The sequence below is a fragment of the Gracilibacillus salinarum genome (assembly GCF_022919575.1).
Taxonomy (GTDB): Bacteria; Bacillota; Bacilli; order Bacillales; family Amphibacillaceae; genus Gracilibacillus; species Gracilibacillus salinarum.
The window spans coordinates 2,825,280-2,940,622 of the sequence record NZ_CP095071.1 but is presented as its reverse complement, the minus strand read 5'-3'; the positions used below and the strand labels follow the sequence as shown (position 1 = coordinate 2,940,622).

General features: G+C 39.9%; 99 protein-coding genes and 2 pseudogenes (1 of these 101 only partly in view). 67 read left to right on the top strand and 34 right to left on the bottom strand.

Features of this window, described 5'->3' with window-relative positions:
- Positions 1-509 precede the first annotated feature (509 nt).
- From rpmH to serA, 18 genes are all read left to right on the top strand, one after another.
- Positions 510-644 (top strand): 50S ribosomal protein L34, encoded by a 135-nt coding sequence (rpmH, locus tag MUN87_RS13660; protein ID WP_018933824.1) that lies wholly within the window; start codon positions 510-512, stop codon positions 642-644.
- An 85-nt stretch (positions 645-729) separates the two neighbouring features.
- Positions 730-1,071 (top strand): ribonuclease P protein component, encoded by a 342-nt coding sequence (gene rnpA, locus MUN87_RS13655; protein ID WP_244740999.1) that lies wholly within the window; start codon positions 730-732, stop codon positions 1,069-1,071.
- A gap of 107 nt (positions 1,072-1,178) precedes the next feature.
- Positions 1,179-1,970 carry a YidC family membrane integrase SpoIIIJ gene (spoIIIJ, locus tag MUN87_RS13650; protein WP_244740998.1) on the top strand — a complete coding sequence of 264 codons (792 nt, stop codon included), beginning with the start codon at positions 1,179-1,181 and terminating at the stop codon, positions 1,968-1,970.
- A complete protein-coding gene (gene jag, locus MUN87_RS13645; RefSeq protein WP_244740996.1) occupies positions 1,967-2,584 on the top strand; it encodes an RNA-binding cell elongation regulator Jag/EloR in 618 nt (205 codons plus the stop codon). Before spoIIIJ ends, jag begins: the two co-directional genes overlap by 4 nt.
- A gap of 913 nt (positions 2,585-3,497) precedes the next feature.
- Positions 3,498-4,874 carry a tRNA uridine-5-carboxymethylaminomethyl(34) synthesis GTPase MnmE gene (gene mnmE / locus MUN87_RS13640; protein ID WP_244740994.1) on the top strand — a complete coding sequence of 459 codons (1,377 nt, stop codon included), beginning with the start codon at positions 3,498-3,500 and terminating at the stop codon, positions 4,872-4,874.
- Positions 4,875-4,898: 24 nt separating this feature from the next.
- Positions 4,899-6,791: a tRNA uridine-5-carboxymethylaminomethyl(34) synthesis enzyme MnmG gene (mnmG, locus tag MUN87_RS13635; RefSeq protein WP_244740992.1), complete on the top strand. Its 1,893-nt coding sequence runs from the start codon at positions 4,899-4,901 to the stop codon at positions 6,789-6,791.
- Positions 6,792-6,805: 14 nt separating this feature from the next.
- Entirely contained in the window at positions 6,806-7,519 is a 714-nt protein-coding gene (gene rsmG, locus MUN87_RS13630; RefSeq protein ID WP_244740990.1) for a 16S rRNA (guanine(527)-N(7))-methyltransferase RsmG, read from the top strand.
- A gap of 242 nt (positions 7,520-7,761) precedes the next feature.
- Entirely contained in the window at positions 7,762-8,616 is an 855-nt protein-coding gene (noc, locus tag MUN87_RS13625; RefSeq protein ID WP_244740989.1) for a nucleoid occlusion protein, read from the top strand.
- A gap of 226 nt (positions 8,617-8,842) precedes the next feature.
- A complete protein-coding gene (locus tag MUN87_RS13620) occupies positions 8,843-9,604 on the top strand; it encodes a ParA family protein (RefSeq protein WP_244740987.1) in 762 nt (253 codons plus the stop codon).
- The gene (locus MUN87_RS13615; protein ID WP_244740985.1) at positions 9,597-10,430 is read left to right on the top strand and encodes a ParB/RepB/Spo0J family partition protein; all 834 of its coding nucleotides are present in this window, start codon (positions 9,597-9,599) and stop codon (positions 10,428-10,430) included. Before MUN87_RS13620 ends, MUN87_RS13615 begins: the two co-directional genes overlap by 8 nt.
- A gap of 492 nt (positions 10,431-10,922) precedes the next feature.
- Positions 10,923-11,627, top strand: a complete 705-nt coding sequence (locus tag MUN87_RS13610) for a DUF554 domain-containing protein (protein WP_244740984.1) — start codon at positions 10,923-10,925, stop codon at positions 11,625-11,627.
- An 80-nt stretch (positions 11,628-11,707) separates the two neighbouring features.
- Positions 11,708-12,718, top strand: coding sequence for a YkvI family membrane protein (locus MUN87_RS13605; RefSeq protein ID WP_244740982.1), 1,011 nt, complete (start codon positions 11,708-11,710; stop codon positions 12,716-12,718).
- A 38-nt stretch (positions 12,719-12,756) separates the two neighbouring features.
- On the top strand, positions 12,757-12,951 hold the full coding sequence (locus MUN87_RS13600) for a DUF951 domain-containing protein (protein WP_244721974.1): 195 nt from the start codon (positions 12,757-12,759) through the stop codon (positions 12,949-12,951).
- 214 nt (positions 12,952-13,165) lie between these two features.
- Complete coding sequence (ychF, locus tag MUN87_RS13595; RefSeq protein ID WP_244740980.1) at positions 13,166-14,266, top strand: redox-regulated ATPase YchF; 1,101 nt, start codon at positions 13,166-13,168, stop codon at positions 14,264-14,266.
- Positions 14,267-14,414: 148 nt separating this feature from the next.
- Positions 14,415-14,705 (top strand): 30S ribosomal protein S6, encoded by a 291-nt coding sequence (rpsF, locus tag MUN87_RS13590; RefSeq protein ID WP_244740977.1) that lies wholly within the window; start codon positions 14,415-14,417, stop codon positions 14,703-14,705.
- Positions 14,706-14,720: 15 nt separating this feature from the next.
- A complete protein-coding gene (gene ssb, locus MUN87_RS13585; RefSeq protein WP_244740974.1) occupies positions 14,721-15,245 on the top strand; it encodes a single-stranded DNA-binding protein in 525 nt (174 codons plus the stop codon).
- 20 nt (positions 15,246-15,265) lie between these two features.
- Entirely contained in the window at positions 15,266-15,496 is a 231-nt protein-coding gene (gene rpsR, locus MUN87_RS13580; RefSeq protein ID WP_244740973.1) for a 30S ribosomal protein S18, read from the top strand.
- A gap of 1,016 nt (positions 15,497-16,512) precedes the next feature.
- On the top strand, positions 16,513-18,099 hold the full coding sequence (serA, locus tag MUN87_RS13575) for a phosphoglycerate dehydrogenase (protein ID WP_244740971.1): 1,587 nt from the start codon (positions 16,513-16,515) through the stop codon (positions 18,097-18,099).
- A 737-nt stretch (positions 18,100-18,836) separates the two neighbouring features.
- On the opposite strand, the gene MUN87_RS13570 is transcribed toward serA, so the two are convergent.
- Complete coding sequence (locus MUN87_RS13570; protein WP_244740969.1) at positions 18,837-19,613, bottom strand: HAD family hydrolase; 777 nt, start codon at positions 19,611-19,613, stop codon at positions 18,837-18,839.
- A gap of 190 nt (positions 19,614-19,803) precedes the next feature.
- Between MUN87_RS13570 and MUN87_RS13565 the strand changes: the two genes are divergently transcribed.
- The 4 genes from MUN87_RS13565 to dnaB all read left to right on the top strand — a co-directional run bounded on the left by MUN87_RS13565 (position 19,804) and on the right by dnaB (position 24,716).
- Positions 19,804-20,736 (top strand): YybS family protein, encoded by a 933-nt coding sequence (locus tag MUN87_RS13565; RefSeq protein ID WP_244740967.1) that lies wholly within the window; start codon positions 19,804-19,806, stop codon positions 20,734-20,736.
- A gap of 28 nt (positions 20,737-20,764) precedes the next feature.
- Positions 20,765-22,744, top strand: a complete 1,980-nt coding sequence (locus tag MUN87_RS13560) for a DHH family phosphoesterase (RefSeq protein WP_244740964.1) — start codon at positions 20,765-20,767, stop codon at positions 22,742-22,744.
- Positions 22,741-23,187 (top strand): 50S ribosomal protein L9, encoded by a 447-nt coding sequence (gene rplI, locus MUN87_RS13555; protein WP_244740963.1) that lies wholly within the window; start codon positions 22,741-22,743, stop codon positions 23,185-23,187. The genes MUN87_RS13560 and rplI overlap by 4 nt, the downstream gene beginning before the upstream one ends.
- A gap of 167 nt (positions 23,188-23,354) precedes the next feature.
- Positions 23,355-24,716, top strand: coding sequence for a replicative DNA helicase (dnaB, locus tag MUN87_RS13550; protein WP_244740961.1), 1,362 nt, complete (start codon positions 23,355-23,357; stop codon positions 24,714-24,716).
- 85 nt (positions 24,717-24,801) lie between these two features.
- Here dnaB and MUN87_RS13545 read toward each other — a convergent pair whose 3' ends face one another.
- Complete coding sequence (locus MUN87_RS13545; protein WP_244740959.1) at positions 24,802-25,407, bottom strand: DUF6241 domain-containing protein; 606 nt, start codon at positions 25,405-25,407, stop codon at positions 24,802-24,804.
- 575 nt (positions 25,408-25,982) lie between these two features.
- On the bottom strand, positions 25,983-27,485 hold the full coding sequence (locus MUN87_RS13540) for an IS1182 family transposase (protein ID WP_244740957.1): 1,503 nt from the start codon (positions 27,483-27,485) through the stop codon (positions 25,983-25,985).
- Positions 27,486-28,039: 554 nt separating this feature from the next.
- Between MUN87_RS13540 and MUN87_RS13535 the strand changes: the two genes are divergently transcribed.
- The 13 genes from MUN87_RS13535 (at position 28,040) to MUN87_RS13475 (ending at position 44,938) form a co-directional block, all read left to right on the top strand.
- Positions 28,040-29,329 carry an adenylosuccinate synthase gene (locus tag MUN87_RS13535; RefSeq protein ID WP_244740956.1) on the top strand — a complete coding sequence of 430 codons (1,290 nt, stop codon included), beginning with the start codon at positions 28,040-28,042 and terminating at the stop codon, positions 29,327-29,329.
- A gap of 807 nt (positions 29,330-30,136) precedes the next feature.
- Positions 30,137-30,523, top strand: a complete 387-nt coding sequence (locus tag MUN87_RS13530) for an ectoine synthase (protein ID WP_244740952.1) — start codon at positions 30,137-30,139, stop codon at positions 30,521-30,523.
- Positions 30,524-30,856: 333 nt separating this feature from the next.
- The gene (locus tag MUN87_RS13525; RefSeq protein ID WP_244740949.1) at positions 30,857-32,260 is read left to right on the top strand and encodes a M23 family metallopeptidase; all 1,404 of its coding nucleotides are present in this window, start codon (positions 30,857-30,859) and stop codon (positions 32,258-32,260) included.
- Between the two features lie 162 nt (positions 32,261-32,422).
- Complete coding sequence (yycF, locus tag MUN87_RS13520) at positions 32,423-33,127, top strand: response regulator YycF (RefSeq protein WP_244740947.1); 705 nt, start codon at positions 32,423-32,425, stop codon at positions 33,125-33,127.
- A gap of 6 nt (positions 33,128-33,133) precedes the next feature.
- Positions 33,134-34,960: a cell wall metabolism sensor histidine kinase WalK gene (walK, locus tag MUN87_RS13515; RefSeq protein WP_244740946.1), complete on the top strand. Its 1,827-nt coding sequence runs from the start codon at positions 33,134-33,136 to the stop codon at positions 34,958-34,960.
- Positions 34,957-36,327, top strand: a complete 1,371-nt coding sequence (locus MUN87_RS13510) for a YycH family regulatory protein (protein WP_244740943.1) — start codon at positions 34,957-34,959, stop codon at positions 36,325-36,327. The genes walK and MUN87_RS13510 overlap by 4 nt, the downstream gene beginning before the upstream one ends.
- Complete coding sequence (locus tag MUN87_RS13505; RefSeq protein ID WP_244740941.1) at positions 36,308-37,237, top strand: two-component system regulatory protein YycI; 930 nt, start codon at positions 36,308-36,310, stop codon at positions 37,235-37,237. Before MUN87_RS13510 ends, MUN87_RS13505 begins: the two co-directional genes overlap by 20 nt.
- A gap of 2 nt (positions 37,238-37,239) precedes the next feature.
- The gene (locus MUN87_RS13500) at positions 37,240-38,037 is read left to right on the top strand and encodes an MBL fold metallo-hydrolase (protein WP_244740938.1); all 798 of its coding nucleotides are present in this window, start codon (positions 37,240-37,242) and stop codon (positions 38,035-38,037) included.
- Between the two features lie 16 nt (positions 38,038-38,053).
- Positions 38,054-39,298 (top strand): S1C family serine protease, encoded by a 1,245-nt coding sequence (locus tag MUN87_RS13495; protein WP_244740936.1) that lies wholly within the window; start codon positions 38,054-38,056, stop codon positions 39,296-39,298.
- 328 nt (positions 39,299-39,626) lie between these two features.
- On the top strand, positions 39,627-40,586 hold the full coding sequence (gene manA / locus MUN87_RS13490; protein WP_244740934.1) for a mannose-6-phosphate isomerase, class I: 960 nt from the start codon (positions 39,627-39,629) through the stop codon (positions 40,584-40,586).
- A gap of 682 nt (positions 40,587-41,268) precedes the next feature.
- Positions 41,269-42,009 carry a M15 family metallopeptidase gene (locus tag MUN87_RS13485; protein WP_244740933.1) on the top strand — a complete coding sequence of 247 codons (741 nt, stop codon included), beginning with the start codon at positions 41,269-41,271 and terminating at the stop codon, positions 42,007-42,009.
- Positions 42,009-43,118, top strand: a complete 1,110-nt coding sequence (locus MUN87_RS13480; RefSeq protein WP_244740931.1) for a hypothetical protein — start codon at positions 42,009-42,011, stop codon at positions 43,116-43,118. Before MUN87_RS13485 ends, MUN87_RS13480 begins: the two co-directional genes overlap by 1 nt.
- 95 nt (positions 43,119-43,213) lie before the next feature.
- Positions 43,214-44,938 (top strand): methyl-accepting chemotaxis protein, encoded by a 1,725-nt coding sequence (locus MUN87_RS13475; protein WP_244740928.1) that lies wholly within the window; start codon positions 43,214-43,216, stop codon positions 44,936-44,938.
- Positions 44,939-44,989: 51 nt separating this feature from the next.
- On the opposite strand, the gene MUN87_RS13470 is transcribed toward MUN87_RS13475, so the two are convergent.
- From MUN87_RS13470 to MUN87_RS13455, 4 genes are all read right to left on the bottom strand, one after another.
- On the bottom strand, positions 44,990-46,174 hold the full coding sequence (locus tag MUN87_RS13470) for a hypothetical protein (RefSeq protein ID WP_244740925.1): 1,185 nt from the start codon (positions 46,172-46,174) through the stop codon (positions 44,990-44,992).
- 321 nt (positions 46,175-46,495) lie between these two features.
- Positions 46,496-46,852, bottom strand: a complete 357-nt coding sequence (locus MUN87_RS13465; protein ID WP_244740922.1) for a hypothetical protein — start codon at positions 46,850-46,852, stop codon at positions 46,496-46,498.
- 96 nt (positions 46,853-46,948) lie between these two features.
- Positions 46,949-47,941, bottom strand: coding sequence for an L-glyceraldehyde 3-phosphate reductase (gene mgrA / locus MUN87_RS13460; protein WP_244740919.1), 993 nt, complete (start codon positions 47,939-47,941; stop codon positions 46,949-46,951).
- A 22-nt stretch (positions 47,942-47,963) separates the two neighbouring features.
- The gene (locus tag MUN87_RS13455) at positions 47,964-48,323 is read right to left on the bottom strand and encodes a Lin0512 family protein (RefSeq protein ID WP_244740917.1); all 360 of its coding nucleotides are present in this window, start codon (positions 48,321-48,323) and stop codon (positions 47,964-47,966) included.
- 291 nt (positions 48,324-48,614) lie between these two features.
- Here MUN87_RS13455 and MUN87_RS13450 point away from each other — a divergent pair, with 291 nt between their 5' ends.
- The 8 genes and pseudogenes from MUN87_RS13450 (at position 48,615) to MUN87_RS13415 (ending at position 57,038) form a co-directional block, all read left to right on the top strand.
- On the top strand, positions 48,615-49,976 hold the full coding sequence (locus tag MUN87_RS13450; protein WP_244740915.1) for an alkaline phosphatase: 1,362 nt from the start codon (positions 48,615-48,617) through the stop codon (positions 49,974-49,976).
- 153 nt (positions 49,977-50,129) lie between these two features.
- On the top strand, positions 50,130-50,609 hold the full coding sequence (gene rlmH / locus MUN87_RS13445; RefSeq protein WP_244740912.1) for a 23S rRNA (pseudouridine(1915)-N(3))-methyltransferase RlmH: 480 nt from the start codon (positions 50,130-50,132) through the stop codon (positions 50,607-50,609).
- A gap of 416 nt (positions 50,610-51,025) precedes the next feature.
- On the top strand, positions 51,026-51,469 hold the full coding sequence (gene rhuM, locus MUN87_RS13440; protein ID WP_244740910.1) for a RhuM family protein: 444 nt from the start codon (positions 51,026-51,028) through the stop codon (positions 51,467-51,469).
- Between the two features lie 322 nt (positions 51,470-51,791).
- Complete coding sequence (locus tag MUN87_RS13435) at positions 51,792-52,847, top strand: 2,3-butanediol dehydrogenase (RefSeq protein WP_244740907.1); 1,056 nt, start codon at positions 51,792-51,794, stop codon at positions 52,845-52,847.
- 287 nt (positions 52,848-53,134) lie between these two features.
- A complete protein-coding gene (locus tag MUN87_RS13430; RefSeq protein ID WP_244740905.1) occupies positions 53,135-54,043 on the top strand; it encodes a LysR family transcriptional regulator in 909 nt (302 codons plus the stop codon).
- Positions 54,044-54,150: 107 nt separating this feature from the next.
- Positions 54,151-55,274 (top strand): annotated as a pseudogene (locus MUN87_RS13425) (5-methyltetrahydropteroyltriglutamate--homocysteine S-methyltransferase).
- A gap of 76 nt (positions 55,275-55,350) precedes the next feature.
- Positions 55,351-55,746 (top strand): hypothetical protein, encoded by a 396-nt coding sequence (locus tag MUN87_RS13420; RefSeq protein ID WP_244740903.1) that lies wholly within the window; start codon positions 55,351-55,353, stop codon positions 55,744-55,746.
- 248 nt (positions 55,747-55,994) lie between these two features.
- Positions 55,995-57,038, top strand: coding sequence for a replication protein (locus MUN87_RS13415; protein ID WP_244740900.1), 1,044 nt, complete (start codon positions 55,995-55,997; stop codon positions 57,036-57,038).
- 22 nt (positions 57,039-57,060) lie between these two features.
- Here the strand turns inward: MUN87_RS13415 and MUN87_RS13410 are convergent, their stop codons facing one another.
- Positions 57,061-58,023, bottom strand: a complete 963-nt coding sequence (locus MUN87_RS13410) for a TRM11 family SAM-dependent methyltransferase (protein WP_244740897.1) — start codon at positions 58,021-58,023, stop codon at positions 57,061-57,063.
- A gap of 167 nt (positions 58,024-58,190) precedes the next feature.
- Here MUN87_RS13410 and MUN87_RS13405 point away from each other — a divergent pair, with 167 nt between their 5' ends.
- From MUN87_RS13405 to MUN87_RS13380, 6 genes and pseudogenes are all read left to right on the top strand, one after another.
- Positions 58,191-59,024: an alpha/beta hydrolase gene (locus tag MUN87_RS13405; RefSeq protein ID WP_244740895.1), complete on the top strand. Its 834-nt coding sequence runs from the start codon at positions 58,191-58,193 to the stop codon at positions 59,022-59,024.
- 158 nt (positions 59,025-59,182) lie between these two features.
- On the top strand, positions 59,183-59,554 hold the full coding sequence (locus tag MUN87_RS13400; protein WP_244740892.1) for a DUF956 family protein: 372 nt from the start codon (positions 59,183-59,185) through the stop codon (positions 59,552-59,554).
- A gap of 412 nt (positions 59,555-59,966) precedes the next feature.
- Positions 59,967-60,932: a mannose/fructose/sorbose PTS transporter subunit IIA gene (locus tag MUN87_RS13395; protein ID WP_244740890.1), complete on the top strand. Its 966-nt coding sequence runs from the start codon at positions 59,967-59,969 to the stop codon at positions 60,930-60,932.
- A 47-nt stretch (positions 60,933-60,979) separates the two neighbouring features.
- Positions 60,980-61,779: pseudogene (locus tag MUN87_RS13390) on the top strand (PTS mannose/fructose/sorbose transporter subunit IIC).
- 17 nt (positions 61,780-61,796) lie between these two features.
- A complete protein-coding gene (locus MUN87_RS13385) occupies positions 61,797-62,708 on the top strand; it encodes a PTS system mannose/fructose/sorbose family transporter subunit IID (RefSeq protein WP_244740887.1) in 912 nt (303 codons plus the stop codon).
- A 109-nt stretch (positions 62,709-62,817) separates the two neighbouring features.
- Complete coding sequence (locus tag MUN87_RS13380; RefSeq protein WP_244740885.1) at positions 62,818-63,834, top strand: oxidoreductase; 1,017 nt, start codon at positions 62,818-62,820, stop codon at positions 63,832-63,834.
- 277 nt (positions 63,835-64,111) lie between these two features.
- On the opposite strand, the gene MUN87_RS13375 is transcribed toward MUN87_RS13380, so the two are convergent.
- The 7 genes from MUN87_RS13375 to MUN87_RS13345 all read right to left on the bottom strand — a co-directional run bounded on the left by MUN87_RS13375 (position 64,112) and on the right by MUN87_RS13345 (position 70,146).
- A complete protein-coding gene (locus tag MUN87_RS13375) occupies positions 64,112-64,876 on the bottom strand; it encodes a LytR/AlgR family response regulator transcription factor (RefSeq protein ID WP_244740883.1) in 765 nt (254 codons plus the stop codon).
- A gap of 31 nt (positions 64,877-64,907) precedes the next feature.
- Positions 64,908-66,230, bottom strand: a complete 1,323-nt coding sequence (locus MUN87_RS13370; RefSeq protein WP_244740881.1) for a sensor histidine kinase — start codon at positions 66,228-66,230, stop codon at positions 64,908-64,910.
- Between the two features lie 160 nt (positions 66,231-66,390).
- Entirely contained in the window at positions 66,391-67,023 is a 633-nt protein-coding gene (locus tag MUN87_RS13365; RefSeq protein ID WP_244740878.1) for a DUF5028 domain-containing protein, read from the bottom strand.
- Positions 67,020-67,679: an ATP-binding cassette domain-containing protein gene (locus MUN87_RS13360; RefSeq protein WP_244740876.1), complete on the bottom strand. Its 660-nt coding sequence runs from the start codon at positions 67,677-67,679 to the stop codon at positions 67,020-67,022. Before MUN87_RS13360 ends, MUN87_RS13365 begins: the two co-directional genes overlap by 4 nt.
- A 23-nt stretch (positions 67,680-67,702) precedes the next feature.
- Positions 67,703-68,551 (bottom strand): hypothetical protein, encoded by an 849-nt coding sequence (locus MUN87_RS13355; RefSeq protein ID WP_244740873.1) that lies wholly within the window; start codon positions 68,549-68,551, stop codon positions 67,703-67,705.
- Positions 68,538-69,398: a DUF2705 family protein gene (locus MUN87_RS13350; protein ID WP_244740871.1), complete on the bottom strand. Its 861-nt coding sequence runs from the start codon at positions 69,396-69,398 to the stop codon at positions 68,538-68,540. Before MUN87_RS13350 ends, MUN87_RS13355 begins: the two co-directional genes overlap by 14 nt.
- A 10-nt stretch (positions 69,399-69,408) precedes the next feature.
- On the bottom strand, positions 69,409-70,146 hold the full coding sequence (locus MUN87_RS13345; RefSeq protein WP_244740869.1) for a DUF5027 family lipoprotein: 738 nt from the start codon (positions 70,144-70,146) through the stop codon (positions 69,409-69,411).
- A 375-nt stretch (positions 70,147-70,521) separates the two neighbouring features.
- On the opposite strand from MUN87_RS13345, the gene MUN87_RS13340 reads away from it, so the two are divergent.
- The 4 genes from MUN87_RS13340 to MUN87_RS13325 all read left to right on the top strand — a co-directional run bounded on the left by MUN87_RS13340 (position 70,522) and on the right by MUN87_RS13325 (position 75,011).
- Positions 70,522-71,283 carry a MurR/RpiR family transcriptional regulator gene (locus MUN87_RS13340; RefSeq protein WP_244740867.1) on the top strand — a complete coding sequence of 254 codons (762 nt, stop codon included), beginning with the start codon at positions 70,522-70,524 and terminating at the stop codon, positions 71,281-71,283.
- A 125-nt stretch (positions 71,284-71,408) separates the two neighbouring features.
- Positions 71,409-73,004, top strand: a complete 1,596-nt coding sequence (locus tag MUN87_RS13335) for a PTS transporter subunit EIIC (protein ID WP_244740865.1) — start codon at positions 71,409-71,411, stop codon at positions 73,002-73,004.
- An 18-nt stretch (positions 73,005-73,022) separates the two neighbouring features.
- A complete protein-coding gene (locus tag MUN87_RS13330) occupies positions 73,023-74,348 on the top strand; it encodes a 6-phospho-alpha-glucosidase (RefSeq protein WP_244740862.1) in 1,326 nt (441 codons plus the stop codon).
- A gap of 162 nt (positions 74,349-74,510) precedes the next feature.
- On the top strand, positions 74,511-75,011 hold the full coding sequence (locus tag MUN87_RS13325; RefSeq protein WP_244740860.1) for a PTS sugar transporter subunit IIA: 501 nt from the start codon (positions 74,511-74,513) through the stop codon (positions 75,009-75,011).
- Positions 75,012-75,510: 499 nt separating this feature from the next.
- On the opposite strand, the gene MUN87_RS22320 is transcribed toward MUN87_RS13325, so the two are convergent.
- The 3 genes from MUN87_RS22320 to MUN87_RS13315 all read right to left on the bottom strand — a co-directional run bounded on the left by MUN87_RS22320 (position 75,511) and on the right by MUN87_RS13315 (position 77,302).
- On the bottom strand, positions 75,511-75,744 hold the full coding sequence (locus MUN87_RS22320) for a Uma2 family endonuclease (protein WP_255840650.1): 234 nt from the start codon (positions 75,742-75,744) through the stop codon (positions 75,511-75,513).
- Positions 75,716-76,087, bottom strand: coding sequence for a Uma2 family endonuclease (locus tag MUN87_RS22315; protein ID WP_255840631.1), 372 nt, complete (start codon positions 76,085-76,087; stop codon positions 75,716-75,718). Before MUN87_RS22315 ends, MUN87_RS22320 begins: the two co-directional genes overlap by 29 nt.
- Before the next feature lie 78 nt (positions 76,088-76,165).
- Complete coding sequence (locus MUN87_RS13315) at positions 76,166-77,302, bottom strand: hypothetical protein (RefSeq protein WP_244740859.1); 1,137 nt, start codon at positions 77,300-77,302, stop codon at positions 76,166-76,168.
- A gap of 433 nt (positions 77,303-77,735) precedes the next feature.
- On the opposite strand from MUN87_RS13315, the gene MUN87_RS13310 reads away from it, so the two are divergent.
- Complete coding sequence (locus tag MUN87_RS13310; RefSeq protein ID WP_244740857.1) at positions 77,736-79,229, top strand: extracellular solute-binding protein; 1,494 nt, start codon at positions 77,736-77,738, stop codon at positions 79,227-79,229.
- Positions 79,230-80,011: 782 nt separating this feature from the next.
- Here the strand turns inward: MUN87_RS13310 and MUN87_RS13305 are convergent.
- The gene (locus MUN87_RS13305; protein WP_244740855.1) at positions 80,012-80,488 is read right to left on the bottom strand and encodes a DUF2975 domain-containing protein; all 477 of its coding nucleotides are present in this window, start codon (positions 80,486-80,488) and stop codon (positions 80,012-80,014) included.
- A gap of 314 nt (positions 80,489-80,802) precedes the next feature.
- Here MUN87_RS13305 and MUN87_RS13300 point away from each other — a divergent pair, with 314 nt between their 5' ends.
- The 9 genes from MUN87_RS13300 to MUN87_RS13260 all read left to right on the top strand — a co-directional run bounded on the left by MUN87_RS13300 (position 80,803) and on the right by MUN87_RS13260 (position 94,727).
- The gene (locus MUN87_RS13300) at positions 80,803-81,294 is read left to right on the top strand and encodes a PTS sugar transporter subunit IIA (protein ID WP_244740853.1); all 492 of its coding nucleotides are present in this window, start codon (positions 80,803-80,805) and stop codon (positions 81,292-81,294) included.
- A gap of 635 nt (positions 81,295-81,929) precedes the next feature.
- A complete protein-coding gene (locus tag MUN87_RS13295; protein ID WP_244740852.1) occupies positions 81,930-83,732 on the top strand; it encodes an SEC-C metal-binding domain-containing protein in 1,803 nt (600 codons plus the stop codon).
- A gap of 37 nt (positions 83,733-83,769) precedes the next feature.
- Complete coding sequence (locus MUN87_RS13290) at positions 83,770-84,639, top strand: EamA family transporter (RefSeq protein WP_244740850.1); 870 nt, start codon at positions 83,770-83,772, stop codon at positions 84,637-84,639.
- A gap of 464 nt (positions 84,640-85,103) precedes the next feature.
- On the top strand, positions 85,104-86,414 hold the full coding sequence (locus MUN87_RS13285; RefSeq protein WP_244740848.1) for an extracellular solute-binding protein: 1,311 nt from the start codon (positions 85,104-85,106) through the stop codon (positions 86,412-86,414).
- Positions 86,415-86,521: 107 nt separating this feature from the next.
- Positions 86,522-88,333 carry a cache domain-containing sensor histidine kinase gene (locus MUN87_RS13280; protein ID WP_244740846.1) on the top strand — a complete coding sequence of 604 codons (1,812 nt, stop codon included), beginning with the start codon at positions 86,522-86,524 and terminating at the stop codon, positions 88,331-88,333.
- Entirely contained in the window at positions 88,305-89,795 is a 1,491-nt protein-coding gene (locus tag MUN87_RS13275; protein ID WP_244740844.1) for a response regulator transcription factor, read from the top strand. The genes MUN87_RS13280 and MUN87_RS13275 overlap by 29 nt, the downstream gene beginning before the upstream one ends.
- 87 nt (positions 89,796-89,882) lie before the next feature.
- The gene (locus tag MUN87_RS13270; protein WP_244740841.1) at positions 89,883-90,755 is read left to right on the top strand and encodes a carbohydrate ABC transporter permease; all 873 of its coding nucleotides are present in this window, start codon (positions 89,883-89,885) and stop codon (positions 90,753-90,755) included.
- 3 nt (positions 90,756-90,758) lie between these two features.
- On the top strand, positions 90,759-91,631 hold the full coding sequence (locus MUN87_RS13265) for a carbohydrate ABC transporter permease (protein WP_244740839.1): 873 nt from the start codon (positions 90,759-90,761) through the stop codon (positions 91,629-91,631).
- Between the two features lie 15 nt (positions 91,632-91,646).
- Positions 91,647-94,727 (top strand): beta-galactosidase, encoded by a 3,081-nt coding sequence (locus tag MUN87_RS13260; protein WP_244740836.1) that lies wholly within the window; start codon positions 91,647-91,649, stop codon positions 94,725-94,727.
- A gap of 439 nt (positions 94,728-95,166) precedes the next feature.
- Here MUN87_RS13260 and MUN87_RS13255 read toward each other — a convergent pair whose 3' ends face one another.
- The 9 genes from MUN87_RS13255 to MUN87_RS13215 all read right to left on the bottom strand — a co-directional run bounded on the left by MUN87_RS13255 (position 95,167) and on the right by MUN87_RS13215 (position 103,770).
- Positions 95,167-96,288: an NADH-dependent flavin oxidoreductase gene (locus MUN87_RS13255; RefSeq protein ID WP_244740833.1), complete on the bottom strand. Its 1,122-nt coding sequence runs from the start codon at positions 96,286-96,288 to the stop codon at positions 95,167-95,169.
- An 85-nt stretch (positions 96,289-96,373) separates the two neighbouring features.
- The gene (locus tag MUN87_RS13250) at positions 96,374-98,068 is read right to left on the bottom strand and encodes a DUF6044 family protein (RefSeq protein WP_244740831.1); all 1,695 of its coding nucleotides are present in this window, start codon (positions 98,066-98,068) and stop codon (positions 96,374-96,376) included.
- Positions 98,031-99,161, bottom strand: coding sequence for a dTDP-4-amino-4,6-dideoxygalactose transaminase (rffA, locus tag MUN87_RS13245; protein ID WP_244740829.1), 1,131 nt, complete (start codon positions 99,159-99,161; stop codon positions 98,031-98,033). Before rffA ends, MUN87_RS13250 begins: the two co-directional genes overlap by 38 nt.
- A gap of 5 nt (positions 99,162-99,166) precedes the next feature.
- Positions 99,167-99,523 carry a DMT family transporter gene (locus MUN87_RS13240; protein ID WP_244740826.1) on the bottom strand — a complete coding sequence of 119 codons (357 nt, stop codon included), beginning with the start codon at positions 99,521-99,523 and terminating at the stop codon, positions 99,167-99,169.
- 3 nt (positions 99,524-99,526) lie between these two features.
- Complete coding sequence (locus MUN87_RS13235; RefSeq protein ID WP_244740824.1) at positions 99,527-100,216, bottom strand: GNAT family N-acetyltransferase; 690 nt, start codon at positions 100,214-100,216, stop codon at positions 99,527-99,529.
- A complete protein-coding gene (locus tag MUN87_RS13230) occupies positions 100,213-101,175 on the bottom strand; it encodes a glycosyltransferase family 2 protein (protein ID WP_244740822.1) in 963 nt (320 codons plus the stop codon). Before MUN87_RS13230 ends, MUN87_RS13235 begins: the two co-directional genes overlap by 4 nt.
- Positions 101,151-102,182 carry a dTDP-glucose 4,6-dehydratase gene (gene rfbB, locus MUN87_RS13225; RefSeq protein WP_244740820.1) on the bottom strand — a complete coding sequence of 344 codons (1,032 nt, stop codon included), beginning with the start codon at positions 102,180-102,182 and terminating at the stop codon, positions 101,151-101,153. Before rfbB ends, MUN87_RS13230 begins: the two co-directional genes overlap by 25 nt.
- Positions 102,175-103,107 carry a glucose-1-phosphate thymidylyltransferase RfbA gene (gene rfbA / locus MUN87_RS13220; protein WP_244740818.1) on the bottom strand — a complete coding sequence of 311 codons (933 nt, stop codon included), beginning with the start codon at positions 103,105-103,107 and terminating at the stop codon, positions 102,175-102,177. Before rfbA ends, rfbB begins: the two co-directional genes overlap by 8 nt.
- A 201-nt stretch (positions 103,108-103,308) precedes the next feature.
- Positions 103,309-103,770, bottom strand: coding sequence for a flavodoxin (locus MUN87_RS13215; protein ID WP_244740816.1), 462 nt, complete (start codon positions 103,768-103,770; stop codon positions 103,309-103,311).
- A gap of 502 nt (positions 103,771-104,272) precedes the next feature.
- On the opposite strand from MUN87_RS13215, the gene MUN87_RS13210 reads away from it, so the two are divergent.
- Entirely contained in the window at positions 104,273-104,683 is a 411-nt protein-coding gene (locus MUN87_RS13210) for a hypothetical protein (protein WP_244740815.1), read from the top strand.
- 246 nt (positions 104,684-104,929) lie between these two features.
- On the opposite strand, the gene MUN87_RS13205 is transcribed toward MUN87_RS13210, so the two are convergent.
- Entirely contained in the window at positions 104,930-105,076 is a 147-nt protein-coding gene (locus MUN87_RS13205; protein ID WP_244740813.1) for a BH0509 family protein, read from the bottom strand.
- Positions 105,077-106,251: 1,175 nt separating this feature from the next.
- Here MUN87_RS13205 and MUN87_RS13200 point away from each other — a divergent pair.
- On the top strand, positions 106,252-106,848 hold the full coding sequence (locus MUN87_RS13200) for a tetratricopeptide repeat protein (protein WP_244740810.1): 597 nt from the start codon (positions 106,252-106,254) through the stop codon (positions 106,846-106,848).
- 67 nt (positions 106,849-106,915) lie between these two features.
- Here the strand turns inward: MUN87_RS13200 and MUN87_RS13195 are convergent, their stop codons facing one another.
- Together MUN87_RS13195 and MUN87_RS13190 are read right to left on the bottom strand one after the other, a co-directional pair.
- Positions 106,916-107,575: a hypothetical protein gene (locus MUN87_RS13195; RefSeq protein ID WP_244740808.1), complete on the bottom strand. Its 660-nt coding sequence runs from the start codon at positions 107,573-107,575 to the stop codon at positions 106,916-106,918.
- Between the two features lie 88 nt (positions 107,576-107,663).
- A complete protein-coding gene (locus MUN87_RS13190) occupies positions 107,664-108,563 on the bottom strand; it encodes a DUF4915 domain-containing protein (RefSeq protein ID WP_244740806.1) in 900 nt (299 codons plus the stop codon).
- Between the two features lie 350 nt (positions 108,564-108,913).
- Between MUN87_RS13190 and MUN87_RS13185 the strand changes: the two genes are divergently transcribed.
- Both MUN87_RS13185 and MUN87_RS13180 read left to right on the top strand, forming a co-directional pair.
- The gene (locus tag MUN87_RS13185; protein ID WP_244740803.1) at positions 108,914-109,450 is read left to right on the top strand and encodes a hypothetical protein; all 537 of its coding nucleotides are present in this window, start codon (positions 108,914-108,916) and stop codon (positions 109,448-109,450) included.
- A gap of 212 nt (positions 109,451-109,662) precedes the next feature.
- Positions 109,663-110,946 (top strand): NCS2 family permease, encoded by a 1,284-nt coding sequence (locus MUN87_RS13180; protein WP_244740801.1) that lies wholly within the window; start codon positions 109,663-109,665, stop codon positions 110,944-110,946.
- 145 nt (positions 110,947-111,091) lie between these two features.
- Here the strand turns inward: MUN87_RS13180 and MUN87_RS13175 are convergent, their stop codons facing one another.
- The 3 genes from MUN87_RS13175 to MUN87_RS13165 all read right to left on the bottom strand — a co-directional run.
- Positions 111,092-112,576 carry a PH domain-containing protein gene (locus MUN87_RS13175; RefSeq protein ID WP_244740798.1) on the bottom strand — a complete coding sequence of 495 codons (1,485 nt, stop codon included), beginning with the start codon at positions 112,574-112,576 and terminating at the stop codon, positions 111,092-111,094.
- Positions 112,573-113,061 carry a PH domain-containing protein gene (locus MUN87_RS13170; protein ID WP_244740797.1) on the bottom strand — a complete coding sequence of 163 codons (489 nt, stop codon included), beginning with the start codon at positions 113,059-113,061 and terminating at the stop codon, positions 112,573-112,575. Before MUN87_RS13170 ends, MUN87_RS13175 begins: the two co-directional genes overlap by 4 nt.
- 147 nt (positions 113,062-113,208) lie before the next feature.
- On the bottom strand, positions 113,209-115,343 hold the 3' portion of the coding sequence (locus tag MUN87_RS13165) for a DEAD/DEAH box helicase (protein ID WP_244740795.1). The gene runs 1,042 nt beyond the window's last position; 2,135 of the gene's 3,177 nt are visible here — the last part of the coding sequence; its start codon lies beyond the right edge, outside the window — the gene reads right to left on this strand; its stop codon occupies positions 113,209-113,211.

Here is a 115,343-nt window from a genome sequence, read left to right as displayed (position 1 = left end):
AAAAATGGCGGACAAAAAAACGGAAAACCTAGCAATTAAGTTTTCCACAGATGTGTGTATAAACTAATATACAAGCTGTGAACTTTTGTCCACATAATATCCACAATTTGTGGATAAGATTATTTTTTGAAGAATGTATTCACAAACTAAAACACAAATATGATATCAAATCAGAGCGAATATTGCAATGTTTTCGTGAAGGTTATCCACAAGTTAGACAATATGTGCGTATTTTTTTTGCACACCCTCTTATTTTGTGAGTAATTTGTCGATAGAGTTCTGAAAAAGTCGATTTGCGCCAGTAAAGTTATCCACACGCCATCTGTATCATAACAGATCTTGCGAATTTGTGTTATAATACAGATGGGATTTTAACAGCTTGCCCAGATCTAGGGATTGGACAAGTTTTTCGATTATAGGCATTGACATAAATAAGGTCTAGAAAGTATAATGATTAAGACTGTCTAAAACGACTATGATTTTTAGATTCCTCAGGGAGGTGCATATAAATGAAACGTACATTTCAACCAAATAATCGTAAACGTAAAAAAGTTCATGGATTTCGTGCGCGTATGAGCACAAAAAATGGACGTAAGGTACTTGCTCGTCGTCGTAAGAAGGGTAGAAAAGTATTATCTGCATAGGCCACTGATTTTTCAGTGGTCTTTTTCCATGTAAGGCACCACTTGCATGGGATGGATTGTTTTCTTTAATGGAGGCGCACTAGTAATGAAGAAAGCATGGAGAATTAAAAAAAATAGTGAATTTCAAGAGGTATTTAAGAAGGGCGCTTCGTTTGCCAATCGTCAATTAGTTATCTATTTTTTACATAAAGATCAACAGGATCATTATCGAATCGGGTTATCTGTCAGCAAAAAAATAGGTAATGCAGTCGTACGGAATCAGGTAAAGCGCTACATTCGACAAATATTTCATGAATTAGATGAAAAAATAAAGAACGAGTATGATATCATTATCATTGCTAGACAACCTGCAAAAGAAATGGATTATTATCAATTCAAGAAAAGTGTCAGTCATTTACTATTTAAGACAAAATTATTGAAAAACTAAGTGAACATTTTGTTAATCCTGTTAGAAGGACTAGCTTGGTAGCAGGTAATAGTGATAAAATGAGGTACTATAAAATACGTTTTTTGTAGGAAATAAGGAGGATCAAGATGCGTAAAAAGCTCCTAACAGCCTCGGCTTTGATAGCTGTAGTAGCCCTGTTATCAGGTTGTACTGAGGTGAACGAACCAATTACGGATGAGAGTACTGGTATCTGGAATAACTGGTTTGTAAGACCTTTATCCGATTTGATTTTATGGGTAGCAAGGTTATTTGATGCTGATTATGGCTTTGGATTATCGATCGTACTTGTAACATTGTTAATCAGATTAGTATTGTTACCGTTAAACATTAAACAGTTAAAGAGTTCGAAAGCAATGCAGGATATCCAGCCGCAATTACAGGAAATCAGAGAAAAGTACAGTTCAAAAGATCAACAGACACAGCAGAAGTTGCAGCAGGAAACAATGGAATTATTCCAAAAGAACGGGGTTAATCCGTTAGCTGGCTGTTTGCCAATAATTGTGCAAATGCCAATTTTGATTGCATTTTACCATGCGATCATGAGAACAGAAGCACTTGATGGACACCATTTCTTATGGTTCCAGCTGGATCAGCCGGATCCGTATCATATTTTACCGATATTGACAGCAGCATTTACGTTCTTGCAGCAAAAATTGATGATGGCCGGAACGTCAACACAACAAAATTCAATGATGCCTCAAATGACGATGATGTTATATATGATGCCGATTATGATAGGGGTATTCGCATTTTTCTTCCCGTCTGCATTGGCGCTTTATTGGGTAGTTGGTAACATCTTCATGGTATTACAAACACTGCTTGTGAAGAACCCAATGATGAAACGTGATGAGGCAAAAGCAGGAGGAAACCAAAAGTGAGAAAAGTAACTGCTTCTGGACAAACAGTTGATGAAGCGGTCCAATCAGCTTTAAGGCAGTTAAACATCTCAGAGGACCAGGCGCAAGTCGAGGTTATTGATGAAGGTAAGAAGGGGATTTTAGGATTGTTCGGTTCTAAACCAGCAATTGTAAAGGTAACCCAAAAAGAAAATCCTGTAGAAAAAATTAAGAAATATGTTAAAAATATAGTGAATGAATTTGATGCCCAATTCGAAATCGAAACGAACGTTGTACAAAATGAAGTCATGATACAACTTAGTGGAGAAAAGATCGCATTATTGATAGGCAAGCGAGGGCAAACATTAAATGCCTTACAATATTTAGCCCAGTTAGCGATGCATCAGTATTCCGATAAGTATTATTCTGTTACGATTGATGCAGAAGGCTACCGGGAACGAAGAAAAGAGACATTGATTTCGTTGGCAGAGCGACTGGCGGACCGAGCGAGTAAAACGAAGAAAGATGTCAAAATTGAACCAATGCCGTCCTATGAACGAAAAGTAATTCATACGGCATTGCAGAAACGTAGCGACATCGCCACCGATTCCCAGGGTGATGAACCAAACCGCTATGTCGTTATCAAACCAAAATAATTAGTGAATTAGATAAAACACGAGCAATGAAGCCATTGCTCGTGTTTTTTTTCAGTGCAGTAATCAAATTGAACATGAAGTTTCGTTCCTATAATATGGATTGTGCTAGTAGCTTAGTGGTCATTTTGATATATATTATCTGCTTAACAAAGCTCCGGAAATAGGCTCCGCGTCCTGTGGGCACGGCTTCAGCTAATTTATGAAAGAAAAATTCTTTTCTTTCATAAATGGATCTTCAGCTCGCGCTGATTCCACGGGAGTCTCCGCCTATTTCCTAAGCTTAAGGGAAGTGCTACAACGGACGTAACTGCAAAAAGCAGTGGTTCTAGACATTTTTCAATCGCTATTATATATGCATACGATCACTATGCTAGCTCTTACAAAAATTATAGAGTCCCAATTCTAGCGTAGGCCAACCACGGAGACTCCCGCGGGATTATGCAGGCGCTGAAGATCCACAACGTCTGCACCTGCGTCTACTGGTAACGCTTCGAAGTAGGCTTCCTCGGTGCAAGGCAGCAATGAAGTAACGCAAGTAGTAGCCTAGCTTCAGCCGTGCCCCGCAGGAGTGGTTGGACGGAGCGGTATCCCAGCACATGAATCATTTCAAAATGACCACTAAGCTACTAGTATACATAACCCGTATTACAGAAAGTTGCAATCTTAAGTTATATTCGCTAGTTGTGAATTGTGGATAACTATATCATCAGTATGCACCATGATTTTTATAAGAAAATGTCGATCGATGTAAGTTATTCACATGTGGATAAAATATTTTAGAGAGTTTCGCAAAAACTAAGTGTGGATATCTTTTCAATTCGTATTGTTTTGTGCTATTCTAATAAGTTAGTGATACTAAAAAAAATTACTGTTGGATTTATATAGAAAAATGGAGAAAATGGAGGTGAAGGCGATGGAGCAAGACACGATAGCAGCGATTTCGACACCGATAGGGGAAGGAGCGATTGCGATTGTCAGATTAAGTGGAGAAGAAGCCATTCAAATAAGTAATACGTTATTCGAAGGAAAAGATCTGACACAGGTAGCATCGCACACCATTCATTACGGAAAAATGATCGATCCGGCCACAAAGGAAATGATGGAAGAAGTCATGGTTACCGTGATGCATGGTCCAAAGACATTTACAAAAGAAGACGTCGTAGAAATAAATTGTCACGGTGGGCTTGCGTCAGTCAATCGTTTATTAGAGCATGTGCTGTTGCAGGGAGCACGTCTTGCAGAACCTGGTGAGTTTACGAAGCGTGCTTTTCTGAATGGACGTATTGACTTATCACAAGCAGAAGCTGTAATGGATTTAATCCGTGCCAAAACAGATAAAGCGATGAACATTGCTTTAAAACAGCTGGACGGTAAACTGTCGAAGTTTGTGCAAGATTTACGTCAGCAGTTAATCGAAACGGTTGCCCATGTGGAAGTGAACATTGATTATCCTGAATATGATGATGTGGAAGAAATGTCTCACCAGATGTTGCGTGAAAGAACGCAAGAAGTCTATCATGAAGTTGAACGGTTAGTAAAGATGGCCAAACAGGGTAAAATATTGCGAGAAGGAATTGCAACGGCAATTATTGGTCGACCTAATGTCGGCAAATCTTCCTTACTGAATGCTTTTGTCCAGGAAACAAAAGCCATCGTTACGGATATCCCCGGAACAACAAGGGATGTAATCGAAGAGTATGTAAATGTAAGAGGGATTCCATTACGATTAGTAGATACCGCTGGCATTCGTGAGACAGAAGATATTGTCGAACGGATTGGTGTGGAGAGATCTCGTCAGGCATTAAAAGAGTCGGATTTAATTTTACTTGTGTTGAATTATGGCGAAGCTCTAACAGAAGAAGATCGGAATTTATTTAAAGCGGTCGAAGGTTTAGAATATATCGTTATCGTCAACAAGACAGATTTAGAACAGAAGCTTGATATTGAAGAAGTAAAGGCATTAACAGGTAGCCAGAAATTGATTACAACAGCTCTTATTGAGGATAAAGGAATGGATGAGTTAGAAGAAGCAATTGCCGATACGTTCTTTGCTGGTGATTTAGATACTGGTGATTTGTCTTACGTATCCAATGTCCGCCACATCCAGCTGCTGCAACAAACGTTACAAACGTTGGAGGATGCAATGAATGCAATGGATGCAGAGATGCCAATTGATTTAGTGCAGATTGATGTCACAAGAGCGTGGGAACTATTAGGAGAAATTGTGGGAGATACAGTGCAGGATAGCTTAATTGATCAACTGTTTTCACAATTCTGTTTAGGAAAATAACGAATAAAAAAAGGAGGATCAGCGATGTCAACTTATGAAGCTGGTCAGTTTGATGTAATCGTGGTCGGGGCCGGACATGCAGGGGTAGAAGCTGCCTATGCTGCCGCCAATCGTGGTGCGAAAACATTAATGTTAACAATGAACTTAGATATGATTGCCTTTATGCCTTGTAATCCATCGATTGGCGGACCTGCAAAAGGAATTGTCGTAAGAGAAATCGATGCATTAGGTGGACTGATGGGGAAAGTTATCGACAAAACATATATTCAGATGAGAATGCTTAACACGGGTAAAGGGCCTGCTGTTCGTGCATTACGTGCGCAAGCAGACAAACCATTATATATTCAGGAAATGAAGAAAAGACTCGAACAAACAGATAATTTAACGATGCGTCAAGGCATGGTTGAAAAATTAGTAGTGGAAGACAATCAGGTAAAAGGTGTTATTACAGAGACAAAAGCATTGTACCGTGCGAAAACCGTGATCATTACAACCGGTACATTTATGCGTGGTCGTGTTCTGATTGGCGATATTTCCTACGAAAGTGGACCGAATAATCAACGTGCCACTATTAAATTAGCGGAAAACTTAGAAGAACTCGGATTTGAGCTGGTACGTTTCAAAACAGGTACACCAATGCGTGTAAACAATAAGACAGTTAATTATGAAAAAACCGAAATTCAGCCAGGCGATGACAATCCGCAGCACTTTTCTTATGAGACGACCGAAGCGATTCTCGATCAAATTCCTTGTTGGTTAACGTATACGAATGAAAAGACGCATGAAATTATCAACGAGAATTTAGGCTTATCTGCTATGTATTCTGGGATGGTTAAAGGTACTGGACCACGTTATTGTCCGTCTGTTGAAGATAAAATTGTCCGATTTCATGATAAACCGCGCCATCAAGTGTTCTTAGAACCAGAAGGCCGTGATACGGAGGAAGTCTATGTACAAGGCTTGTCTACTTCGTTACCGGAATTTGTGCAACGTGAAATTCTACGTACAGTACCTGGTTTAGAGGAAGCAGAAATTATGCGGGCTGGTTATGCAATTGAATATGATTCTGTCGTACCAACACAGTTATGGCCGACGCTGGAAGTGAAAAATATTGAAGGTCTGTTCACAGCTGGCCAAATCAATGGTACTTCTGGATACGAAGAAGCGGCAGGTCAAGGGATGATGGCTGGAATTAATGCTGCAGCTAAAGCATTAGAGAAGGAAACACTAATTTTAGATCGTTCACAAGCGTATATTGGCGTACTGATCGATGATTTAGTAACAAAAGGAACAAATGAACCATATCGTTTGTTAACGTCTCGCGCAGAATACCGTTTACTGTTGCGTCATGATAATGCCGATATCCGATTAACAGAGATTGGTCACCAAATGGGCTTAATTTCTGATGAGCGTTTCGAACGTTTTGAGGAAAAGAAACGGTTAATTGAAGAAGAGAAAGAACGTTTAAGCAATGTCCGTCTGAAACCGACCGAAACATTACAACAGTTAATGGAATCAATTGGTGGCACAAGATTGAAGGACGGTATCTTAGCTTATGATTTATTAAAACGGCCAGAAGTGACGTATGCTATTATTGATCAAGTTGCCCCTGCTGAGAAAGAATTGGCAGCAGATGTCAAAGAACAGGTTGAGATCCAGATTAAGTATCAGGGTTATATTACCAAGTCGAATCAGCAAGTTGATCGTATGAAAAAAATGGAGAACAAACTCATTCCAGACCACATCGATTATGATGCGATTAGTGGAATTGCAACGGAAGCAAGAGAAAAATTGAAAACAGTCCGTCCATTATCTGTTGCACAGGCATCCCGAATTTCAGGGGTTAATCCTGCCGATGTGTCCATTTTGTTAGTATATATAGAGCAAGGAAATGTAGCGAAAGTATCGAACGAATAAACGGAGGAGTAGCAATGAATCTTCAATCCTTTCAAGACCATCTTCATCAGCATGGTATAGAGATTACAGATAAGCAATTGCAGCAATTTGAACGCTATTTTGAACTATTAGTCGAATGGAATGAAAAAATGAATCTGACGGCTATCACGGAGAAGGAAGAGGTCTATGCGAAACACTTCTATGATTCGGTAACTGCTGCATTTTATTTCGATTTTACAAATGAATTTCATTTATGTGATGTAGGTGCGGGGGCAGGGTTCCCCAGCCTCCCACTCAAAATTCTTTTTCCACAAATCAACGTTACCATTGTCGATTCCTTGAAAAAGCGGATCACGTTCTTAAATCATCTTGCTTCTGAATTAGAATTAGAAGGGGTAAGCTTTTACCACGACAGAGCGGAACTTTTTGGTAAAAATGAGAAATTCCGACATAAATTTGATGTCGTCATGGCTCGTGCAGTAGCAAGAACATCGGTGTTATCAGAACTCTGTTTACCATTACTCCACACGAATGGAACCTTTATAGCCTTGAAAGGATCACAGGTCGAAGAAGAACTGACGGAAGCGGAAGATGCTATTGAGTTGCTAGGCGGTAAACTAAGAAGTATTGAACATTTCGCATTACCAGAGAATAATGGGGATCGAAACATTGTTATTATCGATAAAAAACGAAAAACGCCGAAAAAATTCCCTCGGAAACCAGGTGTACCGAATAAAAACCCTCTATAAAGAGAATTTTTAAAAATAAATAATATTTTTTATCGCTTTTTGCGATTTTATGATAGAATAGGATTAACAGATTACTAGTTATGTTCCACGTGAAACAATTGGGATATAAAACGGCTTCGATGACTTGCTTAAATCCTGGTTTTAAGCAAGTTTTCCCATTTATACACTGTAAAAATGGTGAAAACTAGTTGCAATTATATATAAGTCCAATCTTGGTTAAGCAGAAAAAGGTGGTGTTGTTTATGTTACACCCATTTGGTCGAATATTCGGATTAGGTGATAAAGAAGAGGAATTAGTAGAAAATGAAGAAAGCATACAAGATGAAGTTGTTTTCCTTAACATTGATGCTATTGAAGCTAATCGTTATCAGCCTAGATCCATTTTTAATGAAGAGAAAATCAAAGAATTAGCGCAAACATTACATACTCATGGTATGATCCAGCCGATCGTCGTTCGTCCGATTGAGGATGAAGAAGATAGATATGAGATTATAGCAGGGGAACGACGTTGGCGTGCAGCAAATAGCTTAAATTGGGAGAAAATCCCGGCTATTATCCGTGACATGACAGATAAGGAAACGGCTTCTGTTGCATTAATCGAAAATTTGCAACGTGAGGAATTAACTGTAATCGAAGAAGCAACGGCTTATCAGAAGCTAATCGAAATGCATGAATTGACACAAGAAGCCTTGGCTCAACGATTAGGCAAGAGTCAGTCAACCATTGCAAACAAAATGCGCTTATTGAAGTTACCGCAAGAAGTGCAACAAGCTATATTGCAAAAGGCGATTACAGAACGTCATGCAAGAGCGTTAATTGTGCTGAAATCAGAAGAAGCACAAGTAAAAGTATTAAAACAAATTCTTGAGAAAGAATTAAATGTAAAGCAAACAGAGGCTTATATCGAGCGACTGATGACAGATAAGAAGAAACCAAAAAAGCCTCGTTTGAAAGGAATAAACAAGGATATGAGGATTGCGATGAATACAATCCGGCAATCGTTAGACATGGTATCGGATACTGGAATAAATCTTGAGACAGATGAACAGGATCATGATGACTATTATCAAATTACGATCAAAATTCCTAAGAAATAGTAACTATTCGTTTTACCCATCTTTAACACTCTGAAAGATGGGTAGTTTTTTGCCAAATCGAGACTGTCGTAAGGTTATAAACAAAGTGTCTAGCAGATCTGCAAGATTTCGTCTATGAATCTATTAATAATATCGTCCTATTTATTAAGAAAATAGAAAAAAATTTATAGATTGTGTGCATTTAGTGATAGAATATAAGGAAAAGAAGCAAGAGGTAGGTGACATCATGGGAAAAATAATAGCCGTAGCAAACCAGAAAGGTGGCGTCGGTAAAACAACTTCGTCTGTTAACTTAAGTGCTTGTTTAGCACATCTTAATAAAAAAATATTAATTGTTGACATAGATCCGCAAGGGAATTCCACTAGTGGGGTAGGGATCAATAAAGCCGATGTCAGTCACTGTATCTACGATGTTTTGGTCGATGATATTGAGGCAGAAAATGTGTGTGTACAAACCGATATTGATAACCTTGATATTATTCCCGCGACTATTCAATTGGCAGGAGCAGAAATTGAGTTAGTTTCTACTATTTCACGTGAAGTAAGGTTAAAGAAAGCGTTAGATAGTATCCAAGATCAATATGATTATATCATTATTGATTGTCCACCTTCTTTAGGACTGTTAACAATTAATGCACTAACCGCTTCGGATACAGTGATTATTCCGGTGCAGTGTGAGTACTACGCATTAGAGGGGTTAAGCCAATTATTGAATACAATTCGCCTCGTTCAGAAGCATTTAAATAAAGAATTGATGATTGAAGGCGTACTTTTAACAATGTTGGATGCCAGGACTAATCTAGGCTTACAGGTAATTGACGAAGTGAAGAAGTATTTTCAAGATAAAGTGTACAATACAGTCATTCCGCGAAATATCCGATTAGGTGAAGCGCCAAGTCACGGACAACCAATTATCACATATGATTCCAAATCAAGAGGTGCAGAGGTGTATCTAGATTTAGCGAAGGAAGTGATAGCAGATGGCTAGAGGATTAGGTAAAGGTTTGGATGCATTCTTCCCGGAAGTCGAAGAACAGGATTCGGATAAAATTGAGCAGGTAGAGTTAAATAAATGCCGGCCTAATCCGTATCAACCGCGTAAAGTATTTGAAGCAGATGCGATCGATGAATTAAAGGAATCTGTTTTGCAGCATGGTATTTTACAGCCATTAATTGTTCGAAAAAGTATTAGAGGCTATGAAATTGTCGTAGGTGAAAGACGTTATCGTGCTGCAAAAGAGGCTAATCTAGAGACCATCCCAGTCATCATTAAAGAGTTAACAGACGAGCAAATGATGGAATTAGCCTTATTGGAAAACATCCAACGTGAGGATTTAACTCCAATTGAAGAAGCAACCGCATATGATCGTCTCATTAATGAATTAGGAACGACACAGGATCAATTGGCAAAACGGTTAGGCAAAAGCCGGTCACATATTGCTAATTTAGTGCGATTGTTAAGCTTACCTGAGGCTGTAATTGCGCAGATTAATCACGGGGCTATCTCAATGGGGCATGGCAGAGCGTTATTAGGATTAAAGGATAAAAACAAAATAAAACCAGTAGTAAATCGCATCACTTCGGAAAAACTAAACGTCCGACAAGTAGAACGGTTAATCAATGAACTCAATAATCAGCAACCAACGAAAAAGAAAAAAGTGAGAAAAGATATTTTTATTACAGAGAAAGAAAACCATTTAAAAGATTACTTTGGAACCAATGTTTCGATTAATAAAGGTAAACGCAAAGGAAAAATCGAAATTGAATTCTTCTCTGATGATGATTTGAATCGTATCTTAGAGATGATGGAATAAGAAAAGTCTGATTGTTTGCCTCGCAAATAATCAGGCTTTTTCATGGTATGGAAACGGATAAGGACCAGGGGTAAGATAGTAGTGAACGGTACTTAAAATTGAAAAAAACCCTGTAATATCGATTATGTGACGAGAAAGCTTACTACGAAGCGATATCAGCAGAAGCAGACACGAATTAACTGGACCTTCAGCTCGCGAGGAGTCTTCACATATTTCCTATGACTAAAGGAAATTCTACAATGTTAGCTGCAGTGTTAATAGCAGTGCTAGCACATGAATATTTCAAAATTACTATAAAGATAGCTAACAAAATCCATATTACAGGCAGCTCTAGAATCGGATTAAGTCAAGTTTAACTTAACATGGACTTTTCCCAATGAGTCGTTACACATAAAATTTTTCAAGGAACGCAGAATAGGAGAATGAAGGCTTTTGTCAGTTTTGGCGACAGTTATTTTTCTTATGTGAAAAGCAGATGAGGTGGACATAAAGATGGCATTATTAGGGACGATCGTAAATGGTATATGCATAATTGCAGGAACATTAATTGGCCTTATTTTTACGAATATTCCTGATCGGTTGAAGACAACAGCGATGCAGGGAATTGGATTGATTGTTACCATAATTGGAATCCAGATGGCAATACAAGCGGACAATATTATTCTGATTTTGATAAGTATTTTAATCGGTGCAATGATAGGAGCAGGCATTCATCTGGAAAAGAATTTAAATATAGCAGGTCACCAGCTCGAGAAATTAGTTAGTAAAAATGGAAATTCTGAGCTTACAGAAGGATTTATAACAGCGACATTAATTTTTGTAGTAGGTGCCATGTCTATCGTAGGCGCATTGGATGGGGGACTTCGTGGTGATCACGAAGTATTATACACGAAAGCATTTTTAGATGGTTTTATGGCAATGGTGTTAACATCCACACTAGGTTATGGTGTGATTTTCTCCGTCATTCCTGTTGTCCTGTATCAAGGCTCCATAGCCCTATTGGCAGTACAAATTAATAAATGGGTACCACAGACAGTGCTAGATGGCTTTATTAATGAAATAACAGCTATTGGTGGCCTGTTTATCCTAGCGATTGGCTTAAATATCCTTGATATTACCAAGATTAAAATAGGAGATTTTCTACCAGGTATCTTTATTTTTATTATCTTTTATTTTGGCTATTCCTTTCTATTTTAGTAGAAAGGAATTTTTTTTCATACCTTTGTCCATCTGTGCATATTTTTAATATATCTAAAGCTTTTGTTGGAGGCAGAGATATGTGGAAATCAGGTATGAGATGGATGTTTTTAATAGTAGGGACGATGGTCGGTGCAGGGTATGCATCGGGCAGGGAGTTATGGCAGTTTTTTGGTCATGAAAGTGGACTAGCCATCATCTTATTTACGATTCTATTTATCTGTGCTATTGCCATTATGATGAAGGTCAGTTTTCAATATCAAACAACCAATTATTATGCATTACTGGAGCTGATCTTAGGGAAGAAAATTGCCCGTTTTTATGATATATTAATTTTCTTTTATTTAATGTCGACAACGGTGATCATGATCGCAGGGAGTGGAGCAACGTTCGAAGCCTTTCATGTATCTAAATGGGTAGGTATTGGTTTTATAGTGCTATGTATTATTTTAATTTTTCTGAGGGGGATTCAAGGCGTTTTAACGTTTAATGTGATCATTTTGCCCCTATTAATTATTGGTCTCATGTCGATCCTTATCGTGTATACGATTGATGAGCAATTAACCTATATTTTATCATTGGATCATCAAGCAAACTGGACGGCTGCATTTACTTTTACGGCACTAAATATTTTGTCTATATTAGCTGTTTTGGGAGCGGTAGGGGACAAGATCAAATCGAATGGAGAAATCATTATTGCCAGTGTTGGAAGTGGGTTAATATTAGGGGTAATCTCATTCATTTATAATAACAGCTTAATTCAAATATCTGAGGTTATTATTTTATATGAAATCCCCCTGTTTGCCATATTAAAGAATTACCCTAGTTATACGTATATTATTATGTCCGTATTGCTTTGGTTTGCTATCTTTACGACTGCGATTTCAGGTGTGATGGGGCTGGTAACAAGGGTCCAGGAATTCTTTCAGCATCATATGTGGAAAATAGCACTCGGCTTACTGCTTATTTTGACACCATTGACTAATATTGGTTTTTCAACGTTAATTGCTTTGTTGTACCCGATTTATGGTATCGTAAATTTGTATTTACTCTGTGCTATCTTACTATTTCCTTTTTATAAGAAAATCTAATATAATGGAGAGAGATTGTGTAAGATAGAGGTGATAACATGGAGCGTAAAGACTTTCAGTTGAATGATGTTGTCGAAATGAAAAAGGCCCATCCGTGCGGGGAGAATCGTTGGCAGATAATTCGTATGGGGATGGACATTCGTATTAAGTGTCAAGGTTGTGGCCATAGTGTCATGTTACCACGTAAACGTTTTGAGCAAAAGATGAAAAAGGTACTGGAGCGTCAAGACTAATTCGTTGAAAAATGTTTCACGTGAAACAAATTGCTTTTTTTACTATTGTACACCGCCAGAAAATCATATTCTTTGTATAGAAAAAGTACTAAATCAAGGGTCTGAATCCCTTGATTTTTGTTTTTTAATAACTTGTCTTTTAAGAGAAGTATCACTATAATTGTTATGACAGATACGTTCATATGGACGGAATCCTTAAGGAGTGAAAGATTACATGGCATTAACAGCTGGAATCGTTGGATTACCTAACGTGGGTAAGTCAACTTTATTTAACGCGATTACACAAGCAGGTGCAGAATCTGCAAACTATCCCTTTTGTACAATTGACCCCAATGTAGGGATTGTAGAAGTACCTGATACACGATTACAGAAGCTAACAGAATTAGTCAATCCGAAGAAAACAATCCCAACCGCATTTGAATTTACCGATATTGCAGGGATTGTAAAAGGTGCAAGTAAAGGGGAAGGACTAGGTAACCAATTCCTTTCACATATTCGTCAGGTAGACGCTATTTGCCACGTTGTTCGTTGTTTCCAAGACGAAAATATTACACACGTTTCTGGAAAAGTCGATCCGATTTCCGATATTGAAACGATTAATCTAGAGCTAATCCTAGCAGATTTAGAGAGCGTTTCGAAACGAATTCAACGTGTTGAAAAGATGGCAAAACAGAAAGATAAAGAAGCGATGGCTGAATTCGAAGTACTTGCGAAATTGCGCGACGCGTTTGAAGAGGAAATACCAGCGCGTGCTGTATCATTTACAGAAGAACAGCAAAAAATCGTGAAAGGTTTACATTTATTAACGAGTAAATCCGTATTATATGTTGCCAATGTTGGTGAAGATGAATTGTTAGAAGCGGATAATAATGAATATGTACAGCTGGTGAAAGATTTTGCTGAGAAAGATGAAGCGAAAGTTATTGTAGTAAGTGCGAAGGTAGAATCTGAAATTGCAGAATTAGACGGTGAAGAGAAGGAAATGTTCCTGGAAGAATTGGGGATTGCTGAGTCAGGGTTGGATCAGTTGATTAAGGCAACTTATCAATTACTTGGATTAGCTACTTACTTCACTGCAGGTGTACAGGAAGTACGTGCATGGACATTCCGTAAAGGGATTAAAGCACCTCAGGCAGCAGGAATTATCCATAGTGACTTTGAGAAAGGTTTTATTCGTGCTGAAACCGTGTCCTATGATGATCTAGTCGAAGCAGGATCAGAACAGGCTGCAAAGGAAAAAGGAAAAGTGCGTTTAGAAGGTAAGGAATATTTAGTAAAAGATGGAGATGTCATGCATTTCCGATTTAATGTATAACGTATAGCGGGATCACCTGTCTTGATGCAAATAATGTTTGCATTTACAAAACATTATTGGTATAATATTTTATTGTGAGTAATGAGATAATTACTCCTTGCTCTATTGAAATAATAGGGCCGCCAAGACCAAAAGGAGGTGTAAACGGATGAATAAGTATGAAATCATGTACATCGTCCGCCCAGATATCGAAGAGGAAGCTCAAACAGCGCTAATCGAGCGTTTCAATGGATTCCTTACAGGTAACGGTGCGGAAATCGAGAAAGTTGAAGAAGTAGGTAAGAAGCGTCTTGCTTATGAGATCAACGACTACCGTGATGGTTATTACGTATTAATCAACTTTACAGGTGATGAAACAGCTATCAATGAATTCAATCGTCAAGCGAAATTCTCTGATGATGTAATTCGTTACATGGCAATTCGTGAAGACGATCAATAATAAGGAGTGGTTCTGATGTTAAATCGTGTCGTACTTGTCGGCAGGTTAACCAAAGATCCTGACTTACGTTATACGCCTAATGGTGTAGCCGTAGCTAATTTTACCGTGGCTTGTAACCGTCCTTTCTCTAATCAGCAAGGGCAACGAGAAGCAGACTTTATCAACTGTGTTACATGGAGAAGGCAAGCAGAAAATCTTGCAAACTACATGGGCAAAGGAAGTCTCGTCGGTGTAGACGGTCGTATTCAAACTCGTAGTTTTGATAATCAAGAAGGTCAGCGAGTCTTCATGACGGAAGTAGTTGCAGATTCGATTCAATTCTTGGAGACAAGAAATGGATCAGGTGGTGGCCAAGGTGGACAACCTAACAACCAAGAATCTCAAGGCTATAACCCAAATCAGAACCAACCGAGTCAAGGAAATCAAAATCAATTTAATCATAATAATAACAATAATAATCAAGGAAATAGCGGTAACGATAATCCATTCCAAGATAGTGGAGAACCTATCGATATTTCTGATGATGATTTACCATTTTAATCTGAAGGAGGTTTTTAATTATGGCAGCTCGTCGTGGTCGCGCAAAGCGTCGTAAGGTGTGTTTTTTCACAGCGAACGGTATTACACACATCGACTATAAAGATGTTGATTTATTAAGACGTTTCGTTTCTGAGCGTGGAAAAATTCTTCCTCGTCGTGTAACAGGAACTTCTGCAAAATACCAACGTAAATTGACGAAAGCAATTAAACGTGCACGTCAAATGGCGTTATTACCGTATGCAACTGAATAATACTTGTATCGGTTTAAAAGAGCTTGGAGCAAATATGCTTCAAGCTCTTTTTTTGTCAGAAAGGATATAAGTATAGTCACAGCAGTGATCATATGGTACATGAAGTTTATTTCCTATAATATTATAAGAAAATTTACTGAGATTTGTATTGTTTAGGTGGAAAGGAACCAAAAGAGAGAGAAGTACATCGAGATTTGTATTGTTTAGGTGGAAAGGAACCAAAAGAGAGAGAAGTACATCGAGATTTGTATCGTTTTGGTGGAAAGGAACCAAAAGTAGGGAGCAGTACATCGAGATTTGTATCGTTTAGAAGGGAAAGGAACCAAAAGAGGGGAGCAGAGCATCGGGATTTGTATCGTTTTGGTGGAAAGGAACCAAAAGTAGGGAGCAGAGCACGGAGATTTGTATCGTTTAGAAGGAAAGGAACCAAAAGTGGGGAGCAGTACATCGGGATTTGTATCGTTTAAAAAGATAGGAAACAAATGTATAGGTAATGCCGTCTAATTTTGACTGTTTGTATAGATCGGTACCATAGCCAACACATAGACTCTCATGGGACGCACAGGTGCTGAAGTTTCACTTTGTGCCTGCTAGTATCGCTCCGAAGTAAGCTTCCTCAACACAAGGCTATTATATTGCTGCTAAGTGCATATGACATTCATCCTAATACAAAGAACGTTTATATAATTCTGTATCTAAAAAGTTCGTGAATGATTTGTTAAATCCGAATAATAGACATGTTTTACCGTTAAATATCATTAAAAACACGAATAATATACGAACTTTTTAGTGGTTTCGTATTGACATTATTGGTCAATTTGCTATGATAGAGAAAACTTCTTTTAAGAAGGGATAGTTTAGATAGAGGTGTCGAAATTTTCTTACACATTTCTATTTATTCTAATTTAAAGATGCTATAATAGTTATAATCAATGGAAATAGGTTTATAAGTGAAATGTTTCACTTATAATGTTTTTTTTGCTTTACAGGACTATATAATTTTGGAGGGGACAACTTTGGCGTTTAAAGTATTAATCAGTGATCCATTAAGTGAAGACGGAATTCAACCATTACGAGAAGCTGGCAATGTAGAAGTGGACGTGAATACAAGTTTATCACCAGATGAACTAGCAGAAATAATTGGCGAATACGATGCGTTGTTAGTCAGAAGCCAAACAAAAGTAACACGAGATATTATTAGTCAAGCAACCAATTTAAAAATTATTGGTCGTGCTGGTGTCGGTGTCGATAATATCGATTTAAGCGCGGCTACGGAATATGGTGTCATTGTAGTAAATGCTCCAGATGGTAATACGAATTCAGCAGCGGAACATACAGTAGCAATGCTTATGTCTCTCGCACGTAAGATCCCGCAAGCATATTTAGCATTAAAGAATGGTAAATGGGATCGTAAGACACACGTTGGTGTAGAGTTAAAAGGAAAAACACTTGGTGTTATCGGTATGGGACGTATCGGTGCAGAAGTGGCAGCACGTGCTAAGGGACAACGCATGAATGTGATTGCCTATGACCCATTTTTAACAAAAGAAAGAGCAGATAAATTAGGCGTTGATTTTGGATCGGTAGAAGATGTTGTGGTAGCAGCTGATTTTATCACGGTTCACACTCCGCTTATTAAAGAAACGACACACTTACTTAACAAAGATGCCTTCAGTAAAATGAAAGAGGGCGTTCGTATTATTAACTGTGCGCGTGGCGGTATTATTGACGAGGAAGCCTTATATGATGCGATTCAATCTGGTAAGGTAGCAGGAGCAGCACTTGATGTATTTGAAGAAGAACCTGCAACGGATCATCGCTTATTGGAGCTTCCGGAAGTGATTGCAACACCTCACTTAGGTGCAAGTACAGTAGAAGCACAAGAGAATGTGGCCATCGATGTAAGCCATGATGTTGTCCGTTACTTAACAGAAGGTGTAGCAAAAAATCCAGTCAACCTGCCATCTGTGCCGAAAGAAGTATTAAACAAAATCGAACCATACTTCCACCTATCAGAGAAATTAGGTTCTTTCCTGACATATCTGACAAGTGGTGTGATTGAGGAAATTAACATTTCTTACTCTGGTGAACTGAATGAATTAGACGTAGCGCCTTTGACACGTAATACCATTAAAGGTCTATTAAAACGCCACCTAGGTGACCATGTAAATGATGTTAATGCTTCTTATTTGGCAGAAAAACGTGGTATTCAGGTGAAAGAGAGTAAATCTTCTACACCAAAAGGGTTTACGAACTTGCTAAAAGTAGAAGTGAAGACAAAGAATGTAACACGTTCTGTTGCGGGTACCTTATTAAATGGTTTAGGACCTCGTCTTGTACAAGTAGATGCATACAGTGTCGATGCTGTACCTGAAGGAAACCTCGTTGTTATTAAACACAATGACCGTCCAGGTGCTATCGGTAAAGTAGGGACGTTATTAGCACAAAGAGAAATCAATATCGGTGCAATGCAAGTAGGCCGATCTGGTGTTGGCGGCGAAGCAATCATGATCTTGAGCGTAGACAAGAATCTAGAAGATGCAGATATTGAGGCACTACAACAAATAGAAGAAATCGAAAAATTAACAGCAATGGAATTATAATAATGAAAAAAGAGTTCTTTCCCATGATGAAAGAGCTCTTTTTTATTTAAAGTGTGGGTTCTGATAATATGGATTATGCTAGCCATCGCTAGCCAAGCATGCATATTGAGTTATTTATTGTGCTGGGATATCGATTCGGTCAACCACTTCGCGTCCTGCGGGTAACGGCTGAAGCTAGTCTACTACCCGAAATACCCCTTTGCTGTCTTGCGCCGAGGAAGACTACTTCGAAGCTTTACTAGAAGACACAGGTGCAGACGTTGTGGATCTTCAGCGCCTGCCTGTCCCGCGGGAGTGTACGATGGTTGACCTACGCTAGGATGGGAGCTCTACAACTTTTGGAATTGCTAGCATATTGAGTGCACCATAAAAATCAGCTTTTGAATAACATAATGTTTAGAACCACTGCTTTTTGCTGTTCCAATAATTGTAGCACTTCCCTTAAGCGTAAGAAATAGGCTGAGACTCCCGTGGAATCAGCGCGAGCTGAAGATTCACTTAGTTTGTTCCTGCGTCTGCAAGTATCGCTTCGAAGTGAGCTTCCTCGGCACAAGGCAGCAAGGAAGTAAATCAAGTAGTAGCCTAGCTGAAGCCGTGCCCACAGGACGCGGAGCCTATTTCTGGAGCTTTACTACGCAGACAAAACATTTTAAAATCGCCAAATCGCCATACTGCTACACTTTACATAATCCATATTAAAGGAAGTAGTCTATTCTCATGCAACAAGCAGATAGCTGTTATGTCAACAGCGAATAAAGCTCTGTTAAATGCTTAATTTCATACGTTGGCTGTACGTCATTTTTTGTTTTGTTGTCGCGGTTGATCCATACACTTTTAATACCAGTACGGTTCGCACCTAGAATATCGGTCATTAAATTATCGCCAACCATCAATGCTTGTTCAGCAGATACACCAGCAGTTTCCAGAACATGCTCGAAAATAGTTGGATCTGGCTTGCCTTTTCCGAAATCACCAGAAATAACAATATGATCAAAGTAAGGCTTTAGCTCCGGTGTGATCATTAACTTGGTGTTCTGTAAATCAGGTGAACCATTGGTAAGCATAATTAGCTGGTAATCCCCCTGTAACTTTGTCAGTACTTCAAAGGTTTCTTCATAAACAAACGGGTTCTTCTTCCGGTGTAATGGGAACTGTTCTGCAAGATAAGCGCCAAACGCTTCATCCTCAATTCCAAGCTGTTTTAATCCATTTGTCCAAGCTTCTTTTCGGTAATTTGGCACAATGTCAGCCATTTTTTGAAAATATGTATGATCATCCAGGAAGTTGCCCCATAGTCCTTCGAATGGGTTAATCCCAATCAGTTGTGTAAAAGAATACGTCTCATAACCTTGGTATAAGGTACGTGCTTCTTCACGCACGGCTTCTTCTAGTTTTTCCGAGTCTACATCGTATTTTTCCTCTGCTTCTTTACACGTTTCCTCGAATGCTGTTTTGACACTCTTTTTATCCCACAAAAGTGTATCATCGAGGTCAAAAATTATTGTCTTAATCATTGCTTCATCCCCCTCTAAACGGTTCTCCTTACATTATAATAGAAATTGGTGATTATGAATAGAAGAGCTTTAATTTGTCGTGGATATATCGATCGTATATAATGAGGATAGTAAAAGTGTACGAGGTAAAAAGCACAGCGCTTTGTAGCTGTGCTTTTTCCATCAAATAAAGGAAGAAAAGGTGGAATGTATGAAGCAACAACCACTAAAAAAAGATTTTTATATAAATATTATCAGCTTTTTGCTGTTACTGTTGATCACGATCCTGATCCCGCCAATTCAAATCTTCACGGTATTCTGCTTGCCAATTCCGATCATTTTACTCATGAAAGCATACGGTTTGAAAAGAACAAGTGTGGTAATGGCGATATTACTTGTGACCTCCATGTTCGTAGCTCCGGTATTATCTTTTCCATTAACTGCTTTAGCATTGATCAGTGGTGGTATGATAGGCTGGTCCATTAACCACGGACAACATCCTTATGAGACATGGGCGAAAGGGACAGCCGGTTTTGTATTAGGTTTGGTTCTGATTTACGCCTATATAGAATTGATTTTACAAGTTTCGATTATGTCGAGCTTCGAAAACACGATGGATCAATCATTGCAAATGACGGAAGAATTATTCCAAGGTCTAGGTGCTGGAGAGCAGAACTTTGATTTAATTCGTGAACAGATGACAAACATGCTACAGTTGTTACCGGTATTTCTGGTAGCTGTATCGATGGCGCTTGCCATTATAACACAGTGGATATCCTACAAAGTAATCAACAAGGTGTATAAGCAACCACTTTCTTTTCCACCTTTTCGTCTTTTTCGTTTGCCGAAGATTATCTTATGGATCTATTTTCTAACGTTAATTGTGTCCTTATTCGTTGCGGGTGATTATTCGACTTTACCATCAGTAGCAGTATGGAATGTGTACCACTTAGCAGGGCTTATTATCGCACTGCAAGGTTTGTCGTTTATTTTTTATTACACGCATGCGAAGAAGCAATCAAAAGCATTACCAATTATCAGTATATTGGTTCTCGTGTTTTTTCCATCAATAGGTCTTTATTTGCTCAGAATCTTAGGTATAATTGATTTAGGATTTGATTTACGAAACAGAATGGCAAAGTAACGGGTAATTTAGTTAGGAGCTGACAACTATGCCAAAGTTTAAAGAGAAGCCAGTTAAAATGGGACGGCATATTATCGGAATATATCTACTTTCTTTTGTATTGCTTGTCTTTTTATTTTATTATCATTGGATCATTGGTTTGATCATGACTGTCTTCTTTACGTTGTCCTTGTACTACAGTATCAAGCGAGAACGAGCACTGGTGAACCAGACAGAGGAATATATTTCGACGCTTTCGTATCGGGTGAAGAAAGTAGGCGAAGAGGCATTGCTGGAAATGCCAATCGGGATTATGCTGTACAATGATGATTATCAAATCGAATGGGCAAACCCGTATATGAGTAAGTTTACGAAAGCCTATACCTTAGTCGGAGATAACCTTGAAGTTTTATCAGGCGATATTATTAGCAAATTGAAGGAAGATAAAGAAGTATTTTGGTTATCCATTGAGGACTATGATTTCCAAGTGTACAACAAAAAGGATGAACGCTTGTTATACGTATTTGACCGAACGAAGCAGACCGAGCTTCATCAGCTGTATCAAAATGAAAAAACAGTATTAGGTATCATTTTTTTAGATAACTATGAAGAAATTACTCAAAATATGGATGATACAGCAAAAAGTCAAATTAACTCTCAAGTTACTTCGATATTAAATAATTGGTGCAATAAACATGGTATCTATCTGAAGCGGACGTCTTCAGAACGTTTTCTGGCTGTGATGAACCAACAGATTTTAGCCAACTTGGAGAAGTCCAAATTTGAAATATTGGACGATGTACGGGAATTGATTTCGGATAAGAATGTACCTCTGACGCTAAGTATTGGAATTGGTATTGGCCATGAGACATTACCGCAATTAGGTGAATTAACACAATCCAGTCTTGACTTAGCATTAGGTCGAGGTGGGGACCAGGTCGTTATCAAGGATGATGATTCTGGTAAAGTACGATTCTATGGGGGCAAAACCAACCCTATGGAAAAACGGACTAGAGTGCGTGCTCGTGTTATTTCACATGCTCTGAAGGAATTGGTCAAAGAAAGTGATCAAGTACTCGTCATGGGTCATAAATCGCCTGATATGGATGCAATTGGTGCCGGTATCGGTGTATTAAAAATTGCACAGGCGAACGATGTAGAAAGTTTTATCGTCTTAGATGAACAGGATATTGATACAGGTGTTCAGCGTCTCGTCGATGAAATCAAGGAAGATGATGAGTTGTGGTCGTCCTTTATTGATCCGGATTCTGCCCTGGATATTGTAACCAAAGATACGTTATTAGTGATCGTAGACACGCATAAACCGTCGCTGGTCCAAGAAGTGAAACTGATTAATAAAACCGATCATGTAGTAGTAATTGATCATCACCGTCGTGGTGAAGAGTTCGTTGATCATCCGACATTAGTCTATATGGAGCCTTATGCCTCGTCTACGGCGGAATTAGTGACAGAACTCTTAGAATACCAGCCTAGCCAGTTAACCTTAAATATGTTAGAATCAACTGCATTATTGGCAGGTATTATTGTCGATACGAAAAGCTTTACGTTACGTACGGGCTCACGAACCTTTGATGCCGCCTCCTATTTACGGTCCAAAGGTGCGGATACCGTACTTGTTCAGAAATTCTTAAAAGAAGACTTGGATATATATGTGAAACGAAGCAGATTAATTGAAAATACGAAGATTTATCGTGAGAATATTGCCATATCAGTTGGGAATTCAAGGGAACCCTATGGTCCGGTTGTGATAGCACAAGCGGCGGATACGTTGTTAACGATGACCGGGATTGAGGCGTCCTTCGTGATTTCCGAACGTGAAGATGGACGAATCGGCATTAGTGCCCGATCCCTTGGCAAAGTTAATGTACAGATCATCATGGAAAAAATGAATGGCGGTGGTCACTTAACGAATGCCGCGACACAGCTCGATGATTTAGCAGTGATTGATGCTTACGAATGGCTGAAAGATATTATTGATGAGTACTATGAAGGAGGAGATTCGGAATGAAAGTTATTTTAACAGAAGACGTAAAAGGAAAAGGTAAAAAAGGCGAAGTAAAAAACGTATCAGATGGTTACGCGAGAAACTATCTGTTGAAAAATAACTTAGCAGTGGAAGCCAACCAAGGAAATATGAAGGCGTTAGATGCACAGAAGAAGAAAGAGAAACAGCTAGAACAAGAAGAAGTAGATGAAGCCAAACAATTGAAAGAAAAGCTGGCAAGCATCGAAGTGAAATTAACAGCGAAATCAGGAGATGGTGGTCGCTTATTTGGCTCCATTACAAGTAAACAAATCGCAGAACAATTAAAGAAAGATTACAGTATCAAAATGGACAAACGTAAAATTGAGTTAGATCAACCAATTCGCGCATTAGGTTATACTAATGTACCAGTGAAAATTCATCCTGAAGTAACAGGTACTATTCGCGTTCATGTAGAAGAAGCATAAGGATGAGGGAAGTTAATGGCTTCCCTTTTTTTTCGAATATGTCAGGAAAGAAGCAGCTAAAATATAGCGTATACCAAGTATGAGAAATAAGTACAACTACGGCTCGACAATCACCGATCGTCTAGCTGTAACGTTTGCTGGAAAAGCAAGAAGGAGTGCCGGATAAGATGTCGGAAATGATACAAGGTCGTACACCACCACATAATATAGAGGCAGAACAAGCCGTCATTGGTGCGATATTTCTTGATCCTGATGCGATCTCGAGTGCGTCAGAAGTATTGATGCCAGAGGACTTTTATCGTGCCAGTCATCAATTGATTTTTCGCGCAATGATGCAATTGGCGGATAAAGGGGAACCAATTGATATCGTCACAGCGACAACGCTACTGGCTAATAACCAGCAATTAGATGATGTTGGCGGTGTGTCGTATTTAAGTGATTTAGCCAATGCTGTTCCGACAGCTGCTAACATTGGTTATTATTGCCGTATTGTCGAGGAGAAATCCCTTCTTCGCCGGTTGATACGGACAGCAACAGATATCGTAACTGACACGTATTCCAAGGAAGACAGTGTCGATGAGGTATTAAATGAATCAGAGAAACGTATTCTGGAAGTCTCCAATCGAAAAAATGCATCATCATTTAAGAACATTAAAGATGTGTTAATTGACGTGTACGATAACATTGATCAGTTGCACAAAAACAAAGGAGAAGTAACCGGTATTGCTTCCGGCTTCCGCGATTTGGACCGGATTACCTCAGGTTTTCAGCGTAACGACCTTGTTATCGTTGCAGCCCGTCCATCTGTGGGGAAGACCGCCTTCGCGCTAAACATTGCACAGAATGTAGCGATCAAAACCCAGGAGAATGTAGCGATCTTCAGCTTGGAGATGGGGGCCGATCAGCTGGTTTCGCGTATGATTTGTGCGGAAGGTAATATTGATGCCCAGCGCTTAAGAACAGGTGCACTGGAAGAAGAGGACTGGGGTCGCTTATCGATGGCAATGGGAAGCTTGTCCAATGCCGGAATCTTTATTGATGATACCCCAGGGATCCGTGTAAGTGAAATTCGTTCGAAATGCAGAAGGCTGAAGCAGGAGCACGGTCTAGGCATGATTCTAATTGATTATCTGCAATTGATTCAGGGTAGTGCCAATTCGAAAGAAAACCGTCAGCAAGAGGTATCGGAAATTTCTCGTTCCTTAAAAGGACTGGCAAGAGAGCTGAACGTGCCACTAATCGCTCTATCTCAGTTGTCACGTGGGGTAGAATCCCGTCAGGACAAACGACCGATGATGTCCGATTTACGTGAATCGGGAAGTATTGAGCAAGACGCCGATATCGTAGGCTTCTTGTACCGTGATGACTACTATGACCAAGAATCGGAAAAACAAAATATTATCGAAATCATCATTGCTAAACAACGTAACGGTCCAGTAGGGACGGTCGAACTTGCCTTTGTGAAAGAATACAACAAATTCGTCGACCTTGATCATCGTTACCAGCAAGGTGATATTCCACCATCCTGACCTGAACGAGCGGAACCATTGAACCGCTCGTTTTTTGTACAGCAGCAAAACAAAACAGCCCATTTTCATGGACTGTTTCTTCTCTCTATTTGGTATATTCATCTAAAATTTTTTGTTCTTCTTCTTCTGTTAGTAATCTGGTTGCTTTACCGATCGTGCCGTTTTGTAATGCCCAGACGCGGTTATGATCGGAAACTGCTTCAGAAAAATTATTATTCTTCCATTTTGTTAATATTTCCAGATATAAACTCTCATGGTCAAATTCTTTCACTTCCAACGCTTTTAGCAAATATGTAATTCGTTCAGGCGTAATCTGATAAAAGTCCCACTTATCCTTTGCATGTATTTTCTGATGTGACATGTAGTTAATATATTCAAGGACTACTTTATCAGTTAACTCTTCCATGGTATATGGATCTCCAAACGGATTTAATGAGGTCTTATCATCACTTTCCGCTATTTTCTTTTCAGACACCTCTTCTAATGTTCCACTTTCTGTACTTGCCTCTGTTGCTGCATCCGCTTCATTCTCTGAACCGGTTTCACTGGATGATTCAGGCGAAGATGAAGGAGAATAGGTCTCTTTCAGATTCGTCACGCCTTGGTACATATCATAACCTAGATATGAGGCAATTCCTACAAAGCTTGTTAAACAAATAATCAGTGTCCATTTATAGATCTTATTCCACACCAGTAAGATCCCGCCCTTCTACGATTGCTAATTGACTAGTCTATTTGCAATACCTAAAACAGCGCATGCTGTACTATCTATTTTATTAGTACTAATTGGAATATACAACCAATATAGTGTTAAAATTTGCATTTTTTCAAACAGATGGAATGGGAACGATCGTAAGTATAGACAAATTCCTTTAATGTGGATTATGTTAACTACCTGCTTAGTGGTGATTTTGAAATGATTCATGTGCTAGGATACCGCTCCAGCCAACCACTTCGTGTCCTGCGGGAGCCTCCGTAGTTGGCCTACGCTAAGATGTTTTCTCTACAACTAATGTGACAGGATGGATATAGACCGCTACCTGCATGGTTCAGCCATTTTGTTGATTTATTATTGCGTAGCACCACTGCTTATAGCTATTTCAAGCGTTGTAGCACTTCCCTAAAGCGTAGGAAATAGGCGGAGACTCCCGTGGGATCGGTCGGAGGCCACTGAAAAACTCTGGCTTTTTTAACACCAGATAAATAAAAAGACAACAATAGAACGAATAAAAGGGATTTTCATCCAAATGGATGGAAATCCCCTCCTTATTTTGTCTCTTTTTGCGTGTTTTTTTCATCTATTAGCTTCATGATTCGCTTGATATTCACCACAAATATCGTGGCGGCACTTTGTAATCGCATGCCGAAGAGACCCGAGTTTTTGGCTTTATCGTACCCGTGTCGATTCTTTAGTTCACTATTTTTAGCTTCAATCATATAGCGTTCTCGTGCTAATGCTTTAAAAAGGTCTGTCTCCTGAAATGCTTCTTGTAAAAGATGCTCGTTGGATTTGAGCGTGACAGAATAACTCTTGGTTTTCGTTCCTTTAAAACACCCTTCACGTAACGGACAGATTTGACATTTTTTCACATCAAAATAATAACTTAACTGCGTGTTGCGATTATCTCCTTCTTTTCGGGGTTTTACTTTCTTCTTTATTGCTAAATGACCAGCTGGGCAAGCATAAGTATCGGCGTCCTTATGAAAAACAAATCCGTTGTCGTGTTCTTTTCCATTCGTAATCACTGGGTGTAATCTAGAAATAAGTTGAATGTTTCCTTCTTCGCTTTCCGCATACTTCAAATTCTCAGTACCTGAATACGCACGATCTCCAATGACAGTTTTGACGTTCATCCCGGCAGCTCTTGACTTGTACACTAACTCTTTTAAGTACTTTCCATCATTTTTTTCTCCGGTTGTGACTGTTGCGCCTGTGATAATCCGTTCCAATGACAAGGATAGGTGCGTTTTGTAGCCGAAAAATGCATGGTCTTGAGACTTGTATCCGATTTTCGCATCGGGATCTTCTGATTGAATGGATGCTTCTTCGCAATCAGCGAGGACTTCTTCTAAAAGGTTGCATTTTTCTTTGATAGCCGGCATGTCATTCACTCGTGTTTCCTCTTGGATGGTCTTTACCAAATCGGCGCAATAGGCACGTGTTTCATTGACATCCTCATTCACGGGCTTTTCTGGAAATTTTTCTTTTACACTTTCATCGTAACGATAGACCGTTTTACGTAAACTTTTTGCCTTTTCCTTCAAGAATTCATCGGCCGATTTAGCACAGTAACGAGAAGAAGAGTGCGTCGCATCTACAATGATCGCATCACTTGCCATCACATCCTGTTCCTTCGCCACTTGTACCGATTTCTGAATGAGAAGATCTAACAGGTTTTCTGTCTCTTCTTCTTGTGTTAAGGGTTGAATGCGTAGTTTACGGAATTTCGTTAACGAACTGGGATGGATTACATCTTCTTCTGGAGCCATACCTAAAAAATATTTATAAGCTAGGTCTGTTTTGGAACGTTCGACAACATCTACATCGGATAAATCAAAGATCTGTTTTAACAGAAGATATTTGAACATACGAATAGGATGGACAGCATTTCGTCCATTGTTCATACAATATCGTTCACTTAATGCTTCCTCAATAAAAGAGAAATCGACAAGCTCACAAAATCGTCGCAAAAAATGATCTTTCGGGATTAGTTTGTCATAGAGTTCCGCATATGGGCTTAACTGTAAAGAAGTTTGTCTTTCGATCATATCCATCACCATTTCTATTTGTTTTCGCTACATTAATTATACTAGAAATAGGTACAGAACTGAATACGTATACGATGATTCTATGGCTTATTGCATACGAAAACCAAACCACTTCCACTAGAATCGGAAGGTTATACTGGAGCGATCAGCTAGTTCTGCTTCTTTAGGAGGAGAAGAGGGAATCTCCTAATATATGGAGGACTTTTTCAGCGGCCTCGATCGGTCGTGTGTGAAGACCCCGCAGTGAGCGGTTTTTGCTCGCGAGGAGGCTGAACCCGACCCCACAGGACGCGGAGCCTATTTCCGGAGCTTTTTTAAGCAGATAAAATATTTCAAAATGACCGCCAAGTTAGCTAACATAATCTATCTTTCAATAAGTATATTTCAATGCAATTAGGAAAAGATGAATCAATGATAGGTAACAGGCAAGTGGAAATTTCACGAACGATATTAAGACGCAATCAATAAAATGTTCGTAATTAAATTGACATTATTCCGTAAGATTGATAAAATTAGTTCGGAATGAATAAAATGATTAGGCGGAGGTGCCGTTTATGTCTTCAGTAGTCGTTGTTGGAACACAATGGGGAGACGAAGGAAAAGGCAAAATTACAGACTTTCTTTCACAAAACGCAGAAGTAGTAGCACGTTATCAAGGTGGAAATAATGCAGGTCATACCATAAAATTTGATGGTATTACATATAAACTACACTTAATACCTTCAGGAATCTTTTTTGATGATAAAACTTGTGTATTAGGTAATGGTATGGTAATCGATCCAAAAGCAATGGTAGAAGAATTACAATATTTACACGATAAAGATGTGAGTACAGACAACTTACGCATCAGTAATCGTGCTCATGTTATTTTACCGTATCATATTAAACTAGATATTTTGCAAGAAGAAGATAAAGGTGCCAACAAGATTGGTACTACAAGAAAAGGTATCGGCCCTGCTTATATGGATAAAGCAGCGCGTGTCGGTATCCGTGTTGCAGATTTATTAGATAAAGATGCTTTTCGCGAGAAATTGGAAAGCAATTTAAATGAAAAAAATCGACTATTTGAAAAAGTGTATGAAACAGATCGTGTAGAAGTAGAAGATATTATTGATGAGTATTATGAATATGGTCAGCAGCTTAAGAAATACGTTGTGGATACATCTGTTGTCTTAAATGATGCACTTGATGACGGTCGTCGTGTATTATTTGAAGGTGCTCAAGGGGTTATGCTTGATATCGATCAAGGGACATACCCATTCGTTACATCATCCAATCCGATTGCTGGTGGAGTAACTATTGGTTCTGGTGTCGGTCCTTCTAAAATCGATCACGTTGTAGGGGTATCGAAAGCTTATACGACGCGTGTCGGTGATGGCCCATTCCCTACCGAATTGCATGATGAAACAGGAGATCAAATTCGCGAAGTTGGTAACGAATATGGAACAACAACAGGTCGTCCACGTCGTGTCGGCTGGTTCGACAGTGTGGTAGTTCGCCATGCTCGCCGTGTCAGTGGTATCACTGATTTATCCTTGAATTCGATCGATGTATTAACAGGCATCGAAACGTTGAAAATCTGTACGGCATATAAATACAAAGGTGAAATCATGGAGGAATTCCCTGCAAGTCTTAAAGTACTCGCAGAATGTGAACCTGTCTATGAAGAATTACCAGGCTGGACAGAAGATATTACAGGTGTAAAAACCTTGCATGAGTTACCAGTAAATGCTCGTCATTATTTAGAGCGTATCTCGCAATTGACTGGTATTCCATTGTCTATCTTCTCGGTAGGACCTGACCGTTCTCAAACAAATGTAGTAAGAAGTGTATACAGCAACTAATCAACCAACCACTCAAGGCATTGCCTCGGGTGGCTTTTTTTCAATCAAGGAAGTATAAAAGTGCAGTCACAGCAGTAACCATATTGAACATGAAGCTGAGTTCCTATAATATATGGATGATGTCAGTAGCCATTGCTAGCCGAACATCCATATTGAGATATTTAATGTGCTAGGATACCACTTCGGCAACCACTTCATATTAATCCATTCTTATGGACAGTTGAAAAGAAAAAGAGTAAAAGTTGTCCATAAGAATCAAAAATATGACCACTCAAGGATATCAAAAGGACTCTTGTGGTCAAAAATCCGATTTCTTGTGCCAATACTTCAGGAACAGCTATTCTAAATGATATCTTACACTCTCTAGAAAATCATATTTAAAACTTCAAAGCATTTAAAATATATCGAAAATGATCAATTTGATAGAGGTTATCTGCTTAGCAAAGCTCCGGAAATAGGCTCCGCGTACTGTGGGCACAGCTAATAGCCGTCAAGTTAAGGTAATGCTTTTAAAAAGAAAAGTGAATACGTTACCGTAATGAATACAAGTTATCTATGTGCAGTGATTCTTTTTCCGCTAGTTAACCTCTTTTGCTCAACCAAATTACATTTTAAAAATTCAGCTTAGCCGAGCTTAGAATAGCAATTTTGTAAAATCGTAATGCGAAGTAAGCCTAACTACTTCTAATACCCACATTTCCCTATTAGGAACGTTTTTTACTAGTTGTTTAATTCCTCTATTATTCTTTATCATGGTATATAGATAATTAAATTTGTTATCAATACATGATGAAGGAGATTATAAATATGAAAGTAGTAAAGTTAGAAGATATTAAAGGAACAGATCGTGCTGTAGACGGAGGAAACTGGATTAGTTATCGTCTACTTACAAAAGATGATAAAATGGGTTATTCTGTGAATGAAACTATTATCCGTGCTGGTACTGAAACACATATTCATTATAAAAATCATTTAGAAGCAGTTTATTGTATCGAAGGCCATGCAGAGGTTGAAACACTTTCTGATGGTAAGGTGCATACTATCAAGGCAAATACGTTGTATGCATTAGATGAACACGATGAGCACCTGCTACGTGGAATTGAAGACGCTAGAATGGTTTGCGTATTTAATCCTCCGTTAAGTGGACGTGAAGTGCATGACGAGAATGGTGTTTATCCAGTAGATGAAGATTAATTTAGAGTTTAATATAACAGGTGATTAACGTGTAAGGAAATCAACACAATCACCTTTTAAAGAGCATTCTCAAAAGGGGAATGCTCTTTATTATTTTTCTAACAGATAGTAAAAACACCAGAAAATTAGCCACAATCTTACGAAAAAAGACATATAAACCTGTGTTATATTACAAACTATGTCAATAATTGGGACTTATTATACAGTTGTATTACAGTCTTGTTAAAAACGTTTTCTCGATGTTCTATTTATGTTAGATTAATGGAGGTAGAAAGTTTGAAGTAAAGATATAAAAAAATGATAGTTTAGTAGGGGTTATAGGAGGAAGTAACAATGCAAGGAAGTCTGAAAAGATTTGCGAAGCATTTAGCAGTTGCTGGTGTTGTCGCACTAGGTCTTTCGTCGCATTCAGTATCGGCGGAAGCATCGGAATTAACCAAAGTTTATCACGTTTATGTCGACAACGAACATATCGGTGTCGTTAACAACAAGGAAGTAGTAGAAGACTACATAGCAGATAAGGTTTCCAGCCAGAATGAAGAAACTGATTACACTTATGCTGTAGGTGAAGACGTAAATTACGTTACCGAAACGGTATTTACACCACAGGTAGATAATCAGGAAGTGTTAGATCAATTAGATCAAGATTTAACCGTGGCTGTGGAAGCAAAGACACTCTCATTCGGAGATAATGTCGTAGGTGCATTTGCTAGCGAAGAAAAAGTCAATGAAGTCATTCAGGCATACAAAGAAAAATATGTGGACGCAGACGTCTTAGAAAAATTAGATAATGATTCAGCATCTACCGAACCATTATCTGTAGGGGACTCTCATATTATAGACGTTTCACTAACCAAAGAAGTTTCAATAAACGATAAAAAAGTTCCCGAAGATCAAGTACTTACCGTGGAACAAGGGGTAACACTACTTGAGAAAGGGACACTTGAAGATAAGAAACACACCGTAGCAGAAGGCGATGTGCTAGGTTCTATCGCTAGTCAGTATGATCTATCATTAGAAAAATTACTAGAACTTAATCCAAAACTGGATGAAGAAGCGCTTATTAAAATAGGTGACGTATTAAATGTTACGGTGTATGAACCATTTGCACAAGTGAGTGTTGTGGAAGAGAAACTGGAAGAAGAAGAAATTGCCTTTGAAACAGAAACAAAAGAATCAGACGACATGTACAAAGGTGAAGAGGAAGTAACACAAGAAGGCGAAAACGGTACGGTGGAGAAACAATACCGAATCGAAAAAGTAAATGGCAACACAGTGAAATCTGAAGTTACGGAAGAGAATGTAACAAAAGAAGCGACAGACAAAGTAGTTGTCAAAGGATCCAAAGTGGTACCATCTCGTGGGTCTGGTAAATTCCAATGGCCAGCAGTTGGTGGAGTGATCACTAGCCATGTTGGACAAAGATGGGGATCGCACCATAAAGGAATTGACATCTCTGGTGTAAGTAATCGTTCCATTCTGGCAGCGGACAACGGTACAGTTGTTTCGGCAGGCATGACTAGTGGCGGTTATGGAAATAAAATCGTCATTAATCATAACAATGGCTACAAAACGATCTACGCACACTTAGATTCCATCAGTGTTTCCGCTGGACAAACAGTGGAACAAGGTCAAAAAATCGGTGTAATGGGCTCAACAGGACGCTCAACAGGCTTACATTTACACTTTGAAGTATATAAAGACGGTTCACTAGTTGATCCAGAAGACGTACTATAAAATCTTATAACAAACCTACTAAACAACCTGATAGATAGAAACCCTTGTTACAATGGTGTAGCAGGGGTTTTTTGTGAATAGTAAAGCATGAAAAGACATTTTAAGTAATTTCGGTTAGAATAGAACATAAGAACAATTAAATTGAAAAAGGACGTGCATGCTATGAGTCAAAAAATATTAGTTGTCGATGATGAAAAGCCAATTGCAGATATATTGAAATTCAACCTGGAAAAAGAAGGGTACGAAGTCTTATGTGCCTATGACGGGGATGAAGCCATTGAACTAGCTACTACAGAAGATCCTGATCTGATGTTATTAGATATTATGCTACCGAAGAAAGACGGAAATGAAGTATGTCGTGAAGTCCGAAAAACACACAGTATGCCGATTATCATGCTAACGGCAAAAGATGCGGAAATTGACAAAGTATTAGGTCTTGAACTTGGGGCCGATGACTATGTGACCAAACCATTTAGCAACCGGGAATTAATCGCCAGAGTGAAAGCCAACCTGCGCCGTTTACAGACAGAGCCTGCCAATCAAAAACGCGAAACAAGTGATATAACGGTCGGCTCACTGGTTATCCACCCAGATGCCTATACCGTAACAAGAGATGGTGAGTACATCGAGTTAACTCATCGTGAGTTTGAATTGCTTCATTATTTAGCGCGCCATATTGGTCAGGTCATGACGAGAGAGCACTTATTAGAAACGGTGTGGGGCTATGACTATTACGGTGATGTACGTACAGTGGACGTTACAGTAAGAAGGCTGAGAGAGAAAATAGAAGACAACCCGAGTAATCCATTATGGATCGTCACAAGAAGAGGTGTCGGTTATTATTTGCGTAACCATGAGCAGGAGTAATGCTGTATGAGTAGAGTTAGTTTTTTTCAATCGATTCGGTTAAAAATCATCGTTATCTTGACGTTGTTTCTCATTTTGACGATTCAGTTGATCGCGACCAATTTCACCTCGGAATTAGAGGAGAATTTAGTTAATAATTATAAGGAAAACGTTGAAGACCGATTAACTGTCCTGGAGAGAAATCTAACCGATGCATTTTCGACAGATCGATCAGGTGACGGTGATGGTCCGACACTGCAGGAAGATGTCCAGGAAATAACCAGACGGTACTCCTCTGATATTTTTTCTGATTTAAAAGTAATTGACTCACAATTTCGAGTCCTTGGCTCGGATGATTATGAATTGGTTGGCAAAAAGGTGTCGGGCAATAACAGCATTCGAATGGCTCTTGTTCACGGATTGGAAGATCAGGATACCAAACGGCTGGAATCCTCGGGAGAGCGGGTTTATGTACGATTAATTCCAATCATGAATGGTGAATCTCCTGTCGGAACAATTTACGTAGAAGCAAAGATTGAAGATGTATATGATCAACTGGAAGAAATTAATAAGATTTTCTTAAATGCAACCATTCTTGCGATTGTTGTGTCCATTATATTAGGTATCCTTGTTGCCCGTACGATTACGAAGCCGATTACCGAAATGCGAAAACAAGCGATGGGCATGGCTCGAGGTGACTTCTCCAGAAAGGTAAATGTTTATGGGCAAGATGAAATTGGACAACTGGCCACGACTTTTAATGATATGAATGACCGACTGCGAATTGCCAATCAGACAACAGAGGAAGAACGACGTAAGTTAAGCTCGGTTCTTTCCAACATGTCGGATGGCGTTATTGCAACAGATGAACATGGAAAAATCACATTAATGAATGAGCCTGCGAACAATCTAATCGGTATTTCATTGGATGACGCAAAAGGGCTGCCAATTGTAGAGGTTCTTCAAATTGAAGATAAAGTAATCGATGCGAAAGAATTAGACGAGGCAGGATCGTTAACAATCGATTACAGTGATGAGGAGCAGCTTTTCTTAGTAAAAGCAAATTTCTCACTTGTTCATGATGAAGAGAATCACTTTATGGGTTTAATTACAGTGATAAGTGATGTCACTGAGCAAGAGAAAATCGACAGAGAACGGAAAGAATTTGTTTCCAATGTATCTCACGAACTCCGTACACCATTGACCACGATGCGAAGCTATCTAGAAGCACTAACTGACGGAGGGGCATTAGAAGATAAAGAATTAGCTCCGAAGTTCTTGAGTGTAACACAGAATGAAACAGAACGAATGATTCGATTAGTTAATGACTTATTACAGCTTTCCAAGATGGACAATAAGGAAAATGCAATATTAAAACAGCGCTTAGATATAATCCCGCTGTTTCACCATATTTTAGATCGATTTGAAATGAATAAAGCGGAAAAAATTTACTTTGAACGAAAAATACCTGATGACAGTATTTTTGTTATGGTTGATCAGGATAAGATTACTCAAGTTACCGATAATATTCTGTCTAATGCTATTAAATATTCGCCAGAAGGTGGAAAGATTACCTTCCAGGTCATAAGAGAACAACAGCGTGTCCGCATAAGTATCAGTGACCAGGGGCTAGGGATCGCCAAAGAAAAACTGGACAAGATCTTTGAACGTTTTTATCGGGTAGATAAAGCAAGGTCCCGCGAACTTGGCGGTACAGGATTAGGACTGGCTATTTCCAAGGAAATAATTGAGTCGCATCACGGTCATATATGGGCTACTAGTAAAGAGGGACAGGGCACAACCATTTTCTTTACACTACCGCTCACGAATCGAAAGCGAGGTAGTCAATCATGAAAATTAGTTTCGAATTAATAAAAACTGTATTACTGTTTTTTTTAATTGTTATCAGTTTCCTTCTGACATTTGGCATTTGGCGGTATGAAGGGGAATATGAACCTTCTAACAGTCCGGATAATGCAGTAGCTGCAGAATTACCAGAAGGAACTGATATGACTACCAAGATGCTTACAACCCCTTCCCAATTGGTAATTCATGAAGGTGGTTCCGTATATGGTTTCAGTGAAAAAAATCAAGAGCTTACTACCTTTCAGGATATAGGACAGTGGGCGTTATATAATTTTCGAATGCTCTCCGAGAATAAGGATATGGATACTATTATTGCGGATTCTGAACGAGTGATCGAGGTTGTTTTTCCAACGTCATTACCGACCTCTGTCATAGGAACCATTTTCAACACAGATGAAGCAATCATTAATGATAGTAGATTCAAACGGATTTATATCATTATCGATGAGAATCAGACAAATTGGCAAGTACTATTTGATAACGAGAATACGGATGGACTAGACATTCAAGCAAGCATTCAAAACATGGCGGAAGTATTTGATTACTTTGAAGGAGATCTGCAAAGTAAAGATTTAACAAGTTATGTAGAATTGGAAAGGTCAACAGGATACAGTATTTATATTCCGAATCAAGCGAACATTATCGGGAAGAAATTTAGCTATAAAACAATTAGTCCTGATTCGTCCTCTTTTAAATCGATTTTCTTTGATGATACTTCCAATGTGGTGAATTCTCGTGATCGTGAAGAAAGCCAAGAATTTTATAAAGATGATAAAATTGAGATTATTGTAGATAGTCAGGGTTACTCGATGAAATATTCCAATTATACCGAAGTGAAAGAAGAAGTAGAGAATGATACGGTAAATAATAATGATCAGTTGATTGATCAATCGATTAAATATATTAATTCTCACAATGGCTGGTTAGTCGATCCTAATTTTAGTATTGGTTACCGTTTAAATGCACTAAGTAATGTAAGTAACAGGATTGAATTCCGTATGTTGTATCAGAATTATCCAATCTTTTCGGATCAAGGTATTGCTTCGATGTCGTTAACAATTAAGAATCAGACTATTTCTCAGTATAACAGGCCGTTGCTGAAGTTGACCCGGGGTTATGACAAAGCGGCTACAGACTTGATGACGGGAGAAGAATTGAAATCTTTTTTACAGACATCTGAACATTACAATTATGACCAAATTCAAGATATCCAATTAGGCTATCACATTGAGCAGCAAGGACAAGTGTTTGATTTGATTCCAACCTGGTATGTTCAAATTTATGGCGGATGGGAAATGATTACGGATAACACTGTTAATCAAGGAGGGAACGCAAATGCTGTGGGGACAAATTAAAACGTTATTCATCCTTTGCTTTCTTATCCTTGATATTATTCTTCTTCAACATTACATTAATGACCCAATTGATACGTTAGAGGATCTTCAGGTCAATGTAAAAAACAATGTTAATGGGCTTGAACATATACCGGAAGAATATCCTGCGGAGGCGGAACGACTGTATGCACAGCGTCGGGAATTTACAAACGCGGAGAAAGAGGAGATTAGCAGCCTGTCAAATCAACGAAATCTGATCATCGAAGATCATTTAATTATTTCACAGCTGGAGGATCCACTGAAAATAGACATCGATGAAGATGCGAAAGCATTGTCAGAGTATGTCTGGCATTTTGGAGACTATAACTATTTTGGTAAGGACGAAGCAACCAATACGTACATCTTCTTTCAATCGTTAGAACGTCCGGTATATTTTAATTCGAGTGGTGTATTACTGGTACAGGTCAATGAAAATGGTGAAGCCACCCATTATGTGCAAACTATATTAGAAAAATCAAAAGATGTTCCGCAGTCTGAGGCGGAGGAAATTAATACACCAATCGAGGCATTAAATGGTCTGTATTCAAGCAGCAGCAGTTACATTGAATCTGGCGATGAGGTGACAGAAGATGTTAAGTTAGGCTACCAAAACTTAGTGCCTCTTCCTAAAAACGTTCAAGTTCTTGCGCCAACATGGGGATTCGTAGTAAATGGGGACAAATATTACTATGTTAATGCAGTGGAAGGTCATTTGACATCACGGAACACATCTGATTTCATTACTGAGATGAAGACACAGGTCAATCAATTTTTCTCAGCAGACAGCAAAACCGTCATGCAGGTATCAGATGAAGAATGGGAACAGAAAGATATCATGAATTTTATTCAGCAACTATTTGTGAAAACAGAAGAGACAAACGGAGTGGAGTAAGTATGACATTACAATTTAGTGTATTAGCATCCGGAAGCTCGGGGAATGCTTTCTATATTGGAACAGAAAAAGAGAAAATTCTTGTCGATGCAGGATTAAGCGGAAAAGAAATGACCCGCCTGTTCGACGAAATTAATGTAGACCCGCACAGTTTATCGAAAATACTGGTGACACATGAGCATAGTGATCATATTAAAGGGTTAGGTATTTTTGCAAGAAAATATCAATTACCGATTTATGCAAATGAAAAAACATGGAAAGCAATGGAATCTTCTATCGGAAAAATCGAATTAGATCAAAAATTTATCTTCCATACCGAAGAAACAAGATCATTTGGCGATATAGACGTCGAATCGTTTGCGGTCTCGCATGATGCGGCAGAGCCAATGTTCTACACCTTCCACCATGAAGGGAAGAAAGTGGCACTTGTTACGGATTTAGGCTATGTATCGGAACGGATTAAAAAGACTGTTCAAGGAGCAGACGCACTTGTCTTTGAAGCGAATCATGATGTGGAGATGCTGCGGATGGGTCGCTATCCTTGGAGTGTGAAACGCCGAATATTAGGCGACAGCGGTCATGTTTCTAACGATGATTGCGCAATTGCATTAAAAGATATTATCGATAATCAAACAAAACGTATTTATTTAGCCCATTTAAGTAAAGATAATAATATGAAGGATTTGGCTAGAATGTCGGTGCACAATGGATTACATGATTTCGGTTTTGCAGTAGGGAATGACTTTACATTGCATGACACCGATCCGAGGACACCGACTCCAATCTTCGAAGTCGTTTAAGAAAGAAGGAGATGCAATGGGCTATTACGATGACCATTACCAAACACGACAGAAGGTGAAAAGAAAAAGCTGGTTTATGCCTTTTGTCATTGGTATTGTGTTGGGGGCTTTTTTGTTTGCGGTGTTATTGCCGACGATGGTAAATAACAATTGGTTACCATATCAAGTGATTCTCGGTGATGACACGGTTAACAGTGACGAGCAAATCCACCAGTCAGACGATGAAGGATCGGAGACGCCATCCACATTGCAGAATATCCAAGTCGACATCTCGACGAAGGTATCAGAGATTGTTGGTGATATTTCACCGGCAGTAGTTGGTGTCGTAAACATTCAAACACAGTCAGATTTCTGGGAGCAGGAACAGTCTGGTGAACAAGGAACAGGATCAGGTGTCATTTACAAAATCGATGGCGACAAGGCTTATATTGTAACGAACTATCATGTCGTATCTGGTGCGGATCAACTGGAAATTGTCCTATCGGATGAAGAGGAAACAACTGTTTCTGCAACACTGGTCGGCAGTGATTTATACACTGATCTTGCTGTCGTTGAGATGGATGCGGCAAATGCCAGCAAAGCGATTGAATTTGGCAATTCAGATGACGTACATGTTGGAGAACCAGCGATTGCGATTGGAAATCCATTAGGTTTGCACTTATCAGGTTCTGTCACACAGGGTATTATCAGCGGGAAACAACGGGCCATTCCACAAGATTTTAATGCAGACGGCAGAGCAGACTGGCAGGCCGAAGTAATTCAGACAGATGCCGCCATTAATCCCGGAAACAGCGGTGGTGCTCTTCTCAATATGGATGGCAAACTAATCGGGATTAACTCGATGAAAATTGCACAAGATGAAGTGGAAGGAATCGGTTTTGCCATTCCTGTCGATGATGTTGTTCCCATTATTGAAGAGCTTGAACAAAACGGCGAAATCAAGCGACCTTATTTAGGTATTGAAGCTTATTCCTTAAATGACATTGCGCGAGTAGAATGGGAAAGAAGTTTGAGTTTACCGAGTGAGGTAGAAGGTGGTATTTATATCCGCAGTGTGGAACCAATGTCACCGGCCGACAATGGTGGTCTTACCGAGTACGATGTCATTACGCAGTTAGATGGTGAACCGATTGAAGATATCGTTGATTTACGAAAACATCTCTATTCCGTCAAATCAATCGGAGATTCTTTAACGATAACGTATTATCGTGAAGGTGAGAAACAAGAAACGACTGTAGAATTAACCTCGTTATCTTACTAGCAGGATGTGGATAAAGATCGAATAATCAGATCTTTATCCACATTTTTTATCATTTGTTCACATACTGTGGACAGAAATAATAGATGTTGTCTAGATATGGTGGAGAACATAAATTCCTATACGATATATATAAGAAAAATGTGAGTATGTGTATAAATCTGTGGATAAACACCGTTTTTGTGAAGGAAAATGTGGATAAACCAGCAAAAATGTGAATTGTTAGCAGATGTTGTGGATAAAGTTATGGATATTATTTGATTTTCCACAGCAAAGGTAGTATGTTTTGTAATGAACCAAGCAATAAAAGCAAAAGGGAGAATCTTAAATCATGTATAAGGAACCAATATTTTTACAACCTATTTTTCAAGAACGTATTTGGGGAGGACAAAAGCTGCACAGCGAGTTTCATTATACGATTCCTTATGAAAAAACAGGTGAAGCATGGGCAATTTCTGCACATGAAAATGGTCCAAGTCAAATTATAAATGGTGAACTAAAAGGGAAGACCTTATTAGAAGCATGGAATGAAAATGGAGAATTATTTAATAAATCTGTGGATAACTCAGAGGCTTATCCACTGTTAATTAAAATTTTAGATGCAGATGATAATTTATCTGTGCAAGTACATCCTGATGATCAATATGCACGTGAAGTAGCAAATGAAGCATACGGTAAGACGGAGTGTTGGTATGTATTAAGCGCAGAAGAAGGAGCGGAACTGATCATTGGTCATCACGCGCAGACGAGAGAAGAGTTAGAGCAGCTAATTGACCAAGGCAAGTGGGATGCGCTATTACGACGTGTGCCAGTGAAGGCAGGAGATTTTGTCTATGTACCAAGCGGTACGATTCATGCGATTGGCAAGGGCATTGTCATTCTGGAAACACAACAAAGCTCGGATATTACCTACCGTGTCTATGATTATGACCGTACCGATGCAGCGGGTAACACAAGAGAATTACATCTAAAACAAGCAAAAGAGGTCACAACTGTTCCACATGAAACACCATCACTTAACCAAACAGTGCTAAATAAAGATGGACTGAAGGAAACGCAATTAGTAGAAGAAAAATATTTTACCGTCTACCACTGGGAACTTGAAGGCGAAGTGTCATTGGAGAGACATGCAGACTTCTTGCAAGTAAGTATGGTAGCAGGTGAAGGTACCATTACAACAGGAGAAAAAACATATACGATTAAGAAAGGTGATCACTTCATCATTCCAGCAACGATTGACAGCTATCAATTAAAAGGAAATGGTGAATTTATCGTCTCACATCCTTCATAAGGAGAAAAAAGCTGCCGAATAGGGCAGCTTTTTTTATTCAAATACAAATGTATGCAATCTGTAGTGGTATAAAGGGATATTTAATGAGAAAAGGAAAAAGTTCAGATTGATTGAGCGTGATTATTTTATTGAACTGTGCAGCTCAATCGGACAAAACTTGGCTCAAGAAGCGCTCCCCTGTCCGATAGAAGCACCCAAACGGACAAAACCAAGGTCAAGAAGTGTTCCCCTGTCCGATAGAAGCGCTCAAACGGACAAAACCGGGCTCAGGAAGCGCTTCCCTGTCCGATAGAAGCGCTCAAACGGACAAAACCAAGGTCAAGAAGCGCTCCCCTGTCCGATAGAAGCGCTCAAACGGACAAAACCAAGGTCAAGAAGTGCTCCCCCGTCCGATAGAAGCGCTCAAACGGACAAAACCAAGGTCAAGAAGTGCTCCCCCGTCCGATAGAAGCGCCCAAATGGACAAAATCAAGCTCAAGAAGTGTTCTACTGTCCGATAGAACTCCCATCAATCCGCCCAATACAAACAATAGACCTTAGGGAAAATTCCGATAGACTAACTGTTCGTCAGCACAACATCAAACGGGTTTATGCTCGATTTTTCAACGCTAAATTTAATTTGCTCTACCTTTTTTCTCTAGTTTTGATATGATAAATACAAATCAGGATAGGAGTAGATAGCATGAGCAAGGAATATAACTCTAACAGAATCATTCCAGAGTATGTACCTCCAGCTATTCAACAGCATGAGGTACATATTGAAGACAATGGTGAACCGTTGATTAGCATTTCAGAATACCAATCTAATTATATAGTGGAAGATCCGATGTATTATAAGTGGCAATTAAAAGGTGCATTATCACATTGTTATCTGCGCCAATCTGTATTAGATTTGCTTGCCAAAGCAGCCAGACAGCTCCCGAAAGGTTATCAATTTGTTATTTGGGATGGCTACCGTCCTTTTGACGTTCAAAAGGAGATCTATGATCAGTATTTCAATAAAATCCAACAGCAGTTTCCTGATCATCCTTCATCAGTATGGCATGAAAAAACCAAATTATTTGTGTCTTATCCGTCCATAGATGAAAGAAAACCAGCGCCACATATCACTGGTGGAGCAGTTGATTTAACGATAAGGAATGAAAAGAAGCAGTTATTGGATTTTGGCACTGCTTTTGATGATTTTACCGAGAAAGCGAACACCGCTTATTTTGAGAAGTTAGCATCGGGACAAAAATTATCGAAACAAGAACAGACTATCTTAGAAAACCGTCGATTACTTTATTATCTATTGAAAGATGTAGGGTTCACTAACTTCCATCAGGAGTGGTGGCATTTTGACTACGGTGATCAATGGTGGGCGCAGCAAGCAGGTTATGCTGTTGCCAAGTATGGAGTCGCACCATTTAAGGAGGGATGTTAGTGAATAAGAAAGATCATTCTTTACTAACAAGATCATTTAAAAATATAAGTGTCTTATTCTTTATTGTTGTTTTACTATTATTATTCGTCGTCATATTGATAAATGTCTTATTTGGTATTTACACATGGGACCGACTTTATATGGATTTGATTAACGCTCTGGTTGGAGTGATGATCCCATTAGTTCTTTTCAATTTTTTGTATGATCGCTTTACCCAACAACACAAGGACCGTGAACTTTCAGAAAAAATAACAGAAACGATGTTGCTTGATGAACAAGTAATCGATCGTTTTTCCAATGATTCCAAAAAAGCGTTTATTCAGAAATCTACCGAATCCATACTTGGAAAAACTGTAGGTAATATGGTATATGACACACTGATTCAATCTTATTTATCAAAATCCTATCAATACCGTCATCATTTTAAATATTATATCTCGTATTTAGGGGATAAGGTGACAAAAACTTTTGCTGTTGACGATGAAACAATATTTATATTTAACCCGGATGACTATTATTTTGTAAGAGAGGATTTGTCATTTGAAAGGGACATTACCAATTTTATACAAAGTAATGATGTTCGAATTGGTTTTTCTTACAAAGAGAGTACTCTGGACGGACTTTATCAGCGTGCAGAATTTATGTTCCGTGAAAATTTGTGGGTAAACGAAGAACATAATAGTATGTTGCAAGAGTTATCGAATCACGAAATGGAGCAATTTGTAAAAAGTTTTTTGCAATTTACAATTGAAATTGATGGTGAGGTGGTACCTTATCAAGTGATCCATAATGAAGGGTATGAAGGCTTTCATTTACTTTTAGATATACCGGAAACACTTCATTCATCGGTATTATCGAAGGTTCATATTCGATTCCAAATGCCACAGCTGCGTACCCAGAAGAAATTTATAGTGATGATTTCGGAACCGACGGAAGATGTTGAAATCATGTTTATGCATTTGGAAAATGAAATGGAAGTCGAAGCAATCCCTTTTCTTAATGAAGCAGAGTCTATTACCCGTCTGCCCAATGACACGATAAAGATCGATATTCATGATTGGATTCTACCACGTGCAGGCGTTGTATTTGTTTGGAATGATCGTCAGTAATCATGTAAAGTTTGTGTTAAATTACCCCTGTATATATTCCTATTCTATAGTACCTTTTGTACAATTAACGTGGGACTATAGAAGGGGGAACGGTCGTGTTTAAAAAAAGAAGACTATCGATGAAGGCTCGAATATTCCTTAGTTTTATGACATTTTTGCTGTTATTCTTGGTGAGCAGTGCATGGAGTTTCGTTCATTTTCAAAACATTGAAGTGAGTAACCATGAGATTGATGAAAAGCATCTGCCTATGCTGCAAACGGCTACTGACAGTTATAAGCGGATGTATGAAGTACATAATACATTGCAAGAAACAGCTTCCACTACCATGTCTGTCTCCGTCAATAATTTCAAAAAAGAGATAGAGGAAGCATTAACATTAATGGAAGAAGATTTGACTGAAATTGACGCTTATATTAATGGCTTGCAACAGCAGGAATTAGCAGCTAGTTACAACCAATATCGCCAATCCTGGCAACAGTATCAGGAAGTGGCTAATCGTGTGATCGAAGCTGCTGAAGCTAAACAAACAGCAGTGGCACAAGATGAATTATACAAAAGCATTGCATATTTCGAGCGTTCTGCACAGGAAATGTCCAATATGCAGCAGGCCTTAAATCAATATATTGCCGATCAGACAGAGAATTCGGTTACGATGAGTGAACAAGCGATTCAATCGAATATTATCATTAGCATAATTGCGATTGTTTTGGCGTGTCTATTAGGCTTTTTAACACAAAATTATATCCGCAAACCGATTATTTATATCGCTGATTATGTCGACCAGTTAGCAGATGGTGATTTAACGATGCCATCATTAACACATAAGAGCAAGGACGAAATCGGTCGATTAACAACGAGTATGAATTATTTAAAAGCGTCGATGCAGACCATTTTTTCAACGGTTCATCAATATAGCAGGCAGTCGACAGAGACGAGCTATCAGCTGTCATCACAAATGAAGGATACGGTAAGCGGAATAGATCAAGTCGCAGGTTCTGTCAGTGAATTCGCAGTTCAATCACAAACGCAGCTGTCAGGCATTTCTGAATCTACTGATTTACTGCATCATGTGGACCAAATGCTGGATCAAGTAAAACAATTAACGAACGATATGAATGAATCAAGCATGGAAGCCAATCGCAAGGCCCAATCCGGCGTAAAGGATATGGAGAGTATCCAGGCAGCAACCGATGAGATGGAGAACAGCATGCAATCATCGGTGGCAGAACTGCTCACTCTAGATAAAAAAATGGAGATGATGGATCAGTTCGTCCAAACGATAGATCAAATTGCCGGTCAAACCAACCTGTTATCATTGAATGCACAAGTAGAAGCAGCAAGAGCGGGGGAATCAGGGAAAGGATTTGCTGTTGTTGCTAATGAAGTACGACACTTAGCAGATCAATCCAAACACGCTGCTCAGGAAATCAGTGAAATGATTGCCAGTATCCAAACGCAAAAGGAAAAAGTAACAGAGCAAATTGGTTCAACGAGAAAACAAGTGCAAGCGTCCAAAGTATCTATCCAAGACTCACGTCAGCATTTCCAATACATGCGCGAAGTAACTGAAAAAGTCGAACAACAGAATCAGCAAATCGTACCACTAGCTGAGAAAATGAGCGGCAGACTAAAAGATGTATTGACCTTTATCCTAGAAATGCGACACACGACAGAGCAGTACGTCAGCAACGCTGAATCCTTAGCCGCGGTCTCGGAAGAAATGAATGCATCGGTAGAAGAACTAGATCATGGCCTTGATCGTGTTGCTAAATCAAGCCACGAGCTCCATCAACAAGTTTCGGGCTATCGGGTGGAGTGATAAGGGTCAGGACGAGGGCTTTAAACCCTCGTCCTGGCCTAACATTAAAGTCTAAGGATGAGCAGGCTCCAGCTTGGTAATAAATCTGTCTAAGTCTTTATTGGTGAGGATGAGTGTAGCATTGCCATGTGTTTGCTGTATGCTCGTTCCTTCCAAGGGATTAGCATCTTCCTGCAACAACTTCTCCCAAATCGTTTCGCCATTTCTGTTTATTTTCGTAACATATAAATCCGAATCATACATTCCAGCATTAATTGGCTGGTAATTCGCATACCCAGTTAACAACAGATTACCATCATGGGCAAGCTGAACATCGGAAAACGTACTGTCTCTCTGTTCATCTGGTAGTGTTTGCTCCCATAAAACGTTCGCATTCTGATCAATGGAAAAAACGTAACCACTTATATTGACAGATGGATAATAGTTAACGGAACCATCGTATCCAGCAACGATAATATTACCATTGTCATCTCTTTCAATGGCACTAATACTGGTATACGCCCCTGTCTCATGCTTTAATTCCCATTCCATCGTGCCGTCTGATTGGAATGAAGCTAAATACGCATCTGCATCTTCCGTCGACCAATCTCCTGGCCGCTTAATCCAATTCCCTGCAACCAGCACGCCACCATCTTCATTCGGCAAGAGGTCTTTTGCCAGATCACGATAGTCGCCCCCAAGTGATTTCGTCCATATCGATTCACCTGATTCATTTAGTTTCATCAGCAGGATATCTTCGTTTTGGGATTGTTGGTTAGATATGGGCAAGGTATTGCTATAGTAATAGCCACCACCTGTTTGGACGAGATTCCCTTTGGTATTTTTTGAAAGCTTGTCCGACTTGCGCTCCCATAATATCTCACCTGACTTTGCTATTTTTACAAAGTGTATTTTGTTAAATGGAGCATCCTGATTACGTATAAGACCAGCAATAACAAAATTGCCATTATCGGTTAGCGTGAACGCATTGAGTGCATCCAGATCTGGATTTGGAGCAGTTGTCACCTGTTTGACCGTACCAGATACACCAGTATGTTGAATAATAATTTTGTCATTCTCAAGCTTTGCGAACAAAAAGCCGTTCTTAACTTTTTCCTTTACGGCACCTGCTTCTTCCAGTGATTTTTGCCAAGCCAGATCAGGCTCTTCTGATCCAGTTGCTTGGGTAACGTTACCACCTGCGTTCCAGCACATAAACAAGAATACGGTCGTCAACACAATGTTTAAAAGTCTCATGCATTATCCCCTTTCCATATATTTACTTTCAATTTTCTCAGTATAATAAAAATTGGTAAATAGGGATAAAGTGGTTATTTGTATGTTAGCTATTTTATAGACAGAAAATAGGTAGACTGTTGGGGCACTATGATTAGTCAGCGAATAATGATGAATTGTAAAACCAATAGAAGAGTCCTATTATAATAAATTTCAGGATAGTAGAACTAGGTAAAAAAACATGCAGTAACTTTTAGTACTGCATGTTTCACATGAAACGCTCTGCGTGTCTTTTGTAATCTAATTTACCTGGGTGAAATAAGAAGCGAATTAAATTTCCCATTAGTCAACCAGACCGGAACTAATATAATCATACGTATCGATGTCGGCGTAGATGATCATATTACTCGGTATACTTTTAGTTTTGGTAGGGAAATCAAGTACCAATACTTCCTTGCCAAAGTGGGATGGATCAACGGACTGTGCAACCATATACGATGTAAGTGTGACTTTCGAGACCTTGGCATCTTTCCAACTGCCATTAACCCATTGTCTTTGTTCTTCGGAAAGCTGCTCCCATACGATTTCTCGCATATCCGTTTGCTTTGTCTGCTCGGAAGGCTCCATGCTAACGTCAGGCTGTTTCGAACATGCCATCAAACAGAAAGAAATGATGAAAATGAACATTAATTTTCTCATGTTCCAACAGCTCCTTTTTTTATTAGACGGAAAAAGCAGCCGTGTGGTTACGAAAAAAAGGTGCACATCTTTTGATGATGAGCACCTTTTTTCCTATTATTTTAAAATCGCATCAATGGCAGCCAGTTCATCCTGTGTGAAGCTAGGATTATCGAGTGCTTTGACGTTTTCTTCTATCTGACTGGCACGACTTGCTCCAATAAGAGCCGATACTACTGATTTTTGCTGCAACACCCATACGAGCGCCATTTGTGCCAAGCTTTGACCTCGGCCAGCAGCAATGGCGTTGAGTGATTTAATCGTTTGTAATTTATCAGATGAAATATCGTGTTCATTTAAAAACGGAATAAATTCTTTGGCGGCACGAGAATCTTTGGGAATCCCATTTAAGTATTTATTCGTTAACAGTCCTTGCGCAAGTGGTACATATGCGATACAGCCAATTTCATTTTCCTCCAGTACATCGGTTAAGCCAGTTTCAATGGTTCGATCAAGCATGGAGTAAGCAGCCTGATGAATGATAAAAGGTGTACCTTGTTCCTTAAGAATGGCTGCAGCCTTCTTGGTTTGTTCTGCACTGTAATTGGATATCCCAACATACAATGCTTTTCCTTGACGAACAAGGAGATCAAGCGCTGCCATTGTTTCCTCCAGCGGTGTCTCTGGATCTGGCCGATGGTGATAAAAAATATCGACATAATCAAGATTCATTCGCTGCAAGCTCTGATCCAGACTGGAGACAAGATATTTCTTTGACCCCCAATCGCCGTATGGTCCGTCCCACATTTTGTATCCAGCTTTTGTCGAGATGATCATTTCATCACGATAAGCGGCAAGATCTTGTTTGAGGATCCGTCCGAAATTTGCTTCGGCAGCCCCTGGTGGTGGACCGTAATTGTTTGCTAAGTCAAAATGGGTAATGCCTAAATCAAAAGCTTTCATTAACATTTGGCGTTGATTGCTTAACGTATCTTCATCCCCAAAGTTATTCCATAAGCCAAACGAAATCGCCGGCAATTTCACACCAGAATTCCCACAACGATTATAAGGAATTTGTTGATACCTTTCTGGATCAGCGATATACGACATGTCCATTCCTCCTCTAATAGGTTCAATAACCAACTTCTACAGCAGCATTGACGATATACATGAGATCGTTCTTATCTTCTTTATCTTCGAGTACAATCCCTGAGCTCGTCGCCATACCACCATCGATCACGTCAACGGTGACGGTGCCATATGGTATTTCTTTTTTGACCAGCTCAATGTCGACTTGCTCCTTGTCCATTGGAACTGCTAATCGAACATTAACCTGCATATTATGTAAATCTTGCTCTGGTAAGTACTGTTTAATGCCTGGCATCGAATTGTAATGAATCGCATTTTCTACAGCACGCAGGCATGCCTTGGTCACATTTTGTCCGTGTACATCAATACCGGTACCTGTTTCAATAAAAATAATTTTTTCCATGGAATCGCCTCCAAACGCGTGTTGTCCCTAATAATAGATTACGAGAAAAACTGATTAAAATCAATTCTGAACACCCCGATGTATCCCATAACCTACGTCATGAAGATACCTTTGCAGGAAATGTAGGATCGAAAGTCTAGTAATATAGTAAAGGTAAATAGAATAAGGTCTCTAATCATAGATTTTTAGTATGATTTTTCTTTAATAAACCTTTACTGTGCTGTAATTGCAACTCAATATTCATCTAGTACATTACTAACTGAAAGAAAACTTAAGAAGGAGCTGATAGATTTGTTGAAGAAAATGGGAGCAGTAGCACTTAGTACAGGTTTGGTGTTGTCCGCTATGAGTATCCCCGTATTTGCAGACAAGCCCGATTTTGCTGGAAAAGGCAACGGCAAGGGACATGGTCACGGTGGTAAGAAAGTCGAGAACGTGATTTACATGATTCCCGATGGCTTTAGCTCAGATTATGCCGGGAATTACCGGGTATATAAGGGTGAGAATGCTGTCTGGGATGATCACCTGAAAGGAATGTATACCACTCATTCTGCTAATGCTGATATCACAGATTCTGCAGCTGCCGGTACTGCCATGGCTACAGGTGTCAAAACAAACAATGGTGTGATAGGTCTTGATGCAGAAGGAGAGGAATTATCCTCGATTCTGGATGCTGCAGAAGACGCTGGAAAATCATCAGGTTTAGTCGCTACTTCAACGATTACACATGCAACCCCTGCTTCATTTGTTGCGAATGTGGAAGACCGTAATAACCAAACAGAAATTGCAAGACAATACATAGCTAGTGAAGTAGATGTTCTGCTTGGTGGTGGCCAGAACATGTTCTTACCAGCATCAGAAGGTGGTAACCAAGAGGAATTAAACCTTATTGATGAAGCGCGTAAATCAGGTTTTACCTATGCCCAGACAAGAGATGAGTTAGGAAAGAGTACGGATATAGATGTGGATGATGGAGAGAAATTGCTTGGTTTATTCGCTGAAGATGCACTAGCGCCATCTATGCACCGCGACGAAACAGTAGAACCAAGTCTTGCTGAAATGACAGAAGCATCGATTGATATTCTGCAAGAGGATAAAGATGGTTTCTTTCTTATGGTAGAAGGAAGTCAAATCGACTGGGCGGGACATGCCAATGATGCAGCATGGGCAATGTCTGATACAGAAGCATTTGAGAAGGCTGTCCAAGAAGCAATCGAATTTGCTAAAAAAGACCGGAAAACAGTAGTAGTAGTTGCCGCTGACCACGACACCGGAGGAATGACAACAGGAACTGGCGCTGCCTCTGGTACACATGCGGATATTTTACAAGATGTTTCAGCTACTGGAGACTTCATGGCTACTCAAATTAACGAAGATCGTTCAAAAGTTAAAGAAATCGTCGAGCAATACACGAATATCAGCTTAACAGACGAAGAGGTGCAGTCCATTCAAGAAGCAGAGGATGTGGCGCTTGCCATCAATACTGCAGTGAGCAACCACGCGGGAATTGGATGGACCAGTACGAATCATACTGCTGCCGACATCCCTGTTTATGCCTATGGACCACAATCGGATAAATTTGTCGGGTTTCATGACAATACAGACCTTCCGGAAATCCTTGCCGATATTTTAAGGGTTGACTTAGATAATTAAGTTTTTGCTAAGAGCTTACCTTTTGGTAGGCTCTTTTGTTTGTCTTCTGCTTATCGAAGTCTATTAAATAGGAAGATTTTTGTGAACTCGTGTAAAAGCACTATTTTTGCTACAATAGGGTAACTAAGCATTTGGAAGGGACGTAATCTGTACGTGAAAATAACAATTGTAGCTGTCGGAAAATTAAAGGAAAAGTATTTAAAGCAAGGAATTCAGGAATATGTAAAACGACTTGGTGCCTATGGCAATATTGATATGATCGAAGTGCCAGATGAAAAAGCACCGGAAAATATGAGCGATGCCGAACAGGAAGAGGTGAAGCGCAAAGAGGGCGAGAGAATTTTGTCGAAAATCGCTCCAGACGCTTACGTTATTTCCCTGGAAATAAAGGGCCAAATGGTGACCTCTGAGAAATTTGCCGAAAAAATAGAGCAATTAATGATTCATGGCAAAAGCAAGATCGTTTTTGTCATTGGTGGATCGCTTGGATTGAGCCAGGACGTGATGGATCGCAGTGATTATGCGCTGTCTTTTTCGAAGATGACATTTCCTCATCAGTTGATGCGGCTGGTGCTGGTGGAGCAGGTTTATCGGGGGTTTCGGATTATTAAGGGGGAACCTTATCATAAATAAAAGAAAAAATATAGGAATAGAAATAAGTAAATCTTTATTTAGAACAAATTAAATAATAAAATTCAGCCCCGTGGAACTCGTGAGCAATTTAAAGGGGTTCTTTTTTATACCAAAATATCAATTAAAACGATGAGAATAAACGTTCCCTTTTTATTAAGTTATCCAATGATCTAATGGTATAATAGTACATACAAGAAGGTTTATGAGCTGGCAGTTAAATTCAATTCTTTTAAAAAGGAGTGAAGATAATGCAAAATGAACCGGACATCTTAATCTATCAAGCAGAGGATGGAAACACTAAAATCGATGTTAGATTGGAAAATGAGACAGTTTGGATGACACAAAAGGCAATTGCGGATTTATAACAATCGACTAAGCAGAATATCAGCCTTCATATCAAAAAAATCTTTGATGAGATGGAATTAGATGAGAATGCAGTTGTCAAGTTTTACTTGACAACTGCGAAAGATGGTAAAAATTATACGACAAAACACTACAATCTCCAAATGATTATCGCGATTGGATACAGAGTCCGATCCCACCGAGGTACACAATTCCGCCAATGTGCAACGGCACGCTTAAATGAATACCTCAATAGAATTGTCACAATGTATTTAGATTATGCTGAGGATCAAGCGGAAAGACAACAGCCAATGCATATGAAAGAGTGGATGGATAAACTAAATGCTTTTCTTCAATTTAATGATCGTGACATTCTTGAAAATGCAGGGAGAATATCAAAATATGTAGCCGATAAGTTAGCAATGCAAGAGTATGAAAAATTTAATCAGCATCGTTTAAATCAAGATACTAAAGATGATTTTGAGCAATTTATCGAGAATCAGAACTTAAAGAAATAAATCAGGGAATCCTCATTTAGATACATCATGCTGATACCGTACTGTAAATAAATGCACGTATATAACAGAATGGAGCAAAATATTGCTTCACTTTTTCTATTCCTTCCCGTTGATGCACATATGCGTCTTTTATACCACCTACCATTGAAAAAATTACCACCAAAGATCTCAAACAAATACATGCGTTTTGTTTAAAATGATACAAACCACCCCAAACTGTTGGTTGTGAAGCGGTGTTAATAGATTTAAAATATATACGCAAGGCAGGATGGAGAAAGAGTTTTCAATTGAAATAACAATTTCTTAGGGGGTATTTAGTATTATGAAAGCAGCAGTATGGTATGGTAAACATGACATTCGTGTAGAAGATAAGGAAGAACCTACAATTAAACCTGGTAACATTAAAATAAAAGTAGCATGGACGGGCATTTGCGGAAGTGACCTGCACGCTTATCACGGCGCTGAGGGAGTCGTTCAAGTTGGTGAGCCTCATCCTGTAACAGGTCAAATGGCACCATTAACGCTTGGTCACGAGTTTTCTGGCGTTATTCATGAAATTGGTGAAGGTGTAAGCGGTTTTTCGGTTGGCGATCGTGTAGCGATTGAGCCGGCTATTAAGTGTGGTAATTGTGAGAATTGTGTGAAAGGAAATTATAACTTGTGTGAGCACAATGGTTTTGTTGGATTGCAATCTGACGGTGCTTTTGCTGAGTATGCAATTGTGGAGACGCATATGGTTCACAAGCTACCGGATAGCATCTCGTTTGAAGAAGCTACTGTTATTGAGCCAACAGCTGTGTCATTCCACGCGCTTAAGCTAAGCAACATGAAGGCGGGCGATACTGTAGCGGTTTATGGTGTTGGTCCAATCGGTCTGACAGCTATTCTATGTGCGAAAGCAGCTGGTGCATCACGTATTTATGCGATGGATATTTCCAATGAACGTCTTGAGATGGCAGAAAAGATTGGTGCAACGACAGTTATTAATACGCTAGAAGAGAATGCAGCTGAAAAGATCAATGCGGAAACAAATGGCGGAGTTAATATCGCATTCGATTGTGCTGGAGCTGAAGCAACAGTGAACAGTGCAATTGATTCACTTGCTAAAGGTGGACAACTTGTCATTGTGTCGATCATTCCACAACCGATCAAAGTAAATGTCTTACAAGCGAACTTAAAAGAATTAAACATTCTTGCAACAATCGGTTATCGCGATGTCTACAAAGATGTTATTGCGATGGTGGAATCTGGACAACTTGATCTTAAACCGATTATCACTAAGAAAATTGGATTGGATCATATCGTGGAAGAAGGCTTCCATGCCCTTACAAATGATAAGAACCAAGCAAAAATTCTAGTAAGTCCAACAGGAGTTTAAAACGTAAAGCAAATAGAGTGATCTCTTCATAAATGAGTAGGGCCATCCTTGTCGGGATGGCCCTAAAACTTGTTGTTACACAAAGGCGTTAACCGTCCGTCATCCCTCCACTGATCGAAGTCTCACTTTATTCCGTGGTTCCCGTTTGATTTTATTACATAATAGCCAGTCTAATTGTATGTAGGATTTTTCATTCGTATTCGATATAATAAAATAAAAGGAATTGGAACGCGTGAATTAATATCAACCCTTACTGAAACCAGAAAACGCCCAAAGGAAGATTTAAAATGACACTACTACAACTAAGATACGTAATTGAAGTGACAAGAAGTCGTTCCATCAGTCAAGCAGCACAACGTTTGTTTATTAGTCAGCCCAGTTTATCCAACGCGCTAAAGGAACTGGAGAAGGAAATCGGGATTACCATTTTTTCGCGGACCAATAAGGGCATTGTGATGACACAGGAAGGATCAGAGTTTTTACGGTATGCAAGACAGGTCGTGGAACAGGCGGAGTTGCTTGAAAACCGCTATTCCAATAAACGATTGCCTAAGCAGCATTTCTCTGTATCAGCGCAGCATTATTCCTTTGCAGTCAGTGCTTTTGTACGTTTATTAGAAGACTATAATCTAGAGGAATATGAGTTCATGTTAAGAGAAACGAAGACCTATGAAATCATTGATGATGTACAGAAGCTGCGTAGTGAAATTGGTATTTTATATGTAAACCATTTTAATGAAAAAGTGATTCATAAGTTCTTAAGAGAGGGAAATTTAGTATTTCATGAACTGTTTGAAGCAAGACCACACGTTTTTGTAAGCTTTCGAAACCCGCTTGTGCAAAAAGAATATGTGACATTAGAAGATTTAGTTCCTTACCCTTATTTGTCTTTTGAACAAGGCGATTATAATTCTTTTTATTTTTCGGAGGAGATTTTAAGTACCCTTTCCAGACCCAAAAATATTAAAGTAAGTGATCGGGCGACCTTATTTAATTTAGTAATTGGCTTAAATGGCTATACGATTTCGACAGGGGTTATCAGTCATGAATTAAATAATGATATTGTAGCGATTCCTTTGCGATTGGAAGAGCGTATGAACGTCGGCTATATTACGCACAAGGATGTACCGATCAGTCAATTGGCTCATACCTATATTCAGTATGTAAAAGAGACGATTGCTGAAGAGGGGTCTTAGCTATAGTTTAAAGCTATAGCAAGTGATAGATTATAAGTCTTTCATTATAAAGGTGCTTCTATGATACAATGGATCAATCATTCTATACAGAAAGAGCGGGATGCACAATGACAAAAACATTGGTTAAAGCGCCATTCAGAGCCGATCATGTCGGCAGTTTTTTAAGAACGGAGCCGATTAAAGAGGCGAGACAAGCCTATGTGGATGGAAAGATTGAAAAAGATACGCTAACAGCAGTAGAGGATCAGGAAATTGAGAAACTAGTAAAAAAACAAATAGAAGTAGGGCTTAAATCAGTGACAGATGGTGAATTCAGACGTTCCTGGTGGCATTTAGATTTCTTAGCGGCTTTAGAAGGTGTGGAACTTTTTGAAGCGGAATATATCAGTAACTTTCAAGGTGCAAAAACAAAAAATAGTGCGATTAAAGTAGTCGATAAAGTCGCTTTTGATCATCATCCTATGATCGAACATTTTACCTTTTTGAAAGAAGCGGTTGATCAATATGGTGATGGCAGTCAGGTTGCGAAGTTTTCTATCCCTAGTCCCAATATGCTATTTACGAGAATGCAAGGGATGAGTATTACAATGAAAACACGGAGCAATTCTATGCAGATACAATAGCAGCTTATAAACAGGCAATCCAATCGTTCTATGATGCAGGTTGCCGCTATTTACAATTAGATGATACTTCATGGATTGATTTTGTTTCGGAAGAGCGGATCCAGGCAGTTGTTGAAAAAACAGGCCAGGAACTGGAGGACATAATCGATGCCAGAGTACGCTGTATCAATGATGCTATTTCTGAAAAGCCAGCGGATATGGTTATCACCATGCATATTTGCCGCGGTAACTTCAAATCTACGTATATTACCAGCGGTGGCTATGATCAATTCTCTGATGCGATATTTGCCAACTTGAATGTAGATGGACTCTTCTTAGAATATGATGATAACCGTTCAGGAGATTTTGAACCGCTAAAAAGCTTTAAAAATAAGGAACAGACAGTCGTTTTAGGATTAGTTACCTCTAAATTCCCGGAATTAGAAGATCCCAAGAAGATTAAAGCGAGAATTGCCGAAGCAAGTGAGCTGATTCCGTTAGAAAACTTATCCCTTAGCCCGCAGTGTGGATTCTCCAGTACGGAAGAAGGAAACATTATTACAGAAGAGGAACAGTGGAATAAGATCAAGCACATTATTAACATTGCAGAAGATGTATGGCCTAGTTAAACGAAAAAATCGAAGAACCTATCCGCTCATCGTGGATAGGTTCTATTGTTTTGTTGAAAGAAAGGAGTTAATCAATATGAAGAAGAAAAAGAAAAAGAAGAATAATTCGGTACCCCGCCGTAAAAGAACGAATAAGCAAGGCAGACTTCAGGCTGCACCACACTGGATCCCGAAATACGAAGGGAAAAATTTAGTGAAAGGGTATGCCAAACATTTCGGGGTTAATAAGCTAAATGCGATTGTTGAATTGGAGACATTGGGTTATGAAATAGACGAGAAATATAAAGATATAATCAAACAGGACGAAATAAGGAAACAAAATGTAACAATTGAACGAAAGCGAAGAAAAGCAGAGCAAAAGCAAATGGAAGAACAGGATTTCGAATCGGATGAAACCTTTTATTATATAGCTGGATATACGCCAGGGGGAGCGCCATATGGAATTACGTGGGAAGAAATGGAAGATGAGTAAGTTGTATTAAGATACACAGTAATATTACTTTATTTACAAGCGTTAGGTTGAAAATATAAGAAAAAATTTAAAAAAGTACGGTACGTGTTCTAAACAACAACAAAAAGCGATTTTCTGACGTGAAAATCTTATTTTTCACACTAGAAAATCGCTTTTTCTACCCTGTTCAGATAAATACAGTAAGATGATGGATCTCTCATTTTCCGCTATAGTATAAGCATAATTATAGCGGAAAAGAGGAGAAGCGAATGAAAACGGCAAATCCACAATTAGAGAATGGTCATATCCGAATAGCGAATGAATTATGGAATGAAATACTAAGGCGTAATTTTTCCAAAAGGCAATTGAATCTTATCCTGTTTATCTGGAGATTATCATACGGCACCGGTCAAAAAGACTGTGTGGTACCAAACTTTACCCACTTTGAGATCACCGGTATGTATAAACAGGATGTCAAAAAAGAATTAACCTTTTTAGCTGAGTGTTCAGTGCTTCACTGGGAACAGGAAACGATGGTATTTTCGATAAACAAAAATTATCATCACTGGCAAATCACCCCCAACAAAAAATGGGATAATGACCTGTTTGACGAACTAATCTATACAAACCTTCAAAGAAAAAGACAGAGACACACTCCGAATTCAAACTCACAAACAACGAAACCACATCCACAAGTAAGTAAATTACTGACCAGTCAGCGAAAAGCGGTAAGTAAAACACGAACCTTCCAGTTAGTAAAACACTTACCATCAGGAAGCAGGAAAGCTGTCATATCAAGTGATTCAGCCTCCGTAAAGACAAAGGGAAAGACAGTAGAGAGGAAAGAAATAAAGAAATGTAATAATAAAAAGGACAAGGCATTTGGCGAATTGATTAATTTTTATCGTGCGAACTTGCGAAGAGGTGTAAGTGAATCGCGATTTAATCATGATCTGTTAAAGCAGTGGTATGAGGAATATGGCTACGATTTGCTGTTTGCTGCAATGAAAGTTGCTGCCAAGGCAGAAGCCAAAGGTGTGAAATATATCGAGCGTGTACTGGTTAATTGGACAGAAGCAGGTGTGAAATCAGTAGAGGATGTGGGACGGTTGAATCAAAGAGTCAAAAAAAGAACGAAGTCCTATCAGCAAAAGCCTGTTGCTAATAAGCGTGATGTGGTACCAGATTGGTATGTGCAGCATAAAGAGCAGAGATCCGTGAAGAATGAACCTGCAAAGACAGAGGAAGAAAAGAGACAGACAGCTGCTGAAGTGGATCGGATGCTGGCAGCGTATTTAGCTGGTGAGGAATAGGTGGTGGAAGCACCCAATTCCTCTATTCACAAACAATTACTTGCCGTGAGAAAAGCGCCTTTAACCCTTTATGTGCTTCACATCGATCGACGATTGTAAAACCAGCGGTCGCTATCATTTCATCCATGTCTTCGAGGGTAAGGATCAAAACTCTGTCGGCAATTCTTCTGGCATGCTGGATGATCGCAAACTGTTCTGCCGGTGTAGCGGGAGAATAAAGGTTATAGGGCATGTCTATGATTGCCACATCATAATGGCCATCTTGTTTAGCAATATCTTTAACCTCGACTGTTGTGTCATAGTGGAAAAAAGCGATATTTTCTCTGGCCCCTTTTACTGCTAATGGATTGCGGTCGGAGCCAACAATCTCGATCCCCATCGACAGTGCTTCAACAAGTACCGTACCTATTCCGCAGCAAGGATCGATTACACGGACGCCTGCTGGATCTGGAACGGCGATGTTGACGACAGCTCTGGCCAAGCGAGTACTAATTGCTGTTGAGTATTCATGAGGCTTCTTCACATGGTGGAGCCAGACAGACTCGCTTTCCTGATAGACGCCGAAATACCAGCGTCCTTGAAACGGCGCAATACCGAATAGCACATCAGGGTTTTTCATCTTCGCCTTGCCGATGATATTCCAGCCAATTTCTTTTTCTATCACCCGTTGTTCAGCAAACTCAATTTTTTGTTCATTAGAAAGGTCATTTATTTTTAGATACTGTACTTTAAATGTTTGGTTACCAAGCTCAATTTGATTGACCCGTTCAGCGATGTCCTGAACAGAATCGCCTGAGAAAAGCACCGCAAGTTTGCCTTTTATAAACGGGCTCCTGCTTGGATCGATGTTTCTCGTACTTTTTATCAGGTTCGCTGATTCTTCTCCGAAGAGCGCTCTTTGCTCTAAGGCACAGAGAGAACGTTCCTCAAGACCGTGTGTGCAGGTGTATAGGTATTCGGATGCTTGTAAGTTAATGTTTGTCATGTATTGTAATAGCCTTTCTTCGATACTGATTTTTTCTTACATCTATTATAACTTATATCCAGGTTTAGTGTTTTTCTTAAACTGATACGCAAGACTTTATGCTATATGCAGCAGGTTATTATGTATTAAAGTAGTAGGTATAGTTAAAGTATTTGGAGGTTATTAGGATGAAACATACTGCTTTATCGTGGGAAAAAGTTTTTAACGACAGTGCGATACATACGATTACTGGCGACGTAAGGGTGATTGAGGCGTTCCCGATTCCGCAACTGCAGACAGAGCGTAGGGTGTGGATCTATTTGCCGAGAAGCTATAAGGAAGGAACGCGCAGGTATCGAGTCTTATATATGCACGACGGACAGAATGTATTTGATCAAGCAACGTCTTGGGGAACGGAGTGGGGCGTAGATGAAACGTTGGAGCAAATGGCTATCGATGAACCTGCACTCGAAACAATCGTAGTAGCTATTGATAATGGAGGCGACCAGCGCAACAATGAATATAACTTTACGATCAATGAAGAATATGGCTTCGGAGGAAAAGGTGCTGCATATGCTGAATTCCTTGCCGAGACACTGAAACCGTATATCGACAGCCACTACCGGACACTGCCTGAACCTGAACATACAATGATTAGTGGAAGTTCATTCGGAGCATATATATCGCTTTACACCGCCATTCGCTATCCGGATCAGTTTGACCGGGTGGGAGGTATTTCGTTTGTGATGTGGCAGGACAATGGCGCGATCATTCAACTGATAGAGCAGTCCGTTATTTCTCCGACGCTGCGCATTTTTCTGAGTATCGGAGGAGAAGAGACGGATAATCCCGAGTTTAATCGAGTTGCTTATGAGCATGTTGCACAGGTCAAGGAGACACTGATCACAGCTGGTCTGGCGGAAAGTCGTATTCGATTCGATTTTATACAAGGTGGAACGCACCACGAATCTACATGGGCACCACTTTTTCATGACGCTCATCGCTGGCTGATCCAGTCCTGAGTATGTTAGCCATTGAGAAGAAGTACAGCCACAAGTTTCCGAGAGCAATCATCCCAAAATTTGATTAGAAAACCCCTGGACTTGGATAAAATAGAAATGATTGCATGTATTGTCATCTTGCAATCATGGCAGGAAGTGAAAGAAAAGGGGCATAACAAATGGTTCAATCAATCAATACAAAAGTTGATTTGGTAATGGATGCAACCTCACACTTAAGTGTTTCGGACTATGGACAGATAATGATTGGCGATAAAGGATTTGAGTTCTTCAATAAACGTGATGCTCGCAAGTTTATTCAAATTCCTTGGGAAGAAGTAGATTACGTAATCGCCTCTGTTCTGTTCAAAGGAAAATGGATTCCGCGTTATGCGATCCAAACGAAGAAGAATGGAACATTTACATTTTCGTCTAAAGATCCCAAAAAAGTGTTTCGCGCGATCCGTACATACGTTGATCCGGATCATATGGTCCAGTCCTTAAGCTTCTTTGATGTAATCAAACGCGGATTCAGGAGTAAATTGAAAAAGTAATTTTGCTAAAAGAATGGATTAAATGATCCTAAGGGCAGCTCTCTGCCTTTAGGATTATTTAATCCTTTTTTTCGTGTTAAAAAGTGTATGGTTTGTTTCGTTTAATTGGGAAAGGGACCAAAAGTGGTGAGAAGAGAGATGAGATTTGTATCGTTTAACTGGAAAGGAACCAAAAGAGGTGAGAGTAGCGAAGAGGTTTGTATCGTTTAGCCGTAAAGGAGCCAAAAGAGGTGAGAGTAGCGAAGAGATTTGTATCGTTTAACCGTAAAGGAACCAAAAGTAGGGTGTGCAAGGCTGGTTTTGTCTCCTTGAAGTGATTGGCTTAGTTTTGCTAATCCATTTATAATTTTTATCCGAATGTTGGTAATGCTATTGTATATAAACCTTAACAACAAAAAAAGGAGGTAAAGGGATGGTAGGGATTATCATTGCTACTCACGGTGAATTTGCTGATGGTATCTTGCAATCTGGATCCATGATCTTTGGAGAACAAGAAAATGTAACAGCTGTTACGTTGATGCCGAGCGAAGGACCTGATGATATAAAGTCAAAAATGCAAAAAGCGATTGCCTCATTCGACAACAAGGATGAAGTATTATTCTTAGTTGATCTTTGGGGTGGGACTCCCTTCAACCAGGCAAACAACTTGATGGAAGAGCACAAAGATAAATGGGCAATCGTTGCTGGTGTGAACTTAGCGATGTTGATTGAAGCTTATTCTTCACGCTTTTCTATGAACACGGCCCACGAAATTGCTTCGCATATTCTGGACACAGCGAAAGAAGCGGTGAAGGTGAAGCCGGAAGAATTAGAGCCGGCAGATGCCGCTGCAACAGCCACTCAGCCATCTACTTCAGGTGAACCTGGTACATTTGAATATGTGTTAGCACGTATTGATTCTCGACTGCTTCACGGCCAGGTAGCAACGGCTTGGACCAAGAATACACTGCCTACGCGAATTATCGTCGTTTCGGATGAAGTAGCGAAGGATGACCTTCGTAAGAAATTAATCCAGCAGGCTGCTCCATCAGGGGTCAAGGCACATGTTGTTCCGATCAATAAAATGGTGGAACTTGCTCAAGATGATCAACATTTCGGCGGTCAGCGCGCATTGCTTCTTTTTGAAAATCCCCATGACGTACTTAGAGCGGTGGAAGGCGGTGTTCCACTTGAGACCATCAATGTTGGTTCGATGGCACACTCCACTGGGAAAGTTCAACCGAATAAGGTATTGGCCTTTAATCAGGCAGATATCGATGCGTTCAAAAAGTTGAAGGAATTTGGTGTGCAATTCGATGTACGCAAAGTTCCAAATGATTCAAAAGGCAACATGGATGAGATTCTTCAGAGGGCTCAAGCGGAGTTGAACAGACAGTAATAATCCTGATTGTCAGATCAAAAGGAGGATTAAGAATAAATATGGAATTGACTATTATTCAAATAATATTAGTTATTATCGTAGCATTTTTAGCAGGTATAGAAGGGATATTGGATGAATTCCACTTCCACCAGCCCATTATAGCCTGTACGTTAATCGGTTTAGTTACAGGCGAAGTAGTGCCCTGCCTTATTTTAGGTGGTACCCTGCAATTAATTGCTTTAGGATGGGCAAACATCGGAGCTGCTGTAGCCCCCGATGCTGCATTGGCGTCTGTTGCCTCGGCCATCATTCTTGTTTTAGGTGGTCAGGGCGAAGGTGGTGTATCATCTGCCATCGCGATTGCAGTTCCACTTGCAGTTGCGGGGCTATTATTAACGATCATTGTCCGAACGATTGCAACCGCAATAATTCATTTAATGGATGCGGCAGCAAAAGAAGGAAACATCAGAAGGATAGAAGTATGGCATCTTATCGCCATTTGTTTGCAAGGTCTGCGTATAGCCATCCCAGCTGCCTTAATTTTGGCTGTTGGTGCAGCGCCGGTTAGAGATTTACTGCAGTCTATGCCAGATTGGCTGACAGATGGCTTAGCAGTTGGTGGGGTATGGTAGTAGCCGTCGGTTATGCGATGGTTATAAACATGATGGCTACAAAAGAAGTATGGCCATTCTTTGCGATTGGCTTCGTATTAGCGACAATTCCATCCATCACACTATTGGGTCTTGGTGCTATCGGTGTGGCTCTTGCACTTATCTATCTGGCGCTTACGAAACAAGGCGGTTCAGGTGGCGGCGGAAATGGGAACACGGGAGATCCGATAGGTGATATTATTGATAACTACTAAAAGGAGGAGGACACAAAATGGCTAAAGAAATGAAATTGTCTAGAAGAGATCGCGTTGCTATTTGGTGGCGATCCACTTTCATTCAAGGTTCCTGGAACTATGAACGTATGCAAAACGGTGGTTGGGCCTTTTCTATGATTCCAGCCATCAGAAGATTATATAAAACAAAAGAAGATCGTGCTGCGGCACTGCAACGACACTTAGAATTTTTTAATACCCATCCATATGTAGCTTCTCCGATCATTGGTGTGACGTTAGCACTTGAAGAAGAACGTGCAAATGGTGCCCCAGTTGATAACAAAGCTATTCAAGGGGTTAAAGTCGGGATGATGGGTCCGTTAGCAGGTATCGGGGACCCCGTTTTCTGGTTCACGGTTAAACCAATTCTCGGTGCATTGGCCGCTTCTCTTGCTTTAACTGGGAACATATTGGGACCAATCCTATACTTTGTTTTATGGAACATCATTCGTATGGGTTTCATGTGGTATACACAAGAACTTGGTTACAAAGCAGGTTCCAAAATTACGGAAGATTTATCTGGTGGATTGCTTCGTGACATTACCAAAGGGGCCTCGATACTCGGTATGTTCATTCTTGGTGCATTAGTTAACCGATGGGTTGCGGTATCCTTTACACCAACGGTATCGAGAGTTGAACTGGACGAAGGTGCGTATATCGATTGGGAGAACCTGCCTGCTGGATCAGAAGGGATTCGCACGGCATTAGAACAGCAAGCCGCCGGTCGTTCATTAAGTGAATATAATGTCACGACTTTACAGGACAACTTAGATAGCCTAATTCCAGGTTTAGCAGGGCTGTTAATCACACTCCTCAGCATGTGGCTGCTCAGGAAGAAAGTGTCTCCTATTATTATGATTCTCGGATTGTTTGCACTTGGTATCCTATTCCATGCCATTAACTTAATGTAAGCTAAATAGAAAAGTACCTCCTGTCAGAGGGGGGTACTTTTTCATACAAGGTCTTTCATGTAAAATAATTGAAGCAGCAATGATATGCAAAAAATGAAGGAGGATACCTATGCTTACTATAGGATATATTGGCAATGGAAAAAGTACGAATAGATATCATCTGCCATTCGTACTGCAACGAGAGAATATAAAGGTAAAAACGATTTATCGGAGAAATCCCGATCGTGATAGCTGGAAGCGAATTGATGGCGTACATTATACTTCTGACTTGAATGAATTATTGCATGATGATGATATTCAAGTCATTGTGGTATGCACAAGACATGACAGCCATTATGAATACGCAAAACAAGTATTAGAACATAATAAACACTGCTTGGTGGAAAAGCCGTTTACGGAAAACTCGGAACAGGCGAAAGAAATATTTGCATTGGCCAAAGAGAAAGGCTTGATTGTCCAAGCGTATCAAAATAGACGTTTTGACAGTGATTTCTTAACGGTTCAAAAAGTTATCGAGGAAGGGAAACTAGGCGACCTGCTGGAAATGGAAATGCATTTTGACTATTTCCGTCCAGAAGTCCCGGAGTCTGCCGATTCCTTTGATCCAGCTGTGTCCTTTTTATACGGCCATGCCTGTCATACCCTGGATCAGGTCATCAGCTACTTTGGCAAGCCGGATCAGATCCATTATGATGTGAGACAACTATTAGGAACAGGAAGAATGAACGATTATTTCGATTTGGATTTATATTACGGCACGTTAAAAGTATCGGTAAAATCCAGTTATTTTAGAATAAAAGAAAGACCAAGCTTCGTCGTTTACGGAAAAAAAGGATGCTTTGTCAAAGAAACAAAAGATCGTCAGGAAGAACATTTAAAGTTATTTTACATGCCAGATAATAAAGATTTTGGTGTAGATACCCTCAAACATTATGGCGTATTAACGTACGTGGACGATGATGGTACGATTCATGAAGAAAAAGTAACATCCGTAAATGGTGATTATGGCATTGTATATGATGACTTATATGAAGCGGTTATAAATGGTAAAGATAAAACCATTACAGACGAGCAGACAGTATTGCAAATGGAAATATTAGAAACAGGAGTTAGGGATCTAGAGTGATAGAACATGGGGATGTGTCTGGTACTCTAAGGAAGCTAGGGATAGCCTTGCTTCCGAGTGCTCGGATGTCTCCTAGCAATCACTTCTCGTCCTGTGGGGCACTGCTGGCTATTACCCTAAATACTTCAACCGAGGAAGTCTGCTTCGAAGCATTACCAGTAGACACAGGTGCAGACGTAGTGGATTGTCAGCAATGTACCGTCAGGACTCTACGTGATATATTGAGCTATCCAGGCCACCCTGCCGATCATTTAACTTAAACTACACGGTTTCGGATTTATCCAATAGTGGAAATACCAGGATACTGCTGATTAAGCTTAGTTTGCAATTCCTTTACTTTACGAAAAGACAGGTAACATTCCTGGTCATTTGCCATGATCAATTTACGTTCCTTTTTATTAATTGTTTTAATGTGTTGCAGATTGATGACGTAGCTTTTATGACAGCGAAAAAAGGATGGATGAAGTTCTTCAAGATCTTTTAATTTTGCATAAAATTCATAATAGCCATTTTTTTCGTGTAGTCCTATTTTATGTACGTTAGGGGAAGTCTCAAAGTAATAAATGTCCGTATAATGAACGTATTTAATCTGCTCACCGATACGGATTGCAAGTGATGATATCTTCTCTTGTGAAGTGTTTTGTTGCTTGCATTTGGTAAAAGCCGCTTCTAATGCATCGATTACTTGCTCGGATAGCTTTGCTCGATTATCATCTTTAACAATAAAATCAAGCGCAGCTAATTTATATTTAAATGTCAATTTTAATCGATCTGCATGCATGGAAATAAAAATGATTGTAGCAAAGGGATCTTGTTCTCGGATTTTACGGGCAACATCCATTCCATTAAGTGTCGAAGCAAGTTCTATATCTAAAAAATAACAATCTGCTCTCTGATCTTGTTGGAAAACCAGCACTTCTTCCGGAGTAGCGGCACTAAGCACTATTTCAATGCTTGGTTCAGAGACCAAAGCATAATGCGAAATAATCGATTCTAACAATAGGCGTTGCTCTGTTTCATTTTCACAAATTATTACCTTCACAATATATCCTCCCCTGTGTCATGATCGTTTACTAGACAAGTGTTTTTTCATATGGAACGGAAATCTGCTCGTTTACGGCTTTTATTTCAATTTCATGAATGAAGAATTGATTTTCGATGCGTGTATTCATGGTAGCATTTGACCATTGATTGATAATTCGACGAGCGGTTGTTAAGCCGTTACCTCGAGCTTTTCCCTTTGTTGAGTATCCAGCCTGAAACAGTTGTCCGATAGTTATATTCTCATTTTCGATGCGGTTCTCTATTACCATGAGTAAGGAACCGTCTTTTTTCTGGATAAATGCCATATTTAGCTCCCGGTTTTCTAAGTGGAGAGAAGCTTCTAACGCGTTATCTAGTAATATACCAATTAGCCGAATCAGATCTATTATATGCATATCAATAGCTTTAATTTGATCGGCTACTTCTACATGAATAGTTATGCTGGACTCCTGGGCCAGTAATATTTTTGAAGATAGAAATCCTTTCAATTCAATTATTTTAATTTTATCTAGCTGGTGAAATAAATGGTTACGACGAAGCGTACTATTTTCCACTTTCACAATATAATTATTAAAATAGTTTTTTAATCCTTTGATATCATTATGCTCCATGTATCCTTGCATGGTAAGCAAGATATTCTGGTAATCATGCCGGAAGCTTTGCATATCCTTATTGATTCGTTCGAGTTCTTGCATGTATTGCAGCATTTGCTCTCGTTCTATTTCTTTGTTTTTTAATGTATTCTCCTTTTTAATGTTACGAAACAAGAGGGCAAACAGAACGAACATTAATAAAAGATAGATAGTCTCAATTAGCACATTAAAAATGGCAGGATAATATAGATTACGATGTAAAGAGATGAATAGATTGAAAAAGATAACGGTTGTCGTAACCCATGCGACGAAGAATAACAGGATTTGTGTGGCAATCGAAAACATTTGCCAAATCTTCATGATAAATAACCGATAAAGATAGGTACAAACAGTAAAAATGATTACAAGAAACAAACTGTTTATTCCTGCAACAACAGGAGTTTGTTGATCTGTAAAAAAAGAAAAATGAATAATCTGTGAAAGGTTTTCTGCAATAAGGCTAATAATCGCCAGGATAGCAACATCCAGCAGTGTACGTAGCTTTCGGGTATGAATATAAAAAAATAAACTTAAGCTGATCAGAAGGTAACTGATGCCAAAGCAACCTGCCACATATAAATAAGATGAAACGGCAGGTAAACCAACAGCAATAACCCCGAACATAATTGTTTTTAATTTTAATTTTAGACTAAGTGTGTAAAAGAGACCAAAGAACATAGCTGTTAATTCAATGACAAAAAAGAAGAGAGATAAGACCATGTTAACCACAACCTTTATATACAATTAAGATAAACGAAGATTGAAGGATTGATTACATAGTAAATTATACCATTTATATAGGTTAAAAGAAATGCTGGGAACAGGGTTTGAGGGAGGACTTGTACATTATCCCCCTGAGATAGTTTCAAGGGGACAAATATTAGGATTCTATCAAAATTTGATTCACATGAGGATATAAAGAAACAACCAAATATATATCGTCACTAGTAATATCCTTTACTTGAAGCGGGCCAGCAATAGCTGATGGCGAAAAATAAAATGGTAAATGAAAGTTCATTTCTGTTTCTGGGCGCAGACGAAATCCATCTGTCATGCCTGTTTCCAAATCAGGATTACCAACGCGATATAGCTCATCGCTAATTTGAAGTTCGAAATCGGTACCAATTAAATAATAGTGAATAAAGTTAATACCACTTTGTTCCTTTGGATTATCCGTTTTCTTCGTATTTTTAACGGTTATATCGATATCATAAACCATTTCAGGAAAAAGAAAATCCTCTTCTGCAAACAATGGATTATCCGGATCATCCTGATACTGATATTTTGCAAGGTATGCCTCATAAGGAATGATTTCTGCATCGTTTACGGTCACGGTATAACCATCCATATTTTCAAAGTCATCTAGAAATATATTATCTTCAATGGCCACTTCTTCACTCATTTTAAAGGTGTGGACTGGAGGAAGCTCGACATCTTTATTGACATTCCAAATGCGAATACCTACTCCTACAGTTAAAGCTAAACACAGGAAACCGAGGAAGAGCTTTTTCATGTTTTTTCACTTCCTTTTGAGCTGCTTATAAGTGTTCCGTTTTCCAGATAATGTATCTCATCTGCCAATTCATCCAATATATCGCTATCATGACAGGAGATGATCACTAATGCCCCGCGTTGCTTTTCTTGATGTACGATTTTTTTAACCAGTTCTACGCCATTCGTATCCAGTGAATTGGTCGGTTCATCCAGTATGACAATATCCGGTCTTTCAAGAATGGCACCAGCAATACCAAGGCGTTGCTTCATCCCTAATGAATATTTTTTATATTTTTTCTTACTGCTTGCCTCATCTAGGCCCACCTGATTTAACACAGCTCTTATCTGCACCGTATCAATTTCATTGCGAATCGATGCGAGCATTTTTAGATTTTGGAAGCCTGAATAGCTATCTAAAAAAGCTGGATTTTCTAACAGCATGCCAATACTTTCGGGGAAGGTAAGATCTTTTCCAAGTTTTTTACCGTCAATGTGGATCGATCCTTTGGAAGGAAAAATTAAACCAGCAATTAACCGCATCATCATCGTCTTTCCAGAGCCGTTTACACCGCGTAATCCGGTGACTTTACCAGAATGGAAGGTTAAAGAAATATTGTTAATGACGTTAATCCCCTTCATCGTCTTCGTAACATGATCCAAATCAATGGTTGTCATAGTCAATCTCCTTTCTTGAACGATTAATTAAAATCATCATGTAGAATATCGAATCTCCTAAAATAGATACAACCAAGGATGAATGATCCTACGGTTAAAATACTCCAAGCGATTACTGCCCCGTTAAACGAAAGACCTTGCTCTACTACATCAATACTTCGAATTGGCATGGCATAGTTACCAGGAAGATAGGGAGTGACAATGTAGGCAGAGGAAAGCAACATAATAGCCAGCATACCAAAGCTATACAAGGGTTTGATAAACAGTACGATGGTCATCTGCAGCAGGTTAAACGCAATCGACATCATCACAGGAATAAATACAATGTAAACGACTAAATCAATTGAAAAGGTATCAAATGGGCTTTGCGCATCTAAAAGGTCATTGACAAACATCGGTGTAATCTCAAATGAAATGGGCTCCTGCATGATAAAACAAAAAGTCAAAATGGTTAGAAATATTACTGCATAGATTGCCAAGACGTAACAGATATTCCATAGAGTCTTTGAACTCCACCAGGCCAGTCGTCCTTTTGTTCTCATTAACATGTTCAATCCTAGTGCGGACAGATCTCTGTATGGATAATGCAGCGTACTGTAAAGAATAAACAGATGTAATAACATCCATTTGACAGGAAAAAGAAAGCTCTCGGTATCCGAAGGTATATATTCTTTAATACCTGCTAGTATGTAGAATAAATAATCAATCCAGGTACCAGAAGGAATCACTGGATCAAACATGTATGCATGCTTTTTGCGGATATAAAAATCAAAACAATATGCAAGCACTAAAAAGACTATAACTAGTAAATGAAGAAGGTTGATACGGAAACCGTTCTTTACATCATATTTAAACAGGTTAAAAAATCTCACGTTTAACACCTAATCTCATCGTTATACCAAATGTCAAAACAAATAGCACCATTCCTTCAATAAGGATAATTATAGTACTTGCCGGATTTTCAATAGCAATGGCGTGTAAGTAATTCAGTGGTGAAATTTCTTTATAAAATTTGTACTGTAAAAATGTACGGCTGTAATGCAAAATAAACAGCAGGAAAAATGGAATTAAAATAATAGCAATTCTATTTTTAATAAAAAAGGAAATAGCAAGACTCATCGTTGCAAATAAACCTGCAAAAATAAAATCTAAAAGTAAATAGAGCATCGTATAAATGAGCGGGTGAGTATAAAATAAGTTTGACCAGATCGCCCCGTTTTCTACACCATATATATAAGGATTAAGTTGTGTTGGTGAAATAGCAGGCACAAATGATGCCACAACAATAAAATTTAAGATAAGAGGAAGCAGGATAACGGTTCCGCCGGCAGTAAATGTCGCGATGAATTTGGTTACATAATAGTGCCATTTATTACTTCTTGTGACGATCATTTTCACATAGCCATTTTTACTTTCTGTTACGTGCGACCAGCCGTAAGGTAAAACAGCAATTAGTGGAAACAAGGTGAAAAAAAGTGTGAACCCAAGAGATGATGTTTCGCCACCAATCCAATATTTATAAAGTGTTCTGTTATAGGGTAGTGGATTACCTTGTGCATTCATGGATAAAGCAGTATTGGTTTGATAATAGGTGTCTATCATATACCAGGCGCTAAGCAGGGTGAAAATACTAGCAATACTCAATGTAATGGAAAAGAATTTGTTAGTTAGCGCTTTTTTAAGCTCTAATTGTAACAAGCGAGTTAACGTTTTGTTCATGACGATCCTCCTAATCAAAAGTCAATTCAAAGTACTTATAATACTCAGCACTGCCGCCTCCGCCAATAATATAATACAAAGGTTCCTTCTCTAATTGTTCAGCTGGGACAAACCAGCCAACTTTGGCATCTAATTCTTGACCGAAAGATAGGGGGAACTGATAGTAATCATTCCACTGATTTTTCTCATATGGAGGATGTTCGCTAAAGTAAACAGCCTGTAAAGTGAATGGTCCATTTGGATCTTCAATTTCTTCTTTGAATCCAATCGAGGATTCAATGAACATGATTGGCTGGTTATTATCCTCTTCACTCATAAAGGAATCATTATTAATATTTTTGACCGTGACATCAACAAGTACTAGACGGTACATCTCATCAATTGAGCCATCCTCATTAATTAAAGAAGGATCTGCAAAATCTTCTCTTTTTAAACTTAGCTCATTTATAGTATCCGATTTAAATGCTTGATTAAGGGTGTATTGAAATTGGTGGGATTCATCTCCTCCATCAAATGTAAATGTGATCGTATCGCCAACAGTAGCAAGTTCGGCCTCTGATGCAGTTGCTTCTGTCTGCTCAACCTCAGGATCATTTACCGGTATGTTAGATGGATTGACGTATTGGTCTTCTTTCTCTGTATCTAATTTACTTTTAAGTGAATCTTCAAATTCTTTATAAGAGCAAGCAGATAGTAAAATGAATAACATTAATACGGACAACAAGCCAAGTTTATTTATTCTTTTCATTTTTGATAGATTCTCCTTGTGAATAGGTAAATAATTCTTCATTTGTACCATTTACTGTAATCCAAACTTCAGGAACAGAAATGTAGCGATTAACATAGAACTAGACTACCACAATTTCCAATAATTTGGTCATTTTTGTCATAAAAGACTAATTTCTATTCATAAACGTCATTTGATTATTGGTTCCAAATTAATAAGCTTTTTAAATAAATATACGTTACTATTCGCTCAAGATTTAATCGGCTCCATTAGTTTGTCCATAAACAATCGACAAACTAATGTAACAACATAATATTGTACATAACCTCCCGATTTGTCCCCCCTAACACCATCCGCTATAATAAACGTATAATCCAACCTGAGAGAGTGACTAAATTGATAGACATAAGTAAATTAACGCAAGGAAAAAATCTGTCAGAAATAGACATACAGATATTAGAATATATTATTAAAAACATCGACAAGGTGCTTCAAATGGGGGTTCGGAAGATAGCAGAGAACAATTATACTTCAGCTGCCACGGTGATTCGACTTGCCAAGAAATTAGGCTACACGGGCTTTGTGGACATGTATTATAATCTCTTGCCATTGCTTAATACAATGGAAAAGCCGAAACCTGAAGTAATGGAAGACTTTCCAGAAATGAGCTCGCAGGACTTCTTTCAGTACAATACGATGGAGGATATTACGCAATTTATTGAGCGGGTTTTACATTTAGACCAGCAATACATTTTTATTTATGCCACGGGCTTTTCTGGTATTACAGCCGAGTACCTGTATAAAAAATTGCTGGTGTTAGGCAAGAAGACTGTCCTTGCAAGCGGTATGGATTCCGTTGGCGTATTTGAAAATAACATTGATGATATTGGCGCATTAGTTGTGATATCGAAGTCTGGAGAAACGCAGCAAGTAATTGATAAGCTGAATGCTGCTCGTGAGCAAAAGATTACTACGGTTTCGTTCACGAAAGAGACTCAGAATCGGGTAGCTGATTTATCTGATATTAATTTCAAAATCAGTGATAATAATAAATTAGACGATCGTAATATGCTTCCGAATATCTTTTTTCCAAAGCTATTGATGCTGTTTGAGATCATTATGAAGGAGTATCTCGTAAGGCTTCATAAAAAAGAATAAATACTTTTTCACGTGAAACGTGTTTCAGTTGGCGAAACACGTTTTTTCTATGGCTGAAAACATTTACAACCAAGCTGGTAAGTGAAAAAATATAAATAGATTTAGGAGTTTAAGGGGGGATTTTGATGAAAGAGAGAGCAATGGAAGCGATGCAACGCTTTTCGAAAGCTATGTTTATCCCTGTATTGATTCTGCCAATTGCAGGTATATTAATTGCGCTTGGTAATGTTTTTACCAATCAACGTTTACTGGATGCTGTTCCATTTTTAGATAATCCGATTTTAACTGGATTTGGTTCTATATTATCTGGGTCATTGGTTGCCATTCTAGGTAACTTAGGACTGATATTTTGTGTTGGGATTACCGTTGGTCTAGCGAAAAAGGAAAAGTCCGTTGCTGGGTTTACAGCATTGCTGGGATACCTTGTTTTCGTTAATGCCATGAACAAATTCATGGAACTAGCTGGTTTATTAGCGGAAGCGGATGCAATGCAAAGCACTGGGCAAAAATTAGTGTTAGGAGTTCAAATCCTGGATATGGGTGTATTCCTGGGACTGATTCTCGGGGTGATTACCGCTGCTGTCCATAATCGGTTTATTGAGACAGAATTAAAAGGTGCCTTTCAAATATATGGAGGTTCACGATTTGTTTTTATTGTCTTAATTCCTGTAGTGATTTTGTTAGCGGTTTCCCTGACATATATTTGGCCGTTCTTTCAGAGTGGCATTAATAGTTTAGGAGAGTTGATTCAGCGAAGCGGCAATTTTGGATTGTTTTTATATGGTGCATTAGAAAGACTGTTGATTCCAACTGGCTTGCATCATTTAGTGTATACGCCGTTCTTATATACCTCCTTAGGTGGTGTGCAAGAGGTTGGCGGTCAGGTGTTTGAAGGGGCTAGAAATATTTATTATGCCGAGATTGCAAACCCGAGTGTTACGCGTCTGTCAGAAAGTGTGATCTGGGATGCTCGTGGTATCTCGAAGATGTTTGGTTTAATCGGCGCTTGTTTAGCGATGTATCATACAGCAAAGCCGGAAAATAAGAAAAAAGCAAAAGCGATTCTCATTCCGGTAGCATTTACCTCTTTTCTTGCTGGGGTAACCGAGCCAATTGAGTTCTCCTTTATGTTCGTAGCACCACTTCTATTTGTGGTCCATGCAGCATTAGCTGGCTTAAGTTTTGTAACGCTCAATCTTTTAGATGTAAGAGCTATTGGTCCAAATGGGATGATCGACTTCCTGCTATATAATTTACCGCTTGGAATCGAAAAGACGAGCTGGCCGATGTACATTGTAGTTGGTTTAATATTCTTTGCCATCTATTATGGTGTGTTTCGCTTTCTCATTGTCAAATTTAACTTTAAAACAATTGGACGTGAGGATGCCGATCAAGAAACGAAAATGTATTCCAAGAAAGAATACAAAGAGAAGAAAAGCAATGATAACGAGGAAGGCGCTCAACCAGGTGATGGTTTAGCCAATGTTATTGTTGGTGCATTGGGCGGCAAGGACAATATTAAGACGGTAACGAATTGTTATACACGCTTAAGACTTACCGTAGATAAGCCGGATGCAGTGGATGAAGCGATTTTAAAAAATGAAACAGGTGCTAATGGCGTCATAATCAAGGATAAAAATGTGCAGGTTGTGTATGGCCTGGAAGTAAACAACATTAGAAGACAAGTTGATAACTATTTAGGAATTCAATCAGATGATTAATAGAAAGGAAGATAGAATATGAAGAAATTTTCAGTTGTAATTGCAGGAGGCGGAAGTACTTATACGCCAGGAATCGTCATGATGTTATTGGATAACCTTGATCGTTTTCCGATTAAAACGCTTAAATTATATGATAATGATGCGGAGAGACAGAATGAACTAGGTGAAGCATTGGACATCTTATTAAAAGAAAAAGAGCCGAGTATAGAGTTTTCCTATACGACAGATCCGGAAGAGGCTTTTACAGGAATGGATTTCTGTTTTGCCCATATTCGCGTTGGTAAGTATGAAATGCGTGAACAAGATGAAAAGATACCATTGAAGCATGGTGTGATTGGACAGGAAACATGTGGACCAGGTGGAATAGCTTATGGTATGCGAAGCATTGGTCCGATGATCGAAATGATCGACTTGATGGAGAAATATGCACCGGATTGCTGGATGCTGAACTATTCGAATCCTGCTGCGATTATTGCAGAAGCTTGCCGTGTACTTCGTCCGGATGCTAGAGTGCTTAATATTTGTGATATGCCAGTCGGAACATTACGTAGAATGTCACAAATCGTTGATAAAGAGCCTAAGGATTTAGAGGTGCGTTATTTTGGTTTAAACCACTTTGGCTGGTGGACGAGTGTGAAGGATAAAGATGGACATGAATATTTACCGCAAATCCGTGACTATGTAGCAGAGAATGGCTACCTTACTCAAATTGAAGTAGATACACAGCACATGGATCCGAGCTGGCAGGAAACGCATAAAAAAGCAAAAGATCTCTTAGCGGTTGATCCACGTTTCTTACCGAATACGTATTTGAAATATTATTTTTATCCTGATTATGAAGTACGTCAGGCGGATGCGAATTATACTCGTGCAAATGAGGTAATGGACGGAAGAGAAAAATCAGTATTTTCAACAGCCAGAGATATTATAGAAAGAGGAACAGCAGAAGGCAGTAACTTCTCGATTGGTAGCCATGCGACATTTATTGTAGACTTAGCTCGTGCCATTGCCTTTAATACACATGAACGCATGTTGATGATTGTCGAAAATAATGGTGCTATTGCTAATTTTGATGATAATGCAATGGTAGAGGTGCCATGCATTATTGGCTCCGATGGCCCAGAGGTATTAAGTCAAGGGAATATACCTGAATTCGAAAGGGCACTTATGTACCAGCAAGTCACTGTTGAAAAATTAGCCGTCGAAGCGTACATCGAAGGAAGCTATCAAAAGTTTTGGCAAGCATTAACGCTTTCCAAAACAGTGCCAAGCGCTGAGGTGGCAAAGAACTTATTGGATGATTTAATTGAAGCAAATCAAAAGTATTGGCCACAATTCAACTAATTAATGTTATTAGAGCGGGGAAAAGATATTTTCCCCGCCTGTTTACTTGTAAATGCTTTTTATCTTCACTATCAATTGTCTCTGACCATCTTAACTAATGAGACCGAGGGATGATGACGAATTGTTCAGCAGAAAAAATTATAGATACAGGAGGAATACTCTGTGTTAAAAAAACTATTTGGAAAAAAAGAAACGAGCGAGACACTATTAGCACCTATGACCGGAAAACAGGTTAAGATGGAAGATGTACCGGATGAAATGTTTAGTAACAAGTTATTGGGAGATGGCATTGCTATTGAACCGACAGAGGGTAAAGTGGTAGCACCTATTGATGGTGAGGTCGTACAATTTTCCAATACGAAGCATGCAGTAGGAATTAAAAGCAAAAATGGGTTAGAAGTGTTAATTCATATTGGCTTAGAAACCGTAGCATTGAATGGAGAAGGATTTGAAGGTTTTGTTTCCCAAGGAGATAAAGTGAAAGCAGGGGATAAACTTGTTACATTCGATTTACCGTTCATTAAGGAAAAAGCAGACAGCATTATTTCACCAGTAGTCATCACCAATTTTGAGATAGTGGAATCATTAACAAAGAGTGATGAACATAACCTGGTTGCCGGGGAATCTATCTTCATGACAGTTGATAAGAAAGTGGACGCATAATAATTCGACAAATAAGGAGTAGAGTTACTCCTTATTTGTCTAAAACATGCCGCCAAGTGTTCGCGCGTCTGTGCTACATCGGTTTTGCCACGAGAGAATAATATATCATGTGAACACGATGGTTGTATGAGAAATCCTAAAACACATTTTTCTAACAATGGAATTGGAAATTCACAAAGCATTCACTAATAAAAATATTTTGGTGTTCTATGTAGAGGGAAACGAAGAAACTAATACGAAATTAAAAACAGCAATAAATGAATTGCAATAAAACAAAGATAAAAAATACAGAATGTGAATATTGCTACAATTAAAGTAACGGGCACTTTAGTTGAAGAAGAAAAATAAACAGTAAACAGAAACGCTCAGAAAAATCTGAGCGTTTTTTGTTTACTAATTATACTGCGAAATATATGCTAATCATCATGTTATTTGTATTGTTATTAGCCCGAAACAGAACCCGTTAAGATAAGTCCTGGGCTTTCTTTTTACTGTTGCTTTATATAAATATATTGTTAAGATCTATTTGCATGCCGGTTAACGTATGAACGGAGATAGTGTCATCCTTTGTATAGACACCTTGCATTTTGTAATGCTTATCTATTAGAAGATATATTTCTAACGATTCGTTTACGGGATCAATCAACCAATACTCTTTTACTTCAGCTTTCTCATAAAGCTGATACTTCTTCCAGCGGTCTAACTTAACAGAGGTGGGTGAAAGAACTTCGATAATTAAATATTAAATCCGGTGAGCCATTACAACCTTTATCATCCAGTTTCTTCGGATCACAAACAATCGATAAGTCAGGTTGAACAACATCATGTATTGCTTCGTTTTGTTTATTATGGACTAGTAGCCTGACATCAAAAGGTGCAAAAAATACCTCACATTCTTTTTCCCGCAAGTAAATCGTAAAGGCTGTCGATAACTCTCTGAGAACTTGTTGATGTTTTCTTGATGGAGCAGGAGACATATTGAAAATCTCTCCATCAACCAGTTCAAGCTTTTCATCTTCGTCCCATGTTAGATAATCAGCATACGAATATTTTTCTTTTTTGTTGGGAATGGCCACCGAAATCATTCCTTTCAACTTATTCTTTATCTCTATAATATCACATCCGTTACTTCCCATACCTTATTATGACTAATATCACTGATAATTAATAATCGACGGATTCGGGTCAAGTTTCAATACTTCTTCCGCACTCAGAACAGGTTTATCTTTATCATAAAAGATTTTAAATCCGCCGTATTGTACCGCTTCATTTCGCACAAATTTGCGATAGAGTGACTTCTTCGTTGATGCATCACCCCAGCCGTCATAGTTCAATGCGACTTCCACGTTTTCGGTTGGCTGGATGGCTTCTTTGTTTGTCAGTGCGCCGTCTATGAACTGGTGAACGAGAACGATTTTATCTGGTAAATTATTTTCTTCCACCATGTTCGTGAGATAATCGACAGCTTTTTGCACTTCTGCACCGTTCACTTGACCAAGGTCGATACCTGGTGTTTCCCCTTCTTCTACATGGAATTCGGTATCAATAGCTAAGTGGACGTACGGAAGCTTCAGCCATTTCTCCAGTAATTTCACTTGATTCAAGACAGAGTCTGTTCCCAGCTGAACGTCCAGCATTAGCAGTGCGTTATTTTCTTTTGCAAGCTTGGCATATTCGTCAATTTGCTCTGGTGACGTCATGTGATAGTACTTTCCTTCAGGTCCAGGATTGCGCTGCGCTACCGTTGAAATCAGCTCAATCATAGGAATCGCTGGACGGGATGGATCTGCATCTGAATACGCTTGTGTCTGTTCTTTAAGTTTTGTCATGAGCGCGTCGGGTTCCATTTCACCAAGAATCCCCATATTAGTAGAGTTCGGATGCCCATAATAGGCGACAATTCGATGATCCTTCAGTGGCCCATCGGTTTGATCCTCGGCACCTTTTACCAATGTCTCACCTACTGGCACCATTCTTGTACGATCCTCTCCGTGAGCTTCGGCACTTGGCATCTTGCTGAGCTCTTCTTCCGATAATTTATCTTGAAGAGGCGTAGCATCTGCAGCCGGCTCTAACGCTTCATAAGGCTGAGGTGGCTTCGTTTCTTCCTCTTCTTCTTTATCTTGTTGTTCTTCTGTTTCGTTATTTTCTTCGTTTTTGTCTGTGGTGTCTTCTTCCGATTGCGAGTTGTCGTCTTTCCCTTCATTCTTGCTAGTAGAAGCGTCTTCCGAGCAAGCGACAAGGAAAAAGACAAGAAGGACGCCAGAGAATAGCATGGATAACCTTTTCATGTTGTTCACTTCCTTATGTATAGTTTTTCTACGATCTTGCTAATATTTTCCCTAAATTCAATAAGTTTAACAGAATAATAGAAATTTTAACAGTAATGATAGAAGATTCTCTTTGAAATAGTGGCGATTTTTCTCAGCTAGGAAAAATAGAGTGATCAAATCATAAGGACTGTTTCAATAGGGTGGCATTAACCATCATTTTTAGACAAACCTATCTCTCACGCCTGTTCTCGCAGGCACAGCCCTTCGAAAATAATCACTTTGTTATATGATTATACGGTTGTAGAGAATAATGATTATTCACGAAACGCTTCCCTTTTCATCAGCGCTTTCAAAAATTTGTGATCAAATGATTATATACATTAATAAAGCGCTTGCTTATGATGGAGTTGTGTAAAGAAAAATCAATGTAATGAAAATAGGAGGGTTTCATTTGGCTAAGTGGAGTAAGGCATTCGGCATATTGCTATTACTTTCCGTATTTGCATTAACGGCTTGTAATAGCGAAGAAAGTAGTTCAGGTGATCAAGTGGATGAGGACGGCACATTCTCTTTTTCTATGATGGCTAACCTGCACACACCGGAGGTACCGGAAGAGAAGGTACTAAATAAAATAGAGGAGAAAACCGACACAGATATTGAAATACAGTGGGTACCTGATAATAACTATGAAGACCGTCTGAATACGGCTTTTGCAACCAGTTCATTACCTGATGCTGTGTTTCTTAAGAATCAAACTTCTTTTGTTCAATTCCGTGATGCCATGGAGGATGGCCAATTTTGGGAAGTAGGAAAATACTTAGATGAATTCGAAAACTTATCTAAATTAAAAGACAATATTCTGGATAATACACTTGTGAATGGTAAGCAGTATACTTTATACCAAGGACGTCCTTTATCAAGACAAGGGATTATCTACCGAAAGGACTGGGCTGAAAATCTAGGATTGGAAGCTCCGACGACAACGGAAGAATTTATGGAAATGGCAAGAGCATTTACAGAGGATGACCCAGACGGCAACGGGAAAGATGATACCTTCGGTGTAACCGACAGAAGTGACTTAGTGTACGGGGCATTTAAGACAGTATCCTCTTGGTTTGGCACCCCTAACAATTGGGGAGAAAAAGATGGACAACTTCTTCCTGAATTTATGTTTGATGAATACATTCAAACGATGGACTTTTTTAGAGAAATGCATCAAAACGGCTATATTAATCAGGATTTCCCTGTAACGAGTAAGCCGGATCAACAAGAATTCTTTAAAAATGGAACTGCTGGTATATATGTAGGCTCCATGGGAGATGTTCAGAGCTTGTATGAAGATGCTGTAGCACTCAATCCAGACATTAAATTTGGTGTACAAAATAAAATTGCTGGACCAGATGGCGAATACGGTGTTTGGGCGATTCCTGGCTATGGAAGCTTAATCATGTTTCCTAAAAGCTCGGTAGAAACGGAAGAAGAATTAAAGAAAATTCTAGGATTCTTTGACCAGATGATGACACCGGAAATTTCGAATCTAAGCTACTGGGGAATAGAAGGGGAGCATTATTCTGTAAAAGATGGAAGAGCTCTACCTGTTGATGATAATGAGTTAACCAATCGGGAAGTGAAACCATATCAATCGATTTTAATCGGTGAACCAGAAACAAATGGTCGTTATGAGGGATATTTCGATTTAGAAGTCAAAGCGAAAGCAGAGGAATTAACAAAAGAGAATGAAGAATACTTGATTGAGGATCCAACGGTACCACTTTACTCTGAAACCTTCGCTAATGATGGTGCAAGACTTCAATCATACATTACCGATGCAACCAATCAGTACATTCTTGGCCAAATCGATGAAGAAGGATTCCAACAAGCAGTAGAAAAATGGCGAGAAGAAGGCGGGAACGATATCATCGAGGAATATAATGCATCCGAATAATAAGAGTGACAGTAACAATTTCTGAGTTTCATTACACATTGCTTCCATAATGGCATGGCAGCGTAGAGTTAGAGAAGTTTTTATTCTCTGTATTTGGTAAGAGGCATTATCTTGTTAAAGATATGTCTCTTTTTTTTGCAAAGAAAGTATAAGGACTGTCATAGAAGTAATCAATGATATGGATTATGTAAACAAACGGCCTTAGCAATACGGTGATTTTGAAATGTTTCAAGTGCTGGCATACCGCTTCGTCCAACCACTCCGTGCCCCATAGCCGTCAAGTTAAGGTAATGCTTTTAAAAAGAAAAGTGAATACGTTACCGCAATGAATACAAGTTATCTATGTGCAGTGATTTTTTGTGAGTTGAGTGAAAGATATTATTTATAATAGCTGTCCCTGAAGTATTGGCACAAGAAATCGGATTTTTGACCACAAGAGTTCTTTTGATATCCTTGAGTGGTCATACTTTTGATTCTTATGGACAACTTTTGCCCTTTCTTTTCAACTGTCCATAAGAATGGATTATATGATAGGCCGAACATGTAAGAGACAGCTTAAGCTCTTTTTTCTCTTTTCCTTAGCTTGACGGCTATGAGCCGTGCCCACAGGACGTGGAGCCTATTTCCAGAGCTTTGCTAAGCAGATGAAAACTATCGAAATTACCACAATGTCAGACAGTTCTACTTTACATAATCCGTATTATAGGTAGTTGTATAGTATTTTGTTAGTTAGGACTAAGTGAGTTTTGCGGTTGCGATCGGTGCGAAGAACTTTCTCAAACTCAGATAATACAATCATTTTCTGATTGAATAGCTATGGCGTTTTGTAATAATTTCTCAAGAACAGCAGAGAAGACAGCGATAATACAGGAGGCAAAAACGATGGTGAATCCAACAATGGCTATACTGGGATGCAGCGCTTGTTGTGTGATAAGAAATATGCTGCCTGCAATATATAATGCAATAATAGTATTTGCACTATATCTAATATACGTTAACGCCTGTACAGACAGTCCTGAGAAAGCCTTGTTATTGTTGATATAGTTTAAGAGCTTGAATGCCTGATAGACAGCAATGAAGAACGGTATTGCCGTTACATACATGCCGATTAAAACCGGGTAATGTAAGTGAGCATACTCTGGATACATTCGAGCTGTATCATTGGCTAACTTTGGGAGGAGAAAAACACATAATGCCAATATCGTACTCCCAATAATCAATATTGCTATCTTTAAAAAAAGTGTCGTACCTCGCTTCATAAAAATAACACCTCACCTATTTATTGGTAATACTAACTTAGCACATTATTTATCGAAAAACAATAAATAATTATCTTTTTTTAATTCATTTTTGCTATTTTATAAGTCTGTCAACGATTTCTTTGTTCCACGTGGAACCTTTTCCGTTTTAAATAATCATAGCAGGGAATAAATCACTATAACGAAAGAAAACGATTTTATCACGGCGCTAACCGTCCGTAATACCCCGACTTCAGTTAAGTAGCTGAGTAGGGGATAAACGTACGGTAACTTCTTGATAAGTTTCGCTAACAATCAATGGGGAGGTGTGTAATTTGTTCAAAAATCTTTTTGGCAAAAAAGAGACCAGTGAGACACTGTTAGCCCCTATAACAGGTAAGCTGGTAAACATGGAAGATGTACCTGACGAGATGTTCAGCAAGAAATTATTAGGGGACGGTCTTGCTATTGAACCGACGGAAGGGACAGTAGTTGCACCTGTCGATGGTGAGGTAGTGCAATTGTCGGATACAAAGCATGCGGTTGGTATTCAAAGCAAAAATGGTTTGGAGCTGTTAATTCATATTGGCTTGGAAACCGTAGCGTTGAAGGGTGAGGGCTTTGAAGCGCATGTATCGCAAGGGGCAAAAGTGAAAGCAGGGGATAAACTGGTTACATTTGATTTGCCATTCATTAACGAAAAAGCAGACAGCATTATCTCACCAATTGTGATTACTAATTTTGTTGAGGTAGAATCGCTTAAAAAAAGTGAAGAGACAAACCTGGTGGCTGGGCAGTCTACACTGATGACGGTCAGCAGAAAGTAATCAATGGAACTGAATCATTTCAGTTCCTATTTTCTTCAGTCGAGAAAGTATAAAAGTGCAGTCACAACAGTAATCATATGGAACATGAAGCTGATTTCCTATAATATGGATTATGTAAAGTAGCCATCGCTAGCCAAGCGTCCATATTGAGATATTTAATGTGCTGGGATACTGCTCCGTCCAACCACTCCGCGTCCTGCGGGGCACGGCTGAAGCTAACTTTGTGAAGAAAGGCACTTCACAAAGTGGATCTTCAGCGCCTGCCTGTCCCGCGGGAGTCTTCGTGGTTGGCCTACGCTAGGATATGGGCTCTACAACTTTTGTAAGAGCTAGCATGTTGATCACTCATCACTATATATAACAGCAATTGAACGAATAACATAATGCCTAGATCCCACTGCTTTTAGCTGTTCCATACGTTGTAGCACTTCCCTATTTCCGGAGCTTTGCTAAGCAGATAAAATATTTCAAAATGACCGTTTTGCCATACAGCCTTAGTTGACATACTCCACATTATAGGTAGTTGTATAAAAATAATAAGTCTCAAGCTCAAATCTCTTATTAAGTTGTCATATGCGTTATACTAGATATAAAGTCTTTTTAAACGGAAACAGAACTATGTTTGGAGTGTTATCATGTCAGTAAAAAGAAATGACCCTTGTCCATGTGGCAGCGGCAAAAAATACAAAAAATGTTGTATGAAGCAAGATAATCTAGTGGAGCTGAAAGAATGGAAAGAAGAAAAATTTTTGCTGCAAAAGAATAAATTAGTGGATCAAATGAAGGATTTTATAGCAGAAAAGGTGCCTCTGCGGGATTCTATTCCTTTAGAGTCTCAATTTAAGCAACGGATCAATCATATATTAGATGATGACAAACAAGAGGGATACCTGCAATTCTGGTTATTCTTTTTTAATCGTTATAAAAATGGTTTGCGTGGAATTGAGTGGTTTCTTAAAGAGGAGGGCCACCGATTGGCGGCAGAAGAAAGGAAAATGGCAGAACAGTGGGCACAATTAAAACCACAATTTGTCCAAGCAGTGGACTATACGGACCAGCATGTCATTTTTCAAGATGCCTATTCAGATCAATTGTATTATATACCGAGAACACTGGATAGCCAGCCTTTTGTTATACCATGGATGAGTACCTTTGGGCTGTTGGAAGAAGTCCATGATGAACATTATTTTAATGGAGTAAGAGCTATGCTCGGTCCAATTAGTTATTATAATGCCATTCAATATGTAGAAAATATGGCAAAAAAGAAGAATTTAGACCGGGAACAAGTGATGTTCGACTATTACCCTGAAATTCTCGTTGCAATGCACACTAAACTTGATGAACAAGATTGGCAAGAAAAAGAAATCAGCTTCTATAAGTATGAGTTTGAATTAGTACATCAAGAGCGTGGTGAAAAATTCCTGTATAATGATCCGTCATTCGATATTGATGTATGGGAACCAGGTCATAAGCAATTAACATGGGTGAGCGAGGTCAAAGGCTATACAGATAGCGAATTAACAGGTGAAGTATACGTCATGGATGTCGATGCAAATATCGAAATAAAGAATAATATTCTAACATTTACAACGTATGAGTTAAAAACAGTTAACCAATTTTTAAAAAAGCTAGCTAAAGTACCCGACACCTTCCGTCTGATAAATGATCAGGAGGAGGTAATTACGACACCTGTAAATATGGAGGTGCGACAATCTGCTGTTCGTTTGGAAGAGAAAACGCCACCGTATTTCGGGATGTACGCACAGATGATGGACCAAATGGATATAGACAAACCGATTCCTAAATATGATCACCAGTCACTACGACAATTGGTGGAAAATGGACAAGAGCAGGTGGCGGACCGATGGTTAAAGAATCAGGAATTTGATATCTATAAATTTGCAAGAGAACAATTTGGAATGGTCGACATTACGCCTGATTTTAATACACCGCGTAGAGCTTTGGGCTTAGCCTTATCACCATTTGTGACAGGAGGAAAGCAGCGTAACAGCGAAATAAAGTCTATACCAGTAACAAAAGAACGACAGACAGTTGTAGTCAAAGAAGATATTCCGATGTATGAGCGTTTAGGTATTACCGCACAAACAGTGGACGCCTTCTATACCAATGATATCATTGAATTCTATCGAGAAAAGACTGCTGGTAAGTCACGCAGTACAGAGGCAAAGTACGGTAATCGATTGAATGATATTCGGGAAGTCTTGGAAAAACGAAACATTCAAAGTTGGCAAGAATGTGATTTGCCGTTCTGGAAAAGGTTCATTACACAAGATATGTTAGATCTGTATGGGAATGATGTCAGCAATAAACAATGGAAAGAACTTTTAACAGTCGTCAAAGGATTCGCCAAATGGCTGGCAAACGAGGGTAAAATCACGATAGATAAGGAGATTATCGACTTCGCTAAGCAATGTTGAGATCTATCTTAACTATCTCCGGTTTTGAGGTGAACACATGCAGCATAAAATAGCGCCATTATTCATTTTACTTGCAGCCATACTGTGGGGAACGACAGGTACTATGCAGGCACTTGCACCAGATGCAGCACATCCGGTTGCGATAGGTGCTACCCGTTTAGCTGTAGGCGGCTTCTTTTTATTGTGCATGGTATTGGTATTCGGGAATTTGAACCTAAAGAATTGGCCGCTTAAAGCAACGTTAGGCGCTTCGTTATGTATGGCGTTGTATCAGCCGTTATTTTTCTCAGCAGTTTCGATTACAGGTGTGGCGATCGGAACAGTAGTAGCGATAGGGAGTGCCCCAATTTTGTCCGGTCTGATTGAATGGCTCTTCTTTAAAAATCGTCCTGCAAAAGTGTGGTGGTATTCTACTATTCTATCGATTGCCGGATGTCTGATGCTCTTCAGTAATAAAGAATCAGTATATGTCGATCCTGTTGGAATATTGATGGCATTGGGGGCAGGTCTGTCTTTTGCTGGTTATACGATGATCAGTAGAGACCTGGTAAAGAGCCATTCGTCTCTATCGGTTGTAGCGATTGTCTTTACGCTCAGCGCCATTTATCTATCTCCGTTCCTATGGATCTATGATATGTCTTGGATTGCAAGCGGGCGAGGTATAGGTGTCAGTCTTCAACTCGGAATTATGGCAACGGGAATAGCATACTTCCTTTTTTCCAGAGGTCTCACTCAAGTATCCTCATCCACCGCCGTGACGCTCTCACTGGCAGAACCATTAACCGCAGCACTGCTAGGCGTTGTCATCATAGGTGAACATTTAAGTGCTATATCATGGATAGGTATTGCCTTCTTAATACTAGGCATCGGAATATTAGTAACCTCGTCCAAGTTGTCCAGTGAATAAATACTTGGGAGGGAATGCTTTTCATTCGACCAAATATCCGATACAAGACCAACCGGACAAAACCAGGGTGGAGAAGCGCTCCAGTGTCCGATAGAAGCGCCCAACCGGACAAAATCGAGGAAGAGAGTCTTTCCAATGTCCGATAGATAGACCATTTCGTCAGCACCAGCTTTAACCGAACCTGCCTCATTCTCCATAAAAACGAGCGATTTTAAGCCTGGTTTTTTTAGTTTCAGCTGTGTTCCAGTGGATATGAAGAGCGGTCGTCCAGCACATGGTTAATTTCAATAAGGATCCTTAAGCTGATAAGCGTAATACCACAAGGTGATTTCCCCAATCCAAAAGTTTAATATTCTCGACCAACCATAAATTATTGGATATTATATTAACTTTCTTGTATTTTTAAGATTAATATCCTGTGAGATAATCCTTTTGAAAGCGATAACATAATGGAGGGTTGATAAATGAGAATGTGGAGCAAACACGTACTTTTAGGTTTTGTTATTTTATTGATCAGCTTCTTGGCGGCGTGTTCAGGGAGTGGGGAAGAAGCTTCCTCTGGAGAGGATACCAACAACGAGGATGCTGTGGAATTGACATTCTGGAAATCAGAAGATATTGGCCGGGCCGATTATCAAGCGTTTATGGATATCGTCGAGAAATTCGATAAAGAACACCCGGATATTGACCTGCAAGTCGATACGACACCAAATGCTGATTACCGAACAAGATTAAACACACAGGCAGCGGGTGGACAATTACCTGATGTGTTCCAAGTATGGCCAGGGGCTGAGTTAGAACCACTTGTAGAAGGGGAAGCGTTGCAGCCTATCGATGATATTAAGAGCTATTGGACAGAGGAAACAGGGTTATTAGACGAGGAAGACTTTAAGGATTTCTCTGTTGATGGTAATACCTATGCTGTTCCTGCCAACACGAATCCAACACATATGATTTTTTATGATAAAGATATGTTAGCGGATGCTGGATATGACGAGTTCCCAACAACCTATGATGAATTCCTCCAACTAATAGATGATTTGAAAGCGGATGATATTACGCCAATCGCACTTGGTAATTCTGATGCATGGGTCTTGCAATCCGTTTATATTTCTACTATTGCTGACCGTTTTACCGGAAATGACTTCCTTAAAGGAGTAGCAAATGGTGAACGAGCTTTTACCGATGACGATTTTGTAAAATCGTTAGGAGTCATTGATGAATTAGTGAAAAAAGGTGCCTTTAATGAGGACCTGAACACAATTGACAGTTCGCAAATGATTGATTATTTCCTACAAGGAAGAACAGCAATGGTCATGGACGGTAACTGGGGTATTTCTGCGATTTTAGAAAATATGCCAGAGGATAAAAATGTTGGGGTGGCGATGATGCCGCTTAACGACAAGAAAACAATGTCAACCGTTGCCGGAACGGGGGTCGCAATCAATAGTGACTTAGAAGGCGAGAAACTGGAGGCAGCGCATACCTTCTTAAAATATGTCTACAATCAGGAGCTCTGGGAAGATCTGATTAAAGTTGGACGCCCTGTTATTGCGAATGTAGAGGTGCCGGAGGACGCAGATCTTCATCCACTGCAACAGGATATGCTCGACTTAATAGCAGAATCTGAACCAGCACCAGTATATGATGCGACACTGATACCGGCAGTCAATGATCAGTTAGAGAATGAACTGCAATCGATAACGGTCGGTGGTTCCACGCCTGAAGAGGCAGCGGAAAATATTCAGCGTGTACAAGAAAGTGAACAGAAGTAGCAGACAGAATAAGTAGAGTGTCTTACGGGATGCTCTACTTTTTGTGCTTATCGATAATGTTATACTCTACTTATTATAAACACGGGATGAAATAGGGGTAATCAACTATGCAATTAATCCAATATATAAAAAACAGCTTAAAGTGGAAATCGGTGATTATTTTTTTGCTGCTGGTCACGATACCAAGCGGTTTAATCGGGTCCATCGTTCTCTATCAATCTAACAAAATATTAAAAGAACAGATTATTACGACGACGCATCGTAATTTAAACAACATGGAGTCCCAGCTCAATAACGTGGTTGCAGAAGTGGAGGATATTTCGAGATACATGATTTACAGTCAGGAATTCCGTGACTTTCTGACAGCTCCGGCGGTGACAGGAGAGGATTACAATCATTTAAATCAAGTACGTCGAAATATCAATGGTTTTTTTGTGTTTCATCAGTCAGAGAAAGAGTATTTTCATTCGTTTCAAATTGAAGGACAGAATCAGCAAGTGCTGGCAGCAGGCGATACGGTGACAGGAAACGAAGCAAAATGGGTGCAGCAGGCGAAGGATATGGAAGGAAAGATACTGTGGAGCACTCCTTATCAAATGCAGAATCAACAGACCAATCAAGACGAAAAAGTGATCACTTTGTATCGAGTGATTAATAATCTCTATGATATTAGCCAGCCAATTGGTATGGTTCGGATCCGCCTGGATTTGCAAGCGCTGTATCAGCACGTAACAGACGGCTTCACGAACAAACAGCACCAAGCCTTCTTTGTGCACAACCAGGAACAGGATATTACCGGAACTGGGTCAGAGCAGGATTTCACCTATCAAACGCTTATCGAGAAAATTGATACAGAAGGGGAAAGCTTTCAGCTCGAATCGGATGGGGAAGTGTATTACGGTGTTTCGCGATATATTGAACCAATTGATATGCACCTAGTATCCGTTGTCAGTGAAAAATATATTTTATCAGAAATGAGAGATATCCGGTCCACATTCGGCTATATGATATTAATTGCTGTGTTTATGGGATTAATGACGTTTGCCGGATTTGTCTTCTTTGTCGTTCGTCCAATTCTGGAATTGACAAGAGAAACGAAACGACTCGAACTCGGCGATTTTAAAGCACAAGTGAAAATCAGGTCAAAGGATGAAGTCGGTCAGCTCGGCTATCGCTTTAATTCGATGGTTGAACAGATTCAGCGATTGATTGACAGTAAATACAAGCTGGAAATTCAGCATAAGCACTCCGAATTAAAAGCATTACAGAGCCAGATTAACCCTCATTTTTTATATAATACATTAGACATGATTCGCTGGACAGCACGTTTGGAACAAGCGCCGGAAACGAGTAAAAGTATCGAAGATTTATCGACGTTATTCCGGATTACACTCAGTCAAGGGAAGGTGTGGATACCGCTAAAAGATGAAATAAAATATGTCCAAAGCTACATGGAATTGCAGAAAAAACGATTAGGCGATACCTTTCACTATGCGATTTTTACTGAAGCAGGTTTAACGGATAGTATGGTGCTCAAATTAATGCTTGAACCGCTGGTGGAGAATAGCTTCAAGCATGGTTTCCCACAGACGCAGGAAAACAAAAATATTACGATACGCTGTTATCAAAAAGGGGATGTCCTGGTTATCGATTGTCTGGATAACGGAATCGGCATAGACAGCAACAAGGTGGAGCAATTGCTGCATAGCGAGGAAGAACAAGACAGTTATGCGTTAAAGAATGTTCATGCTCGTTTGATTAATGCATTTGGCCCTGCATACGGTATTGAGATTATCGATGTGCCAGTGGGTGCCTGTGTCCGTCTACATCTTCCTTGGATCAAAAATGAACAAATGTTGAGGCATTTAATAGAAGGAGAGGACAAGAGAAATGACATTAAAGATGTTGATCGTGGATGATGAACCGTTAATATGTAAAGGATTAGCCAACACAATCCCGTGGGAGCAAATGAATATGGAAGTGATCGGGACCGCTATGAATGGAAAGAAAGCATTGGAAATCATGAAGAAGCAACAGGTCGATATTGTCATCACCGACGTGTATATGCCGGAAATGGACGGGATCGAGTTATCGAAAGCTATTGTGGACGATTTTCCGGAAGTGACTATTATTATGATCAGTGGCTATGATGAATTTGAATATGCTCGTCAGGCACTTCGAATCGGTGTTCAGGATTATTTACTTAAGCCTGTTGATATTGACGAATTACTGGCATTAGTACAACAGATCCAACAGCAAATAGAGGAAACAAGAATCAAGGAACAGGCGAAGCAGGAGACGGTATTGACCAACTATTTATCGCAGCAACTATTTCAGCTGCCGGATCCCTCGAATCTATCCGAAAAAATTGATAGCCGAGCGTATGCTTATCGAATACTGCTCATCGAAAAGCGAAACTATGATCATGATGCAGACTGGGCAACGGATCAGATAAAAAGGTTGACCGACTATTCCTCTATTTGTATCGAAACACACGAAAATCAGCTGCTGCTTTTTCTTTATGGACAGGAGGATATAGCAGAAGTAAACAGCCTTACCTCGGCAATAATGGCAGCATTTGATCAGGGAATCTCGGTGGCGGTTTCCTCTGCTTATCAGGATTTGCATCAATTTGCCTCGCTCTATCAGGAATTACATGCGCGGTTAAGTTTTTACCGGGGCACGGACAGACAGCTTATAACGGATGCGGAGGACCTTCCTGCTGAACAGGATTACGAGCTTAATCAACAGCTCGTATGTAAGATAGCGGATGCTGTTTTTCAGCAGGAGCAGGATGAGACAGAAGCTAAAGTAGGGCAGCTGTTTACCGAATTCGAACAAAAAGCAATAACGCTCCGTCAAATAAAAGAGGCATGCTGTTGTCTGCTGGAATCGATCAAGGAAAGGGGTCAGGACTCCTCTTTTGCCGAAATCGAGCTTGGCTTGCATGAGGAACTTGATTTACTTCTTTATAACAGTGTCGAGGCGATTCGTTCCTTGTTAATAGAAGATCTCGAGCGTATGATTGACTACCTCAAGCGTACGAATGACAGCCATTGGATCATTCAGCAGGCCAAGCAATATATCGAGAAGAATTTTCAGAAAGACGTGAAAGCACTGGAAGTTGCTGAGGCGCATTATATTACCCCGAACTATTTCAGTATGCTGTTTAAACAAGAGACGGGTTCGAGTTACTCTGAATATCTCAACACGATACGGATTAATAAGGCGAAAGCTTTGTTAACCGAGACGTCGAATAAAGTCTTTGAAATCGCCGAGTATGTCGGATACCGGGAGTACAAATATTTCGTGCAGGTGTTTAAGAACTATGTTGGGATCACACCGACACAATTTCGCAAACTCCATTCCATAGAAAAGTAGATATAATGTTAACTTTATAGGATTACTGAAAAATGTAAGCCCTTTTATAATGAAGAAAAGTTAGCATTTGGAGGGAGTGACCACACCATGCATTTATTAAAAAAACCGTGGATTATTGCAGTTGGAGTAATACCAGCGTTAACCCTTTATTTAATTTTTAGCATTGTGCCGATCTTTATTTCTTTTTATTATTCCTTTATGTCCTGGAATGGTTTCTCAGAGATGCAGTTCGTCGGATTGGCAAATTTCCAGGAAGTCTTACAGGATAAGGTATTCTGGTCATCGGTACGAAATAATGTACTGGTTGTCCTTGCGTCTGTATTCGGTCAAATACCGATTGCATTGGCATTAGCCTTATTGTTAAACCGCAAAATAAGAGGAGCTAAATTCTTTCGGACGATTGGGTTTATGCCGGTTGTGATTTCGACTGTCGTTATTTCGATTACATGGCGGATGATTTATAACTCGGAATACGGGATGATCAATAACTTTCTGGAAGCGATCGGGTTAGGTTTCCTGCAGCAGAATTGGCTTGGTGATCCAACCTGGGCAATGATTGCTGTCTGTATTACGATTATATGGCAGTTTGTCGGACTGTACTTTATTATTTTCTTGTCCGCTTTGCAAACGGTACCAAAAGAAATATTGGAAGCGGCTGAGCTCGACGGGGCATCGGAGTGGATGAAAACACGCTATGTCGTGATTCCTTCGATATGGAACATCATTTTAATTTCGATTGTGCTCTGTATCAGCGGCAGTTTGAAAACATTTGATTTAATTTACGTAATGACTTCCGGTGGACCTGCTAATTCAACGGAAGTGATGGCGACTTACATGTATGACAAAACATTCGAAGGACTTCGTTACGGCTACGGCAGTGCGATATCTGTTCTGATCTTTGTCTTTAGTATTGGGCTTATTATGATAACGACTAAATTACTGCAACGAAAAGAGGTGTAGCAAATGAGTGAAACAACGGTTAACTATGATACGGTATCGAAACAGGCTCGTAAGAAAAAGAGAGTGAAACGTGGCACGATTTATCTGGTTTTAATCTTGTTTACCATTGTCAATGCGTATCCGATTTTCTGGATGATTATGAACTCGTTTAAAACCGGGCAGGAATTTTCCTTTGATCCGTTCGGTTTGCCTAATGAATGGGTGTTTGTTAATTATGTGGAAGCATGGGTAACGGCCAATATCGGTTCTTATTTCTTCAACAGTTTATTTGTGGGGATTGTGGCGTTGCTGATTTGTATTCTGTTTGGGGCGTTTGCTTCCTATTTCCTGGCACGCTTTCAGTTTAAAGGCAGAAATTTGCTGTACGGGTTCTTCGTCGTCGGCTTATTGGTGCCGATTCACGCTACTTTGGTGCCGATGTTTATTCTGATGCAGAAGCTTGGATTTATAAATACCCATCTGGCCTTGATTTTCCCTTATGTGGCCTTTAATTTGCCGATTACGATATTTCTGTTAACAAGCTTCATGGGATCCTTTCCCAAAGAAATCGAAGAATCAGCGATTATGGATGGCTGTGGACCTTTTCGGATATTCTGGTCGATTATTCTGCCAATGAGTCGTCCGGCATTAGCGACCGCTGTTATCTTAAACTTTATTAACAACTGGAATGAATTCTCGTTTGCATTAGTATTGATTAATGATGATTCATTAAGCACATTGCCATTAGGTTTAGCTAATTTCGCCGGGGAGTATACCACCAATTATACCGCACAGATGGCAGGATTAACGATGGTGCTAATCCCAACGATTCTCTTCTATTTAGTGATGGAGAAACAAATCGTCAATGGTATGACACAAGGTGCTGTAAAAGGGTAAGAGGAGGACTAGATCGTGACAAAGACAATCGTTTTCTATGATGAGCAATTTCCTTATGATGGTGCAAGACCGTCACAGGCAATGTTAGAGCAGCTGGGTAATACGTTCGAGGTAGTCAACGCGGATCAACTCAGTGAAGCGTTACAGGATCAACATGTCAGCAGTTATGTGCATTTGCATGGTCCCTATTTTCCAAAAGAGGCATGGCCGGACTTGTTAGCCTTTTTCAAAAAAGGGCATGGTCTGCTTCATATCGGAGGGGCGCCATTCCGTCATCCGGTTCACCAGACTGCGCACGGTGAATGGCAGGTAGAAAGGGCACAAACGGCATACCACCGGCAATTACAAATTCATGAAATATTGCCGGTTGATCCTGCACCGATAAAATATCTGGAGGCAGATCACAAGCTGCCGGTTTTGGAAGGGAAAGAAACGTTATTTTCGATTGAGCCAACACATAATTTAATTTTGCATGTGACCCGACATCGGGATCGCCCTGAAGAGAATGGTTCGAGCGGTCCGATGGATGCCCACATTCATCCGTTATTGAAAGGGATCTCCAATGATGACCGGGAAGTAGCTGCACCAGCGGTATTACTAGAGAATACGAAAGGTGACTTTGCTGGTGGCAGATGGCTGATGATCAACCAAATGATTGGCGACCGTTTTTGGCAAAATGGTGGTGTAGCGGCTATTGCAGAGTGGTCCGATTTTACAAGAAATGGTGTAACGGAGATTTGGGTGAAGCCGAATTATGCGACCTATGAGCCGGGAGACCGTGCGAGCATTACCGTACAAATTGAGGAAATGATCCAGCAGTCAGTGGAATGGCAATTTGCTATCACAATCACGAAGGATTCACAGATAGTCTGGACAGGAAAGGAAACGATAACTGCGACAGATGAACTGCAATTTCTGCGAATTCCCGTCGATGTCGCGGTAGAAAAAGGACAATACCTGATAGAATGTCTGGCTACTTCTGCTTCGGGCGAACGGCGTATCTATACGCAAGGGTTCTGGGGAAATGATCCAGAATTATTGCAGCAGGGAAGTGTGATGGAAGCACGAAGAGATTACTTCTGGAAAGATGGGCGGCCTTTTCCGATTGTTGGCCAAACTTATATGACGTCTGACGTTGCAAGGAAATTTATCTTTATGCCGAACGTCGCTGCCTGGGACCATGATATGGCAACGATGAAGGAAGCTGGGATTAATTTAATTCGTACAGGACTGTGGACGGGCTGGCGTCACCTTATGTTTATCGATGGGCATCCATCGGAAGAGGTGCTGCGTTCGATCGATGCGTTTCTGCTTACCGCCAAAAGGCATGATATCGAGGTGACGTTTAACTTTTTTGCTTTTACACCAATTGCCTACGAGGGAGAGAATCCTTATCTTGACCCTCGCAGTGTAAAAGCACAGAAACGCTTTATCCGGGCATTGGTAGCCAGACATGCCGATACAACGAATGTGCAATGGGATTTAATCAATGAACCGTCGATGTTTGATCCCGAGCGGTTTTTCCAAGGGCCGCGTGCTGTTCATGACCGTTTTGAACAGGCCGCTTTTGAAAAATGGCTGAAGGACAGACATGGATCGATTACAGCATTGCAGGAGCGTTGGGATATGACACCGGCAGAGCTGCCTGATTTAGCATCGGTCGTTTTACCGGAACAGGATGATATTAATTTTGACATCGAGAAGATGAAGCAGCCCAAACAAGGACTTCGTTGGCTCGACTACACATTGTTTACGATGGATATGCATAATAAGTGGGCAAGCGAGTTAACCGAAGCGATTAAGTCGGTGAATGCGAAGCAGCTCGTGACAGTCGGTCAGGATGAAGCCATGTACAGCCAGCGTCCTACTCCATTCTTCTATCAGGAGGCAGTCGATTATACGACGGTGCACTCATGGTGGTTGATGGATCAGCTTGTCTGGGACGGGATTTTTACCAAAACGCCCCACAAGCCGAATTTGATTCAGGAAACCGGTATTATGTATGTCGAAACGGCAGACAGCAAAGCGAAACGATCCGAAGAGGAATTACGCAATATTTTGGAGCGTAAGTATGCCTATGCTTTCTCAACTGGAGGGGCAGGTGCGGTCCAATGGTTGTGGAATACCAACTTCTATATGAATAATACAAATGAATCAAATATTGGTGCATTGCGGGCGGATGGCACACAAAAACCGGAAGCAGATGTCTCCTATGATTTCGGGAGATTTATCGGTGAGATTCGCGACTTGTTTATTGAACGTGAACTAGAAGAAGCAGCAGTGGTCTTTCCTTATTCGAACGACTTTTCCAACCGGAAATTTGCCTTCGATGCAACCACATCATTAACAAGGGTACTTTCGTATCAGATGAATGTGCCATTCCGGGCGATGGGAGAGTATCATCTTGAGGCACTGGAGGAACAGCCGCCGAAGCTGTTGATCGTGCCAAGTGCCCATAATTTTAGTAAGGAAGCATCCGAGAAAATCTTCGACTATGTGAGAGAGTCCGGTGCCACTCTTTTGTGGACAGGTCCGATCGGGCTTGATGCGTATTGGGAGCACGGACAGCCACTAGCTGATCTTTTTGGAGAATATCGTTTGTCCAATGTGGTTCGCGAAGAGAGGCTGACGATAGACGGAGTGAACCATCCCGTCTCATTCGGCGATCGCCGCATTGGGGAAGTAAATAAAGAAGTAGTAGACGAGACTAGCAGACTGCTAGAAGGTAAGCTTGGTAAGGGAACCGTGCTGTGGTGCCCATTGCCGGTTGAGTTGAACGAACGTGCGGAAGTGTTAGAATCTTTATACCGTCAAGCGTTGGAACGTGCCGGTGTGGCAGCAGAGTTAAAATGGCTCGAAGGCGGTGACCTGCCTGGAGTTTATGGAAGAAAATTAACGTTCCGCGATGGCTACCTGTATACATTTGTATCAGAGTATGCAAGCGATACAGCTGTTAAGATACAGGACCCTGTCACTCACAAGGTTTACCAATTTAAGTTGGAAAAAGAGCGGTCGGTGTTATTTGCGACGAATAAACAAGGTGAGGTAACAGCATCGTACCGGCATCAGGAGATTTATCAAGGAGTAACTTCCTGATAAGTTTTACTAGCAATCAGTGGGGTCAAAAACACCCACTGATTGCAGTCTCACTTTATTGCGGTAATGGATAGAGTTATAGGAAAAGAATGATAACAACAGCGTGTAAACGAATAAGTAAACATGTATATAAAATAATATACAAATGCCTGTCAGTGGATTATGGTAACTAGCGTAGCGACTATTTTGAAATATTGTTAATGGTATGATGCCGCTCCGTGCCCACAGGACGCGTGGCACGGAGCTTTTCTAAGTAGATAAAATCTATCAAAATGACGATTTTGCAATTCAGCATAATCCATATTAAGCGAACTTAACTTCACGTTCAATATGATTACTGCTGTGACTGCACGTATATACTCGACTGATAAAAAGAAAACAGCCGAACAGACCACGGATCTGACTAATAAAGTCCGTGATTTGTTCGGCTTTCTTTCGGTTACACACCCGGGAACCAGCCAGGTGCATTCATAATAGCATTCCATAGCGGATCGGGTACGACTAATTCCTTTTGCTTCGATTTGTCGATTTCCGTAGCAATTTCGTCTTCTTTACCTTCCGCTACTTTCTGTACCCAATTTGGTTCAATGATGATTCCTCTTCCCAATGCAAGAAGTGGCACACCTGTATCCAACGCTTTTCGTGCATCTTCAGCTGTATAGATCGAACCGACACCCATAAGTGGGACACGATTATCTATGGTTTCAAGCAGATAATCGATTCTGGATCGTTCGATATTTTCTACTCCTCTTCTCGCTTTGGAGAAAAAGTCCATCAAGGAAACGTGTAAATAATCTAGTTGTTTATCGGCTAACATGTCAACCAATGCCAGAGTTTCTGTCATGGTAATGCCGTTTTCTTCAGGCTCTTCCGGAGAAAAACGGTAGCCGACAATGAAGGAGTCATCGGCATGCTCTGCCACTACACGTTCTATTTCATCGACAATAGCGAGTGGAAAGGCCATGCGTTTTTCCAGACTTCCGCCAAAACGGTCATTACGCTGATTGGAATGTGGGGAGAAGAATTGTTGAATTAAATAGCCATTTGCCCCATGTATTTCTATACCGTCGTAACCTGCCTCAATAGCGCGTCGCGTCGTTTCGCCGAACGCTTTAATAATGTCATCTGCTTCCTTTTCTTCTAATGGACGAGGGACGGTAGCTCCTTCACCAGCAGGTACGTTACTTGCGCTGACAACATCACCTTCTGGAACAAGATCTGGTGGACACATTTTACCACCATGGAAGATTTGCAGAATGGCTTTTGCCCCTTCTGCCTGAATTCCTTTGGCTAATTTGCTCAGGCTTGGGATCATGTCATCACTGTCTGCGGCAAATTCATTCGGAAAACCTTTGCCGTTTGGTGTAACGTACGTACAGGCTGTAATCACCATGCTTACGCCTTTCGAGCGGTGAGCATAGTAATCGACTTCTGCATCTGTTACCGTGCCATCAGGGTTTGATGAGAAGTTCGTCATTGGTGCCATTACTAATCTATTTTTTAATTCGATACCATTTTTGAATGTAAATGGCGTGAATAGCTCGTTATATTTTGGATTCATTCATTCTTTCCTCCTTGTTAATCATAAAACAAGGATAGTACATTCCTGCATCGGTGTATAACAATCTGCTCGTCATCATTCCTATTTACTTTAACGAATAAAGCCGTATCTCCCAAGGCGAGTCCTCATTTTCAAACGTTTCTTCATATGTCAGCCCCAGTTCCTGATGATTCTCAATTGGCACCGCTGATAAAATATAATCGCCGCCAAGCTGCTTCAGGGCGTTGGTGTTGATATCCAGCTCTTCAATGGACGTATCTTCATTTTTGGTAAACATATAATCCTTTCCAAGCTCTGCAGAATACATATAAAGTCTGCCACCCCATGAATCGAAATAATTTTCCAACGTAGAGCTTTTGGCAAGTTCGCCAGCGATCACTTCTCTGAATTCGTGTTTGTACGCTAATGGAAACGTGTTATTGTAAGTATCGAGTGTATAGAAGCCGTTATATTGGGCGATGGTTGGATGCATGCCAATACTGACAACTCGATAATCAGATGGATCCTTATTAATATAGCTTTTAATCTCGTCAAACAGATCCTCCGAGTAGAATTCGGAAAAGGTAGGCGTATGCAGCTTACTGTATTTCAGTTCCTCCGAAAGGCCGAACAGATGAAAGCATTGTAAGGCTACTAACACAACCACAAGCAGTTTTCCGAATCGTAAGTATTTCCACAAAATAGTCAGCGCCAATGCAAAACAAACGTACCAAATAATCGGGTCCAGGAAATGTATCCTGGAAAAATTAAAGGTGTTGGCAACCATGAAATGATCTTTCACTACACGCCAGCCTTCCCAATACCAAAAGGCATACCAGAAGGAGATGGCAAGATTTGCTGTGAATAATGTCATCAAAAGGCGTGGCTGTATCGTGCTTTTGTACATGGCGACTAACAGCGCGATTAAAATAACAGGGATGATAATATAAGCCTGATGCGCCTCGTCATGGGTATGGCCATAGAGGAAATTCTCCCAGGCTAATTGGTAACTTCGCTCAAATGTGTTGTGACCAAGGTCAAGCTCCTCACGATGAGAAGTAAACCCGGCATCAAAAAACATCGAGGTAATTAACAAGTAATTCTTCACGACATAAAGGCCTGTCATTGCAGCAATTGCTGAGAAGAATGCGCCATTCATTTGTTTCGTGCGGATCCAGTCGAAAAGCCAGAGCAAGCCCATTAAGGCAAGGAAAAAGACAAAGCTCAAGACAAAATTAGATAAAAACGGGATCAGCATTAACACAACCCAGAGATATACTGGTGTGTTTTTTCCGTATTTCCTTATGGTCAAAAACAGATAAAGCGCTAATGGAATACCTGCGATAGACAGTGCACCCGATGGCCAAAACGGTAGCAGGGCAAAAGCCAAGGAAGCACCGGCTAGAATCCATTGCGAGGAATCTTTTTTGAAAACGAAGCGGCTTAACAGCAAATACATACCAAAGAAAGCGGTAAACCGCATAATCGTTTGACTGATTGTATATGCTGTCATTGGTTCAAAGGCGACATATAGCCAGACCACGGTATCAAACGGGGAAGCGAGCGTACTTCTCGGCAACCCGTTAATCGCATTGGGCAGAAGGGTATCTGTCCAGGTGAAAATCTGACCACTTTCGGCCAGCATTTTATACCAGACGATATTGGAATCCATATTATCATGGACCCGGATGTGCGTATCTTCTCCCAATATATAATAGGGGAGAAGGTAGCCGATAATAATCAGGCATGCCAGGCAGAGATACTTATACTTGATAAAATTGTTGAATAGATTGGACCACATGATGTACATCCTCTTTCCTTATTCCGTAATAGAGCGGAAGACGCAGCAGTCGTTCGCTCTCCGTCGTGGTAAAATGATCCTCACCGGTAAATTCCCCGAATTGTTGTCCTGCCTGCGAGGAATGGAGTGGGATATAATGGGTGACGGCCATGACACCATCCGCTTTTAAGTGCTGAATTAACTGGGAGCATTCCGTCTTGTCTTTTGTTTTGATATAAAACATGTGTGCATTATGCTGACGGTCTTCCGGGATATAAGGCAGATCGAGATAGCCGGTTTCTGCAAGTTCCGCTAAACCTTGCTGATATAAATGCCACGTACGTAATCGATCCTGATTGATGCTGTCAGCATGGTCAAGCTGTACAGACAAATAGGCGGCATTCAATTCACTCAACAGGTAGGAGGAGCCCAGATCACGCCACGTATATTTGTCTACCATTCCTTTAACAAATTGGGAGCGATCGGTGCCTTTTTCCTGAAGGATTTCAGCCCGTTCCACGAGCGAACGATCATTGACGATCAGGGCACCGCCTTCTCCGCATGTATAGTTCTTCGTCTCATGAAAACTGTACGTACCCAAGTGTCCAATCGTTCCGAGCGGTTTTCCTTTGTAGGTACTCATCAGCCCTTGTGCCGCATCTTCTATCACCCAGAGGTTGTGCTTAGCGGCGAGTGCCATGATCGCATCCATATCACAGGATACGCCGGCATAATGGACAACCACGATCGCCTTCGTTCGATTTGTGATCGCTTTGGCAATTTGTTCCGGATCGATATTCATCGTTCCCGGTTTCACATCAACGAATCGGATCCTTGCTCCGCGTAATGCAAAAGCGTTTGCTGTCGAAACAAACGTATAGGAAGGCATAATTACCTCATCTTCCTTCGCGACTTCGGTCAATAACGCCGTCATCTCCAATGCCGCGGTGCAGGAAGGGGTGAGGATCGCTTTATGGCATCCTAAGACTTCTTCAAACCAGGTCGTGCATTTTTCGCCAAACGGACCATTGCCCGATAGTTTCTGGTGGGTTAATACTTGTTGAATTGCTTCTTTTTCTGTTCCGATTAAACATGGTTTATTAAATGGGATCATTGCTATCACCTCATGACAAGAATTCCTACGATAATGAAGGAAAACCCTATTATTTTCTGCGTACTGACAGGTTCCCCGAACAGGAAGATAGACAGGATAAAGACGAGTACAAAGGACAGACTCATAAACGGATAAGCATAGCTGATATCAAACTTGGACATCGCTGCCATCCAGCTGAGCGCTGCCAGAAAAGCAGCTGCGAATCCCGATAAGATCCAGGGATTCAACAATAATTGTAAAAGGAACAGGATTTTCTCTGACCATACTTCCGGAAGTCCACCTTGTTTATCCATCGTCCATTTGATGATCAGCTGGCCATATACTGTGAAGCCGATCGTACAAAAAATATATAAATATCCCATCCGTTACCCTCCATCTGCAAGTGTTCCGTTTAATTTGTGGTACACATCTACTGCCCCGTTTAATCGAAAGCCTAGCGAAATAAAGACGTTCAAGGAGGCAGGATTAGTCGGTGATATCGAAGTGCGCAGCGTATCGTGTCCGGTTAAACGGAATTGTTCCTGTACACAGCTGCTGGCAAAGGCGGTCGCCAATCCTTTTCCTCGGTAATCGCGATGCATGGCAAGCAACAGGATCTGATCATTCTGATAGGCAAAGAAACCTGCCATGCTGCTATGTAACTCAAGTGCCAGAATGAGATCTTTGTCGATCAAGTCGTTGACCCAATTGCGGTAGCGTGTATCAGCCATATGATTGGGAATGTTGAAGTCGCGATGAAATCGTCCGCCTGTAAATGCTTCTTCAGCGATATCAAGAATGTCTTCTCTATGAAAATTATGTGTGAATTGAATGTTTTCCTGATCGACTTGTTTCAGTTTATCCTTCTTGCCGATCGGTTCTATTAACGTATCCGCGTAATAAAAGCCATACTTTTTTAAATTGGCGGTATCTGCAAAAGGATCCACCTTGATCGTGAAATGTCCTTCTGTTTTGTCGGTCTCCGCCAATGCTGCTTCGGAATATTCCTTCAGCTGGAACGTATCTATGTGAAAATTCCGTTTATCCCATGGGGTCGGTTCAAGATATTTCGTCATCTATCGTCACTCCGTTCTTCTTTTTCATCTGTTTTTTCTCGAATGAGATACAATGGTCTGCCTTTGGTTTCATTGAAGATTTTGCCGATATAAAGGCCGAGTATACCGAAATTGAAAAAAATCAAGCCGCCTATAAAGAAGAGCGATACCATCACACTGGTCCACCCTTGTACATGCTCATCCATGAAAAAGTAGCGGCAAAATAAATAGACAGCATAGAGAAAGGAAACAAGGGAAATTAGAAAGCCAAACTGAATGGATAACCGCAATGGTTTGTTCGACTGTGAAATGATCGCATCGGTGGCTAAATGAATCAGTTTATACAGATTATAAGACGACTTTCCCTCTGTTCTGGCATCATGGCGCACAGGAATGCTTGTGTTTTTGTACCCCATCCATTTGATAAATAAAGGGAAATAGCGATTCTGCTCTCGCAATTTCCGAAAGTTTGTGACCACTTTCTGCTCGACGATACTGAAATTGGCGGTGGAATAATCCGTCGTCTGTCCGCTCAGATAATCGTAAATCCGGTAAAACAGCTGGGAAGACTTTTTCTTGAACCAGTTATCTTGACGGACCGTGCGTTTCGCAAAGACAACATCATAGCCTTCTAAAGCTTTCTGATACAGATTCGGGATTTCTTCAGGTCGGTCCTGGAGATCACAATCCATGACGACCACCCAATTCCCTGTTGTATCATCAAGGCCAGCGGTAATGGCGTGGTGCTGGCCGAAATTTCTTGCTAAATCAATACCTTTAATGGCATCATCCTGTGAGCTGAGTCGTTTGATTGTCTGCCATGCTTGATCAGGACTAGCATCATTTATTAGGATAATCTCGTAATTGGCTGGGATCGATAGGATGGCTGTTTTGATCCGATCACATAATTCGATCAGACAGGTTTCGCATCCGTAGACAGGGACAACGACTGAAATCAGCTGCTTTTCTGCAGATTCCATTGCTTTACATACCATTCCACGGTTTTTTCCATTCCACGGTCCAACTCTGCTTTCGGTTCCCAGCCTAACTGTTTGCGGAGCTTGCTGTCATCGACTGCATATCTCCTGTCATGCCCTTTGCGATCCTCGGTAAAGGTTATGAGCTCCTGGAAGCTCTTGACATGGAGGTGTTCTTTCCTGTCTGGTTTTTTCACGTCTAATATGGCGCAAATTTTTCTAGCTATTTCGATGTTTGTCCGTTCGTTTCCACCGCCAACATTATAACTCTCCTGTGCATTCCCTCGATGATAGATGACATCGAGCGCACTGCAATGATCATGTACATAAAGCCAGTCACGTACGTTCTCACCATCTCCATAGATCGGAATCTCTTCACCAGCTAACGCCTTCCGGATAATGGTCGGGATCAACTTTTCTTGATGCTGTCTCGGCCCATAGTTGTTCGAGCTCGAGGAAATAATCGTATTCATTCCATAAGTATGACCGAAGCTTTTGACGAGAAAATTGGCACTGGCTTTTGACGCACTGTATGGATTACGTGGATCGTATGGCGTAGTTTCTGAGAACTTCCCGTCTGGACCTAGTGATCCGTATACTTCGTCGGTAGATATATGATGGAATCGTCTCTTGGTAAGTGCGCCTTTTTTCTCCCAATCATTTTTGGCGGCTTGGAGCAACGTGGCTGTCCCTAGTATGTTTGATTCGATAAAAACGCTGGAATCTTCGATGGAGCGATCGACATGTGATTCGGCAGCAAAATGGATCACACCATGTATATCGTATTGATCGAATACATGCTGGATCAAATGTTGATCAGCGATATCTCCATGAATAAATTGATAATGGGGACTATGCGCTACTCCGCTCAAATTATGCTTCGATCCTGCGTATGTAAGCTTATCGATGTTCAGGATATTTGTATTGGAATATTTTTTCATGAAATAGTGAATGAAATTGGAGCCGATGAAGCCGGCTCCGCCTGTAATAAGCATGGTTTTGCTAGTCATTTTCCACTACCCCTAACATTGGATGATGATCGATGGAATCCCAGTATTGTTCGGAATGCTTGCGCTCGGCAATTTCAATCAGGTACTGGCCATAATCATTCTTTTCCATTGATTTTCCTTTTTCATATAATGCTTCTTTCGAGATGTAGTTCATGTAAAAGGCGATTTCCTCGAGACAGGCAATTTTGAAGCCTTGTCGCTGTTGAGTTGTTTTCACAAATTCGGAAGCTTCAAATAACGACTGCTGGGTCCCGGCGTCCATCCATGCGAAACCTCTTCCGAGCAGTTCAACATCGAGATGGTTCCATTTCAAATATTCTTTATTCAGATCGGTAATTTCGAGTTCTCCTCGTGCAGATGGTTGGAGCTTCTTGGCGATTTGGACTGCACGATGATCATAAATGTACAAGCCTGTTACGGCGAAATCGGATTTAGGATCGTCAGGCTTTTCTTCTAATGATAATACTTTCTTGTGATGATCAAATTCCACCACGCCAAAACGATGAGGATCCTTCACGCGATAGCCAAATATCGTAGCATGACGGTGATTTTTTATCGCATTGCGCAGGGTAGTGGTAAACCCTTGCCCGTAAAAAATATTGTCTCCAAGCATAAGGGTGACGTTGTCGTCTTCAATAAAATCCTCTGCAATTGTCAATGCTTCAGGGATCCCTTTTGGCTCGGTCTGCTCACGGTACGCTAACGTAATACCGAGTTCTTTTCCGTCACCAAGCAGCTTTTTAAAACGTGGTGTATCTTCCGATGTACTGATGATCATGATTTCCTTCAGACCAGCCAGCATAAGTACAGATAAAGGATAATAGATCATTGGCTTATCAAAAACAGGTAGTAAATGCTTATTCATACTGTCAGTACTAGGGGAAAGACGTGTCCCGCTTCCTCCCGCAAGGATAATTCCTTTCATCACAAAACATCCCTTCCTATGTCTTCCATTTGTTATCTATACACATATTGTTCATTTCTATTCTTTTCCTTGTGGGGATAAATTCCAAACTTACAATTATATTTCTTTTTTGTTACAGGAGATTAAAAAGGTTTAGGGCTGTTATAGTGAGGTTTTCAACGGAGGAAAAAAAGAGGACGAAGATAAAAAATCTTCGTCCAATTACTCTGCATACATATGAAGCTGCTCCACAAAATCATCAGCAAACTTCTGACAACGTTCCACATCATCTTGATCTGGAGTCAGATCTACTTTAAGGTGATAGAGAACATTGGATGCTCCGCGCTCTTTAAATCGCTCAGAGAATGTTTCGATAGCTCCGCCGTAATTCGGATACATTGAATCACAGGAGCCGAATAATGCTACGACTTTCCCGGTTAAATCAATGTCTTCCATGTCATCATAAAAATCTTCCACTTCATAAGGAATATCACCATCTCCCCATGTGTACGTGCCGAACAGAATCGCATCGTAGTCAAGTAAGTCCGTTGCCATTGCATCATCCATATCTATTTGAAAGGTATGTACTTCTAATCCGTGATTGTTTATGTTTGATTCGATGATCTCAGCCATCTCTTCGGTATTACCGGACATGCTGCAGAACAATAAGATCACTTTTGGCATGTATGAGTCCCTCCTCTAAGGTTATCCCTTACCATAGTAAATGAAAATGATTCTCATTGTCAATAAAATCACCAATAGAAAATAAATGCATATACAAATTATGTAACAAAAAAATGTTGACAATGAGAATCATTATCACTTATAATTTATGAAAAGAATTGATAATTATTCTCGTTTAATGGAACGTTGTATTTTTTCACGTTAGAAAGTATACAATTTTCACTCAATAAGCTCGACGTAGTCAAAATCGAGGTGAAACATCGGTGATTTGCCGAGTTTTTCGAAGGATGGAGAGGATCTTATTCTTAGCGCAAAAGGAGAATACACTATCGAACTCGTGAGTTGTACGTTGTGCGGTTATGTATACGAACAGGACCTTGTTTATGACGAATATATACATATTTCGAATGAGTGTCCTTGTTGTGGATTGCTTGATACTGAAATAGAGGGAAACCAATGATCAACATCATCAATGGAAGAATCACCAAAGGAGGATAACGCCATGGATCAGCATTTTATAGCAGTACAGTCTTTCTCCCATCAAATTGAGTGTTTTTGTCCGGGATCGATACATACAGAATTATTAAGGATTGAAGAAGAAGATATCATTCAATTGACAGATGAACGGAAATATATCGCTAATCATGGTTGGTATGTGATGATTATCGTCGATGATTTTTATAGCTTTTATATTGCCTTGGCAGACATGGAGAAATATTACATGGGTGGACAAATTCTTTCCCAGGAAGATATCGAATTGAATGTGAATTATTTGCAATTCCAGGTAGATCAATCGCTGGACCAACATGATGAAGCGAAATTCAAGCTGGTATCGCAGCAATTAATTGAATCAAAAGAGCGGAAAATGAAACTGGATAATTATATGCAAACGGATGAAGTAACGATGATATAAGCTTTTGGGAGAGGGGATGAAATAAAAGAGATCCCGTCAAACACCACCTAATACACCGTAATGATGAAAGATCTTACGTCATAATCGCATGGTGTTTTTACATGTTAGAAATTTTTTGTAATGTAGATATTCGACGTAGTGAAAATTTAGTATGTACCAGGCGAATACTGAGCTCTTCTAATGTCATTAAAAAAAGCTCCCGGAATTTCACCCAAGAGCTGTGTATAGTTGTATTAGTTTTGAATATTACATTAAGTCGTATACAGAGTCTTCGAAATAGAGCCAGTGAAAATACTCAATTTGTTCATCAGACATATTGAAGATGGTTTCTTTTGTGAATTTGTTTTTCTCTAGCAGGTGTTCCATTTTGTCATTTCTTTCTATTTTGCTCATTTGAATGCCTCCTTATGTTCCTAAAGGATTTGCGCCAGTTTTATTAAGCGCTTTCATTTTGTTGTCTTTATTATACATCGCAATATGAGATTAGACAAATATCATTTTGAGAACGATTGAATGTGAAGTGATATGTAGTTGTTATCATTTCGTGAATTCGCCTATAGAGTGTGCACAAGAAGGCGTATAGTCTCGCTTTATCGACCCTATGAGAAATGTCATTCAGCGGAGGACAATGACTGTGGTAAAGACCATACGTTGTTTACCAACAAGCACGCCCTCAGATAATCATACAAGACGTAAATGATGTCTTATAGTATTTGGTTAGGATAATCCATCTGATTGTTTACATGGATTATCCTTTTTCTAAAGCTAAGAAAGTATAAAATTTTAAGGTTTCGTACCATTTTCCTAGCATGAACAGCCATGTCCACTCGGCGCCCAGAAACTAGGCGACTTCCTGCATCGCCCTGCGATAAAGAAGACTTGCTGATTGATGATAACCAGAGGCCTAGTCGCCCTTATGCCCTCGGGCGAAAGTAATCATCGGCATCACTTGCTCACCGTGATTCTTTTATCTCAGTTGATGCCGTCCAGTCGCTATGTTTCTAAACGGGTGCTTGCGCTTTTCTAATAAGCAAAGAAAGTATATGTATATAAGTACAGTCATAGAAGTAATCATACTGAATATGAAGGTGGGTTCTTATATTATGGATTATGTTAACTAATGGCCGTATGGAAAAACGGTCATTTTGAAATATTTTATCTGCGTTGCAAAGCTCCGGAAATAGGCTCCGTGCCCAGCAGGAGTGGTTGGCCGAAGCGGTATCCTAGCACATGTAAAATTTCAAAATTACTGCTAAGCTGTTAGTTAACATAATCCATATCGGGCGGATTATGCCCGGTTTTTTTAGTTAACAGCTGTCGGATCGATAATTGGCATAAGCCGAGGCATCTTAGAAAAAACAACATATAATGATTATATATTTTATTGATGATAGGGGATGCCTGGTGAAAATATTGAAACAAAGTAGCCATTTATTTCTGAGTTCTATCATCCCTTATGTAGTAAGTACCTAGCATTCATGCCTCACGTTGCTGGAGGATCATGATAAAGGACAAACCACTATGCATGGGCCATGGATTGAAGATCATCCGAAGGGAGAGTGTTACACATGTCTGAGAACTATCGCGATCAAGATATCGTGTCAAATAAACCGGTAAATGAGGGCAATCATGAAGATGCTGATATAATCCAATCAATTCCACTGCAAGAGTTGCTACATTACGGGTATACTGCATTTAACGACAACAATTATGGGAGTGCACAACAATGGTTCGAAAAAGCAATTAATCAGGAGCCACACAGCGCGGAAGCTCATGCATGGCTTGCTGCTGTTTATGGTCGTCAAATTGATGCAGCTTGGAGTTTAACAGACAAAATAGAGCTTTTTTCCAAATTAGAGAAAGAGATCACGCTTGCGCTTGAAATAGACGATAAGTTGCCACTTGCAAGAAGAATGAATGGTTCTAAATTGTTGAATTCACCGGATATGTTAGGAGGAAACCCTGCTGAAGCGGTCAAGGAATTTTGTTATTGCATTGAGCAAGGGATGGATGATATCGAAATATGGGTATCCTTGGCCAAAGGTTATATAAAAACAGCTGAACATGCAAAAGCAAAAGAAGCACTAAATAAAGCCTATGCTTTAGATCCAAAGAATGAAGAAGTCCTCCAATTGCGGCAAGACGCTAATAAAGAGGACATATAGCAAAGAAAGAAACCATAGCCGGAACAGCTATGGTTTTATTGTTTATCGCATAATTTTGTACGGTCCTTCACTTTTTGTTGTTCATTTCACTTTCCACAGCATCAATTACTCTTTTCTTCAAATTTGATAATAGATGCTCATGCTCAACATCAGGTTTGTCTTCTAACTCTTTTAATTTTATCTCGAGTAGATGTAGAAGATTAGGATCATTGGATTTATTCTTAAGCGTTAGCCAGCATTTACGGGCATTGCCATTTTGACCGATGCGACTGTATAATTCACCTAATTCATAGATCAACTGAAAGTATCTTCTCTTGTCAAGAAACCCTTCACCATCTATTTGTCGTTCTATTAGAAAAGTGTAATCTTCAATTGCTGATTGTGAACGTTGAAAATAATCTTCAGGTAATTGATAACCTGCCTTACCCCGTAATAACCGGATCATCCTATGTTGAGGTTCAGCGCTTACCGCCTTATCCAGAAGTTTTAATCCTGATTTTGACCATTTCAATTTATCTAACGGAATGGTAGCATCTCTCGCCACTAAAATCATGGTGCTTCCATGATATGCATCAAGAGGCGGATTATCAGGGGAGTTAGGTCGAGCCTGTTCGAGCAGATGGTGTAAATCTTGAACGGCTTTTTTGTTACCAGCTACAGCCTTTTTGTGTAATGAGCTAATCTGCTCTTGTGAAAGTTTGATATTTCCTTCGCTTGTATTTACCAAATGTGTATCCCTCCCTTTTGTTTATTTAATACTCCCATTTCATTGGCGTCTGTAAAGCATTACTGACTTCGTTGCAAGTTCCCTTCTTCTAAACAAAATTAGAATCAAGAATTCGGATTTGGTATACCTGGTGTGCTGGCAATGGGATAAAACGCGATATTCTATAGTGAGAATCGTAGACATAGATGCCGCCATCCAGACAGCAATTTGAGAATTGGTGAGGAATTCGCAAAACATGCCTCATCCTGCTTTGTCCGATAAAGAGGGTATTGTCTGTTATGGCAAGCCCGCGTGTAAAACCAGGTAATTGAATCGGTTTGTTCTTACCAGTGGAGACACGAAAAGACATAGAGTCACAATAAGCAAGTTCGTTTTCATGCATGGAGATCGAATGCGGCATATATAAATCCTTAACCACGACATGTTTCTCTGGATCTACATGGAGTTGTTGGGCCGGATGAAAATCGGTCAGATCAATGGCTGCAATTGCACCGCTTTTGTGCATGGGATCCATATACCATTTGCCATAGGGAGAAAACATAGAAACATATAAAGTATGATCATCCAACCAAATGTCATTTATGTGATGGACGTCTTTGTCCTCTGCATTAAATCGGATCTCGCCTATTCGTGTCAAAGTTTTGGTATCATAGCACCCGATCGCATTTATCGCAGTCTCTACAACCAGCACAACTTGATCATTGAACTTCACGATATCGTGAAAGTCGAGTTTCGGATATTGTTTTTTTTCGACGACTTGAAACTTCTGATCTAAGGTAATAATTTTGTTATCGTCGGATGCGATGAATAATCGATCATTAACGATCGTCATACCAGAGCAACTGCCGGTATATAGTTTCTCGAAAGCATTATTTTTAAAATCTAACAGAAATAGGCCACCTCTATCTGTATCACTTGATGGACAACTGATTAATAGACGTGTATGGATATGTTTAAAATCTGGATCATTCTCCAATCCATATAACAAGGTGGACCCGCCCCTTTCTTAAAATAAAAGATTTTGTATTAGTACAATATGTGTGATGCTAAGGAATCGCTTGGATGAAATGCCTCGTTTTTATCAAATTATATGATTGTCTAAGTGAAGTGGCACAGTATGAGGCATTAGCTAGGCATAACGTATTGATTAGATATGGATGTTTCCCTAGGATTGGCAATCTCTTGTATACTATCATTACCTTTTATGTAAATAGGTAGCAATCTATTATTCTTTAACATACACTTCAGTCCAAGCGAAAATTACTATTATTCATAAATATATGGAGAGCCGTCGATTAAATAAGTGTAATAAACGGATATAAGGAGGTTTCCTATTACATGGATGAGGAGCAAAAAACAAGTTCTAATTCACCAGCTGAAGAGGCAAAACATATGACTGTTACCAATCAGACAACTGATGAGGAATGGCATCAATTTATAAGACAAGAGTTAGAGAAGGTCAACAAAAAAGATGGAAAAGAAAAGTCATCTTCGTTGATAAGCAAGGAAGAAATACTTGGTGCGGTTATCGAGAGGATACCTATAGAAGATATGGTCAACTCATCAGTGAAAATGATAAAGGAAAAAGTAGAAACAGAAATAAAAAGAAGAAAGAAAAAGAAACAAACGTCAGAACAAACACAAAAGCAAAGCAAGGGTGAAAATAATCAATCAGCAGAAGAAATATCAAAAGAACAAGATGAGGATAAATATAAACAATTAGCAGAAGAATCAATAAAAGTCCAAAATAATAATAAAAATAATCAGCTAGCCGAAAAAACGAAAAAGGACCGAAATAGTAAGTATTTAGACAGGAAAAAACAACGCCGAAGAGAATTATATAAATTTATTTATGATTACCATAAAATAAGGTAATCGACAAATTAATTATTAACGTTGGTGACTGTTTTAACACACGATATTAAGAACAGCTCCTGGATGATCATGCCAAGAGCTGTTTGTTTATTTAACAGAATATTACATTTTATTGAATGACAGTTGACAAGTTCTCTGAATAGCATACAATATAAGTTGGCTCTTTTTTTAGAGCGGGTTGGGAGAGGGACAATTAAATAGAAGGTATTACATTGAGAAAAGATATTTTTCAATTAAAACAACATGGGACAAGTGTCAAACAAGAACTGTCTGCCGGTTTAATCGGATTTTTCACGATTGCATACATCATTGCCGTGAACTCGCTGATTTTAGCGGAAGCAGGTGTTCCGCTCGAGGGAGCTGTGTTAGGAACAATCCTGATCTCCTTTGTCAGCTGTCTGATTATGGGATTGTGGTCCAATGCGCCGATCCTAATCGTGCCAGGCATGGGGATTAACGCGATGTTCGCGTACACCCTTGTCCAATCGATGGAGTTGACGTGGCAGCAGGCACTGGGTGTCACCACTGTGTCTGGTCTTATTTTCACCTTGGTTGCCTTTTCATCGTTAACTACTGTTATCAAAGATGCGATTCCTGAATCGTTAAAGCTGGCGATTAATATTGGAATCGGTCTGTTTCTGATGCTGATTGGCCTGGAAAATGGACACCTGGTAACCCGTGGCGATCAATCGATCATCGCACTGGGCGATTTCAGTGATCCCGCTGTCTTAGCGACGGTATTGACCTTTATTATTGCGTTGATTCTGTTTATTCGCAATGTGAAGGGTAACTTTTTGTGGACGATTCTAATCGGAACGGCAATTGCCTTTGTGCTGGGGGTATTACCATCCAAGACGAATGAAGCTGTCTCGTTACACGAATACAGCGAAGTATTTGGCGCCTTGTCATTTGCGGACGGGATGTCTTTTCCGTATTTAGTGGCTGTGTTTTCGATTACGATGGTAGTGTTGTTCGAGAATATCGGATTAACATATAACCATCTTGCTGCAACGAATCGACCGGAAAAGTTTAAAAAAGCTTTTCAAGCCAACGGTATCTCGGTGATGCTCTCTGGTATCTTTGGGTCCAGTCCAACCGTATCAACAGCAGAAACAACAGCTGCGATTACGGCGGGAGGACGCACTGGATTAACGACGATTACCACGGGCTTCTTGTTTCTGGCTGTCATTTTTTTTATTCCTTATATCCAAATCATTCCTTCTAATGCGATCGCACCAGTGTTAATGATCATCGGAGGACTCATGGTCCAAGATATAAAGAAATTGGATTTGCGTGATCTGAGTGAGTCTTTCCCCGCGATATTTATTATCGTGATGATCCCATTCACGTACAGCATTGCAGATGGAATTGCCATTGGATTTATTCTTTATGTAATATTGAAATTGAGTACAGGCAATGCAAGGAAGGTATCGTTCACGTTATATGTGATCGCCAGCCTGTTTTTACTTCATTTCATTATTTATTATGCAGTTTGAGCCTTTGATTTTGAAGGCTCTTTTTTTTGTGTACGTAGGGGATGAGCGTATTTTGTATGGTCAGAATTTAGGAAGAAAAAGGGAGGAATTGTCCATAAGACTAGTAACTACATAGGCTTACTTTAGCAAATGAATAAGGGGGCCGTTATGCCCTGTTTTTCTTATTCATTTGCGTATCCCGTGCTGCGTACCATGCTGTGAATCTTTTGAGAAAATCCAGTGGTACGTCATCAATGACTTCAACCCTGGGTGTACTAGAGCGGTTCATCATGGAGACAGAAGCTACGTTCCATATCTTTTGCAACAGGGTCTGTGAGCAGCTGATTTCGATTACTTTTCTTTTTTTCGTTACAAACAGTTGATGGGTGAAGCCGCCATGCCACCATTGTATTTGATCGTTGGTAATCGTGTATTTTGTATTCGCATAATCCAATACACGGCTGACTACTACCAGAATGAACAGAAGCAATGGCACGATCCACCAGGTGGACTGAAATTGCAAAAAGGCTGGTTTAAAATAGACGAGGCAGGCGGTAGCGATCAGCCAAATCCAGCTAGGTCTCAATAGCTTGCTATATAGGGAAGCAACAGGTAATCGCTCCATTTCTTTCTCCAATGAGTATTCCGGTAATAATTCCTCTACTAGGTGATAAGCTCGCTGCATAGATAAGAAGGGATACAGGGAATTTACACTCACGGCATCTTCCGCTATTTTTCCAGCGCTTATCAGACGTACTTCGACTAGGCCGAAAATGCGTTTTATTATACTTTGCTGAAACTCTAATCCTTGCACTTTGCTTTTTTCGATCGTAAAATGACTTTCGTTCACCATGCCCTTTTTTATAAAAATGTGCGTGTCTGTTGCCGAAATTTCGTACTTACCGTACCGGGTGAAGGTTTTTATCAATCCTAAGATAACGGCAATTAGAACCGCTGCAATAATGATGCTAAACAACATCAACTTATTTTCAAACAGTTGTAAAAATGTCCCATTATATTGTTCTGGATTTGGTAACAGTTGCGTTGCATACTCATATAACTTTGTAATTATAGGGATGATAATGAGAAAGCTTAACGAAGTAAAACTGGCTCTCACTAACTCTCGTTTACTAGGTGTAAAGTAAATGACTCCCTTTTGTTCGGATTCTTTGGCTGGAGTGGGTGTATCTTCTTTTTCCTCGACATCGTCAACAGCTGTCCTTCCCGGTTGCACTAATTCTTCAAGAAAAGCAGCATGCAGCTTCGAAACGAAATCGAATGTAATAGAGTCATCTTTTCCATCCATTGCGGTTTCGAAGGTGATCGAGGTATAGCCAAATAGCTTATGTAATATCGTAGTCTGACTGGTTACATTCTGGATTTTCGAAAAAGGAATCGTTGTTGTCTGTTTAACGAATACATTTTTGCTTAGGTGAAAACTACGATCATCCCATTGGTAAGTCTCCGTAAACCAGCTTGAAAAAATATAAATGACTCGCCAAATGATCATTGCGATTAGCGCGTAACGACCATATTCAAACAGCCAGAATTCTGATTGCCTTTTGAGCACAAAAAATAATAAAACCAGTGCAAAGGAGTTTCTTACTAATTTATAGAGTCGAAACAGTATGGTTAAGGGATGATATCTCATTCCTCCACGTCCTTTAACTTCGCATATTCGGCAAGTCTTTCCCGTAATTCCAGGGCAACCTGTTCATCCAGAGCCGGAATGGAATGGGAGGATCCCATCGTTTCAACCTTGATTCCTCGTAATTGATAGGCTTTCATAATCGGCCCTTGGCTGGTCGTGACGGACTGGACTTTCGCCATTGGTACTGTCACCCATTCCTTCTTCAAGATGCCGTGGCTTATTTGAAGAAATTCACGATCAAGCTGATAGCCCCAGCTTTTATAAAGAAACTTAGGCTCGATAAAAGACCAGACCGTTCCGAAACAGTGAATAACGAATGCACCGATGACCAGCCAATTCGCCCACTCTGGCCAGTTAAAATAACCTTTCATCCAAAAAAGTCCGATGAGAACGATGAATCCAATGATATTAGCAATCGATTCAGATATGAGACGTGCTTTAAGAAATGCAGGTGATAATTTATTTTCTAAGGCTACATGCTCCATTTTTATCTTCTCCCATATTATCCATTTTCTTCTATATTATAACTGGTGGTAGGGGGTGTCAAGCGCAGAAGAAATAACGGATAAATCAAGGAAAAGATTTATCCGTTGTAATCGTATATTTGTATTCCATTGTAATCAAAAATCCGGCTACACCATCAATATCTCCCGAATATCCTCATCCGTAAGACCAGTCGTCGCATCTTGTCCGGATTCTATAATCTCAGCAATCAAATCCCGCTTCTTCTCTTGCAGTTCATTGATTTTTTCTTCAATCGTCCCACGGGCAATCAGCTTCATGACCTGTACATCCTTCGTCTGTCCGATTCGGTGGGCGCGATCGGCCGCCTGCTCTTCTACGGCAGGGTTCCACCAGATATCGTACAGGATGACGGTGTCAGCGCCTGTTAGATTTAGCCCGGTTCCACCTGCTTTTAACGAAATCAGAAAGAGGTCACGTTCGCCTGCATTAAACTGATTACAAATCTCCACTCGTTCCTCTGGAGGCGTTTGTCCATCGAGATAAAAGAAGGGTCTTCCCTGATAGGCTAATTCCTTGGCGATCAGCTTCAGCATACTGGTAAACTGTGAAAAAATTAATACCCTTCTGCCAGATAGTCTCGCTTCCTCAACAATCCGCAGTAACTGCTGGAATTTAGCCGAGCTTCCTTTATAGCCATCGACAAATAAGGCAGGGTGACAGCAGATTTGCCGTAATCGAGTTAAACCGGCAAGAATTTTGATACGGTTCTTGCGGAGCGTATCCTTATCCAGGTGCTTGAACGTTTCTTCTCTCAGTTTTGCTAGGTAGGCTGCATAGAGCTGCTTCTGATCAGGAAGTAATTCGATCGATTCTGTCATTTCCATTTTTTCTGGGAGCTCCTCCTGTACATCTTCTTTCAGCCTTCGAAGCAAAAAGGGCTGTATCCTGCGCGAAATCTTTTTCCTTGTCAGCTTACTGAATTCCTTGAGACCAAGTAGAAGCTCTGGGAACACAACGTGGAAAATCGACCACAGCTCCTCAAGCGCATTCTCTACAGGTGTGCCAGTAAGCGCGAATCGGTGATCAGCTTTTATTTTTTTCACTGTTCTGGCGGTCTGTGTAAAAGGGTTTTTAAATGCCTGTGCTTCATCAAAAAACGCCGTGTGAAAAGACTGCTTCTCATACCATTGTATGTCCTTCAGCAGAAGCGGATAGGAAGTAATCAGCACATCATGGTCCATGGCGCTTTTCTGTAAAGCGATTCGGTCCGCTTTTTTACCATCGACAATTACCGCTTGTAATGCGGGACTGAATTTGTTAAATTCGTTCAACCAGTTGTAGGTCAATGATGAAGGGCATACCACAAGAATGGGCTGATTCTGTTTCCGGATAGTTGGCAGTTCGGATACCATATAAGCAATGCTTTGCAAGGTTTTCCCTAATCCCATATCATCGGCCAAAATGCCACCGAATCCGTAGCTGGCGATCGTTTTCATCCAGCGGTAACCATGCTTCTGGTAGTCACGTAAGATGGGAGACAGTTCTTCAGGTACAGCAAAATCCTCTTCAGCAGGCTGTTCGATTTTTCGTAAAAATTGCCGGAAAGATTCCTCTATTGTGAACGTGTTGCTATCCGTCAAGCTATCCATTAGTCGGAGTCCTTGGAGAAAAGGGAGTTGTAAGCCGCTTTCGAGGTCTTCCTCCTGGACCGGCCCTGCTTCCAGAAAACGTTGGATCTCTTCAAACTCGCGGGTTTCCAATGAAAGAAGGGTGCCGTTACACAAACGATAGTATTTCCGCTTTTCTTCCAGTGCCTGGAGCACCTCGCGAACCTGGTTTTCATAAAAGCCTTCCATTTCGAATTTGAATTCCAGCCAGTTCGTCCGTTCCTTCTTGAAGGCGACCCTTAGCTTCGGTCGGGCATTCTCTTTGAAAATCCGGTTGCGAACAGCCGTTGTTGCGTAAAGTTGGACAAGTGGTTCCAGCTTCGGGATAACATGCTGCAGGAACTCATATTCCAGCTCTTCATTATGTAAGAAATAGCCACCCTCTGTTTTTGCAAAAGCACTGTCTTCCATTAGCTGCAGGATGTCGCTTTCTTTCTTCCGATCCCTTATCAGTGTTGGATGCTGATCCAATTCGCGATCCTCCATGGGATTAATCATGATAGCTTCATAGTGAAATTCCAATCCGGCCAGCAGGCGATTTTTCACTCGATCCAAGTAAAGCTTGGCCACTAATGGTGTTTTGTCGAATTGTTCTTTTAAATCGCTTGATAATTGGACTGTCCCTAATTTCCGTA

Coding starts and splice junctions, on each gene's coding strand:
- rpmH (WP_018933824.1), top strand. CDS start 510: ATGAAACGTACATTTCAACCAAATAATCGTAAACGTAAAAAAGTTCAT.
- rnpA (WP_244740999.1), top strand. CDS start 730: ATGAAGAAAGCATGGAGAATTAAAAAAAATAGTGAATTTCAAGAGGTA.
- spoIIIJ (WP_244740998.1), top strand. CDS start 1,179: ATGCGTAAAAAGCTCCTAACAGCCTCGGCTTTGATAGCTGTAGTAGCC.
- mnmE (WP_244740994.1), top strand. CDS start 3,498: ATGGAGCAAGACACGATAGCAGCGATTTCGACACCGATAGGGGAAGGA.
- mnmG (WP_244740992.1), top strand. CDS start 4,899: ATGTCAACTTATGAAGCTGGTCAGTTTGATGTAATCGTGGTCGGGGCC.
- rsmG (WP_244740990.1), top strand. CDS start 6,806: ATGAATCTTCAATCCTTTCAAGACCATCTTCATCAGCATGGTATAGAG.
- noc (WP_244740989.1), top strand. CDS start 7,762: ATGTTACACCCATTTGGTCGAATATTCGGATTAGGTGATAAAGAAGAG.
- MUN87_RS13620 (WP_244740987.1), top strand. CDS start 8,843: ATGGGAAAAATAATAGCCGTAGCAAACCAGAAAGGTGGCGTCGGTAAA.
- MUN87_RS13615 (WP_244740985.1), top strand. CDS start 9,597: ATGGCTAGAGGATTAGGTAAAGGTTTGGATGCATTCTTCCCGGAAGTC.
- MUN87_RS13610 (WP_244740984.1), top strand. CDS start 10,923: ATGGCATTATTAGGGACGATCGTAAATGGTATATGCATAATTGCAGGA.
- MUN87_RS13605 (WP_244740982.1), top strand. CDS start 11,708: ATGTGGAAATCAGGTATGAGATGGATGTTTTTAATAGTAGGGACGATG.
- MUN87_RS13600 (WP_244721974.1), top strand. CDS start 12,757: ATGGAGCGTAAAGACTTTCAGTTGAATGATGTTGTCGAAATGAAAAAG.
- ychF (WP_244740980.1), top strand. CDS start 13,166: ATGGCATTAACAGCTGGAATCGTTGGATTACCTAACGTGGGTAAGTCA.
- rpsF (WP_244740977.1), top strand. CDS start 14,415: ATGAATAAGTATGAAATCATGTACATCGTCCGCCCAGATATCGAAGAG.
- ssb (WP_244740974.1), top strand. CDS start 14,721: ATGTTAAATCGTGTCGTACTTGTCGGCAGGTTAACCAAAGATCCTGAC.
- rpsR (WP_244740973.1), top strand. CDS start 15,266: ATGGCAGCTCGTCGTGGTCGCGCAAAGCGTCGTAAGGTGTGTTTTTTC.
- MUN87_RS13570 (WP_244740969.1), bottom strand. CDS start 19,613: ATGATTAAGACAATAATTTTTGACCTCGATGATACACTTTTGTGGGAT.
- MUN87_RS13565 (WP_244740967.1), top strand. CDS start 19,804: ATGAAGCAACAACCACTAAAAAAAGATTTTTATATAAATATTATCAGC.
- MUN87_RS13560 (WP_244740964.1), top strand. CDS start 20,765: ATGCCAAAGTTTAAAGAGAAGCCAGTTAAAATGGGACGGCATATTATC.
- rplI (WP_244740963.1), top strand. CDS start 22,741: ATGAAAGTTATTTTAACAGAAGACGTAAAAGGAAAAGGTAAAAAAGGC.
- dnaB (WP_244740961.1), top strand. CDS start 23,355: ATGTCGGAAATGATACAAGGTCGTACACCACCACATAATATAGAGGCA.
- MUN87_RS13540 (WP_244740957.1), bottom strand. CDS start 27,485: ATGATCGAAAGACAAACTTCTTTACAGTTAAGCCCATATGCGGAACTC.
- MUN87_RS13535 (WP_244740956.1), top strand. CDS start 28,040: ATGTCTTCAGTAGTCGTTGTTGGAACACAATGGGGAGACGAAGGAAAA.
- MUN87_RS13530 (WP_244740952.1), top strand. CDS start 30,137: ATGAAAGTAGTAAAGTTAGAAGATATTAAAGGAACAGATCGTGCTGTA.
- MUN87_RS13525 (WP_244740949.1), top strand. CDS start 30,857: ATGCAAGGAAGTCTGAAAAGATTTGCGAAGCATTTAGCAGTTGCTGGT.
- yycF (WP_244740947.1), top strand. CDS start 32,423: ATGAGTCAAAAAATATTAGTTGTCGATGATGAAAAGCCAATTGCAGAT.
- walK (WP_244740946.1), top strand. CDS start 33,134: ATGAGTAGAGTTAGTTTTTTTCAATCGATTCGGTTAAAAATCATCGTT.
- MUN87_RS13510 (WP_244740943.1), top strand. CDS start 34,957: ATGAAAATTAGTTTCGAATTAATAAAAACTGTATTACTGTTTTTTTTA.
- MUN87_RS13505 (WP_244740941.1), top strand. CDS start 36,308: ATGCTGTGGGGACAAATTAAAACGTTATTCATCCTTTGCTTTCTTATC.
- MUN87_RS13500 (WP_244740938.1), top strand. CDS start 37,240: ATGACATTACAATTTAGTGTATTAGCATCCGGAAGCTCGGGGAATGCT.
- MUN87_RS13495 (WP_244740936.1), top strand. CDS start 38,054: ATGGGCTATTACGATGACCATTACCAAACACGACAGAAGGTGAAAAGA.
- manA (WP_244740934.1), top strand. CDS start 39,627: ATGTATAAGGAACCAATATTTTTACAACCTATTTTTCAAGAACGTATT.
- MUN87_RS13485 (WP_244740933.1), top strand. CDS start 41,269: ATGAGCAAGGAATATAACTCTAACAGAATCATTCCAGAGTATGTACCT.
- MUN87_RS13470 (WP_244740925.1), bottom strand. CDS start 46,174: ATGAGACTTTTAAACATTGTGTTGACGACCGTATTCTTGTTTATGTGC.
- MUN87_RS13465 (WP_244740922.1), bottom strand. CDS start 46,852: ATGAGAAAATTAATGTTCATTTTCATCATTTCTTTCTGTTTGATGGCA.
- mgrA (WP_244740919.1), bottom strand. CDS start 47,941: ATGTCGTATATCGCTGATCCAGAAAGGTATCAACAAATTCCTTATAAT.
- MUN87_RS13455 (WP_244740917.1), bottom strand. CDS start 48,323: ATGGAAAAAATTATTTTTATTGAAACAGGTACCGGTATTGATGTACAC.
- rhuM (WP_244740910.1), top strand. CDS start 51,026: ATGGAATTAGATGAGAATGCAGTTGTCAAGTTTTACTTGACAACTGCG.
- MUN87_RS13435 (WP_244740907.1), top strand. CDS start 51,792: ATGAAAGCAGCAGTATGGTATGGTAAACATGACATTCGTGTAGAAGAT.
- MUN87_RS13430 (WP_244740905.1), top strand. CDS start 53,135: ATGACACTACTACAACTAAGATACGTAATTGAAGTGACAAGAAGTCGT.
- MUN87_RS13420 (WP_244740903.1), top strand. CDS start 55,351: ATGAAGAAGAAAAAGAAAAAGAAGAATAATTCGGTACCCCGCCGTAAA.
- MUN87_RS13415 (WP_244740900.1), top strand. CDS start 55,995: ATGAAAACGGCAAATCCACAATTAGAGAATGGTCATATCCGAATAGCG.
- MUN87_RS13410 (WP_244740897.1), bottom strand. CDS start 58,023: ATGACAAACATTAACTTACAAGCATCCGAATACCTATACACCTGCACA.
- MUN87_RS13405 (WP_244740895.1), top strand. CDS start 58,191: ATGAAACATACTGCTTTATCGTGGGAAAAAGTTTTTAACGACAGTGCG.
- MUN87_RS13400 (WP_244740892.1), top strand. CDS start 59,183: ATGGTTCAATCAATCAATACAAAAGTTGATTTGGTAATGGATGCAACC.
- MUN87_RS13395 (WP_244740890.1), top strand. CDS start 59,967: ATGGTAGGGATTATCATTGCTACTCACGGTGAATTTGCTGATGGTATC.
- MUN87_RS13385 (WP_244740887.1), top strand. CDS start 61,797: ATGGCTAAAGAAATGAAATTGTCTAGAAGAGATCGCGTTGCTATTTGG.
- MUN87_RS13380 (WP_244740885.1), top strand. CDS start 62,818: ATGCTTACTATAGGATATATTGGCAATGGAAAAAGTACGAATAGATAT.
- MUN87_RS13370 (WP_244740881.1), bottom strand. CDS start 66,230: ATGGTCTTATCTCTCTTCTTTTTTGTCATTGAATTAACAGCTATGTTC.
- MUN87_RS13365 (WP_244740878.1), bottom strand. CDS start 67,023: ATGAAAAAGCTCTTCCTCGGTTTCCTGTGTTTAGCTTTAACTGTAGGA.
- MUN87_RS13360 (WP_244740876.1), bottom strand. CDS start 67,679: ATGACAACCATTGATTTGGATCATGTTACGAAGACGATGAAGGGGATT.
- MUN87_RS13350 (WP_244740871.1), bottom strand. CDS start 69,398: ATGAACAAAACGTTAACTCGCTTGTTACAATTAGAGCTTAAAAAAGCG.
- MUN87_RS13345 (WP_244740869.1), bottom strand. CDS start 70,146: ATGAAAAGAATAAATAAACTTGGCTTGTTGTCCGTATTAATGTTATTC.
- MUN87_RS13335 (WP_244740865.1), top strand. CDS start 71,409: ATGAAAGAGAGAGCAATGGAAGCGATGCAACGCTTTTCGAAAGCTATG.
- MUN87_RS13330 (WP_244740862.1), top strand. CDS start 73,023: ATGAAGAAATTTTCAGTTGTAATTGCAGGAGGCGGAAGTACTTATACG.
- MUN87_RS13315 (WP_244740859.1), bottom strand. CDS start 77,302: ATGAAAAGGTTATCCATGCTATTCTCTGGCGTCCTTCTTGTCTTTTTC.
- MUN87_RS13305 (WP_244740855.1), bottom strand. CDS start 80,488: ATGAAGCGAGGTACGACACTTTTTTTAAAGATAGCAATATTGATTATT.
- MUN87_RS13295 (WP_244740852.1), top strand. CDS start 81,930: ATGTCAGTAAAAAGAAATGACCCTTGTCCATGTGGCAGCGGCAAAAAA.
- MUN87_RS13290 (WP_244740850.1), top strand. CDS start 83,770: ATGCAGCATAAAATAGCGCCATTATTCATTTTACTTGCAGCCATACTG.
- MUN87_RS13285 (WP_244740848.1), top strand. CDS start 85,104: ATGAGAATGTGGAGCAAACACGTACTTTTAGGTTTTGTTATTTTATTG.
- MUN87_RS13280 (WP_244740846.1), top strand. CDS start 86,522: ATGCAATTAATCCAATATATAAAAAACAGCTTAAAGTGGAAATCGGTG.
- MUN87_RS13275 (WP_244740844.1), top strand. CDS start 88,305: ATGACATTAAAGATGTTGATCGTGGATGATGAACCGTTAATATGTAAA.
- MUN87_RS13270 (WP_244740841.1), top strand. CDS start 89,883: ATGCATTTATTAAAAAAACCGTGGATTATTGCAGTTGGAGTAATACCA.
- MUN87_RS13265 (WP_244740839.1), top strand. CDS start 90,759: ATGAGTGAAACAACGGTTAACTATGATACGGTATCGAAACAGGCTCGT.
- MUN87_RS13255 (WP_244740833.1), bottom strand. CDS start 96,288: ATGAATCCAAAATATAACGAGCTATTCACGCCATTTACATTCAAAAAT.
- MUN87_RS13250 (WP_244740831.1), bottom strand. CDS start 98,068: ATGTGGTCCAATCTATTCAACAATTTTATCAAGTATAAGTATCTCTGC.
- rffA (WP_244740829.1), bottom strand. CDS start 99,161: ATGATCCCATTTAATAAACCATGTTTAATCGGAACAGAAAAAGAAGCA.
- MUN87_RS13240 (WP_244740826.1), bottom strand. CDS start 99,523: ATGGGATATTTATATATTTTTTGTACGATCGGCTTCACAGTATATGGC.
- MUN87_RS13235 (WP_244740824.1), bottom strand. CDS start 100,216: ATGACGAAATATCTTGAACCGACCCCATGGGATAAACGGAATTTTCAC.
- MUN87_RS13230 (WP_244740822.1), bottom strand. CDS start 101,175: ATGGAATCTGCAGAAAAGCAGCTGATTTCAGTCGTTGTCCCTGTCTAC.
- rfbB (WP_244740820.1), bottom strand. CDS start 102,182: ATGACTAGCAAAACCATGCTTATTACAGGCGGAGCCGGCTTCATCGGC.
- rfbA (WP_244740818.1), bottom strand. CDS start 103,107: ATGAAAGGAATTATCCTTGCGGGAGGAAGCGGGACACGTCTTTCCCCT.
- MUN87_RS13215 (WP_244740816.1), bottom strand. CDS start 103,770: ATGCCAAAAGTGATCTTATTGTTCTGCAGCATGTCCGGTAATACCGAA.
- MUN87_RS13210 (WP_244740815.1), top strand. CDS start 104,273: ATGGATCAGCATTTTATAGCAGTACAGTCTTTCTCCCATCAAATTGAG.
- MUN87_RS13205 (WP_244740813.1), bottom strand. CDS start 105,076: ATGAGCAAAATAGAAAGAAATGACAAAATGGAACACCTGCTAGAGAAA.
- MUN87_RS13200 (WP_244740810.1), top strand. CDS start 106,252: ATGTCTGAGAACTATCGCGATCAAGATATCGTGTCAAATAAACCGGTA.
- MUN87_RS13185 (WP_244740803.1), top strand. CDS start 108,914: ATGGATGAGGAGCAAAAAACAAGTTCTAATTCACCAGCTGAAGAGGCA.
- MUN87_RS13175 (WP_244740798.1), bottom strand. CDS start 112,576: ATGAGATATCATCCCTTAACCATACTGTTTCGACTCTATAAATTAGTA.
- MUN87_RS13170 (WP_244740797.1), bottom strand. CDS start 113,061: ATGGAGCATGTAGCCTTAGAAAATAAATTATCACCTGCATTTCTTAAA.